This is a genomic window from Maribellus sp. YY47 (assembly GCF_023111095.1).
In the GTDB taxonomy this organism is placed as follows: Bacteria; Bacteroidota; Bacteroidia; order Bacteroidales; family Prolixibacteraceae; genus Draconibacterium.
Genome location: NZ_JALGYW010000015.1, coordinates 1 through 115,343 on the forward strand (window position 1 = coordinate 1; position 115,343 = coordinate 115,343).

General features: G+C 42.4%; 104 protein-coding genes (1 of these 104 running past the window's edge). 38 read left to right on the forward strand and 66 right to left on the reverse strand.

The features are described 5' to 3' along the window. Positions 1-171 precede the first annotated feature (171 nt). From MR764_RS13200 to MR764_RS13210, 3 genes are all read right to left on the reverse strand, one after another. A complete protein-coding gene (locus MR764_RS13200) occupies positions 172-1,260 on the reverse strand; it encodes an aminoglycoside phosphotransferase family protein (RefSeq protein WP_247979897.1) in 1,089 nt (362 codons plus the stop codon). 40 nt (positions 1,261-1,300) lie between these two features. Continuing rightward, positions 1,301-2,200 (reverse strand): sugar phosphate nucleotidyltransferase, encoded by a 900-nt coding sequence (locus tag MR764_RS13205; RefSeq protein WP_247979898.1) that lies wholly within the window; start codon positions 2,198-2,200, stop codon positions 1,301-1,303. A gap of 239 nt (positions 2,201-2,439) precedes the next feature. After that, complete coding sequence (locus MR764_RS13210) at positions 2,440-2,955, reverse strand: gamma carbonic anhydrase family protein (RefSeq protein ID WP_247979899.1); 516 nt, start codon at positions 2,953-2,955, stop codon at positions 2,440-2,442. Between the two features lie 411 nt (positions 2,956-3,366). Here MR764_RS13210 and MR764_RS13215 point away from each other — a divergent pair, with 411 nt between their 5' ends. From MR764_RS13215 to MR764_RS13225, 3 genes are all read left to right on the forward strand, one after another. Beyond that, entirely contained in the window at positions 3,367-5,205 is a 1,839-nt protein-coding gene (locus MR764_RS13215; protein WP_247979900.1) for a 2-oxoacid:acceptor oxidoreductase subunit alpha, read from the forward strand. Positions 5,206-5,207: 2 nt separating this feature from the next. Continuing rightward, positions 5,208-6,260, forward strand: coding sequence for a 2-oxoacid:ferredoxin oxidoreductase subunit beta (locus MR764_RS13220; RefSeq protein ID WP_247979901.1), 1,053 nt, complete (start codon positions 5,208-5,210; stop codon positions 6,258-6,260). A gap of 98 nt (positions 6,261-6,358) precedes the next feature. Continuing rightward, positions 6,359-6,886: a dihydrofolate reductase family protein gene (locus tag MR764_RS13225; RefSeq protein ID WP_247979902.1), complete on the forward strand. Its 528-nt coding sequence runs from the start codon at positions 6,359-6,361 to the stop codon at positions 6,884-6,886. On the opposite strand, the gene MR764_RS13230 is transcribed toward MR764_RS13225, so the two are convergent. The 4 genes from MR764_RS13230 to MR764_RS13245 all read right to left on the reverse strand — a co-directional run bounded on the left by MR764_RS13230 (position 6,876) and on the right by MR764_RS13245 (position 10,068). Continuing rightward, positions 6,876-7,442 carry a phosphatase PAP2 family protein gene (locus MR764_RS13230; protein ID WP_247979903.1) on the reverse strand — a complete coding sequence of 189 codons (567 nt, stop codon included), beginning with the start codon at positions 7,440-7,442 and terminating at the stop codon, positions 6,876-6,878. The genes MR764_RS13225 and MR764_RS13230 overlap by 11 nt on opposite strands. A gap of 274 nt (positions 7,443-7,716) precedes the next feature. Then, on the reverse strand, positions 7,717-8,997 hold the full coding sequence (locus tag MR764_RS13235) for a deoxyribodipyrimidine photo-lyase (RefSeq protein ID WP_247979904.1): 1,281 nt from the start codon (positions 8,995-8,997) through the stop codon (positions 7,717-7,719). A 4-nt stretch (positions 8,998-9,001) separates the two neighbouring features. Further along, positions 9,002-9,484, reverse strand: coding sequence for a TspO/MBR family protein (locus MR764_RS13240; RefSeq protein ID WP_247979905.1), 483 nt, complete (start codon positions 9,482-9,484; stop codon positions 9,002-9,004). 113 nt (positions 9,485-9,597) lie between these two features. Next, entirely contained in the window at positions 9,598-10,068 is a 471-nt protein-coding gene (locus MR764_RS13245) for a hypothetical protein (RefSeq protein ID WP_247979906.1), read from the reverse strand. A gap of 298 nt (positions 10,069-10,366) precedes the next feature. Between MR764_RS13245 and MR764_RS13250 the strand changes: the two genes are divergently transcribed. The 4 genes from MR764_RS13250 (at position 10,367) to MR764_RS13265 (ending at position 14,043) form a co-directional block, all read left to right on the forward strand. Then, the gene (locus tag MR764_RS13250; protein ID WP_247979907.1) at positions 10,367-10,858 is read left to right on the forward strand and encodes a hypothetical protein; all 492 of its coding nucleotides are present in this window, start codon (positions 10,367-10,369) and stop codon (positions 10,856-10,858) included. A 288-nt stretch (positions 10,859-11,146) separates the two neighbouring features. Further along, positions 11,147-12,238: a histidine kinase gene (locus MR764_RS13255; protein WP_247979908.1), complete on the forward strand. Its 1,092-nt coding sequence runs from the start codon at positions 11,147-11,149 to the stop codon at positions 12,236-12,238. Beyond that, a complete protein-coding gene (locus MR764_RS13260) occupies positions 12,210-13,247 on the forward strand; it encodes a histidine kinase (RefSeq protein ID WP_247979909.1) in 1,038 nt (345 codons plus the stop codon). Before MR764_RS13255 ends, MR764_RS13260 begins: the two co-directional genes overlap by 29 nt. Before the next feature lie 76 nt (positions 13,248-13,323). Further along, entirely contained in the window at positions 13,324-14,043 is a 720-nt protein-coding gene (locus tag MR764_RS13265) for a response regulator transcription factor (RefSeq protein ID WP_247979910.1), read from the forward strand. Here the strand turns inward: MR764_RS13265 and MR764_RS13270 are convergent. After that, a complete protein-coding gene (locus MR764_RS13270; protein WP_247979911.1) occupies positions 14,034-14,612 on the reverse strand; it encodes a hypothetical protein in 579 nt (192 codons plus the stop codon). The genes MR764_RS13265 and MR764_RS13270 overlap by 10 nt on opposite strands. Positions 14,613-14,659: 47 nt before the next feature. Between MR764_RS13270 and MR764_RS13275 the strand changes: the two genes are divergently transcribed. Further along, a complete protein-coding gene (locus MR764_RS13275; protein ID WP_247979912.1) occupies positions 14,660-15,460 on the forward strand; it encodes an aminotransferase class IV in 801 nt (266 codons plus the stop codon). A gap of 126 nt (positions 15,461-15,586) precedes the next feature. Here the strand turns inward: MR764_RS13275 and MR764_RS13280 are convergent, their stop codons facing one another. Further along, positions 15,587-16,747 (reverse strand): iron-containing alcohol dehydrogenase, encoded by a 1,161-nt coding sequence (locus MR764_RS13280; RefSeq protein WP_247979913.1) that lies wholly within the window; start codon positions 16,745-16,747, stop codon positions 15,587-15,589. A 48-nt stretch (positions 16,748-16,795) separates the two neighbouring features. Here MR764_RS13280 and MR764_RS13285 point away from each other — a divergent pair, with 48 nt between their 5' ends. Then, positions 16,796-17,404 (forward strand): hypothetical protein, encoded by a 609-nt coding sequence (locus MR764_RS13285; protein ID WP_247979914.1) that lies wholly within the window; start codon positions 16,796-16,798, stop codon positions 17,402-17,404. Positions 17,405-17,523: 119 nt separating this feature from the next. Then, the gene (locus tag MR764_RS13290; RefSeq protein WP_247979915.1) at positions 17,524-18,219 is read left to right on the forward strand and encodes a head GIN domain-containing protein; all 696 of its coding nucleotides are present in this window, start codon (positions 17,524-17,526) and stop codon (positions 18,217-18,219) included. A 149-nt stretch (positions 18,220-18,368) separates the two neighbouring features. Here MR764_RS13290 and MR764_RS13295 read toward each other — a convergent pair whose 3' ends face one another. The 17 genes from MR764_RS13295 to MR764_RS13375 all read right to left on the reverse strand — a co-directional run bounded on the left by MR764_RS13295 (position 18,369) and on the right by MR764_RS13375 (position 33,689). Then, positions 18,369-18,830 (reverse strand): GreA/GreB family elongation factor, encoded by a 462-nt coding sequence (locus MR764_RS13295; RefSeq protein WP_247979916.1) that lies wholly within the window; start codon positions 18,828-18,830, stop codon positions 18,369-18,371. Between the two features lie 125 nt (positions 18,831-18,955). Then, positions 18,956-20,422 (reverse strand): ADP-ribosylglycohydrolase family protein, encoded by a 1,467-nt coding sequence (locus MR764_RS13300; protein ID WP_247979917.1) that lies wholly within the window; start codon positions 20,420-20,422, stop codon positions 18,956-18,958. Then, entirely contained in the window at positions 20,419-20,664 is a 246-nt protein-coding gene (locus MR764_RS13305) for a hypothetical protein (RefSeq protein WP_247979918.1), read from the reverse strand. Before MR764_RS13305 ends, MR764_RS13300 begins: the two co-directional genes overlap by 4 nt. A 291-nt stretch (positions 20,665-20,955) precedes the next feature. Continuing rightward, a complete protein-coding gene (locus MR764_RS13310) occupies positions 20,956-21,408 on the reverse strand; it encodes a hypothetical protein (protein ID WP_247979919.1) in 453 nt (150 codons plus the stop codon). A 101-nt stretch (positions 21,409-21,509) separates the two neighbouring features. Further along, positions 21,510-22,352, reverse strand: a complete 843-nt coding sequence (locus MR764_RS13315) for an SDR family oxidoreductase (protein WP_247979920.1) — start codon at positions 22,350-22,352, stop codon at positions 21,510-21,512. A gap of 104 nt (positions 22,353-22,456) precedes the next feature. Further along, complete coding sequence (gene ygiD, locus MR764_RS13320) at positions 22,457-23,341, reverse strand: 4,5-DOPA dioxygenase extradiol (protein WP_247979921.1); 885 nt, start codon at positions 23,339-23,341, stop codon at positions 22,457-22,459. 143 nt (positions 23,342-23,484) lie between these two features. Then, positions 23,485-24,048, reverse strand: a complete 564-nt coding sequence (locus MR764_RS13325) for a YceI family protein (protein WP_247979922.1) — start codon at positions 24,046-24,048, stop codon at positions 23,485-23,487. Positions 24,049-24,059: 11 nt separating this feature from the next. Continuing rightward, the gene (locus MR764_RS13330; RefSeq protein WP_247979923.1) at positions 24,060-24,437 is read right to left on the reverse strand and encodes a hypothetical protein; all 378 of its coding nucleotides are present in this window, start codon (positions 24,435-24,437) and stop codon (positions 24,060-24,062) included. Between the two features lie 317 nt (positions 24,438-24,754). Further along, a complete protein-coding gene (locus MR764_RS13335) occupies positions 24,755-25,918 on the reverse strand; it encodes a M20 aminoacylase family protein (RefSeq protein ID WP_247979924.1) in 1,164 nt (387 codons plus the stop codon). Between the two features lie 235 nt (positions 25,919-26,153). Then, entirely contained in the window at positions 26,154-26,384 is a 231-nt protein-coding gene (locus MR764_RS13340) for a (4Fe-4S)-binding protein (RefSeq protein WP_247979925.1), read from the reverse strand. Between the two features lie 280 nt (positions 26,385-26,664). Further along, positions 26,665-27,198 carry a YceI family protein gene (locus tag MR764_RS13345; protein ID WP_247979926.1) on the reverse strand — a complete coding sequence of 178 codons (534 nt, stop codon included), beginning with the start codon at positions 27,196-27,198 and terminating at the stop codon, positions 26,665-26,667. Positions 27,199-27,651: 453 nt separating this feature from the next. Then, the gene (locus MR764_RS13350; protein ID WP_247979927.1) at positions 27,652-28,227 is read right to left on the reverse strand and encodes a Crp/Fnr family transcriptional regulator; all 576 of its coding nucleotides are present in this window, start codon (positions 28,225-28,227) and stop codon (positions 27,652-27,654) included. 541 nt (positions 28,228-28,768) lie between these two features. Further along, positions 28,769-29,761: a metallophosphoesterase gene (locus MR764_RS13355; RefSeq protein ID WP_247979928.1), complete on the reverse strand. Its 993-nt coding sequence runs from the start codon at positions 29,759-29,761 to the stop codon at positions 28,769-28,771. A 96-nt stretch (positions 29,762-29,857) separates the two neighbouring features. Beyond that, positions 29,858-31,279 (reverse strand): NAD(P)(+) transhydrogenase (Re/Si-specific) subunit beta, encoded by a 1,422-nt coding sequence (locus tag MR764_RS13360; protein ID WP_247979929.1) that lies wholly within the window; start codon positions 31,277-31,279, stop codon positions 29,858-29,860. A gap of 2 nt (positions 31,280-31,281) precedes the next feature. Then, a complete protein-coding gene (locus tag MR764_RS13365; RefSeq protein ID WP_247979930.1) occupies positions 31,282-31,587 on the reverse strand; it encodes an NAD(P) transhydrogenase subunit alpha in 306 nt (101 codons plus the stop codon). An 11-nt stretch (positions 31,588-31,598) separates the two neighbouring features. Then, the gene (locus tag MR764_RS13370; protein WP_247979931.1) at positions 31,599-32,729 is read right to left on the reverse strand and encodes a Re/Si-specific NAD(P)(+) transhydrogenase subunit alpha; all 1,131 of its coding nucleotides are present in this window, start codon (positions 32,727-32,729) and stop codon (positions 31,599-31,601) included. Positions 32,730-32,993: 264 nt separating this feature from the next. Beyond that, a complete protein-coding gene (locus tag MR764_RS13375; protein ID WP_247979932.1) occupies positions 32,994-33,689 on the reverse strand; it encodes a winged helix DNA-binding protein in 696 nt (231 codons plus the stop codon). Between the two features lie 84 nt (positions 33,690-33,773). On the opposite strand from MR764_RS13375, the gene MR764_RS13380 reads away from it, so the two are divergent. From MR764_RS13380 to MR764_RS13400, 5 genes are all read left to right on the forward strand, one after another. Further along, a complete protein-coding gene (locus tag MR764_RS13380) occupies positions 33,774-33,917 on the forward strand; it encodes a hypothetical protein (RefSeq protein WP_247979933.1) in 144 nt (47 codons plus the stop codon). Positions 33,918-33,966: 49 nt separating this feature from the next. Then, a complete protein-coding gene (locus MR764_RS13385; protein ID WP_247979934.1) occupies positions 33,967-34,380 on the forward strand; it encodes a GreA/GreB family elongation factor in 414 nt (137 codons plus the stop codon). A 68-nt stretch (positions 34,381-34,448) separates the two neighbouring features. Further along, on the forward strand, positions 34,449-34,871 hold the full coding sequence (locus MR764_RS13390; RefSeq protein ID WP_247979935.1) for a GreA/GreB family elongation factor: 423 nt from the start codon (positions 34,449-34,451) through the stop codon (positions 34,869-34,871). A gap of 606 nt (positions 34,872-35,477) precedes the next feature. Next, positions 35,478-35,966, forward strand: a complete 489-nt coding sequence (locus tag MR764_RS13395) for a hypothetical protein (RefSeq protein ID WP_247979936.1) — start codon at positions 35,478-35,480, stop codon at positions 35,964-35,966. Between the two features lie 104 nt (positions 35,967-36,070). Then, positions 36,071-38,221, forward strand: a complete 2,151-nt coding sequence (locus MR764_RS13400) for a S46 family peptidase (protein WP_247979937.1) — start codon at positions 36,071-36,073, stop codon at positions 38,219-38,221. A gap of 113 nt (positions 38,222-38,334) precedes the next feature. On the opposite strand, the gene MR764_RS13405 is transcribed toward MR764_RS13400, so the two are convergent. Further along, positions 38,335-38,574 (reverse strand): hypothetical protein, encoded by a 240-nt coding sequence (locus tag MR764_RS13405; protein ID WP_247979938.1) that lies wholly within the window; start codon positions 38,572-38,574, stop codon positions 38,335-38,337. A gap of 346 nt (positions 38,575-38,920) precedes the next feature. On the opposite strand from MR764_RS13405, the gene MR764_RS13410 reads away from it, so the two are divergent. Beyond that, a complete protein-coding gene (locus MR764_RS13410; RefSeq protein WP_247979939.1) occupies positions 38,921-41,335 on the forward strand; it encodes a TonB-dependent receptor in 2,415 nt (804 codons plus the stop codon). A 4-nt stretch (positions 41,336-41,339) separates the two neighbouring features. Further along, a complete protein-coding gene (locus tag MR764_RS13415; protein ID WP_247979940.1) occupies positions 41,340-42,422 on the forward strand; it encodes a DUF4249 domain-containing protein in 1,083 nt (360 codons plus the stop codon). Positions 42,423-42,440: 18 nt separating this feature from the next. Here MR764_RS13415 and MR764_RS13420 read toward each other — a convergent pair whose 3' ends face one another. Together MR764_RS13420 and MR764_RS13425 are read right to left on the reverse strand one after the other, a co-directional pair. Then, the gene (locus tag MR764_RS13420) at positions 42,441-43,418 is read right to left on the reverse strand and encodes a hypothetical protein (protein WP_247979941.1); all 978 of its coding nucleotides are present in this window, start codon (positions 43,416-43,418) and stop codon (positions 42,441-42,443) included. A 449-nt stretch (positions 43,419-43,867) separates the two neighbouring features. Continuing rightward, the gene (locus tag MR764_RS13425; protein ID WP_247979942.1) at positions 43,868-44,677 is read right to left on the reverse strand and encodes a hypothetical protein; all 810 of its coding nucleotides are present in this window, start codon (positions 44,675-44,677) and stop codon (positions 43,868-43,870) included. A 380-nt stretch (positions 44,678-45,057) separates the two neighbouring features. Between MR764_RS13425 and MR764_RS13430 the strand changes: the two genes are divergently transcribed. Then, positions 45,058-47,115, forward strand: a complete 2,058-nt coding sequence (locus tag MR764_RS13430) for an acetate--CoA ligase (RefSeq protein WP_247979943.1) — start codon at positions 45,058-45,060, stop codon at positions 47,113-47,115. 31 nt (positions 47,116-47,146) lie between these two features. On the opposite strand, the gene MR764_RS13435 is transcribed toward MR764_RS13430, so the two are convergent. The 4 genes from MR764_RS13435 to MR764_RS13450 all read right to left on the reverse strand — a co-directional run bounded on the left by MR764_RS13435 (position 47,147) and on the right by MR764_RS13450 (position 52,569). Further along, positions 47,147-47,911 carry an exodeoxyribonuclease III gene (locus MR764_RS13435; RefSeq protein ID WP_247979944.1) on the reverse strand — a complete coding sequence of 255 codons (765 nt, stop codon included), beginning with the start codon at positions 47,909-47,911 and terminating at the stop codon, positions 47,147-47,149. 348 nt (positions 47,912-48,259) lie between these two features. Further along, positions 48,260-50,236, reverse strand: coding sequence for an alkaline phosphatase family protein (locus MR764_RS13440; RefSeq protein ID WP_247979945.1), 1,977 nt, complete (start codon positions 50,234-50,236; stop codon positions 48,260-48,262). A 12-nt stretch (positions 50,237-50,248) separates the two neighbouring features. Continuing rightward, the gene (locus MR764_RS13445; protein ID WP_247979946.1) at positions 50,249-51,118 is read right to left on the reverse strand and encodes a YegS/Rv2252/BmrU family lipid kinase; all 870 of its coding nucleotides are present in this window, start codon (positions 51,116-51,118) and stop codon (positions 50,249-50,251) included. Positions 51,119-51,315: 197 nt separating this feature from the next. Then, entirely contained in the window at positions 51,316-52,569 is a 1,254-nt protein-coding gene (locus MR764_RS13450) for an outer membrane protein transport protein (protein WP_247979947.1), read from the reverse strand. Between the two features lie 362 nt (positions 52,570-52,931). Here MR764_RS13450 and MR764_RS13455 point away from each other — a divergent pair, with 362 nt between their 5' ends. From MR764_RS13455 to MR764_RS13485, 7 genes are all read left to right on the forward strand, one after another. Then, entirely contained in the window at positions 52,932-56,417 is a 3,486-nt protein-coding gene (locus MR764_RS13455) for a hypothetical protein (protein ID WP_247979948.1), read from the forward strand. Positions 56,418-56,654: 237 nt separating this feature from the next. Then, the gene (locus MR764_RS13460; RefSeq protein WP_247979949.1) at positions 56,655-57,272 is read left to right on the forward strand and encodes a DUF4386 domain-containing protein; all 618 of its coding nucleotides are present in this window, start codon (positions 56,655-56,657) and stop codon (positions 57,270-57,272) included. 444 nt (positions 57,273-57,716) lie between these two features. Beyond that, positions 57,717-57,923, forward strand: coding sequence for a hypothetical protein (locus MR764_RS13465; RefSeq protein ID WP_247979950.1), 207 nt, complete (start codon positions 57,717-57,719; stop codon positions 57,921-57,923). Positions 57,924-58,377: 454 nt separating this feature from the next. Then, on the forward strand, positions 58,378-59,391 hold the full coding sequence (locus MR764_RS13470) for a hypothetical protein (protein ID WP_247979951.1): 1,014 nt from the start codon (positions 58,378-58,380) through the stop codon (positions 59,389-59,391). 198 nt (positions 59,392-59,589) lie between these two features. After that, a complete protein-coding gene (locus MR764_RS13475; RefSeq protein WP_247979952.1) occupies positions 59,590-60,231 on the forward strand; it encodes a hypothetical protein in 642 nt (213 codons plus the stop codon). A 258-nt stretch (positions 60,232-60,489) separates the two neighbouring features. Continuing rightward, positions 60,490-61,482 (forward strand): CehA/McbA family metallohydrolase, encoded by a 993-nt coding sequence (locus MR764_RS13480; protein ID WP_247979953.1) that lies wholly within the window; start codon positions 60,490-60,492, stop codon positions 61,480-61,482. Positions 61,483-61,820: 338 nt separating this feature from the next. Continuing rightward, the gene (locus tag MR764_RS13485; RefSeq protein WP_247979954.1) at positions 61,821-62,747 is read left to right on the forward strand and encodes an SGNH/GDSL hydrolase family protein; all 927 of its coding nucleotides are present in this window, start codon (positions 61,821-61,823) and stop codon (positions 62,745-62,747) included. A gap of 30 nt (positions 62,748-62,777) precedes the next feature. Here the strand turns inward: MR764_RS13485 and ggt are convergent, their stop codons facing one another. Then, a complete protein-coding gene (gene ggt / locus MR764_RS13490) occupies positions 62,778-64,469 on the reverse strand; it encodes a gamma-glutamyltransferase (RefSeq protein ID WP_247979955.1) in 1,692 nt (563 codons plus the stop codon). Positions 64,470-64,582: 113 nt separating this feature from the next. Here ggt and MR764_RS13495 point away from each other — a divergent pair, with 113 nt between their 5' ends. Continuing rightward, complete coding sequence (locus tag MR764_RS13495; protein ID WP_247979956.1) at positions 64,583-67,438, forward strand: PD-(D/E)XK nuclease family protein; 2,856 nt, start codon at positions 64,583-64,585, stop codon at positions 67,436-67,438. A gap of 147 nt (positions 67,439-67,585) precedes the next feature. Here the strand turns inward: MR764_RS13495 and MR764_RS13500 are convergent, their stop codons facing one another. After that, positions 67,586-68,215, reverse strand: coding sequence for a M14 family zinc carboxypeptidase (locus tag MR764_RS13500; RefSeq protein ID WP_247979957.1), 630 nt, complete (start codon positions 68,213-68,215; stop codon positions 67,586-67,588). A 9-nt stretch (positions 68,216-68,224) separates the two neighbouring features. Then, positions 68,225-68,914: a tRNA (guanosine(37)-N1)-methyltransferase TrmD gene (trmD, locus tag MR764_RS13505; protein ID WP_247979958.1), complete on the reverse strand. Its 690-nt coding sequence runs from the start codon at positions 68,912-68,914 to the stop codon at positions 68,225-68,227. Between the two features lie 254 nt (positions 68,915-69,168). Here trmD and MR764_RS13510 point away from each other — a divergent pair, with 254 nt between their 5' ends. Then, positions 69,169-69,612, forward strand: a complete 444-nt coding sequence (locus tag MR764_RS13510; protein WP_247979959.1) for an Hsp20/alpha crystallin family protein — start codon at positions 69,169-69,171, stop codon at positions 69,610-69,612. A gap of 112 nt (positions 69,613-69,724) precedes the next feature. Here the strand turns inward: MR764_RS13510 and MR764_RS13515 are convergent, their stop codons facing one another. From MR764_RS13515 to MR764_RS13530, 5 genes are all read right to left on the reverse strand, one after another. After that, a complete protein-coding gene (locus MR764_RS13515) occupies positions 69,725-69,865 on the reverse strand; it encodes a hypothetical protein (RefSeq protein ID WP_247979960.1) in 141 nt (46 codons plus the stop codon). Further along, a complete protein-coding gene (locus tag MR764_RS20280; RefSeq protein WP_282189226.1) occupies positions 69,862-69,987 on the reverse strand; it encodes a hypothetical protein in 126 nt (41 codons plus the stop codon). Before MR764_RS20280 ends, MR764_RS13515 begins: the two co-directional genes overlap by 4 nt. A gap of 55 nt (positions 69,988-70,042) precedes the next feature. After that, the gene (locus MR764_RS13520) at positions 70,043-70,939 is read right to left on the reverse strand and encodes an IS982 family transposase (protein ID WP_247979961.1); all 897 of its coding nucleotides are present in this window, start codon (positions 70,937-70,939) and stop codon (positions 70,043-70,045) included. Between the two features lie 103 nt (positions 70,940-71,042). Continuing rightward, complete coding sequence (locus MR764_RS13525; RefSeq protein WP_247979962.1) at positions 71,043-71,576, reverse strand: hypothetical protein; 534 nt, start codon at positions 71,574-71,576, stop codon at positions 71,043-71,045. Positions 71,577-71,653: 77 nt separating this feature from the next. Next, on the reverse strand, positions 71,654-72,541 hold the full coding sequence (locus tag MR764_RS13530) for an endonuclease/exonuclease/phosphatase family protein (protein ID WP_247979963.1): 888 nt from the start codon (positions 72,539-72,541) through the stop codon (positions 71,654-71,656). Positions 72,542-73,008: 467 nt separating this feature from the next. Between MR764_RS13530 and araD the strand changes: the two genes are divergently transcribed. Further along, positions 73,009-73,692, forward strand: coding sequence for an L-ribulose-5-phosphate 4-epimerase (gene araD / locus MR764_RS13535; RefSeq protein WP_247979964.1), 684 nt, complete (start codon positions 73,009-73,011; stop codon positions 73,690-73,692). Positions 73,693-73,746: 54 nt separating this feature from the next. Next, the gene (locus MR764_RS13540; protein ID WP_247979965.1) at positions 73,747-75,417 is read left to right on the forward strand and encodes a ribulokinase; all 1,671 of its coding nucleotides are present in this window, start codon (positions 73,747-73,749) and stop codon (positions 75,415-75,417) included. Positions 75,418-75,746: 329 nt separating this feature from the next. Here the strand turns inward: MR764_RS13540 and MR764_RS13545 are convergent, their stop codons facing one another. Beyond that, entirely contained in the window at positions 75,747-76,214 is a 468-nt protein-coding gene (locus tag MR764_RS13545) for a hypothetical protein (protein WP_247979966.1), read from the reverse strand. 144 nt (positions 76,215-76,358) lie between these two features. Beyond that, positions 76,359-77,645 carry a hypothetical protein gene (locus tag MR764_RS13550; protein WP_247979967.1) on the reverse strand — a complete coding sequence of 429 codons (1,287 nt, stop codon included), beginning with the start codon at positions 77,643-77,645 and terminating at the stop codon, positions 76,359-76,361. A gap of 91 nt (positions 77,646-77,736) precedes the next feature. Between MR764_RS13550 and MR764_RS13555 the strand changes: the two genes are divergently transcribed. From MR764_RS13555 to rimO, 3 genes are all read left to right on the forward strand, one after another. Then, positions 77,737-78,612, forward strand: coding sequence for a creatininase family protein (locus MR764_RS13555; protein WP_247979968.1), 876 nt, complete (start codon positions 77,737-77,739; stop codon positions 78,610-78,612). A 133-nt stretch (positions 78,613-78,745) separates the two neighbouring features. Further along, entirely contained in the window at positions 78,746-79,114 is a 369-nt protein-coding gene (locus MR764_RS13560) for a DMT family protein (RefSeq protein WP_247979969.1), read from the forward strand. Positions 79,115-79,251: 137 nt separating this feature from the next. Continuing rightward, positions 79,252-80,547, forward strand: a complete 1,296-nt coding sequence (gene rimO, locus MR764_RS13565; RefSeq protein WP_247979970.1) for a 30S ribosomal protein S12 methylthiotransferase RimO — start codon at positions 79,252-79,254, stop codon at positions 80,545-80,547. Positions 80,548-80,709: 162 nt separating this feature from the next. On the opposite strand, the gene MR764_RS13570 is transcribed toward rimO, so the two are convergent. The 10 genes from MR764_RS13570 to MR764_RS13615 form a co-directional block, all read right to left on the reverse strand. Beyond that, complete coding sequence (locus MR764_RS13570; protein ID WP_247979971.1) at positions 80,710-81,312, reverse strand: short chain dehydrogenase; 603 nt, start codon at positions 81,310-81,312, stop codon at positions 80,710-80,712. Positions 81,313-81,434: 122 nt separating this feature from the next. Next, entirely contained in the window at positions 81,435-81,824 is a 390-nt protein-coding gene (locus MR764_RS13575) for a nuclear transport factor 2 family protein (RefSeq protein WP_247979972.1), read from the reverse strand. Between the two features lie 28 nt (positions 81,825-81,852). After that, positions 81,853-82,644 carry a hypothetical protein gene (locus tag MR764_RS13580; protein WP_247979973.1) on the reverse strand — a complete coding sequence of 264 codons (792 nt, stop codon included), beginning with the start codon at positions 82,642-82,644 and terminating at the stop codon, positions 81,853-81,855. Between the two features lie 451 nt (positions 82,645-83,095). Continuing rightward, positions 83,096-84,262: a DUF819 family protein gene (locus MR764_RS13585; RefSeq protein WP_247979974.1), complete on the reverse strand. Its 1,167-nt coding sequence runs from the start codon at positions 84,260-84,262 to the stop codon at positions 83,096-83,098. A gap of 460 nt (positions 84,263-84,722) precedes the next feature. Then, positions 84,723-85,877 (reverse strand): sodium ion-translocating decarboxylase subunit beta, encoded by a 1,155-nt coding sequence (locus tag MR764_RS13590; protein WP_247979975.1) that lies wholly within the window; start codon positions 85,875-85,877, stop codon positions 84,723-84,725. Between the two features lies 1 nt (position 85,878). Then, the gene (locus MR764_RS13595) at positions 85,879-86,322 is read right to left on the reverse strand and encodes a biotin/lipoyl-containing protein (protein ID WP_247979976.1); all 444 of its coding nucleotides are present in this window, start codon (positions 86,320-86,322) and stop codon (positions 85,879-85,881) included. A 12-nt stretch (positions 86,323-86,334) separates the two neighbouring features. Further along, entirely contained in the window at positions 86,335-87,240 is a 906-nt protein-coding gene (locus tag MR764_RS13600; protein ID WP_247979977.1) for an OadG family transporter subunit, read from the reverse strand. A gap of 9 nt (positions 87,241-87,249) precedes the next feature. Continuing rightward, positions 87,250-88,809: an acyl-CoA carboxylase subunit beta gene (locus MR764_RS13605; protein WP_247979978.1), complete on the reverse strand. Its 1,560-nt coding sequence runs from the start codon at positions 88,807-88,809 to the stop codon at positions 87,250-87,252. 22 nt (positions 88,810-88,831) lie between these two features. Beyond that, positions 88,832-89,236, reverse strand: a complete 405-nt coding sequence (gene mce, locus MR764_RS13610) for a methylmalonyl-CoA epimerase (protein ID WP_247979979.1) — start codon at positions 89,234-89,236, stop codon at positions 88,832-88,834. A 216-nt stretch (positions 89,237-89,452) separates the two neighbouring features. Further along, entirely contained in the window at positions 89,453-90,763 is a 1,311-nt protein-coding gene (locus MR764_RS13615; RefSeq protein ID WP_247979980.1) for an acetyl-CoA hydrolase/transferase C-terminal domain-containing protein, read from the reverse strand. Between the two features lie 307 nt (positions 90,764-91,070). Here MR764_RS13615 and MR764_RS13620 point away from each other — a divergent pair, with 307 nt between their 5' ends. From MR764_RS13620 to MR764_RS13640, 5 genes are all read left to right on the forward strand, one after another. Then, a complete protein-coding gene (locus tag MR764_RS13620) occupies positions 91,071-91,583 on the forward strand; it encodes a ferritin (RefSeq protein WP_247979981.1) in 513 nt (170 codons plus the stop codon). A 116-nt stretch (positions 91,584-91,699) separates the two neighbouring features. Further along, positions 91,700-93,901, forward strand: coding sequence for a RelA/SpoT family protein (locus tag MR764_RS13625; protein ID WP_247979982.1), 2,202 nt, complete (start codon positions 91,700-91,702; stop codon positions 93,899-93,901). Between the two features lie 18 nt (positions 93,902-93,919). After that, a complete protein-coding gene (locus tag MR764_RS13630; RefSeq protein WP_247979983.1) occupies positions 93,920-95,044 on the forward strand; it encodes a glycerate kinase in 1,125 nt (374 codons plus the stop codon). A 17-nt stretch (positions 95,045-95,061) separates the two neighbouring features. After that, entirely contained in the window at positions 95,062-95,340 is a 279-nt protein-coding gene (locus tag MR764_RS13635; RefSeq protein WP_247979984.1) for a tetratricopeptide repeat protein, read from the forward strand. Positions 95,341-95,545: 205 nt separating this feature from the next. Continuing rightward, positions 95,546-96,394 (forward strand): tetratricopeptide repeat protein, encoded by an 849-nt coding sequence (locus tag MR764_RS13640; protein WP_247979985.1) that lies wholly within the window; start codon positions 95,546-95,548, stop codon positions 96,392-96,394. A 319-nt stretch (positions 96,395-96,713) separates the two neighbouring features. Here MR764_RS13640 and MR764_RS13645 read toward each other — a convergent pair whose 3' ends face one another. The 4 genes from MR764_RS13645 to MR764_RS13660 all read right to left on the reverse strand — a co-directional run bounded on the left by MR764_RS13645 (position 96,714) and on the right by MR764_RS13660 (position 102,798). Further along, positions 96,714-98,057, reverse strand: a complete 1,344-nt coding sequence (locus tag MR764_RS13645; RefSeq protein WP_247979986.1) for a capsule assembly Wzi family protein — start codon at positions 98,055-98,057, stop codon at positions 96,714-96,716. Positions 98,058-98,162: 105 nt separating this feature from the next. After that, positions 98,163-99,554: an exopolysaccharide biosynthesis polyprenyl glycosylphosphotransferase gene (locus tag MR764_RS13650; RefSeq protein WP_247979987.1), complete on the reverse strand. Its 1,392-nt coding sequence runs from the start codon at positions 99,552-99,554 to the stop codon at positions 98,163-98,165. A gap of 411 nt (positions 99,555-99,965) precedes the next feature. Next, complete coding sequence (locus MR764_RS13655; protein ID WP_247979988.1) at positions 99,966-100,916, reverse strand: UDP-glucuronic acid decarboxylase family protein; 951 nt, start codon at positions 100,914-100,916, stop codon at positions 99,966-99,968. 1,168 nt (positions 100,917-102,084) lie between these two features. Further along, positions 102,085-102,798 carry a sugar transferase gene (locus tag MR764_RS13660; RefSeq protein ID WP_247979989.1) on the reverse strand — a complete coding sequence of 238 codons (714 nt, stop codon included), beginning with the start codon at positions 102,796-102,798 and terminating at the stop codon, positions 102,085-102,087. A gap of 365 nt (positions 102,799-103,163) precedes the next feature. Between MR764_RS13660 and MR764_RS13665 the strand changes: the two genes are divergently transcribed. Beyond that, a complete protein-coding gene (locus MR764_RS13665; protein ID WP_247979990.1) occupies positions 103,164-103,850 on the forward strand; it encodes a hypothetical protein in 687 nt (228 codons plus the stop codon). Between the two features lie 1,404 nt (positions 103,851-105,254). On the opposite strand, the gene MR764_RS13670 is transcribed toward MR764_RS13665, so the two are convergent. The 9 genes from MR764_RS13670 to MR764_RS13710 form a co-directional block, all read right to left on the reverse strand. Beyond that, positions 105,255-106,475 carry a glycosyltransferase family 4 protein gene (locus MR764_RS13670; RefSeq protein WP_247979991.1) on the reverse strand — a complete coding sequence of 407 codons (1,221 nt, stop codon included), beginning with the start codon at positions 106,473-106,475 and terminating at the stop codon, positions 105,255-105,257. A 61-nt stretch (positions 106,476-106,536) separates the two neighbouring features. Further along, the gene (locus MR764_RS13675) at positions 106,537-107,928 is read right to left on the reverse strand and encodes an alginate lyase family protein (protein ID WP_247979992.1); all 1,392 of its coding nucleotides are present in this window, start codon (positions 107,926-107,928) and stop codon (positions 106,537-106,539) included. 692 nt (positions 107,929-108,620) lie between these two features. Beyond that, positions 108,621-110,774, reverse strand: coding sequence for a bi-domain-containing oxidoreductase (locus MR764_RS13680; protein WP_247979993.1), 2,154 nt, complete (start codon positions 110,772-110,774; stop codon positions 108,621-108,623). Then, positions 110,771-111,757, reverse strand: a complete 987-nt coding sequence (locus MR764_RS13685; protein WP_247979994.1) for a hypothetical protein — start codon at positions 111,755-111,757, stop codon at positions 110,771-110,773. The genes MR764_RS13680 and MR764_RS13685 overlap by 4 nt, the downstream gene beginning before the upstream one ends. Next, complete coding sequence (locus MR764_RS13690) at positions 111,741-112,286, reverse strand: acyltransferase (protein ID WP_247979995.1); 546 nt, start codon at positions 112,284-112,286, stop codon at positions 111,741-111,743. The genes MR764_RS13685 and MR764_RS13690 overlap by 17 nt, the downstream gene beginning before the upstream one ends. A gap of 275 nt (positions 112,287-112,561) precedes the next feature. Further along, positions 112,562-113,785 (reverse strand): O-antigen polymerase, encoded by a 1,224-nt coding sequence (locus tag MR764_RS13695; protein WP_247979996.1) that lies wholly within the window; start codon positions 113,783-113,785, stop codon positions 112,562-112,564. A gap of 28 nt (positions 113,786-113,813) precedes the next feature. Further along, on the reverse strand, positions 113,814-114,740 hold the full coding sequence (locus MR764_RS13700) for a glycosyltransferase (RefSeq protein ID WP_247979997.1): 927 nt from the start codon (positions 114,738-114,740) through the stop codon (positions 113,814-113,816). Beyond that, positions 114,733-115,284 (reverse strand): acyltransferase, encoded by a 552-nt coding sequence (locus tag MR764_RS13705; RefSeq protein WP_247979998.1) that lies wholly within the window; start codon positions 115,282-115,284, stop codon positions 114,733-114,735. The genes MR764_RS13700 and MR764_RS13705 overlap by 8 nt, the downstream gene beginning before the upstream one ends. Continuing rightward, a protein-coding gene (locus MR764_RS13710) for a DegT/DnrJ/EryC1/StrS family aminotransferase (protein WP_247979999.1) crosses the window boundary here: on the reverse strand, positions 115,274-115,343 show its 3' portion. The gene runs 1,052 nt beyond the window's last position; the window shows 70 of its 1,122 coding nt (coding positions 1,053-1,122); its start codon lies off the right edge, out of view; the stop codon is at positions 115,274-115,276. Before MR764_RS13710 ends, MR764_RS13705 begins: the two co-directional genes overlap by 11 nt.

Below are 115,343 nucleotides of genomic sequence, written 5' to 3' on the forward strand. Positions count from 1 at the left end.
CTCAGTGACAACTTGCAATTTAAAGGACATCGAATAGTCCTTCTGTGTACGCTTAACGTACTGTGAATGATTGATTTCTTTCATAACGCTACTTTTTGTGTAACGCTATTTCAGGACGAGACATTATTAAAAAATAAAAAAGCCATCCGTAAACGAATGGCTTTCTATTTTTTATACTGCAAATTCAGTGACAGCCTGTTTCATTTGCTCGTACTGTTCTTCCATGCTTTGCAGGAGTTTGTACTGGGCGCGTGTCCGGATCAGGTTATGCTCGGGCGATTTTACTTTGTAGTAATTGTCGCCGTCGATATAATCCATCAGGAAACGAAGAACCTGCTCGTAGGTGATGTATTTGGCCGAGAAAGCAAGGTATTCCCGTTCTTTTTCAGTAAGGAACGAAGCTGCTTCTTCGAGGTAACCTTTGGCAAAAGCCTTGTAAATTTCAAGGTCCATCGACACATTGTCAAGGTTTACATCGTCTTCCAAACCGGTGTTGGTATAGAAACGCATCGCATCGCCAAAATCATTCAAAACGGTGCTGCTTAAAACGGTATCGAGGTCGATAACACAAAGCACATCTCCTTTTTTGTTAAAAAGAATATTGTTGATTTTTGTATCGTTGTGGCTGATTCGAGTCGGAATGGTTCCGTCTTCCACCATTTTCCAGAAATTCAACATTTCTTCCTTGCGGTCTTCAATCCAGGAGATTTCTTCTGCTACCTGGGCTTTTCTTCCCACCGGGTCTTTGCTTAATACTTCGTCCCACTGTTTAAAGCGGTAGCGAATGTCATGAAATCCCGGAAGAATATTTACCAGCGGTTCTTTCAGATCGGCCACCAGCGACTGGAATTTACCAATCCCTTTTCCACCTGCGTAGGCAAGTTCGGGTGTTTCTGCAGCCTCGTAAGCAATGGTATCATCAATAAACATGCAAACCGCCCAATACTCTTCTTCGCTGTCGAGATAATACAATTTCCCGTCTGTAGCCGGAATAATGGTCATGGCTTCCCGCATGGGATCGCCGCCAGCTTGTTCCACTTTCTTTTTAATGTGTAAACAAACTTTCTGAATGTTGTCCATCATCGCCGGAATAGGCGAGAAGATGTTTTTATTCTTACGCTGAAGAATGTAGTTAGGTGCATCGCCAACGGTTTCAATGATGAAAGTGTCGTTGATAAAACCTTCTCCAAGTGGTTTTACTTCGCGAATTTCTCCTTCCAGTTCGAAATTCCGCGCAATTGCGGTTAGGTCATAATTCATTAATGATATCTTTTATTGATTTATCGTTGTAACTTTTTTATTACCAAAGTTTTTCGGGGTAGTCTCCGGCTTCAATTAAGCGGTTGATTTTGGCCACCACCAGCGGTTTGTCTTCTTTATAGGTAACACCAAACCATGGTGAATCGGCTTCCAATACTTTAACGCTGCATTCTCCGTCGCTGATCATATCAAACACTACCGACGGAATAAACATTTCCGATTTTGGTTTTGAAATTTCAGTTTTCAGGAAATTCACAAATCGTCCTTCCAGCGTATTGAAAACAGAGGGTTTAAATCCCCAGATGTTCATCGAAGCGCTTTCTTTTCCGGTAAGCGGTTTTTCCGAACCATCTTCTTCTACCGAGTAGGCAGCATCTCCTTTTTTGAAGATTTTTGTTGTTTCTACAATTTTCTGAAGATTGTTATCGGCATCCACTTCGCAAATACCACGTGAAACTGATCCGTGATCAGACAAGGTGTTATTTAACTGGTAGCCCACCATCGAATATTCCGAATCGTTTGTTGACGAAGTCAGGAAGTCGGCCATTACTTTATAGGCATTCTTTCCGTAAAAATCGTCGGCATTCAGTGCGCAAAACGGTTCTTTAACTACATCTCTTGCTACTAAAATGGCATGTGCGGTTCCCCAGGGTTTTTCCCTGCCTTCGGGTAAGGTGAAACCTTCGGGCAGCATGTCCAATTCCTGGTACACATAATCGACTTCGATTTTGCCTTTCAGTTTTTCATTAAACTTTTCTTTAAAGGCATCGGCAAAACTTTCCCTGATGATAAACACTACTTTGCCAAAGCCGGCACGAATAGCATCATAAATCGTGTAATCGATAATTGCTTCACCATTGGGTCCTACAGGCTCAACCTGTTTAAGACCTCCAAAACGACTGCCCATTCCGGCAGCAAGAATTAAAAGCGTTGGTTTCATTTTTATTTTTATATAAGTAATTCATTATCTTTTTTCGCCATCTGTTTTAGCTTCTGTACGAGTTAAAATCGAAAGGGATTTCGCAGATATGAATAACACACCACGAAAAAATAAAAAGTTCTTCAAACTAAAAAATATTTCGCACAATGATTTTAAAAAAATTAAAAAGAATTGTCTTTGTTGCGCTAATATTTACAAATGAGGACTCTGTTTGATTTTTTTGTATTCTCAATTTGCTGTTATTCTTTGTACCAGCTTGCGTACATACTATATGCGTTTGCAATCCTGTTTACCTCGCCGTGCAAGAGTTCCGGACTGATGTCTTTTACCTTTTTTGCCGGAATACCAGCATAAACGCTGCCCGATTCCACAATGGTACCCTTGGTGACCACCGAGCCCGCAGCTACAATCGAGTTGCTTTCGATCACTGCGTTGTCGAGAACAACAGCATTCATCCCAATCATAATGTCGTCGTGCAAGGTGCATCCGTGTATAATCGCTCCATGCGCAATGGTGACATTATTGCCGATATTGGTCGGCGATTTTTGATAGGTAGCGTGTATCGTTGCGTTATCCTGGATATTGGTGTTGTTCCCAATTTTTATGGAGTGAACGTCGCCCCGTAAAACTGCATTGTACCATATGCTACAATTATCGCCTATTTCTACGTCTCCAATTATGGTGGCTGTTTCTGCTAAAAAACAGTCCTTCCCAAACTTTGGATTTTTTCCGTTTAGTCCTTTAATTAATGCCATTATCTGTATTGAATTTAAATAGAATGCAAAAATACGAAAACCCTAAAACTATCGCATATGTCATCATTAACTTGTTAAATAATGATTACATTTGTTTGTATTTAAATAGTCGACCATCAGCAAAATCGGTTCTGAAATTATGATTTATTAGTTTTGGAGTCGTTTTTTTTATGATATGACTGAAAGTAGGAGTAGAAAGTGTATAATTGAAAATGGTGTGGTTTGCTGGTGGTGTCATTTGATACAAGAGGTGTTAAAAAAGAGATTTGAAGACATCCGAAACATTAGTAAATTGAGCTGGATATAGAACTAAAAATAAAGAATATGCAAAGGCTGTCATTCAAAATAGCCGCTATTTTAATCAGCTTCGTGATATTCTGATACCTTAAATCAAAAGCAATTTTATTAACGATGAAAGAGACGAAAGTAATTGAACTGGAGGAAGTTGCGATACGGTTCTCGGGGGATTCCGGAGACGGGATGCAGCTAACGGGAACCTTGTTCTCAGATGCTACAGCGCTTCTTGGAAATGATATTTCAACCTTTCCCGACTATCCGTCGGAAATTCGTGCACCGCAGGGAACTGTTGGCGGTGTTTCCGGATTTCAGGTACAGTTTGGGCACAAACAAATAAATACACCGGGCGATTATGCTCATGTGCTGGTGGCCATGAATCCGGCTGCTATTAAAGCAAATGCCCGTTTTATGATGCCGGGTGCAACCATTATTTATGATTCGGATTCCTTTACCGAAAAGAATCTGACCAAGGCGAATTTTAAAACCGACGATCCTTTCACCGAACTTGGTTTGGAAGATTATTTTAAAATCGCCGTTCCGATTACTACGTTAACCCAGGAGGGATTGAAGGAATTCGGGTTGGATAACAAGAGTGTACTCCGAAGCAAGAACATGTTTGCTTTAGGTTTGGTTTGCTGGATGTTTAATCGTCCGCTTGAGTTTGTCGACGAATTTATTCGTTCCAAGTTCAAGAAAAAACCCGTAGTGGTAGAGTCGAACATCAAGGTATTGCACGACGGGTACAACTACGGCATGAACATGCAACACATGACACCTACTTACCTGGTGCATCCTGCAGAAATTGAAAACGGAACTTACCGTAATATAAATGGTAACCATGCAACAGCATGGGGCTTGCTGGCTGCCGCTGAACGTTCAGGACTGGAATTGTTTCTGGGGTCTTATCCGATCACTCCGGCCACTGATATTCTTTCTGCTTTATCAGAGAGAAAAGACCTGGGCGTAAAAACATTTCAGGCTGAAGATGAAATTGCAGGAATTGCTTCGGCGATCGGTGCTGCATTTGCCGGCGATTTAGCGGTTACTACAACATCCGGTCCCGGATTGGCGCTAAAATCGGAAGCTATCGGTTTGGCAGTTATGGCTGAACTGCCACTCGTGATTGTGAATGTTCAGCGTGGTGGCCCGTCGACCGGATTACCCACAAAAACTGAACAGTCGGATCTTTTGCAGGCATTATACGGACGTAACGGCGAAAGCCCGGTAGTGGTCCTCGCGGCAAGTACGCCTTCTGATTGTTTCTACTATGCTTATATGGCGTCTAAAATAGCTTTGGAACGCATGGTTCCGGTTATTCTTTTAACCGATGGATTTTTGGGGAACGGAAGTGAGCCCTGGAGGATCCCGTCGATGGCAGAATTGCCTGCAATTACTCCCCGTGTGGCAAAAGATGCTGAAACATTCAAACCTTACAGCAGAGATAAAGATACCCTGGCACGCGATTGGGCTTTCCCCGGAATGAAGGGATTTGAACACCGCATTGGAGGCTTGGAGAAAAATATTACGGGAACAGTTAGTCACGATCCTGAAAATCACCAGGTAAATACCGAGATTCGTGAGGAAAAAGTTCAGCGCGTGGTGGATTTGGTTCCCGATCTTGAAGTTTGCGGTGATGAAGAAGGCGAAATTTTGGTTGTAGGCTGGGGCGGTACATATGGTCACCTGATCAGCACTGTGCGTCAGTTGCGTTTGGAGGGTAAGGATGTGAGCCTGGCTCATTTCAACTACATCAAACCGCTTCCTAAAAATACAAAAGACGTTTTCAGCCGTTTCAAAAAGATTATCGTTTGCGAACTAAACCTGGGGCAGTTTGCCGGTTATTTGCGCGATAAAATGCCCGGATTCAACTATTTCCAGGCAAACAAGGTGAAGGGCTTGCCATTTACAGTGAGTGAGCTGAAAGAGAGTATCAACAAATTGCTGGAGGATTAATCATGACTGATTTGAAATATACGATAAAAGATTTTAAAAGCGATAATGAGATACGCTGGTGTGCCGGATGTGGCGACTTTGCCATCATAAATGCAGTGCAACGTACAATGGCAGGCATGGGCATTCCTCGTGAAAAGTTTGCCGTAATCTCGGGAATTGGTTGTTCTTCACGTTTTCCGTATTACATGAGTACCTATGGTTTTCACACGATTCACGGACGTGCCACTGCAGTTGCTTCGGGTGTTAAAGCTGCCAATCCTGAACTGAATGTTTGGGTAATTACCGGCGATGGTGACTCAATGGCTATTGGCGGAAACCACTTTATTCATATGATTCGCCGAAATTTCGATCTTAACGTGGTTGTTTTCAATAACCGAATTTACGGGTTGACCAAAGGACAATATTCGCCTACTTCTGACCGTGGTTTCGTGAGTAAAACTTCACCTTTCGGAACTGTTGAAGATCCGTTTATCCCGGGACAGCTGGTATTGGGTGCACGTGGTACTTTCTTTGCCCGTTCCATTGATGGAAACCTGAAACTCAGTCAGTCGGTTTTGGAGGGTGCAGCACAACACAAGGGAACTTCGGTTGTGGAAGTACTGCAAAACTGTGTGATTTTTAACAATGGAATTCACGCTGCCATTACCGATCCGAATTATCGTGCCGATCGTCAGTTGGTTCTGGAGCATGGCAAACCAATGCTGTTTGGTGAGGAAAACGATAAAGGATTGATTTTCGACAAAGGCAAATTGAAGGTGGTAAAAATAGGTGAGAACGGCGTGACAGAATCAGATATCCTGGTTCATGATGCATACGAAGAAGATCCTACTTTGCACCTGGCTTTGATTAATATGAAGTTGCCGGATTTCCCTGTAGCTTTTGGAATCATTCGTAGCGTTACTGCTCCTGTTTACGATGCCGAGATGGAAGCCCAGATCAAACAGGTTCAGCAAACACGCAGAATCAAAAACGTGGATGAATTGCTTCGTTCAGGAAATACCTGGGAAGTAACCGGAAATGGAAACGGGAAAGGTTCTTCTCCCAAATGTCCGTAAAAAAGTTTTAAATGATTATAGAAGGCTCTGTCGGTTGGCAGGGCCTTTTTTCTTATCTTTTGGGAAGAAAATTAGATAACAATTAGACAGTTTTTGCTATGAATTATGTTTTTATTGCCCAAAGTATTGATGGATTTATTGCCGACAAAAACGGAGGTATTGAATGGCTGAACAGTATTCCTAACCCTGATCAGATTGATATGGGATATAAAGCTTTTATGGAAAGGATAGATGCCATTGTGATGGGACGTGCAACTTTTGAAACTGTTCTCGGATTTGACATGCCCTGGCCCTACGAAAAGTTCGTTTTTGTATTGAGTAGTTCGCTAAAAACGATTCCGGAGGAATTACGTGGAAAAGTTGAATTACTGGCTGGTACTCCGGATGAAATTTGCAATGTTCTGCAAGAAAAAGGTTACGAAAATCTGTACATCGACGGAGGAAAAACGATTCAGCGTTTTCTGGCCGATGATTTAATTGATGAAATGATTATTACCACCATACCTGTTGTTTTAGGTGGAGGTATTCCTTTGTTTGGAGAGCTTCCGGATCAGCTGGAGTTTACTCGGCTGAAAACGGAGGTTTACCTCGATGAAGTGGTTCAGACCAGGTATGTCAGAAAGTAAAAGCCATTCCGATCCCCATTTGTTCGCCGTTGTAATAGGGAACTATCGTTCCCGCACTATTGTCGTTGCTTTTAAAAAGTGTTTTTCGAATAAACGGATGAACCCAATAGGCAATCTTTGTGCTGAAAATTCCTATTCCGGCACCGGTGGCGATATCGGTCAGCCAATGACGGTTATTGTACATCCGGAAGAAGCCGGTGCCCGCAGCAATTGTATAACCGGCAATGCCGTACCAAAGCGATACGTCTTTGTATTCCTGGTACAAAAATTCGGCTCCCATAAAAGCAGTGGCCGTGTGGCCCGAGGGAAATGAATTGCGCGAAGACTCATCGGGGCGAAGGTTGTTGGTGCTGCTTTTTAAGATGTTCACACTGGTTCCCATCAACAGGTAGGCTGTCGCAAGAATAGTAGTACGGTCTCTAAAATTGTTTTTCCCTTTTACGCCGGCGAAGTTTAAGGCATAAACCGAAACAAAGGGAGCATATTGAGAAAAATCATCCACAGTTAGTCTTTCATCGATGTGTTCGGTTAGTTCTTCGCGTACTTCAGAATTCATATTTTTAATAAAGTGGCTTTCCATTCCGACAATTCCAAATGTTATGAGAGCAGAAGGGAGAACTACAGCAGCAGGTTTGAATTTTAAATCGCGGGTTGTATTTAGCGAGTCAGGCCGGCTGGTATTTGTCCGCGCTACAAGATGTGTGGAAATGAAAAGTAAAAAGAGTAGTGTGCTTTTCACCATTTTGAAGTGTTAATTTGTAATCAACATTAAAACTCAATACTACTCATTTTGCTTTTTAAAATGAAATATTGGATTGATTACCTGATGTTTATTGAATGATGCCACGTTGGTAGGTTTCCAAAGCCCGCTTGCGTGCAAAGGAGTGTTCGACCATTGGCAGTGGATAGTTGAACGTTTCCAGTTCCGGAATCCAGTGTTTTATGTAACTTAATTTCGGATCGAATTTCTTTTGCTGTTCCGAAGGATTAAAAACGCGGAAGTAGGGTGCGGCATCGCAGCCGGTACCTGCTGCCCACTGCCAGTTGCCGTTGTTCGACGACAATTCGTAGTCGAGTAATTTTTTGGCGAAGTACGTTTCTCCCCAGCGCCAGTCGATCAGCAAATGCTTGCACAAAAAACTTGCGGTAACCATTCGAACACGGTTGTGCATGTAGCCTGTTTGGTTTAATTCGCGCATGCCGGCATCCACCATCGGATAACCGGTGTCACCCGCGCACCAGCGTTCAAATTCTTTTTCGTTATTGCGCCATTGGATGCCATCGTATTTCGAACGAAAATTCTGGTGGACAACTTTCGGGTAATGAAAAAGGATCTGCATAAAAAACTCCCGCCAGATAAGCTCGTTCAAAAATACCGGAAATTCGTCGGCGACTTTGCGGACGATTTCACGAATGCTAACAGTACCAAAACGAAGATGGACACTTAAGTTTGATGTGCCTTCCAGTGCCGGTAAATTACGGGTTTGCTCATAATTTTCGAGTACCGAAAAATTCACGTCTTTTACCGTAATGGAGCTTTCAGAAAATCCTAAAGCATTTAGTGAAGGAAAACCGAAGTTGGTCTTTTCGAAGTTCGCCCATTCTGTTTTTGGCAACAACGGCAAACCTTCTGTAGTAAAGTGCTGCAGCCATTTGTTTTTATATGGCGTAAAAACGGTATAACATTCTCCATCAGGTTTCATTACTTCGCTTTCTTCGAAAATAACCTGGTCTTTAAACGGGAACACGGAGATGTTCTGCGATGACAATAAATTAGTTACTTGTTCATCGCGCCGAATGGCATAGGGTTCGTAATCCTTGTTAAAGTAAACTTCCTTTACCTGAAATTGCTGAATCACTTCTTCCCAGACTTCTGATGGATTCCCTTGTTTGATAAGCAGACCCGATCCGATTTCTTTGAGTTGGGCATTTATTTTTTGCAACTGCGCGTAAATAAAAGTTAGCCTTGCGTCATCTTTGGGGAGCTCTTCCAGAATGTTGCTATCGAAAATAAAAAGCGGGATTACTTTTAATTTCCCTGCCAGCGCTTTTATGAGGGCTGTATTGTCCTCTAACCGAAGATCTCTTCTAAACCAGAAAACAGCGTTCATTTTTCTAATTATTAGCCAGGATATAAGCGTTTAAAGAGCTTGCCAGTAACAACCAAACAAAATACGGAACCACAAATACCGATTTCCAGTTTAATCCACCCATGTATTTAAACAAGAAAAATCCGATCAGTAGAGTGAGCGCCACAATAATGATCAATGCAGATAAAACGAAGTGAAAGTAAAAAAATACGGGCGACCAGCTTATGTTTAAGACCAGTTGCAGCACAAACAAAGCAATCAGCATCGATTTATTGGCTTCGTGCTTCCATAAAAAGGCCATAAAAACCGAAAAGCAAATCATAATGCTTGTCCAGGCCGCTCCAAACACCCAGCCCGGAGGAGTCCACGGGGCTTTGTTCAGATTTTGATACCAATCCGATCCCGGACCGTTATACATAAGGTAACTGCCCAAACCCAGGGCTGAAAAGTTTATAATCAGAAAAATACCTGCGATTACCAAAAGGTTGATTGATGCTATTTTTTGCATGACTTGTTAGTTTATTTGAATTATTACAAGAAAGGTTACAATTTTATTTTTGTTATAAATAACAGGGAATCGATTATTTTGTTTATTTTATTTCAAATAAAGATAAACAAAAATTACAAGGCTTCCAACGCTTCCCGATAATCGAATTGAAGATCTTCGTGTAAACCTGAAATTGCTTTTTGAATGCGTTTCACCTGGTTGATGTAGAGATTGAAGACTACGCGGTTGGCTTTGTAGTTGATTTTCGAATCTTTCATTTTTTGGCAGAAGTACAGCAACAGTTCAATTTCGGTTTCCTTTTGGGCTGAATACCGGATGTACTTATTGGTTGTTTTTAAAACTTTACGAAGCGTTTTTTTGGCCAGGTAGTAGCTGCTGCGGTTCATGCTGCGAAATTCGAGATCTACTTCCAGTTTTACCTGCCTGATGTATTCGGCTTCATTATCGGCTTCAAACAAGAGGTAACTCAGCAGCTCCTTGTTTTCTTTCTTAAACCTCGACAGTCGGAGAATAATTTCCTGTAAAGCCTCGGGAGGAAGGTTTTTTAATTCTTTTCGGATATGACTGACGGATGCTGTTTCCATAATCAAAACAAAGAAAATCAATAAAAACCGTTCCTCAAAGGTGGAGGCAGTTATCCTTTCAATTATTTCGTGTCCTTCTTCAAAATCAGTGAATTTTATTCTGAATCAGGCATTTCGATCTGCAAACCAACTGCCAACGACACCGTTTGTCCGCTTTTTTGCAATAATCACGGTGAATGAAGTTTGCAGGATATAATATGCCGTTTGTAGTCTTTCTATAGTCGGTTGCTGAATTAAGTGGCGCGGCATCAGAGTGTTGCATAAATTTGGATCAATGAAACATTTAAACAGAAACATCATGAAAGCAAAACTGGTTCTTTTCGCAATTTGTGTCGCCCTCCTTGGAATGAATGTAAATGCAAAAATTAAGGATGGAAAGGCAATGACCGGAAATTCATTAAGTGAGTTTGGGCAATATACCATAACACACTCTGAATCTCCAATCGTATACAACAATCAAGTTCTTGAAACCTATGATCTGAACTACGAGAATACCGCTAATCCTGTTAGAATTGGCGTATTGAAGGAAAAGAAATGTAAAACCTTTATTGTTCGTAACGACGAGTTTGAAATTCAATATACTTGTACGAACGGTGTTTTCGGAGTTAAGAAAATTGAAAAACGTTTCCAGGAAATTCCAAAAGAAGAAATGGAAATGAAACTAAACAGGGTAGGCTACTATGCTCAGCGGGTTATTTGTCAGAATCTTAAATCGACCGACGATTACCTGGGACTGATTGCATGCTACTTCCCTGATCTGGTAAATGACGAATATTCTGCCAGTTTTTAAAGAGACTTAAACAGCGCAATTTTTTTCATAGAAGTATGAAATGACAGGAACCCCGCCAGAGGGCGGGGTTTTTTATGGGAACAAAATGTGTAACAGATAGAACAGAGTGAGAGAACTCTTTCGTGGGGAGAACCCTGTGCCTTAAAGCACAGGGTTTTTAATTATCGCGCATTTACCTGTTAACAGAATGAGCTTTATCAAGTGTGGGTTATCAATAAACTTTTATCTTTATTCAGTGAATATAGGGTGACGAAGGATTTTCAAAACAAACAAAAACCGGAGCAACCAATGAACAAGTTGTTGTACGATACTCGATTTTGGTATAGAGGAAGCCGGCATTTGCTGTTCTTTCTTTCCATGGTGCTGTTGTTTTCGTTTGTACTTCGCATGCAGCATTCGCATGAATCTTATTTCAATTTGTTAAAAGTTACCCTGATAAATGCACTGTTCTTTTTTTCTTACGCCTACATTACCATTTTTCTTTTGATTCCGGAATACCTGCTGAAGCGTAAGGTGTTGTATTTCATGCTGTTTTTTGCATTGGTTGGCATTGCACTGTCGGCGCTTAAACTGGTGGTATCGGAGACCATTTTTTATGCATCTATCTCTCCCGGAGCTGTTCCTGAATCGGGGATGATGAACCTGAGGTTTATTGTGATGAATGCCAAAGACATGACTTTCATTGTGGCGGTTCTGAGTATTGCCAAGTATGTGAAAGATTACCTTTTTGCCGAACGCCTGCGCAAAGAACTGGAGGAAGAGGGAAAGCAGGCGCAGCAAAAACTAATGCAGTCGCAGTTCGATCCGCATTTCCTGTTTAATACCATCAATAATTTATACGCGCTCTCGCTTTTGAATCCTGAGAAAACAAAGGAAGTGATTCACCGCATCAAATTAGTGTTGAAATATATAATCGATGAAAGCCAGAAAGATTCTGTTGCACTGAACGATGAAATTACTTTGATCGAAAACTATATTCAGCTCGAAAAACTTCGGTACGGAAAAAGGTTGAAAGTGGCCTTGAAAACGGATGGCAATATAGACGACCTTCGTATTCCTCCAATGGTACTGTTCTTGTTGGTCGAAAATTGCTTTAAACATGGTAGCAGTCTCGATGCTGGAGTTCCGTGGATTGAGATTACCGTAAGAGCGGAAGGGAACAACGTTTTGCTGATGACCGAAAACAGTAAACCCAAAGCCATTAGCGACTTTGAAATGAACAGCAGGGCCGGGCACGGATTAAAAAGCCTGGAAAAACGACTTACCTTGTTGTACCGAAAAGAAGGGTACAATTTGGATATTCACAGTGAAGATCGATTGTTTCGTGTAAAATTGGAATTGAAAAAGAACCTTGAAATCAATCTTAGCACATATCGATAAGAAAGAGGTGTTGCTTCATGCACTTTTTTGGCTGATCTGGATTGCTGCCTTTGTAGTCATCCAGAGTTTGGGCCAACGGGCACACGAATACTTTGTGTGGTTGATGTATTATCTGATCACGCTTCCCGTATTTATGGGACATACCTATCTGATTGCTTACTGGCTGGTTCCCCGGTTTTTCTTCAAACCAAAATATGTCTCGTTTGTCATTCTTGTATTTACTCTCCTGGTTCTTTTTTCAGTGATCGAACTGTTGGTCAGTAATAACCTTGTGTTTAAAGTTTTCGATCCGTCAAAAGTATTTTCACCGGGGTATTTGAATCTCAAAAATATTTTGATCAGCGGTTTGGGGAATCATTACATCATTTTTGTTTTCCTCGCGATAAAGGTTGGACGCTCGTGGTACCTTTCAGAAATTAGGAAAGAAGAGCTGTTGATATCAAAAACCGAAACAGAACTGGAGATCTATCAATATCAGTTGCAACCCAAATTGGTTTATTCGCTGATCGATGAGGTGGAAAAGGTGATTACCGAAGACTCCCAAAAAGCGCCAGACCTGATTATAAAATTGTCGGGATTTTTAAACCGCTTTCTGTTTGAAGGAAAGGAGGGGATGATTCCCCTGCAGCTGGAAGTGAAAATGATGGAGGAGTTTATGGAGATTCACCGGTTTGCATTAAGCGAGCGGCTAAAAATAAATTTTGTAGTCAACGGAAACCTGAAACCCTTTGTGGTGCCTCCTCTTTTGTTGCTTCCGTTTCTCAACGATTCGTTAAAAATTGTTTATGAATGTAACAATTTCTTCGAAACAACAGTCCTTATAAAAGCGGAACGTAAATACCTGTTGTTTTCTTTCACCATTTGGAGCGAAGACAGTTTTTGTGTGACAGGTAATGACAACATGGAGATTACAAAGCGCCGATTGAATTATCGCTTCCGGGGCAAACATCGCCTGATTGAGAACATTGACGACAATTTCAGGGAGATAAGTCTCGAGATTTATTTTTGATATCTGTAACAATTTGCAAGAATAACTACTTATTAAGTAACAGAAAACAGAAAAACAAAAGCTATTCATTACAACCATGAAAACGAAATGCCTCATTGTCGATGATGAGCCTCTCGCGCGGGACTTAGTGCGAAGCCACATCGAGAAACTCGAAAATTTTGAGATTGTAGCTGAATGCGGCGATGCCATGAAAGCGCTTCGCGAACTCCACAATCACAATGTCGATCTAATGTTTATGGATATTCAAATGCCGCAGATTACCGGCATTGAGTTCCTGAGAACCCTCAAAAATCCTCCGAAGGTAATTATTACTACCGCCTATCGCGAGTATGCAGTCGATGGCTTTGAACTTGATGTAGTCGATTTCCTGTTAAAGCCCATCACTTTTGAACGCTTTCTGAAATCGATCAACAAATATTACCAGGTTAACCTCGACGATAATCAAAATGTAAAGCCAGTGTCGGTAAATACAACTACCGAAGAGGCTTATATTTATGTGAAGGAAAACAAGAAGGTAGTAAAAGTACATCTGAACGAAATTTTGTATGTGGAAGGCTTGAGCGAATATGTTCAGATTTACACCGATAGCCGCAAAATTATTACCAAGTGCAGCATGAATCACATGTCGGAAAAACTTCCGGATACCAGTTTTATGCGTATCCATAAATCCTACATTGTTTCACTGGGGCGTATTGAGGCTTTTACCTCGAGCAGTGTTGAAGTTCCGGGGAAGGAACTTCCGATTGGGAGAAGCTACAAAAATTCGGTAATTGAAGCCTTGCAGGTTCAGGGGTAAACCTTGTTCGTATTGGCATTTTCAAATATATTCCAGAGTCTCAGAATGCCGGAGTCTGCCGGATGAAGCGCTTTGATGGGGGAGAGATCAAGAATCTCTGCCCTTCGTTGATTTACGGCTGACAGATTTATGCCAGGCGATACGCTTAAGGGCGTTTGTGTGGCCACCAGTGCGAGAACGGTTTTGAGTGTGGTCGCTTGCACCCGGATGCTATGTTTCGAGAATTTTGCCGGATGAAGGTGAATGTATCGGTTTTCTTGTTCGCCCATTTTAATCAGCCAGTCCGAGCCATCCGACAAGCGGATTTTCTTCCATTCCGAACCTCCCATCCATTGTGAAAACGACTCAAAGCTTATACGATTTTGGCTTGTAAAGAATTCCTTGCATTCGCTGCAAATTTCCGTTATATCCAGCTTCCCGAGGTAAAAATCGGTGAGGTTGTTTCCGATCGGGAGTAATTTCTCTTTGATCGTTTCCGGCGTATTCCAGTTTCTTATTTCCCCGAGCAGAAAGCGAAAATGATGCTTGTAAGGATTAAAAGTTATCGGTTCCGGAATTTCGCTTTGCATTTCGATTGCTTTAAAAACAATTCAATAAATTTACACAAAACACGAAAATGGCTCTTTTACCAATTCATAAATATTTTATTCTGAATGGAGAGCTGATACCAAATGATCAGTTCAAACCGGATGAAAATGCAGGAGGTATTTACGAAGTGATTCGGATGATCAGTGGAAAACCACTTTTCCTGGAAGAACATTTGGCCCGGTTTAATCGCTCGGCCGGGATTGCCGGTCGTAAGATCAGGTATTCAGAAGCGGAAATCAGCGATTTTTTACAGCAGTTGATTCAGAAAAATGAGATGACCGACGGAAATGTTTTGGTTTCGTGTAAAGTGAATCTGAAAGCTTTTTTTATTGCGCATTCCTATCCAGGCGAGTTGCAATATCGGTTGGGAGTTGAATGCGGACTTTTGCATGCAGAGCGGGAAAATCCGAATGCCAAGGTTTTTCAGACCTCGGTGAGGGAACAGGCTAATCAACTGATTGCAGAAAAAGGCTATTACGAAGTTTTGCTGGTCGATCACAACGAAAACATTACCGAAGGTAGCCGAAGCAATACCTTTTTTGTGCAGGGAAATCAGTTGCTTACTTCGCCTTCAGATAAGGTTTTATTGGGTGTTACAAGACAGAAAGTGATAGAATGTGCCATGGATTTGGGCATCGAAATCAGGGAACGTGAAATTCCGCTTGCTCAATTAAATGAATGCGATGCGGTTTTTATTACGGGCACTTCGCCCAACATTCTTCCGATATCTAAAATCGAAAACTGGGATTTTAATGTGCAAAATCCCTTGTTGCGAAGTCTGATGAAACATTTCGACTTTCTGATCGAAAACTATCTTCAGCATCATTAAAAACAGCTGAGATTATCCAAAAAGCAATTCCGAAAATTCCCGCAAAGGCCGCAGTTTTGCTTTTTTAAAATACTGGCGGGCTTTGCCTGAAAACTACTTTTTAAATAATCTCAGCCTATGGTTTTATTACAACCGATCTTTTAAAATGGCTTCCACCATCTGGAAGTCAATGTCGCGTTGCTCGCCCAGCTTTAAGCCGCTTTCCTTGAAACGCAGGCTGATTTTACCGATGGTTTCCTCCGGAACATCGTATTCTGGCAGGGTAGTGGGTAAGCCCAACGATTCAAAGAAGCCAACTGTTTTGGCAATTGCTGCATTTATTTTTTCATCGTCGGTACCTTCCGTAATTCCCCAAATTCGTTCGCCGTACTGAAGGATCTTCTCTTTTTTGTTCTCTCTTTTCAGGCTCATCATTCCCGGCAAAACAATGGCCAGTGTTCGTGCATGATCGATGCCGTGGAAAGCGGTTAGTTCGTGGCCGATCAGGTGGGTACCCCAATCTTGCGGAACACCGGCAGCAATTAAGCCATTCAGAGCCAGTGTGGCACACCACATAAAGTTGGCAGCAGCCTCGTAATCGGTTCGGTTGGCCAGCACTTTCGGACCTTCCTCAATCAGCGTGGTAAGAATGGATTCGGCCAGTCGATCCTGCAACGGAGCATTTACATTAAAGGTAAGGTATTGTTCCATTACATGGACAAAGGCATCCACTACGCCATTGGCTACCTGACGATCGGGTAGGGTAAATACACATTCCGGATCAAGAATCGAGAATTGCGGCATCACCAACGGAGAAGCAAATGCTTTTTTCTCCAGAGTGGCTGCCCGTGTTATTACGCCGGTTCCGTTCATTTCCGAACCTGTGGCCGGAAGTGTAAGTACGGCTCCCAGTGGTATGGCAGCGTTTACCGGCGAAGTGGCGGGTTTATCCAGAATGTCCCACGGATCGTTGCCTTCGAACATAATAGCGGCCGCAATAAATTTTGTGCCGTCGAGTACCGAGCCGCCTCCTACCGAAAGCAAAAAGTCAACCTTCTCTCTTTTGGCCAGCTCCACCGCTTTCATACAGGTTTCGTAATGAGGATTGGGTTCAATTCCGCCAAATTCCAGCAACTCGACATCCTTTAAGGCATTTTTTACCTGGTCGTAAACTCCGGTTTGTTTGATACTTCCGCCACCGTATGTCATTAAAACCTTTTTATTTTTAGGGATTTCATTCGCAACATTGGGAATGGTTCCTTTTCCGAAAATAATTTTTACAGGATTTTTGTATTCAAAATTGTACATGACTTTTATTTTTGAAGTTTAGTTTCTTCTCGATTAAACGTAAAGATAGTGTTTCAAAGTTTTAAATTTTTACACGGAAAATCAAAAAAACCGGAAACGGATTTTCGGCAATTGATACCCGGCTACAGCGACGATGAAATCATCCGGATTCTGAAGAGGAGGACCTATTACATTCCTGAGGCTTCCAGGTTGGCTATTGATGAAGCCATTAAACGGGGTATTATACATTCGGAGCAGGATTTGTTTTCGGATGAATACAAAGTGGAGGAATTGTCGTTTAGCTGGTTCCCGCACATTCGTGATCTTTTTACACGGGCGAAGATCCGAAAAAGCATTGCCCGAAGTTTGGTGATCGCCGGTGTGATCCCGCTGGTTTTCGGAATGATGCAGATGAACCGTGGGCTGCGCGAAGAGGGGAGCCTGGTTCTTGCGTTTGGTCTTGTTTGGATGTTTTTTTCAGCTCAGCTTAACCGAAATTACCACAAAGTATTTGTGTTGATTCTTCTGGTCTGCGATATCGCGGGCACTGCTTTTCTGTTTTTCCGTCTTCTCCGGCCACCGGCAAAACCTTTTCTTGATTTCTTTATTACCGGTGCTGTCTTTGTCCTGATTACCTACGGCCTGATTTACCTGATGTTGATGCGACTTCACGAATAGTAAAACCTGGTGTTAACCCTTTCCAGCCTCTGTTTGTCCCCGATTTTCAATCATTCGTCGAAATAAAAATGCATATATGTAGGTATTGCTTTAGTTTTGATGCTGTAACAATTTAAGCCATGAAGATTTTATCATCCGTTTTATTTCTTTTCCTCGTTTTAACCGTGTCTGTTTCGGCACAGGAAGACAGCGACTGGAGTTCGAAAGATTACCCGGTAAAAGATTTTTCAAGGATATATCTGAAAGGTGGTTTCAAGGTCTACCTGATTCAGGATTCGAAAGCCGGTTTAACCATAAAAACGCGCGACGAGGAGGTGTTGGATAAGATAGATGTTGACAAGCGGGGCGATGAGCTTCGGATTGAAGTAACCCGCGATTATCTTCCTTACGAACGAATACGTTTATACATCACTTTTAACGATTTGCATGAACTTAAAATGGATGGCGGGTTGAATGTTTACTCTGAAGGTTACCTCGATCTTAACGATTTTTTGTTGCATATGCAGGGAGGCGCTAAAGTTGATCTGCGGATGAAGGCCGACGAAGTGGAAGTGATTGGTGAAGGAGGCGTAATGATCGACCTGAACGGTGTGGCCCAAAGTCTTTCGGTTGAACTGTCGGGGGCCGGACATGTGGATGCCGGGGAGTTGCAGACAAAACATGTTGATTTCGAAATCGAGGGCGTTGGGACGGGTAACGTTTACGCCACAGAAACGCTTAATGCCAAAATTGAAGGCGTGGGGAAAATACGTTACAAAGGCGAACCGAGGGTAATTCAAAGCATCGAAGGGCTTGGTTCGGTATCAAAAGACTAGAGGAAATTTACAATACAACAACCGGTATTCATAGGCCGGTTATTCTTAGGTTTGGTTTAGGTTTTATTAAAGGCTGCTATTGAGCAGCCTTTCTATTTTTACAGGAATGCAAACCCGCTTAGCCGTTGGTTTGATTGAAATATATTCATTTAGTGTATTGTCCGAATTTCAATACTCTTTCCCTGGAACATCACTTTATCGCCGGCTTTTTTCCCGGCCAGTGCTTTTCCTACAGGCGAAACAGGGGAAAGGCAGAAGACAGTTTCATCGCCGGTTTCAATTTTTCCGAAAGCGATAGATATGAAATAAGTACCCAGGTTGGTTTTTACCAAACTCCCAAATTCAACGGTGCTGAAATTCCGGTTAAGATCGATTCTGGAAAGACTGGCTTTCTGGTTTTCGATTAGCGACAGCTGCGCCTGGGTTTTCTCCATTTCCATTTGCACCATTGCCCGGCCGGTTTCGTACTTATCGCCAACACTGCTCTTGGTTTCGTTATCGCGCGATTCTTTTGCCCCGCTGATCGCCTTGGTCAGAAGCATAATTTTTTCCTGAATAACTTCATTTAGTTTTTCGATAATCAGCGGCTTTATGTTTTTAGATTGAACCATCAGGTGCTTTTTTGTCGTTATTTTTCAAATTCAATTTTATACGTTTCACTCCTTAAGGCAACTCAGGTTATTTATTTTTTATCGTATAGATCTTCTTGCTTTAGTTTTGAGATTTGGAGCGTACTTCAGCAGTATTTATAAAATCGGGCTTCGTTGGGTAAAGTGGCTATTTTTCTGTTTTTAGATGTATCCCAATAGTCTGTTGGCGAAAAATACTCACCAAAAGCATAAGGTAATTCTTCTTCTTCCAATTGATTTAGCATTTGCTTATACCATTCTTTGTATTTCTTATCGGTTCCTTTGCAGGTTTCAAGAAAAGTTGTGTGTTCCCTTTCAAAGCAATTGGTTAGCTCCGTTATTGAATAATTTATTTCAGTGTTGATTTCTTCCTCTAAAAATGACGAAATCCAGTTAGAAATAATTGCTTTGTCTTTTTCGGTAACGAATGAACATCTCCACGACATTCCTGATGGAGATACGCATGGCACCACTCGTAATTTTTCATAACCTCTTTTGTGTAATTCCCGTGCGACAAAGAGTGCTTTCTGCATATTTATCCTATAGTAATTTTTCTCTGTCTCAACTCTTGGGGCATTGTTTGTGCCTGTTTCGTTTAAATACCTTCCGAGTTTATGGCAAAGGTTTTCTATTTCCCGATATTTTGCAAGGCTATTTATCCAGCGCCCGGGAATATCACTGAATCCATATAACAAACCTGCAAGTCCTCCTGTTACTGCAGCAGTTGTATCGGTGTCATCTCCCAGGTTGACGGCTTTTAATACCGCATCTTTGTAACTGTCGGTTGTCATTAAACACCAAATACTAGCTTCAAGTGTGTGTACAACATAACCGTCACTATAGATTCTTTCTTCGTTTACCCCGAAAATTTCATTTTCAAGAAGCCGATGATAAATTTGAATTTCATCTCTGCTGATTGATAGAGTATTAAGAAAATCCGGTAACTCAGTTTGTAAAATCTTATAAATTTCAAATTTGTCTTTGCCTTGTAAAATATGGCGCGCAAATTCGAGATAATAAAAACAGGCTGTTATTGATCGAATGTGTCCGTGTGTAATGGAGGAGACTTGCCGGGTTAATTCAAAGCGCTCTGTTGTCGGTTTGTCAGAGCAATAAAACAACAGAGGTAAAATTCTCATCAGAGAACCATTGCCATTTGAATTTGCTTCGAAATTACCTGCATTTTCTGCGCGTTTTCCTTTGGCAAGCCTATCGATGGCTTGTCGGGTACCAATCCCAATATCGAATACAGTGCCTCCGGGAGTCCAATGGTTCTGATAGAGCCATTCCACAAAATTCTTTCCGATTACTTCTGTGTCAAATTGTTGAGTTAAAGCTTCTGCCAGACAGAAAGTTAGTGAACTGTCATCAGACCAGGTGCCTGCCGGTAGGTTGTAGGTGCCGTAACCAATCATGTCAGTTACTGGATTTTCGCTAATGGTTTTTCTACTTTTAAACTCAACAGGAACGCCTAAGGCATCGCCAACCGCAACGCCAAAAAGCGCCGATTTTATCTTGTAAGTTAAATCATTACTATCGCCTGAATTATCTCTTTTATTTGTCTGTCGATTCATTGTTCTTTTGAAGATAGTGTCGATATTTTATTGGTCAGAGTGCCCGTATTGAGTAAATAAAGGATTACCATGCCGCTTAAACAGGCAATTAAGCCATCGCCAATATTATTTAAATACAAACCAACCAGAAGCGGCATGCCTGCACAAACGGCTGTTAATGCAGCAATCTGCCATTTTCGGCTTGAAGCCTGTATCGAAAACAAATGGGTAAATTCGGTATAAATCCTATTCTTCAATTTCATGCTCATTATTTCCTACTTGCAGATATGGCACACAATTGTAACCTTTCACATCAGTAAAGTTAAACTGTTGCCTTCAAAGTTGCATCTTTTTTCAGGAAAGGCACAATATTATTGGCGATTACCTGGTGTATTTGTAAAATATGCCCCGGAAATTAACGGTTTGACGTTCAGCAAAAATCTGCTGCTTTTGGGGGAGAATGAAAAGTAGGGCTTGTCTTTTCACATTGAAAATATGCACCTAATCGTAAAGTAAGCAGGGGCCAGAATCAGGACGTGATGCGTAGTTCAGTGTCAGGAAATAAAGGTTAATTCCGTAAACCCGAGGTGATGCATCACTTCACGAAGTATCAGAATAATGGCAACATCATCGCGGGTAATTTCGGCATTTAGCAAGGAAGCGGGGGCGCCCATGATTACGCGTGCGTAGCTGCTAAAAAGGTCTTCTGTTGTTTGGCGGGAATAATGAAGATCGCTTAACCCGTTTTTGCTGAAAATCCCGACGACCTTATTATCAGAAGTAAAAAGCGTGTCGTTGGCTTCAAACAACTCGTTATGACGCATGATTTCGTCTTCAATAAAGTTAATCGCGTGATCAATTTCTGCTTCGTTGGGTATGAGATGTTTAAAGAAAGTCTCGGCTACTGTCCGGTAACCCAGATTCAGCGTGATTCTCCTTTCAGCCTGGGTGGCATTTATTAACTGAAAGCTTAACACCTCGTTTTCAAATTTTATCTGATATTTCATTGTAATCAATACGAATATTAATCTTTCAGAAAAAAACTGTTTGCAGTACTTAACCAAAGCTAAGCCTGCAAACAGCGTATCAAAATTGCAAATATTGTGGCTTACAAGGCAGCTTTTACGGTGTCGGCCAATGGTGTGGTGGGCCTTCCAATCAGCTTCGAAAGCTGTTTTGAATCGTCAAACAAATCGTTTTTAGAGGCCGATACATCCCAGCTGGCAATTGCATCGGCGTAAAATTCAGGAAGCCCGACGCTTTTTAGTATTTCGGCGTACTCGCTTTCCGCGAGGTTGTTGTACGGTATGTTTTTGCCGCTTTGTTTTGTGATTTCTGCGGCCAGGTCGTTTAAGGTATAACTTTCGTCGCCCGCCAACTCCAATAGCTCTCCTTTGTAGGTTTCGTTGGTTAATACAACGGCAGCTGCTTCGGCAAAGTCGGCACGTGAAGCTGAAGAGATTTTACCATCGCCGGCACTGCCCACAAATGCACCTGCACCCAGAGCTCCCGGTATCGATCCGGTGTAATTTTCGGTGTACCATCCGTTACGCAGAATGGTATGGTCTACGCCCGAATTTTTCAATGCTGCTTCGGTTGCCCGGTGTTCGCCGGCCAAACTTAGCGACGAAGTGTCGGCGTGTAACAGACTGGTATAAACAATCCAGCTGACACCGGCTTTTTTCGCAGCCTCAATTACATTGCTGTGTTGGCGTTCGCGTTTCCCGATCTCGTTGGCTGAAATCAGCAGCAAACGATCAATTCCTTTCAATGCACCAACCAGTTGTTCGGGTTGGTCGTAATCAAAGGCGCGTGCTTCAATGCCCAGTTCCGCTGCTTTTTCGGGCGAGCGCACAAGGGCTACAATATTTTCTGAGTTCGTTTTTGCTTTTAGTTGTTCAACAACAAGTTGTCCCAATTGTCCTGTTGCTCCTGTTATTCCTATTTTCATTTTTCTAATTTTAATTGTTTATACTTGAAATAATTGTTTTCGTTTCTTGCCGATTCCAGAAGATTAAATCCTGCTAAAATCTGTGCCATTTGCGTGAAATCATCTTATCCGATTTTCACCGATGTCATGGTTAACGAGCCGCCAATGGGTTCGTCGTTAAAGATGTTTATTTCGTCTTTTTTGTCGTGTAACCCCAGTGCATAAAGTAGCGGCAAATAATGTTCGGGTGTTGGGATTGCCAGTGTAAAGGCCGAACCCAATTTTGAATAATTGATCAACTGCTGGTGATCTCCGTTCAGGATCAATTCTTTCATTTTGTTGTTTGCCTCGTTGGCCCAGTCGAAGCCAAAATTCTCATTCATTTTTCCCCAGTGTATCATGCGTAAATTGTGCACAATATTTCCGCTGCCCACCACTAAAATACCTTTTTCGCGTAATTGGCTCAGCTCCTGTGCCAGGGCATAATGTTCCTGCGGCGATTTCCGGTAGTCGAGGCTCAACTGAATCACCGGAATGTCGGCATCGGGGTACATGTGTCGGATCACCGACCAGGCACCATGATCCAAACCCCATTTATCGTCTAAATGTACTTCTGTGGAATGAACCAGATCCTGTGTTGCTCTGGCCAGTTCAGGGCTACCCGGTGCCGGGTATTCAATTTCGTAAAGCGCCTTGGGGAAACCACCAAAATCGTGAATGGTTGGCGGGTGGGCCATGGCCGTTACCCGCGTTCCCTGTGTTTCCCAGTGCGCCGACACGACCACGATTGCCTTGGGTTTTTCAATTTCGGAAGAAATTTTTCGGAAGCCCTGTACAAATTCGTTTTCTTCAATGGCATTCATCGGACTCCCGTGCCCCAGAAAAAGCACCGGCATTTTAGGCGTGTTTTCCAGCGAATCTGCTATTTTATGTAATGCATTTAATTTCATTCCTGCAAAAGTTAGCGGCACGGTGGCCATTACTGTTTGAATAAATTGTTTTCTTTCCATCTCAGCTTTTGAATTTGATATCCGGTCTCCTGGTTCCTCCTCGGTTGGGCCCGGGGATTAAACGTTCTGTTTATTATAGAAGCAGGAGTTTCTCAGCCTTACGACATTAAAACCCCTGAAGCTTCTAAAATGTTTGTATGAAATTATAGTACAAGAGAAATGTCTAAGGTGAAGATGTCGTTGATCGCTTTGTCTCCCAGGTTATCGAAGAAGGAGTTGGATCCGTAACGTACATCGTATTTCGAACGGTCTACTTCTACCAGCGCTTTATATATGTTGCCACTTTTCACCACGTCGAAAGTAATTTCTTCGGTACTTTTCTTAATGGTCAGTTTCCCGGTAACTTTAGCTTTCCCGTCTTCAAATTTGCTGGCTTTTGTTACTACAAATTTTGCTGTCGGGTATTTTTCAACACCAAAGAAATCGTCTGATTTTAAGTGGCCCACCAGTTTTTCGTTGTATCCCGGATCTTCAAGATCGGCATTGGTAATGGAATTCATGTCGATTACCACTTCGCCACCAACAATCTGATCGTTGTTAAATTCGAAATAACCGCCTTTCAACTGGATGGCTCCATTGTGCGAACCTCCGATTTTCTTACCGGTCCAGTTCACTGCCGATGTTTCTTTGTTTACTTCTTTTTTCTGTGCAAATGATGCTACACTTACTGCTAATACAAGCACTACTGCTAATCCTAACTTTTTCATTTTTTTCATTTTTAATTGTTGTTATAAATTATTTCATTAACTATTTGTCCATCGCAATTCCACTGTTGCGCTGCAAAGTGGCTGTATTTACAATTGCCCCATTCTTCATGGGTGTAATCGAACTCCCACTCAACCACCGATATTTTATCGGTAATAATTACATTTTTAAGGCGGGCAGTTCTAACTTCAGTAATGCCTGTAACCAATTTTTCTTCCTGTAACCGACAGGCATTTTTGCCTACAATTGCTGCCTTGTTATTTTCCTGCCGGATAATATCGTCGGCATAAAATTTTTCGAATGCTTCCAAAATATATCCATGAAGAATCATGTCGTTCAGTTTCGCTACCCGCTCCTGAAGTGATAATTTTTTTGGATCTATTTTTTGCATCGTGTTTTGTTTTAATTGTACGATACAAAGGTAGAGGACGAGTAAGTCTTCTACACTTGACCTAGGTTAAGAAATGAACTTGATCTAGGTTAAGTCAATTCTGTATTTAAGGAAGATATCCTTTGAATGACTGGATTTTTTTAGAATCCGGTTCAGCTTTTAGATTGGTATATTGAATGAATTTGGGGTAGTAGTGCTGACTAATTGCTGGCGGCTGATCTTATTTTCTTTGTTGCGAAGTTTGAGGACAGAAATTCAATCATTACCTCGTTTGGAAAAAAGAATGTTTCATCCTGCTAAAAAGCGATGAAAACAGTTTATATCAAATATTCTTCCACCAAACTTACCCAGTATGCTGCTCCTAAAGGCAAAAGATCCTGGTTAAAAACATAACCCGGATGGTGGACCATAAAACCTTCACCAGTTCCCAGCATAACATAGTTTCCCGGACATTTTTCAAGCATGAAGGCAAAATCCTCGCTGCTCATTAAGGGGGCAGCGTGGTCGGTTACCCGGTCTTCGCCAAATGTTTTTTTGGCAACTTGAGCTGCCCATTTTGTGTTTTCGGGAGTATTGACCAATACGGTTCCGGGAATTCCTTCACGAATTTCGTATTTACAGTTAAACGCCTCGGCTTGTGCCCGGGTAATTTTTCTTATTCGGTCAAGTACCATTTTACGAACTTCATTGTCCATATTGCGAATGCTGAGTTTGAGCAAGGCCTTTTGAGGAACCGCATTCCCTGCATCGCCCGATTGGAAAGCACCGATATTTACCACCGTGTTTTTCCAGGGAGAAATATTTCTGCTGACAATGGTTTGCAGGGCCATTACCAACGACGAACCACAAACAATTGGGTCGATGCCTAATTCCGGCATGGAACCGTGGCTGCCTTTTCCCGTAAATTCGATTTCCCAATTATCAACTGCCGACATAGTTGCACCTTCGCGGTAATAAAACTTCCCAAATTCCAAGCCGGGGATGTTATGCAGGGCATAAACTGCATCAACCGGAAATCGTTCAAACAAGCCATCAGCGATCATGGCCGGGGCGCCTTGCATGGTTTCTTCACCGGGTTGGAAAAAAAGGCGTACAGTACCGTTAAAATTTTGTGTTTCCGCCAGGTATTTTGCAGCGCCCAATAACATCGTACTGTGTCCGTCGTGTCCGCAAAGGTGTGATTTCCCTTCAATTTTACTTTTGTAGGGTAAATCGTTTTCTTCCCGGATGGGTAGTGCATCAAAATCCGCACGAATTCCTATGCTTTTTTGGCCATCGCCTACTTTTAGCGAAGCTACTATCCCGTATTTACCAACACCTTCAACTATTTCGTATGCGCCAAATGTTTTTAAAACGCCTGCTATAAATTGCGATGTGTTTTTCTCCTGCATCGAAACCTCTGGCGTTTGGTGCATATGTCCCATCCATGATTTCATTTCCCCGTGCAAGGCTTTTGTTGCTGACAGTAATTGCTTTTTCATAATGGATTATTTTAAGAGAAAGGTACTTACCTCGGGTAAAGTTATAATCAGGAAGGTCGATATTCCAAAATTTTAGCTGGGTTTTTAGTCTTATTGTGCTCGTTTTCAGGTTAAATAAGGTTAACTGTTTTTCCACCCGACACGATGGGTGTTGGTTTTCTTGTTCCGTTGCAATAACCTCCTTCGGGATTTTACTGCGTTGGAGTTGTGTTTACTTTTTTCCTCTGGAAGCTTGTTATTTTTTGTCGTTGTAATAATATGACAATGCTCCGGACGGGCACTTTTCAACGGTAGAGATTATCGCTGAAGTTGGGGCTTTGTCCATTTTTATCCAGGGGCGTTCTCCGGGATTGAAAACGGCTAATAAATTTCGAAAACAGTTGCCCGAGTGAATACATTTGCCCGATTTCCACACAACGGTGATCTCGTCGTTGGAATATTCTTTTGTGACTTTTTTTATATCCATTACTTTTTGATTTATAGTGTTTTAAAAGTTATATCAGATGGATAATTGAATACGTAATGGGGCAAAAGGAATAAATTTTATTCCATTTGCCCGATGTATTTTGCAGACATGTCTAAATCTTTGTTGTCTTCATATTATTTGATTCCTTTTACTACGTTTTCGCCTTCTTCGTTACTCTCGCTAACGGTTATTTAAGCTGCTTTCCTAGCAAAAAGATGGATCATTACGTTACCCTCCGCACACTGCACCGGTAACCATGGCTACTTTATTTGCAGCCTTCTCAAGACTGCTTTGCGAATTGTATTTCTGCGGCGATTTTTACTTCTTCGCCTACCAGTACACCGCCTGTTTCCAGTGCTGCGTTCCAGTTTAAGCCCCAGTCTTTGCGGTTAAATTTTCCGCTTACCGAAAAACCGGCTTTTTCATTTCCCCATGGATCTTTGCTGGTACCACCGTATTCAACGTTTAACGTAACCTCTTTACTTATACCTTTAATGGTGAGCAGTCCTTTCAGTTCGTATTCATCATCGTCAGTTTTTGTGAACGACGTGCTTTTGAACGTCAGTTCTTTGTAGTTTTCTGCATCAAAGAAATCGGCTGATTTAAGATGTCCGTCTCGTTGTTGGTCGTTGGTGCTGATTGACGATACATCCACTGCAACGCTGAGCGCTGAGTTAAAAATATCATCTCCGTCAACCTCTACCGAGAAACTTTTGAATTCACCTTTCACATTCGAAATCATCAGGTGTTTTACCTTAAATGTTAGTTCACTGTGTGCTGGATCTAATGTCCAGGTTGTTGCTTTTGTTGTCATTTTCTTAAATTTTATATGTTGAACTTATTTCCAATTTTTGTGTATCGCTTATCTTTCTGACCTGTTTTGTCAGGATAAGGAAAAACGGATACCAAATTCTTATAAGCAAAAATAGAACGTACGATTTTCCTAAAAAATAAACAAGTTTAACAAATAAATAGTTTGCCGGTCGAAATGCCGAATTGACTCTTTAAAAGAATGTTATCGGTTTTGAGAATTGTAAATAAGCCATGCGTTCCGTTTTTTTCTGGTGTAAGATTATTGAGCTAATCCGATTTGTTTCATGAAATCCTGACAATGTTTTCATAATGTTCATTTTTTAATTTGATGATTCAAAGGTAGGGGACAGGCAGGTCTTGCACACTTTTCCTGTGTTAAGAAATGAACTTGATGTAGGTTAAGAAAGGGCGGGAAGACAGGACTATGGAGTAGGAAATCGGGAGAAGTAAGGGTTTAGGCTTTTTTTCGGATGCGGCTGAGACTCTCGGGCGTGATCCCGAGGTAGGAGGCAATGTACACCAACGGAACCCGTTGGAATACGTCAGGATGTTCTTTAAGCAAGCTGTTGTAACGGTCAACGGCCGATTCCCACATAGTGGAATTCAGGCGTTCGAGGGCATTGATGTAGGCCTTTTGAAAAAGGATGCGAAAGTAGCGTTCGACTGCAGGAACTTCGCGGTACAGTTGCTCCAGCCGGTCGAATGAGATGCGCAACAGTTCAGAGTCTTCCAGCGTTTCGATGTAATATTTCGACGGACGTTGTGAAAAAAAACTTTCCAGGTCGCTGATCCAGCTGTTGTTTAAACGGATTTGATAAATGTGCTCAATGCCTTTTGCATCAACATAATACGAGCGCAGACAACCCACCTTAACAAAATAAATGTATTTGCACACTTCATTTGGTTCCAGCAGGTCCTTTTTCTTTTTGGCCGAAACCGGTTCGAAAGCTGAAAGAATGAGTTCTTCATCTCCTTCGGAAATGTGTGTCCATTTTTTTAGGTAGTAGATGAGTTTATGCTCTTCGTTCATCGGTTTCATTTAAGCGTTTATGCTTTCAGCAAACTTAAGCTTATTTTCAAATTTAATCAACTCCCGGATTTGTGCCTCATGTAACCCGCATTTTAAAACGTGTTGAGCAGTCTTCTGTATTAAATGAGTTAAATTAAGAGGGACTGATTTTTTGTAACTGTTTGGGCGATTTGGTGATGCCAGTCGGCCTCGGTCGGTGAGCCGAAAAATCAGTAAGGACGGCGTTAAGAATCGTCCTTGTTTGAGCGAGGCACGAGTGAGTTTGGACGATATAGCCGTTCGAACGCAAATTTTTTGTGCGAAGCGGGCGCAGCCTTGAACTTTTTTGCTTCCTTTTTGGGTTCAAGCCAAAAAAGGGAGTGGGGTTTGGGGCAAAGCCCCTTGTTGTTTTATAAAAACATCGTACGGATTATAGGCTCCCAAAACTCTTAGAGTAGTACAAATCAAGTTAAACGAGCATATAAGTTTAAAGCGATTTCCCGGATTCCTGATGTATGGAAAATGACATGCAGCGGTTGACCTTCATAAAAAAAACAAAAGTTTAAAGCGGCTTTATATCTATCGACGTATAATTTCCTGCTGCGTTGTATGCCGATACAAGCTGTGGTATATTGTTTTTGACATCGACCGCAAGTTGATGGGTGTGACCGGCAAAAATCCCCAGCAGGTTTTCAGCATTAAAAACTTCGTCATAAAAAGCAAAAGTGGTTTTTGTATGGCCTTCCTTTCGCCAGATCTCTCTGCGTTCCACTTCGTAGTTTTTGTCCGATTTTTCTCCCCAGTCAGGATGGCCGCAACCATATCCCATTGAACGTCCGGGAATGTAAAGCGGAATATGCATAAACAATAGGAACGGTTTTTTGCTCTTGATTTGTTCTTGCAGAAAACGTAGTTGTTGGGGGAGAATTTCATAGGCTGAATCGTCGATGAAAACCAGTTGGATTCCGTTTAATTCGTAGCTGGCAAACAATGGATCGTTATTCTGATAAAGCGGACGCAATCTTTTTTCTGTCCAGGTTTCTCGCAACTCGTTCGAACTGCCTTTCATTCCCTCGTAATGCCAGTCGTGGTTACCGGCAATGTAACCATAAGGAATTCCTGTTTCCTGCAATTTTCCCAGCACCCATTCAATGGCGGCTTCAGAGGGAAAACTAAAAATATCGCCCGTCAATGCCAGGAAATCAGCCTTTTGTTCTTTGGCTCTTTGCAAGGTTCGTTCAAAACTTTGCAGGGTTGTTACCTGCTCACCGGTTTCGAAATGGATGTTGCTTTTGTAGGCATTTCCCATTCGTTTGCTAAACTCCTGGAAGGGGATTCCACGTTCGTCGTTTAACGAAAGGTGCGTGTCTGTAATATGAAAAATCCGTGAACTCTTTACCACCGAATTGCTGTGAATGACCGCTTTATTCTGAGTCAGGGAGAATATATGTTGACTCTTGTTCTTGCTTTTTGAGTTATTGGCGCTTTGGGCGGGCACTGCAGAAAAACCAAGCCCCGCAAGTGTACTTGCTTTTAAAAAATTACGTCGTTTCATTTCGTTACAGGTTTTAAGTTGGTCGTTTAGTTAGAAAAGAAAAGGTCTCAATTAACTTGAAACCTTTTCCGGTATATAAATTTCATGCTAAGCAAATTACATGCTCTTGATCTCGCTTACGAGTTTGGTCATGGTACCTTTAGCATCGCCAAAAAGCATGCGGGTTTTGTCGTTAAAGAACAGGAAGTTCTCGATACCGGCATAACCTTTACCCATACCACGTTTCATGATAATGATGTTTTTGGCCAAGTGCGCATCGATAATCGGCATACCGTAAATCGGGCTGCCCGGGTCGTCATAAGCCGCAGGGTTCACCACGTCGTTGGCGCCCACCACAATGGCCACGTCAACGTTGGGCATATCCGGATTAATGTCGTCCATTTCCACCAGTTGTTCGTATGGAACATCGGCTTCGGCCAGCAATACGTTCATATGACCGGGCATACGGCCAGCTACCGGGTGAATGGCGTATTTTACTTCAACGCCCTTACTCCCAAGCAGCGAATCCAGCTCGTGTGCAATGTGCTGTGCCTGGGCTACGGCCAAACCGTATCCCGGAATGATTACCACTTTTTGCGAGTAGCTTAGCAAAACAGCGGCATCGCTTAAGGTAATTTCCTTGATACTGCCCTGTACATCGGCATGGCTGGCTCCACCACCGCCAAACGATCCGATAATTACATTGATCAGTGAACGGTTCATCGCTTTACACATTTGAAGCGTTAAAATGGTTCCGGCAGCGCCTACCAAAATACCGCCCAAAATCATGGCTTCGTTCTGGTAAATAAAACCGGCCATGGCAGCTGCAATACCTGTCAGTGAGTTCAGCAGCGAAATAACTACCGGCATATCGGCTCCGCCAATTGGCATTACAAAACTTACACCGTAAACCAAACTCAAAACCAGCAATCCGTAAACCAGGTAAGTCCGGCTTTGTACGTCGAAACCTCCGAACAATACCAGCAGGATGACGATAACAATCACCGCCATAAATATCAGGTTGACATAGGTCATTACTTTGGAGAAAATGTCTCCGACTTTGCCGTCGAGTTTTCCGTAGGCGATCATACTACCACTGAATGCGATACTACCTACAACCAGTCCGAGCAAACCAACCAGCACTGCCTGGCCCGGGTTTTTGATGTATTCAATCAGGGCAACGGCAGCAGAGGCGGCACCTCCGGTTGCGTTAAAGAATGACACCATTTGAGGCATGGCTGTCATTTTCACCTTGCGGGCCATTATCGCTCCCACCACTGTACCGGCAGAAATAATCAGCAAAATAGCGATCACATTCACCAACCCGATTCCTTCGCCTTCTCCATTTCTGTTGAGGATAAGTGTGGTGATCATCGGCAGGATCATGCCCGAAGCTGCCCAGAAGTTTCCTTTGCGCGCTGTTTCCGGGTGGCTCTGAAGCTTCAGCCCGATTACAAACATGATGGCAGAAAGAAGATAACTGTATTCCAGAACAACTTGTCCCGGCATTAATGTATTGAGTAAAATCATAGCGTTCATCGTTATTTTTTCTTCTTTTTAAACATTTCGAGCATCCGGTCAGTCACAACAAAACCTCCGGCCACATTCAATGTAGCCATAAAAAGGGCCAGCGAGCCCAGTATCCACTCGAAGGTGGTTGTGGCGTGTCCTACCAGGATGATTCCCCCGATAATAATAACCCCGCTAATGGCATTGGCTCCCGACATCAGGGGCGTGTGCAATACCGACGGTACATTTGAAATAACCTCGAATCCCAGAAATACCGATAACACGATAATGAATATCGCATCTTTATTCGCGGTTAAAAAAGTTAATACGTTTTCCATATCTGGTTCTTTTATTTTGTTTCGATAAGAGATTTAACGCGTTCGTTGTAAAATTCCTTTGCATGGGTAATGCAGGTTCCTTTTACAATGTCGTCTTCAAAATTCAGGTTGAGCGCACCTTCTTCTCCAATGATCAGTTTCATGAAGTTCAGCACGTTCTTCCCAAGCATACGGCTCGCATCAATCGGTTTTTTTGCAGGATAGTTCGACTGCCCGATAATGGTAACTCCGTTGTGAACCACAGTCTCGTTGTCTTTGGTAAGTTCGCAGTTTCCTCCGGTTGAAGCCGCCAGGTCGATGATTACCGAACCCGCTTTCATGTTATCCACAGCTTCTTTCGGAATCAGCAGCGGAGCTTTTCTTCCCGGGATCTGCGCGGTACAAATCACCACATTTGCTTTGGCAGCGTGGTCGTTAATTGCCTGCTGTTGTTTCTTTTTGAATTCCTCGGTTTGTTCAACCGCATATCCTCCGGCAGCTTTGTCTTCGGTGGCGCCTTCCAATTCCACAAACTTACCGCCCAAACTCATTACTTCTTCTTTCACCGCTGAGCGCACGTCGAACACCTGAACCTGTGCTCCCAGTTTCCGCGAGGTGGCAATGGCCTGTAACCCTGCAACGCCTGCTCCCAGTATCAGCATGTTGGCCGGACGAATGGTTCCTGCGGCTGTCATAAACATGGGGAAGAAAGTGGGAAGGTGGGTTGCGGCTTCCAGCACTGCCTGGTATCCCGATACCGTTGCCATCGACGACAAAATGTCCATCGCCTGTGCACGTGTAGTACGCGGAATCATGTCGAGGCTAAAGGTGGTAATTCCCTTGTCGAGGAAAGTTTTTACCAACTCAGTTTCCCACAACGGATTAAAAGCACTGATCCACACCTGCGAATCCTTGATCTTGTCGACATCGCCTTCAGCCGGTGGCTGAATTTGCAGCAAAACATCAGCTTTGCCAAAAACATCTGCTCTCGAAACTGCTTTTGCACCTACTGCTTCGTAGTCGGCATCGGTAGCAAAGGCTTGTTCACCTGCACCTTTTTCTACCAAAACTTCCACTTTCAGATCGGTAAAGCTCTTAACGGTTTCAGGCAGCAACGCTACACGCGTTTCGGTTCCGTACTCTTTTAATAAGCCAAGAATCATAAAATGAGATTTAGATTTTGTTTAAGCCGTAAAACTAACAAATTAAGTTTAGCGTGTGCGTTAACGGAAAAATGAATTTATAAGGATTGGTGTGCTTTTTATCAACAAACTTACACTTTCTTAATATTTCTGAATCGTTTTACTCTTTTTCATGAAAGCGAAATCAGGTTCATACAAGCTTAGAATGTTAACTGAAAACTGGACTTTAAAAGTGCCATTGGACGACTTTTATTAAATGATGGAAATCTGTTTGGAATTTCGGGTTTATTGCGACAGATATTTTAAAGAATCCATCAGGTTGTTGATTTCAGCAAAAGGCTTGCTGTTATGTTTCTGATAAATGTTGTTGTGGAACCGATCGATTTCTTCCAATAGGGGAGGCATTTTTTTCCACCTATTGTTAATCGCGAGAAAAAACATTTCATTTTCTTCCAGAATTCTTTTGGAAGTTTGGTCAATTACCTCTTTCCCGCGTGTGGTAATGGTAAGTAGTTTTACTCTTTTATCCGTTGTGCTTTGCACCTCTTTAATAAGTTCTTTTTTGATCAGCCGGTGAATCGTGTCCATCCCGGTAGTGTATTCGAGCAAATGAATATTGATCAGGTCCGTCTTTTTTACTAATTCCGATTTTTCGACGGTTTGCAGCAGCAGGAACTCGACTCTTGTATTAATGTCGTATTCCTGAAGCGCTTTTCGAACATAAAATTCGTGATAGCGGGCAATGCGTGCAACATATTCAAGAAAACGTGTTTCGGGACGTCGATTTTCAAAAATCTGATGGTCTTCAACCGTGGTTATATTTTTTTTAGTGAGCGAAAATGGTTCGCTGGTTTCAGAATCAATGCTGTGTTTCTCGATAATCCAGTGAGCAAAGTCCAGAATGTCAGTAGCTTGGCTTTTCTGTTCAAACTCTTCTGCAAGATCTATGATTTGGCGGAGTAAAGAATAATTTATGGGCATTTAATTTTTTTATGTGGAAAGTAATAAAATTAATGTATATATTTACATCGCATCCGATATAAAAATGTCGGATGCGATTTATAAATGAGAAAAAGAGTAAATATTCAAAGTCAGGTTTCAGGCGATCGTTCACTGTCGGTGCACGGTTACAGAATCTTCCTTTCTGCTGCTGCCGGAAACCTGAAAAACAAGGATATTTACATTTCCGGCAGCCGTACTTCACGCTAGCCAATTTTCCCGTATTATTTTTTTAGTTACATGTTAAATTTTTCAGAAGATGGAAGATATTATAAAAGTTACAAAAATGGATTATGTGAGATTAAACGGAATCATCAGTTCAATAAAACAGTTTAATAAAGAAGGTTCAGCAGAAATCAGCTTTCTTGAAACCGAGCTAACCCGGGCAAAGAAGATTGATCCGAAGCGGATAGGGGCCGATTTTGTTACCATGAACTCGGTTGTTGAGGTGATCGATTTGGATACCGAAAAGTCGATGACCATTCGCCTGGTATATCCCAAAGATGCCAATTTTAAGCAGGGAAACATCTCGATTCTTTCGCCATTGGGGAGTGCGTTGATCGGTTATCAATCGGGAAGTATTATTTCTTTTAAGGTGCCCGGCGGAATCAAAAAGATGAAAATAAGTAAGTTGATTTATCAGCCTGAAGCCAATGGTGATTTTTCAGCATAAACAATTGATAAATAATTATATGAGTTGGATAAGCGGTATGCCCTGAGCGTATTAAAAACAAACAAACCATGAAATCAATAAAACAAGAAAACGAGATCATCTCAGTTTTGGATTTTGAGAGGATCATGCAGTGCCTGGAAACGGCCGGAAAAGAGGCCGGTGAAATTGACAACCTGAAGAAATTAAAGGAAAAGATTCAGAAGGCACAAAAGGTACAGGCGCCACAAATGCCTCCCGATGTAATTACGATAGGATCGGTTGTTGAGATAAAAACCGATGACGACAATTTTACTTTTAAACTGGAACTGGTTTATCCGGAGTTTGAAAACGTAAGAGAAAACAAAATCTCTGTTTTTTCGAACCTGGGAACGGCCATTTTTCTTCGCAAATGCAGCGATGTTATTACTTATTCCGCCTGGGGAAGAGAACATCGTATCAAAGTATTAAGCATTCATTACCAGCCCGAAGCGGTAGGCGATTTTAATACATAAACCGGTTTCTGGTTCAATCAGAAACTTCGGTTAAGAAATTTAACTCATTCCGTTTTTTATCCCAATGCAGATCTCTGCATTTTGCACTAAGGTTAGCCGGTGGTCTCACCGGCTAACTCTTTCTGCTATTGGGCACCAGTAATCCGGACAGTTTGCTGTAATGGTGGCTGTCGGTTGTATAACAGTGTGTTACGAAATACCATATACGGTAAAATTAAATTGTTTGTAGTAATCTAAATTTTAATGCTATGGCAAAGAAAAAAGAAGGCTTAAAAGAAGCCGTGAAAAGTATCAAAGAGAAAAGGCACGAGAAAAAAATGAAAAAGCAGGAAGAAAAAATAAAAGTTAGAAAGAATAAGAGATAAACCTTCAATGGTTACTGTTTTTTCAATTCGATGAATTTTTTAAGCGGGAGGAACAGCTCCCGCTTTTTAGATGCGACTCACTCCCGCAATGTGGTAATGGTATTTTACCGCAGTACGGCATGAAAAAAAAGGAATCCATAAAACTCATTTTGAACCCGATAACTTTTGTTTTTATTTTTGGCTAAACTTTTCATCGCCATTGGGGTTTAATAAATTCGTTTTTTTAATAAGATTGAAACATATGGTTAAAAGATTTTTTGCAGTATTGGTAGGACTTTTTTGTTTACAACAACTTGGGGCGCAGGAGCACAACGAACATGGGCAGGAGCATGAACATCACCACGTTCATGAATTCGGGATTTCTTTTGCACCCGTTTATTTTACAGGAGAGGACGAACTAAGTGTTGCCACGCATCTGCATTACGTGTATAATTTTCCGCACACAAAATTCGGGCTTGGCGTGGGCTACGAACGTATTTTCGACGATCATAAACACAACTTTTTAGGATTGGAACTGGAGTACCGGCCCGTGCATCCGTTAACAATTGGCCTTTCTCCGGGATTTGCTTTTGAAGGAGGCCATGGAGGCGAGAAAGAATTTGCCCTGCATTTTGAAACCATTTACGAGATGGAATTCGGAGCCTTTCATATTGGTCCGCTGCTGGAGTTGGCCTACCATCCCGAAGATTTTCACGTAAGTATTGGTGTTCATATCGGGCTGGGGCTTTGATCGTGTTTCCCCCAACTAATTTATATATTTGAGAAATTGTTGAAAATCATTCTTTAATAGGGTGATTTTTATTTTTTTCACGAATTCGTATTAAATGTATAATTATGTTGTGTAAAAACTTGGCCGCCGCAGTGCTGGTATTTCTTTTCTCTTTTCAGATTTCAGCCAAAGAAGGAATGTGGATTCCGCTTTTGCTCGAAAAGTATAACCTCGCAGAAATGCAGGCTATGGGCTTTAAACTTTCAGCCCGCGATATTTACGATGTAAACCATGCCAGCATGAAAGATGCCGTGGTGATTTTTGGAGGTGGTTGCACTGGTGAACTGATTTCAGACGAAGGTTTGCTGATTACCAATCACCACTGCGGATACAGTGCCATCCAGTCGCATAGCTCGGTGGAGCACGATTACCTGACCAACGGTTTTTGGGCGATGAACCGCAGCGAAGAACTGTCCAACGAAAAACTTACGGTTAGTTTCCTGGAGTACATGAAAGATGTAACCGATAAGGTGCTGGAAGGAACCGATGGTTTGGACGAAAACGCACTTCGGGAAAAGATTTGGGCGAATTCAAAAAGCGTTCAAAAAGAAGCGGAGCAGGAAGGTAAGTTTTCGGCTTCAGTGAAGCCGCTGTTTTACGGAAATCAGTACTTCCTGTACGTATATAAAGTGTACCGCGATGTGCGTTTGGTGGGAGCGCCTCCGTCGGCCATTGGCAAATTTGGCGGCGACACCGATAACTGGATGTGGCCCCGTCATACCGGCGACTTCTCGCTGTTCAGGATATATGCCGATAAAAACAATGAACCGGCAGATTATTCGGAAGATAATGTTCCGTACCAACCCAAAAAGTTTTTCCCGGTGTCGTTGAAAGGAATTCAGCCGGGCGATTTTACCATGGTTTTCGGAAATCCCGGTACTACCATGGAATACTGGCCACACCAGGCGGTTGATATTACGATGAATCAGCGCGATCCTGATCGCATTTTGCTGCGCGATAAAAAACTTGAAATAATTGGCGCCGATATGGAATCTGATCCGGCAATCAGAATTCAATATGCCGCGAAATATGCCGGAATCAGCAATGCCTGGAAAAAATGGCAGGGCGAAATAAAGGGTCTCGAACGGTTGGATGCAGTCAATAAAAAACTGGCGTATGAAAACAATTTTCGCAACTGGGCCGAACAAAACGGAAGCTGGGAAAGCACCTACCAACCGGTTTTTGACACCTTTGAGAAACAGTTTGAGGTTTATCAGAAATACATCAAAGCAAGCGATTATTATGCTGAAGTAGTGTTTCGGGGAGTGGAGATTTTTAGAGCCGCACAGTCGGTCAGTTCCATCATAAATTTTATTGAAAACAAGCAGGAAGAAATGGCTAACGCAAGGCGCACTGCGACAGTTGAAACCATGGCTGGTTTTTATAAGAACTTTAATCAGCCTACCGACGAGAAACTTTTTGCGACCCTGATTCCCATGTTGGTGGAAGGTTTGCCCGATGAATTTATACCTGCAGCAGTAAAAGAGATGGCGGCGAAGTACAAGGGACAGGAGCTGATTGAAAAGGTGTACCGGAAGTCTGTTTTGTCCGATCGCGGAAAACTCGAAAAGTTATTGCGCGATGGTTCCGGCAAACAACTGGTAAAACTTCGGCATGATCCGTTGGTGAGCCTGTACAGCCAAATTGATTATATCAATCAAACCATAGTTAATCCCAAAGTAAACGACGCGATGGCAGCAATCGATGCAGGCATGAAAACCTACATGGCCGGATTAATGGAAATGAATGCGGGTAAAGCTTTTTACCCGGATGCCAACTTAACCTTGCGTGTTGCGTACGGTAAAGTGGAAGGTTACGAGCCAGTGGATGGTGTAAAATACAAGTATTACACCACGCTGACCGGCATCATGGAAAAAGATAACCCGGAGATTTACGACTACGATGTGCCGGACCGTCTGAAAGAATTGTACGAAAACAAGGATTTTGGACGCTACGAAGTGGATGGTACGGTTCCGGTGTGTTTTACTGCTTCGAACCACACAACAGGCGGAAACTCGGGGAGCCCGGTGGTAAATGCCAGCGGCGAGTTAATCGGTGTGAATTTCGACCGCTGCTGGGAAGGCACCATGAGCGACATTATGTACGATCCTAGGGTTTGCCGTAACATTTCGCTCGATATCCGTTATGCACTTTTTATCATCGACAAGTTTGCCGGCGCTGGTTATTTACTCGATGAAATGGAAATTGTGAAATAAGCCGCGAGCCACTGGCTTTGAGCTATTAGCCAAAAAAGTGAAGGTATCTTTTAAACAGATGCCTTCACTTTTTTATTTGATTCCACTTGTGTTATTTCCGCACCGGCAGTGGGTCAATGAGAATTCCTTAGCGTTAACATCTTATTTCTCAGAAATGTCCGGAACCTTATAAAAAGACCTTTGCCATTTTTTTTCAGATAGTCGATTCCTTCAAAAAATCCTGCAACCAGGAGAAGAAAACCGGCCAGGGCCAAAGCAAATTCAACCTCGTCGCTTGCCATTCCGGCTTTTGCAAATGATGGATAGGATAGTCCGAAAAAGAGAACCAACCAAATTAACAGTATCTTTTTCATTTCACCGATTTTCTGATTACCAGTAAAGTTATTTAAAATTTTAGCCAATCGCATCAAATAGTTAAGCTTTTCGGAATGCCTAAATTGCTGTTTTATAGCATCGAAATAAGTTAAAATCCTCGCAGTACGGAGCACTCTGAACTTTAAACGCTGAACCCTGAACTCAATCTCTCAGCCTTGCAAGTATACCGGTAAGTTCAACCTAAGGGATAGATGCTTACGTAAATAAAGGTTCATTAAGTTTTCTTAATAATTGTTCACCACTCTTAATAATTGCTAACATAATAAGTCTCTACTTTTGACCCGTAAGTTGAACCTTGATCCATAAAACAACTAAAAAAAATCTATGAAACAGTTTTACCTCTGTAACGCATTTGTGTTTTTTTTCTTTTTCTCAAATGCTCAAAAAGTTACGATTAGCGGTTATGTTACAGACCTGTCAACTGGTGAAGGTCTGATTAATGCCAATGTTTACGACCTTCAAAAAGAAACGGGAAATGTCAGCAATGTTTATGGTTTTTACAGTTTAACGGTGCCAGCTGGGAAAGCGCAGATTCAGTATTCATTTGTGGGATACGAAAAGCAAGTGCTGGAACTGGATCTTAAAAAAGACACAGTAATAAACATAAAACTGAAATTGATGGGCGAGCTGGACGAAGTGACAGTGCGGGCCAACAAATCGAACGTGGAACGCAGCCAGATGAGCATGGTCGAATTACCCACCGAAAAACTGGATAAGCTGCCGCTGATGTTGGGCGAACCCGATGTGCTGAAAGTGATCCAGTTGTTGCCGGGGGTGCAGTCGGGGGCCGAAGGAACGAGCGGTATTTACGTGAGGGGAGGAGGACCCGATCAGAACCTTTTTTTGTTGGACGGTGTGCCGGTTTACAACGCAAGCCATTTGTTTGGTTTCTTTTCGGTGTTCAACCCCGGAGCCGTTAAAACGGTCACTTTGTACAAAGGTGGTTTCCCGGCGCGTTTCGGGGGGCGGCTTTCTTCGGTGGTCGACATCCGGATGAAAGAAGGAAACGACCAGGAGTTTAAAGGTGAATTTTCCATAGGACTAATTTCTTCACGCTTTTCGATTGAAGGACCGATAAAGAAAGACAAAACATCGTTTATTTTCTCCGGAAGAAGAACGTATGCCGATGTGTTAGCTCAACCTTTTATTGTTATGGCCAATAATAGAGATGATGATGTAAAGACAAATGCCGGATACTATTTCTATGATTTGAATGCAAAAATCAACCATAAGTTTTCAGACAAAAGCAGGTTGTTTCTTTCTACCTATGCGGGGCGCGACAAAGCATACGGAAAAGACAAAGAGCATTACAATCGTGATTATGGAGTACGTTACACTGATCGCAATAACATGGGGATCGAGTGGGGAAATATTACCTCGGCGCTTCGCTGGAACTATGTGTACAACCCAAAGTTGTTTAGCAATGTTACGCTTACCTACAGCGATTACAAGTTTGATGTAAGTGAAGAATACAAGCTAACCAATAACAAAGACAATACTTACGACGAAGATTATTTCCGCTACTATTCGGGCATAAACGATTTTACCGCCAAAGTCGATTTCGACTATTACCCTGGAGGGGGGCACTCCATTAAATTTGGGGCCTCCAATATCTGGCATAAATTTAAACCGGGGGTGAATCACGAACGCACAGTGGAAAATTATTCGGAAACTCCTTCTGAAAAAAATGATACGATTTATGGGAACAAGAATGTTTCGGCAGTAGAATTCAGCGCCTTTGTTGAAGATAATTACGACATTACTTCGAGGCTGCAAGCCAATTTAGGGGTACATTTTTCTTTGTTTAATGTTCAAAATACAACCTATACCTCGTTGGAGCCGCGTTTGTCGTTGCGATATCTTCTCTCTGATAACCTTTCGTTAAAAGCGTCCTATACAAAAATGAGCCAGTACATTCATTTACTGAGCTCTTCCACCATTAGTTTGCCTACCGATTTGTGGCTTCCGGTAACCAAAGATGTGAAGCCACAAAAATCGCATCAGATAGCTTTTGGGGCTGCTTTAAAAACAGGCAAAGGGTATGACCTGACAATTGAGGGATTCTATAAAACGATGGATAACCTGATTGAATACAAAGAAGGCGCTTCGTTCACCGGCGTTAGCAAAGACTGGGAATCGAAAATTGAAATGGGGAAGGGATGGTCGTATGGGGCCGAAGTGCTGCTTGAAAAGAAAACCGGCAAAACCACGGGCTGGCTTGGTTATACTCTTTCGTGGGCCGACCGCAAATTTGATAACCTCAATTTTGGAAAGAAATTCCCTGCAAAATACGATCGCCGACACGACGTTAGTTTGGTATTGACCCACGAATTTTCAAAGAAATTCGACATCGGAATGGTGTGGGTTTACGGTACCGGGAATGCGGCAACAATTGGCAAGCAACGTTACGAAGCAATACTGCCGGCACAGGGCAGATATGGTTACAGTGATTATGATATTGTTTATTACGGTGAACGAAATAGTTACCGGATGCCTTCCTATCATCGGATGGATTTGAGTATGAATTTTCATAAACAAAAGAAACACGGTATTCGAACCTGGTCGGTTTCTTTGTACAACGCCTACAGCCGCCAGAATCCATTCTATCTGTATTGGGGCAGCGAACGAGTAGGGGCGTACAATCAAGACGGTGAATTCTACGAAAGTTCTAAACCCGCACTCAAGCAGGTGAGCCTTTTCCCTATCATTCCTTCCATTAGTTACACGTATAAATTCTAAACCCATGCAAAAACATATTTTACTATTTACAGTACTTTGCGCAGCATTGCTTTCTGCCTGCGAAAAAACCATTGATTTTAAAGGTGATGGTACTGCTCCAATGATTGTTGTTAACGGGCTGGTAGTTCCCGGAAAGCCCGTAGAGGTAAGCGTAACAAAAAGCCAAAGCCTTTTAGCTGCTTCTTATTTATTTGAAGTTTTAACCGATGCCAAAGTTGATTTGTATGTTGACGGAGAATTTGCAGAAACACTGGACCTTGTGGAAGTTGAAAGCTCTGAAATTATCAGTCACTATTATCCTGATTATAGTGAATGGGCCTTTCGGGGGCAAACTATTGCAGAAAACGGAAAAAAGTACCGTTTGGAGGTTGCCCGTGAAGGATTGCAATCCGTTAGTTGCGAAACTACTGTACCGGATGAAGTAGAGTTGTTAGCGGTTGATACGGCGACAGAATTAATCCCCGTAGATTATGGAACCCAGGAATTATGGGCGATAAAAATCAAATTTAACGATAACGCAGAGGCTGAGAATTTTTACCGGGTACAGGTTGATCAGATTACCGGTGTGAACAAAAGCCATTATTCGGGAGAAAAGGAAAATTCGGATACCATAATATTGGGAGAACAACTTGCATTGTATCTCGATTTGTTTGATCCGGTTTTTGGCAGCACTGATGAAGCGAATGAAATAGTAACCGGAACGCCTGATAATAAATATGCACTTTTTGATGACACTCAAATTAACGGAAAAGAATATACCGTAAAAGTGAGGCTGCCTCAAACTTATTATCCCTATAGTTCATATCCTCTAGATGAAGATAACGGTAACTTTCTTGAACGGAAAATCGTTTTCTACGCTTTAAGTCCCGAATATTATGAATACCTAAAATCGGCTATCAATCATTTTTATTACGCTGATGATTATTTCTCTGAACCTGTGCCTGTTTACTCGAATGTCCGTGGAGGAATGGGGGTATTCGCAGCATTAGACTCGGCAAGCTATTCCTTTATATCGGGAACTTACCCAATGGAAGGAAAGGTCTATGTAAAAGACTACAGGTACGGCGGTTATGGTTACGGATACTAAGGATTCAAGATAAATTGACTACTTTCCAAAAACATAGATGAGTGACAACTGTTGCTGGTTGTCAAAAGTATCCCAATCCACCACGTGCATCGAAATATTGAACGTTCCGCGGATGTTCTGGTGGTTGATAAAATACCAGATCAGGTCGGTACGCCAGTAATTTTTCGCCCGGTAATAGCGGTCGCCCATCGCAAATTTGTGGCCGCCGCCGGCATTCAAAACCGATTTTACCCCCAGGTTTTTGTACCGCCCCTTTAGTTCGGTAAACAGGGTAGTTGTAACATCGTAGCCATCGGTAACGCCACGTTCGCGGTAAGTTGAGTTCAACACTCCTGCTTTCAAATAACCGCTTATTTTAGATTCTTCAGCAGTGCGAATACCCGCCTGAACGGCAAAGCCCATGTAGTCTTCGATGTGTAGTGGCGGGTCGTTGTACAAGGTGTGGGCATTGTGAAACATCAACAGGTAATTCTGTAAAAACAGGTTTTTATGAAAGATCTCGCCCGAAAAACCGGCCATAAATTGTTCGCGTTGGGTTTCTGTCTGGCGGCCTACCCAGTCCACAAATCCGTTTTGATGCCCCCAGTCCCATTTTACATTTCCAAACAAACCTTCAATGTTTGGACGGAAATAGAGCAGCGTATCGCTTAGCATGGCCAGCGGAAAATCAATTTTATCACGGCGCGGGAAGGCACCAAAGGCAAATTCTTTTTGCTCATCCTGGTATTGGTAATACAGTGTTAGTTTCGGCTTTTGCGCATCCATTTCGCTCCCGAATTCAAACAAGTGGCTCAACCCTCCGCGCAAACGGTGATTATCCATTGAAATCCCCAGCTCAAAAGCACCCCGCGTTCCGATAATCGTTTGTGGGTAAGCGTAGGGTTGTGTAAACTCACGGTTATCGCCAATTCCTTCAAACAGAACCTGGTATTCCAGTTTCTGGGCTTTGGCAAATATGGCAGAAAGGAGTAAAATAAGCGTCAGTATCTTTTTCATGTGATGTATATTTCGTTTCAAAAATAGCAAATAGTTCAGAGGGATGTGGCCGGATATCGTTTTTACCTATTTTTTTGATAACCTATATCACTGTTGTCCGGTTAAGTTTATGCACGATATATATCTTTCCATTCTTGCTATTCCTGAATGTTCCGCCCCGATGGGGCTTCTTTTTTCTCATTTGGAATTTTCTATAAATAGAATCGCAACGCTGTCGCTCAAAAAACAGCTGCGGAGCAGCAAAATATTTATAGACAAAGAGATGTGGAAAACCCCTAAGCTGCAGCGCAGCGAAATAAATGTAATTGTCGGATAGTTACCTTTTCACCGGTAGCAATGAACCCAAATATGGAGCGGATAGGTGTTACTTCGTAAAGACGCTAAACGGCTGAAATTGCAGTAATTTTTCAACTACAATTTATCCGTTTCTCAATTTGACCATTTGGTAATCAATCACACAAAATATAATTGTCCCTTCGGGGATTGATCACCATAACCGGAAGTTTTCCTGCCTGCTTAAGAATCTTTCGTTCGGGGAGCCCCACCAGGTAATCGAGCGGAGTAATGCTCGAACTTCCCAGCATTACAAACAGGTTGCAGTCGGATACCAGCGCCATTTCGAGCGCTTCAAAAACATTGCGGAGACTTGATCTTCCGCCTTTGTAGATTTTATGAACGATGCCAAATTCGCGGTAGAGTTTCGAACTTAGTTTTACATTTCGGGCCACGTTAATTTTCCCTTCTTTCGACGAGTCGTTGGCTGCAACGGCAACGATCTGGGCCTGGTTAAACCTTCCAAAGTAGGAGCACCACAGCGAATTGTCGGTGTTTTCTTTTCGCAGATCGAGCGTTTGCACAATTTTGTTGTACTCTTCAATTCCCGACTCGGGGTGAACAAACAGCCAGGGAATGGGACTTTCGGTTACCGCTCCCGAATATTTTTTGAATTTTGCAGAATTGGCCACAATAATAATTCCTTCGTGGTTTTCGGCCAGCACATCGGCCAGCCGGGAAGTATTCTCAGAAAGCAGAAGCGTAGACACCTGCATTCCCGGAAGTTCACTTTTTACCACCCGGGCATATTCGCCAAGCTTTTCGCGGGCTTCAGCCATGTTCTTTTGTTTCGATGGGGTGTTCAGCGTTAAACACAGCTCCTTTTTAAAAATATAGGCTAATTTCAGTCCGTGGCGGATCAGCGTTTGATCGGTGGTATTGAGTTCCAGTAAAACGACTATTTTCTGTTCCTTGTGTTCCGACATGCGGTTTTTGTTTTCAAATGTAAATATTTCGTTGGGCAGAACAGACAGATGTTGAAAAAAATCAGGTGCGATTCAAGTGCTTTTGCCTACTTTTGAATGAAGTTGTGAAAAGTTAATCAACATCGTATGAATTTGGTCATTTTATTCTATTACTGACTCTCCCTCTTCTCCCTCTCTATGCATAGAGAGGGACGATTGTGTCCGTCAGCAGACGGATCGCAATCAGGGTGAGTCAAAATATAAAAAAGAATAAATTGTATTTTGATAATATATATATGGTAAATATTGCGATATATGACTTTTAACTAAAATAAGTTCTGTTAGATCTGTAGAAAAGGATTCCTTTAAAGGAAGGGAACAGGCTAAATAAAAAATTGAAAATGATTCACGAAAAACTATTGCGTCCCCGGAGTATTGTGGTGGTTGGAGCCTCGAATAATGTCACCAAACCGGGAGGTAAAGTCATCAAAAACCTGCTTGATCACGATTACAAGGGCGACCTTTTTGCTGTTAATCCCAACGAAAACAGTATTCAGGGTATTCCTTCGTTTACAGATGTAGCCGACCTGCCCGATATCGATTTGGCGATTTTGGCGATCCCCGCCCGTTTTTGTTTGAAAGTGGTGGAGGAACTGGCTGATGAACACGATACAAAAGCCTTTATTATTATTTCTGCCGGTTTTGGCGAATTAAACGCCGAAGGAAAAACGTTGGAGAAAAAAATCGTGGAAGTTGCTGATCGGCATGGCGCCTGTTTGATTGGCCCCAACTGTATCGGAGTGATGACTCCTCATCATGCCAGTGTGTTTACCACTCCGGTACCACCCTTAACGCACGAAGGTTGTGATTTTATTTCAGGATCGGGTGCAACAGCGGTTTTCATTATCGAATCGGGAATTCCCAAAGGACTGCGTTTTGCCAATATTTTCTCGGTGGGTAACAGCGCTCAAACCGGAGTGGAAGATGTGCTGGCTTATCTGGATGAAAATTACGTGGAAGGGGTGAGTTCAAAAGTGAAATTACTGTATGTCGAAAATATTAACGATCCCGATAAATTACTGATTCACGCTTCGTCGCTGATCAACAAAGGCTGTAAAATAGCGGCGATAAAAGCCGGAAGTTCTGATGCCGGAAGCCGGGCAGCCTCGTCGCATACCGGCGCACTGACCAGTTCCGATGCGGCTGTGGATGCACTTTTCCGGAAAGCGGGTATTGTACGTTGTTACGGTAGGGAAGAACTGACCACGGTAGCCAGTGTATTTATGTGTAAGCCTCTCGCCGGGAAAAAACTGGCCATTGTTACGCATGCCGGCGGTCCGGGAGTGATGTTAACCGACGCGCTGGAAGATGGAGGTTTGAAAATTCCGGCAATAGAAGATTCTCCTGCCAAAGAAGCTTTGCTAACCAAACTTTTCCCGGGATCTTCGGTGGAAAATCCGATCGATTTTCTGGCCACCGGAACAGCGGAACAGTTGGGCGAGATTATAGATGCCTGCGAAAACGAATTCGATGTGGATGGAATGGCCGTAATTTTCGGAAGTCCGGGCTTGTTCCCCATTGGCGACGTATACGATTTGCTGTCAGAAAAAATGAAGGTTTGTCAAAAACCGATCTATCCGATTTTGCCTTCCATTGTGAATGTAAAAGAAGACGTGGCACATTTTATCGCGCGTGGAAATGTGAATTTCCCGGACGAAGTATTGCTGGGCCGTGCACTTACCAAAGTAATGCACAGTTCTCAGCCTGCTGCAATTTCGGATACGAATCCTTACGTCGATCCTTTAAAAGTCAGGGAAATTATAGAAAAGACCCGCAATGGTTACCAGCCGCCTGAAGTAATTCATGGTTTGTTTGACGTGGCCGGAATTCCGCGAGTGAAAGAACTGGTAGCTACCTCTGAAACCGAAGCAGTGCTGGCGGCCATGAATATCGGATTTCCGGTGGTGATGAAAGTGCTGGGGCCCGTGCACAAAACCGAAGTGGGCGGCGTTGTTTTAAACATCCGGAATGTGGCTGATGTAAGAAAGGAATTTTATCATTTAGCCGAAATCGACGGGGCAGAAGGCGTGTTGATTGCACAAATGGCTTCGGGCATGGAACTTTTCCTTGGCGCTACTTACGAAGATAAGTTCGGCCACGTGATCCTTTGCGGAATGGGCGGAATTTATGTGGAGGTGATGAAAGATGTTGCATCAGGACTGGCACCCTTAACGCTTGATGAAGCACATTCGATGATTCACCGTTTAAAATCATATAAATTGCTGAAGGGTTACAGAAAACAGCCGGGAATCGACATCGACCGGTACGCCGAAATTATCGTTCGTTTATCGTGGCTGTTGAGGTATGCCACCGAAATCAAGGAAATCGATATTAATCCTTTACTGGGAAATGCCAGCGAGATTCTGGCTGTGGATGCGCGTATCCGTATTGAAAGATAAAAAGAGCGACCTAAGCCGCTCAAGTAATAGTTTATTTCAATTCAATTCCCACCGGGCAATGATCGGACCCCATTACCTGGTCGAGGATGAAGGCATCTTTAACTTTAGGCAGGAAACTTTCGCTTACCAAAAAGTAATCGATTCTCCAGCCGATATTCTTGCCACGGGCTCCGGCGCGGTAACTCCACCACGAATATTTATCAACTGCATCGGGATAAAAATACCGGAAGGTATCGATCAATCCGCCTTGCGTAAAACGATCCATCCCGTCGATTTCTTCCCGCATGTAACCCGCCGCTTTATTGTAGTTCTGTTTTGGCCGGGCCAGGTCGACGGCTTTGTGTGCCACATTAAAATCGCCGCAAACAATCACCGGTTTGGTTTTCTCCAGGTTTTTCAGGTAATCAAAAAATGCCTTGTCCCAATCCTGACGGTAATCCAGCCGTTTTAGCTCGCTGCCCGAGTTGGGAACATAAACGGTAACCATGTAAAAATTTTCGTATTCCAGACAAAGAATCCTCCCTTCCTGGTCGTGATCCTCTATTCCCATATCACGTGTTACCGCAATCGGTTCGGTTTTACTTAAAATGGCAGTCCCTGAATATCCTTTCTTTACTGCCGAGTTCGAATAAATGTGATATCCGCTAATACCGGCAAGGGTTTCGGCCACCTGATCATCCTGCGCCTTGGTTTCCTGAAGACATAAAATGTCAGGATTCATACCTTGAAAGTCGTCGAAAAAATTTTTCTGAGCTACGGCCCTGATGCCATTTACATTCCACGAGATAATCTTCATATGTGCTATTTAAAAAAACAATGTAACTACAACAGAAAACATGAAATGATGTTGACTGTGATTGGTAAAAACAAATGTAAATAAATAAAATATTCTTGATTTCCGTGAATCACTAATGAGAATGAAAGTTGAATTAGATTGTTTACCCTTTCTCCTGTCTTTCCCTTTTAAAAGGGAAAGATGATCAGTCAACAAAGGAAACTGCGATCAATATACTTGATCCAGACGTGCATTGAACCACTTGACATTCGTCCCTGTCTAGGGCAGGCAGGCTTTCATACTTGTAGGCAAGGATGAGTAAAAATGAGAATCTTTTTTTAGACTTCCTGATAACAGGATTTATTCAGCTTATTCGCCCATCAAGCCTTCCTTGTATCGGTACGCAGCACTTTCGTAATAGGCAACGGTTAAATCAATCAGTTTGGTGTTCTGGCTTTTTAGTTTGCTCATTTCCCTTTTATCGGCCATCCACGAGTACTGATTCGCGTTCTTTTTGTCGGTAAGCTCGGTAAAAACCGAACCTTTTAGCAAACCTACAGTGCGGTAATTTCCAATCAGTGTTCTTTCTTCTTCGGCGGTCATTTTTGAAATGTCTTTTCCATAAAGCGACGTGGTATAGTCCCAGTTCAGATAACCAAAGAGCGTTGGCATCACATCTATTTGCGAGCAAAGTTTGTCCACTTTCTGAGGCTCCACATTGGGCAGGTTATAGATCATCGCCGGAATATGATGTTTATCCACGGTGATTTCCCACTTCCCGGCACTGCTGGCACAATGGTCGGCCACCAGTACAAAAACCGTATTTTCAAACCAGGGTTTGCTTTGGGCCTGTTTTATGAACTCACCTAAAGCATAGTCGGTATAAGTAACAGCAGCTTCTCGTGTGCCGTTGGGCAAATCAATTTTTCCTTCAGGAAAAGAGTAGGGGCGGTGGTTGGAAGTGGTCATCAGAAACGAAAACGTTCTTTTGTTTTTTGAATAGTTGTCGTCGGCTACTTCCAGTATTTTGTTGTACATGTCGCCATCGCAAACTCCCCAGGCGTTTTCAAAACTCACTTCATCGTCCGTAATATTGGTGCGGGTGGTTTCAATTTTGTCCGACAACAGGTTTCCACGGTTGCGGTCGTAAATATTAAATCCCTGTCCGCCAAAAAAGCTGTTCATATTGTCGAAATAACCATCGCCGCCGTAAAAAAAGTTCAGCTCATAATCCTTTTGTCTGAAAATACTGGCAATCGAACTCAGGTGCTGGTTGTTGAGCCTGCGCACAATGCTGTGACCCGGAGTGGGAGGTACGCTAAGTACCAGTGCTTCCATACCCCTGACAGTTCGTGTGCCGGTGGCGTACATATCGGTAAACAATACGCTATGTTGACTAAGTTGGTCAATATTGGGTGTCAGTTGTTTTTCATTTCCAAAAATGCCCAGGAAATCGGCACTCAAACTTTCAACACAAATGAGTATGATGTTTGGGGTTTCTTCCTGTCCGGTTGAAACTGTTTTTCGTTCGATGCTAAAGATGCTGTCCGGCGCATCAAAAATCTGATTCTCCTGTATCAGTTCTTTTTTTATGGTAGTGAACGATTCGTTAACCGGTAAGGTTTTATAGAAACGATCGTAATCCAGCTCATTGGAGCGGTAAGCGGCAAAAAGCGAGTAAACCCCGTTTTTCGACAATTCGTTGACATAGGTATTGTCGCTGAATTCGGCCTGTTTGTTGGTAATAAATGAAGTGAAGAAAAGAGGGATCACCAAAAACAGACTAAAGTAAGCCAATCTGGATTTCATGGAAGTCAGACTTGAATAGGCGGCTTTTATCGCACCCAGTTTATGGAATAAAAAGAACAGAGCCGCCGACAACAACAGCAAACCGCCGATCAATAACGGAAGCGGATAGGACTGATTGATGTTTTCCACCACTTCGTAGGTATAAATGAGGTAATCAACCGCAATAAAATTGTAACGTGTGCTGAATTCTTCCCAAAAAGGAAACTCGCCAAGAAACCCAAACAACGACAGAAAAATAGTGAGCGACAAAATGAAATAAGTCAGCGCTTTATCGAACACAGAACCTGTAAATTTTTGGGGTACAAACATGACATACAAGACGTACGGTAAAATAAAAAATGCGGCAGTATCCAAATCAAAAAACAACCCCAAAGCATAAATCTTCAGCAGCGTAATAAGCGAGAAGTCGATTTCGTGAACCGACAGAATGTAAAAGATGCTTCGGGTAATGAAAGAAATGCAAATATAAACAGCAAGAAAGGCGAAGGCAAGTGCGAATCTGTTGTTGAATACTGGTTTAATACTGAGTCGCGGCATATTAATATTTTATTATTGGGTTTGAATTAATTTAATGGTGTCCGAAATTCTGACATTTAAAACATTGTCTGTTTTATGTAACGGCTCTCCATCGGTATGGAAAAGCGCATAGTTTGTATCTATTTCTATTTTATCTGTTTTGAAATAACGGATGTACCGGGAGTTTTTGCCCTTGCGGGAAAGGAGCCGGAACATAATGACGGGGATCAGTACTTTATGAAATTTACGGATGACAACAACGTCGATCAAACCGTCTTGGGGATTGGCATGAGGGGCAATTACAGCATTGTTGCCAAACTGCCTGGTGTTGGCAAAGCAGATCATAAAATAGCTGCCTTTTTCGATAGTGTCATTAAGCGTTAAAGCCGCGTCAACTCCCTGGTAATTGATAAATCCCTTTATAGTTTCGCGAACATAGGTAAGCGGGCCTCTGTTCGAATTTTCGTCGAAACGTTTGGCAATAAAACTGTCGAACCCGATACCGGCGACATTGCACGAATAGGTGTCGTTGACATTCAGAACATCAATTTCCTTGGTGCGGCCTTGTTTGATTTGGTCGATTAAAAAAGCTACATCTTTTTTGTAGCCCAGTTCGCGGGCAAACCCGTTTCCAGAACCATTGGGCAAAACCGCAAAAATAAGCCCGGTTTTGATCCCGTATTTTAATACGCTGTTTATGGTGCCGTCGCCGCCACAAATAACAACCACTTTGTACTTGGGATCGATGGTTTCAAGAAAGGTTCGGGTTTCTTCCTTGCTTCCGGTAATAAAGTGGTCAATTGCTGCATTATATTGCCGTATGGCTTCAATAATAGCGAGATATCCTCCTTTCCCCGAAGATGGGTTAATCAGGAATATGATTTGTTCTTCTTTAAACGGCATCCCTACTGGTTCAAATTATTTGCACGAAGATGATAAAACTTTTGATGCAAAGGATCGATTTGTGACTTTAAGCTTTATTAAATGAAGACTTTAACCGGAGATATGGAAAATTGTTCAACTAAAAAACCCGGACGGATAAATGCCCGGGTTTTCGTAATTCCGATTTTTATCGGTATTGTATTTCTCAAGTATGTCTGTTAGAATGAAAAACCAAGTTCAAGTTCCAACTGATTCATTTCAACTTCAATGGTTTGTCCCTGCGCCATAGGATTATTTCCTTTCACGCTGCTGTTCATCGCGTAGTTTACGGCGAAATGAATTTTGTTTCCCTTGTTTCCCACTGCTTTTGAAAGACCCAGTGCAATTTGATTTTCGATTACTCCGGGAGCCAGGATGTTAAAAAGTACTTCCGACTCAGGAACCGGATTTTCTCCAAAGGAAGCTCCGCATCTGAATTCCCAGGTATCCAGTCCTGCATAGTTTAATCCCACTTTGTAAACCATAATGTTTTCCCAGCCAAACCCGGCACCGTTATCACTTCCCAGAGGTCCTTGCATCAGGTTCGGAAGCATAGGATTTCCAATCGATTTTACATCGTTGTAATGGATCGCTTTAGCATCGGCCATCAAGGTCAGATCAGGAACAAATTCCCATGAAAAACCAGCTGTCCAGCTCGACGGAATGTCGAAATCGCCTTGTTCGGCAAATAAACCGGCGTAGTCTTTAAATTCGCTCATAAGCACTTTCGACTGGTAAGTAAGACCGATGGCGAAGTTGTCAGTTAAATGTCCGAGGTAACCTACTTTAAAACCAACGCCAAAACCACTGTCTTTACCGTTTCCTGAAAGCGCCGTTGCATCCGAAGAAAATCCGGCGAAAGAGGCCAGACCTTTTGCTTCGAAATACTGGTACGATACTACTCCGGTTACACCGATGCTGTGTTTTTCGCCCAGTTTGTGTGAATAGGTAATATTTCCAAACATCTGCGCCAGGTTAACACCGGTAGATGCTGAGGATGGATCACCAAAAGTCATGGTTGGATAGTCGGTATTCATGCCTCCGTTGCCAAACAATGCGGCTGAAATGCTCGATTTCTCGTTTAACATCCAGTTGGCGCCAATCGAAGGAATCAAAAATAATTTGCTGTCGCTCTTTACTGTTCCCGGAGCCAGGGGAAACATTGCATCCTGCGCCGCTGTACCTCCAATTGTGTATTGTCTGTTTGGGTTAAAGAAATCAACCCCAATTTGATATTGCTGACCCAGAAAAACAGTAGCAGCCGGGTTTCCGTTAATCAACGATCCCTGGTAAAATGCAATTCCTGCTCCGGCAAGTCCTTTATTTATGGTACCATAACCAGTTGTAAAATAGCCGTCGGTTGCATAGGATTGAGATGAAACAAACAGCGAAACCAGAAGCAGGCAGATTAGCCTATACATAGTTCTTTTCATAGTTAATTAATTTGTGATTTTCAGCTTGCTAAAGTAGAAAAAGTACTCAAATTGACATTCGTTCAGTTGATTAAAAATATTGATATATGTCAATAGATAGATAATAGGACTCAAGAAGATTCCGTTAAATCTTATCTGTGCGGCACTTCCTTTTATCTATAATCGTTCTGAATTGTGTAATTTTATTTCTGGATTGATAAAAGCTTACTGGAAAATGGATTTTGGAGCAACCAAAATGATGTGCTCTCGTTAAGCTGAGAAAAAGCAGACAGATTGCAGCCTGGTGGTTTCGGAACAGGAGCCGTTCAACACAAGATAGTAAACCATAAAGAGATATAGTAAACAGAAGAAAATATAGTAAAATGGAAAATTCTCAGGTTTTAAATAAATCACGGAAACAATTGTTGCGCGACAGGCGCGACATGATCCAGTTCATTAATCTTCAGCTGGCTTCGTTGGGCCAGCCCGTATTTAACGACGATTCAGATGCGGATAAAAAATACGCCAACGCAAAGTTTTTGGGATTAACCGAAGGGCTCATTAACAGCTTCCGTCAGAAATCGCGCTTGCTGAGCGGTCATCTTTCTCCGGTTGATACCCGTATTCAGAATTTTATCGATGATTATCTGAAAGAAGTTGATTTCAACAAAAGCTTTCGTTTACCCAGCGATACCCTGGTGCTAAACCAGAAAGGAATGGCGCGCGAATTAAGTCTGCCGCCCGATGGTACCGAATTCAAAAGCGAACTTTTGAGTTCGTACCGCCTAAAGCAAGGGATTTTGAATAACCCGGCCCGCGATAAACGAACAACTAAAGGTACTTTTCATATTGTAAGGGGAGGGCTGCCAGTTCCGCTCGATAAGAAAGAAGTTCCGAAAATTACCTTTGCACATTTGTTGCATGCGGCGTTGAATCCTTCGGAAGAACTAAAGTATTTGCCGTTTACAGCAAGCCAGGAAAAACATGCTGCAGTAATGGTGTCGCTATTGCTGCGCCCGGTGGTTTGCCCCGAGGTAAAAGGAGTGATCAGCGAGAAAAGCATGGAAATCCGCTTTTTTGCACCGGGTAGCCTGGTAAGTAACCTCGATTTTGTGGAAACGATTTTTGGTAACGCCGGCGACCACAACCTGGCCATGAACGATGCAGCACTGGATGTGGATCACTGGACTGGAACTACAGGATGTATTATTCTGGCTCCGCAGTTGGTACACCTGAAAAAGAAAGATGTGGGACTGCCGCATTACGACGACGCTTCTGCACGTCAACGTAAGGAGGGAATGTGCTGGAAAGATGAAAACGAACTGTACAACGATGGTGGCGCGTTTAAGCTCACTTGCCGCGACGACCGTGGCGTGGTGGTAACATTGATCGCCGATAACTATTACGGATATTCGAAAAAGGAAATAAAAACGCAGATCAGCTATTCGGCTAACCTTTTTGGTTTGGCAGAAGAAGAACACTCGGGTGGTGCCATTGCTTTCCCGCGCGGAAACATGAGCGACAGTGTGTTTGGTGCGAATTTCACCAAAAAATTCGAGCAGCCTTATTCGTTTGAGGAAACCAAAAAATTACTGGGCGACAGAATTGAACTGCAAAAAGGCAATTACGCCATTGATAAAAAATACCCGGAGATTGTTTACATCCCTGAAAACGCCGACATTGAGATTGAAAAAAGTGCCGTAAGCTGGACGTATAAAAACCAGAATTACAGCCTGAAACTTTCGCCTGAAAAGGTTTATGTGCACCCAACAGGCCACAAGTTCCAGCTGGTAAAGCATCAGACACAATCGATGTGGCGCATTATCGACACGGCGCCCGAAGGTATGTTCTGTCATAAACCAAGTACGGTTTCGGGTGGCGGAAAATCCGAAATTTCGAAGTCGATGCAAAATGCCATCAAATTCGGATCGTTCTACATCGAAAACCTGGAGGAAGCCGAAGATAAAGTAGATGAAATCATCAACCACAATTATTCGAACCGCTGGAAAAACATTCGTCCCGATGCAGCGCCTTCCAGGTCATTCCTGAGCAAGGAGCGCACCCTTGGATCGGCAGTAAAATTGTTGACGCCGTCGGATCAGTACAGCGACGAATACAACAAGTTTCTGAGTGAAATTCCGGAACACGTGCGTACCCTGGCGCTGTTTGTAAAACGGCATTACCGCGGAAACGAAGAAAAAGATATTAAATGGCGCGAGCTGTTTAACGTTGAAATTGTGAATGGCCGTCCGGGAAATGTGTTGCGTTACAAACACAATCCGATAACTGCCAGCTATGTTCGCATTGGATTTAACCCCGAAGGAAGATGGTTCCTGCACAAACTGCGGTCCGACTTTGTTCCCTGTATGAAGATTCAGACCGAAGACGATATTTCGGCTACCATTACCGTTCCGGCTAATCGTCTGAGTAATCTTAATAAAGAGTATGCGAACCCCAGTGTGAAACTGGTGGCCAACTGTGAAAGTTACCTGTTTCAGCGCCCCGATGAGGCGGTAATTCGCGGTTACGACAAAGAAGCTGAACGCGAAATTGTCGACAACAATACTTTCCTGACCAATTACGAGCCACTGACACGTGAGAACGCGCAGGAACTGATCGACAATGCCATTAGTTTCGAAAAATACACCGAACCGGTGAAGGCGTTTATCACTTCAGTTGCTAACGGCGATGCCGATACTTATTTTGTAACACCTTCGCATACCCGCATTGTTGATGGGGTTCCTACCAACAATCCGCGTTACCTGCAGCGCAATATTTTCAAGGAAGAAACCCTTGATTCGTACCTGGCGGAAGTGGGAGCGCGTTTGTTCAGGAAGATCAAACCAGAGGATCCGGTTTACTGGCCGGTTAACGCGGTTTTGCCCGGAAGAAGGAATAATCCGGCAGAAAAAGAAGCAGGCATTCGCCCGCTGGCAGTGTACAATCCGATCCACTACCAGGAACTTCCTGAGTTGTTCATGGATTTCATTGCCAGTATTACCGGAAAATCGCCGTCGACAACTGGTGCCGGACTGGAAGGCGCACTTACCAAAGGGCCGTTCAACATGCTGGTTCCAACCACCGACCTGAACAATGCGTTGCTGTCGTACATTCTGACAGAATACGCTGGCTTTAGCTCGGCTGCGGGTTACATCGGTTCTGAAAACCGTTTCGACCACGACATCAGTATCCTGGTTCCTGAAATTTGGGCACGTTTGGTTCCTGAAGACCGCGATCCGAAAAAACTGATCGAAAATGGCTGTCTGGAAAAACTCGAAGATTTCGAATACAAGGGAAAGAAAGTACTGGCCAGCCGTTTGGGCTACCGTATTACCAAGAATTTTGCCTTCCGCTGTATGAACCGTTTGTTTGATGAGCCGTTGGCAGTATTTAACGAACGCATGCTGAAACCCGAATTGCAGGGAATGGAAGAGTATGTGGATGGTATCAACAACATTACCGAGGCGATGCAGCGTGCTGCCCTTCCTTATTTTGAAGACGGAAGTGTGGAAGCGGCTATTCCGCCGTTAAAAGTGCTGTTGCATGTTATGGCTTACGGTCATTACGAAGGAAAAGACATCAGCGATCCGTCGTTGCGCAAGTTGTTTGACCGCGACGAAGTGTTGAAAGCCGATTGGTACAAGGAACGACTGGCGCTAAAGCAACAGAAAGATGTTGCTTTCCATCAGTCGCAGATTGCCTACCTGAAAGAATTTATGGCCGACAGCCAGAACGAGATGCTGGTAAAAGAGCTGAATATCCCAGCTCGTTTGCAAAAGGCGGAGCAACTGCTGGAACATGCCGAATCGAAACAATACCTGGCCGAATTGGTGGGGACTATTGGCGCCGATCCGCTGTTTAGGAAATAGTAAGATTTTTTACAATACTGAAAGGTTCCATTTGTCGCACGACAGATGGAACTTTTTGTTTTAAAGGCCCGCTCTTTTTTACAAATGACTCCGGTTTAACGGACTGTTAAGGTTTCTCCCTTTCATGATTTTTCACCACGCTGAAGGTGTTGGATTGCAATACCCAATAAACAAAACCGGTCAATTTCGGTTATGTATCCGTAAAAGTAAAAAACAAAAGATAAAAACCTTTTTGCGATGAATCTCCGGAAAATCTCTGTCATAACGGGTGTCAGCTATCTGATTATCTTTTTCTCCGCCATTTTTGCCAACTTCTTTATGCTGGAATCGCTCCGGCAAGCACCTTTGGAAACCATTTGGCAACACAATATGATGGTGCGATTGGGTATAATGGCCTTTTTAATTGCCGCAGTGTTTGATGTGGTGGTGGCCTGGGGGCTTTTCGAAATGTATCGCCGGAACCAACTCTCCCGCCTGAGCACCTGGTTCAGGTTAATGCACGCCATTATAATGGGGGTGGCAGTTTTCTCGCTGGTGCTTACCTTGAAAGCCAACTCGGCAGAGCTAATAACCGAACGGGTAGATACTTTTAACACCATCTGGCTGATCGGACTGTTCTTTTTTGGCGCTCATCTGATCCTGCTGTCTCCAATTATCAAAGCGCCGAAATGGATTGCTTTTTTCCTGGTAGTTGCCGGAATTATGTACTTGGTAGATACAACAGCCCATTTTGTTATAGCCCGTTACGATGCGGTTGCCGGAATTTTCCTGGCCCTGTTGGCCGTCCCCAGTATTTTGGGCGAAATGGCTTTTGCGCTGTGGTTGTTGCTAAAAGGCGGGAAAGAAAACGCCTGATCTGGCTCTTTCGAACCCTTTTAAGGCACCCCGCTCGGTATTTTGCCTGCTGCAGTCAGCTCATCAAAAAGTATGAAACGCACATTAAAAAACGAATGGAACACAGGTAACGCTGATTTAACTGATTTTCGCCGATTTCATCTGTGATTGTTTGCAAAATCGGTGTTATCAATATTCAGTTTCTATAAACTAACTTTCAATCTGTAAGCCAGAAATATTTTTTTAGATTTGTAGATACCCTCTTCTGAAGTACCCCCAAAGGCATGAAAACTACTCCATAATATTTACTGAGGTATCATTCTTCCAACTTATGTTTACTTTTATTCCGGTAATCTCGGAACTAAATGTGCATAGCCTTGAATACGCGATTTCTCGTAAAAACAGAAAAACAATACTTTTCAAACCTGATAGGTGATATGAATACAGTTGACGATAAGGGAATAAATGCAATCGTATATTTCCACGCACGTTACCGGTAAGTTTGAAGAAAAAATTGGTGGTTATTTAAAACGTTCGTTCTTTGGTTTTTTGCTCGCTTGTAAAACTGCTGTCACAAAACTTGCAAAAAATTGGTTAGTGCAAGTTGCCAATTTTCGCAGTTTAACAATTTGTAAAACCGTTTTGCAGCCTGACCGTCCAGCGCATTTTTAGGAACAGCAGGCAGTTATTTGACAGTTTGGGTTTTGGCCGTTAGTTATCTGGGCTGGAATAAAAAAATTGGCGGACAGTTTTGTACTCGCAAGTTTTCCGCCAGCGGCATAAGTCAGGAATGGTAAAACTCACGTTTCGGCGGGGCAAACCGCCGCTGGTTACCTGCAACCCACAAGCAACTTTGACTTTGGGGGTTGAAGAAAAATTTAAAAAGCGAAGTGGTTATTTGAAACTTTTGCTCAGAAAATGATATTTTTATACAGTTAACAACTTGACCATGAATAAAAAACCTACCGGTAACAAATTGTACATGGCAGGCGGGGGTTTTAGCGGTCTGACAAGTCAGACCTTGCGCCCACTTTCCTGCGGGTCTGACACGATTTCTTCCAGAAATCCCGCCCGACCACATACAAGTGACCGTTACAAGCAATTTTAAAATGACTCTAATTCACATGTGGCAACACTGAGACAAAATAGAATAAATGACCCAAAAACTATTGACGTTGAGTATATTGAGAAAGAACTCAGTGGAGATAAACATGTGATTGTACAGTTTTCTGGACAGACTTTCGATGATAAAATACTTTCGCAATTAGACAAGTTATGTGAGAAGCATGACACAAGTTTAGGAGTAAGATTTTATGGTAATTACTCTGGAATTTTTGATTTCAAGACCATTTTGAAAATTCCACATGTAAAATGTTTGTACGCTGATTGTTTGACTAAAGCAGTGAATATCGACACACTTAAAGAACTAAAATACATTGAGAATCTTTCACTGGGAGTCTTTGAACTTACCGAAACAGAGATATTAAATTCCGACAACCTAAAAAAACTGACTGAATTAATTCTGACTGAAACAAAAACAAAAGCTTTAAACCTTGAATATTTAAAAGAATACAAAAAGCTTAAGACTCTTATTGTTGGTGGGCACACAAAGAATATTTCGGCAGTCGGCGATTTAAGTAATTTGGAATTTCTTTCTTTAAATTCTATTAAAAAAGTTCCAGTCGATTTTGTAAACAAATTAAGAAAACTCAAGACTCTCAAGTTTATTCTTGGTGGCAGAGAGAATATATTAGAAATTCAGGAAAACCAGATTGAGACACTTGAAATAACATGGGTCAGAGGATTTAACGATTTAAGCAACATTGGGAATTTTAAGAATCTAAAGAATTTGCATATTGAGAACAATATTCAACTCGGACAACTTCAATTCGATACTGAATTTAATTCCCTGGTTGATTTGAAAATTATTAACTGCAAAACATTTGACAAATTAACTGGATTAGAAAAATTACCAGAACTGAATGAAATGGTGATTTATCAAACTAATCTTGACTTTGAAACAATTATTAACCAAAAGTTATCTAAGAAACTTGACATGTTTGGGTTTTACACAACAAAAACAAAGATTGACAAAGAGATTAAAAAACGGATAATTGACATGGGGTATAAAACAAGATAAAATGAAAAACTTGCTATAACATAGTACATATTGCAGGGCGGGGTTCGGTGGTACGCCAACTGCGGATTCTCGCATCGCAGTTCCATGTCCTTCGGACAGGAACGCTCTTCGGAATCCGCCCATAAATGTACCAACCGCTATAGGCTATTTATCGAGAAAAATACTGTTATAAAGTTTGCCTACTTAATTTTTGCGCGAATGAATGAGTATTGTTTTAAAGTATCCAATTATAAAAGGTTTGCGTGGATTTTAATGTCGACGTGCTGCTTCACTCTTCTAATCGCAGGCTATGTTGGAGCAGCAACTCAAAACGCTATTTTATCATTTAGCATATTGGGTGGCGTTGCTGTTTTGTTTGGATTTTCATCAAAATATATACTTGGTATAAAAACAATAAAGGTTGCATTATCAGATGATTACATTCGTATTGATGAGATGGGTATTTTAATTCAATACTCTGACATTAAATGGTTTCGCATTGATACTGGCGGTGTAAATGTTGAAGCTTTGGTTTTTAAATCTGCCACGTACGGAACAAAGAAGATTTTCTATCATAAAAAGAACAATGATAAATCACAATGGGATGAATTTAAAGCCCAATTTGAGAAGCAATTAATGAACAACAACCCCAAACTTCCTAATTATTACAATTCTAAAGTTTGGGATTATGTTATTATTGCCATGGTGACTTTATTTGTTATAATTCCTTTTATTCTTTTTAGCCTTAACATTGATAAATCTGCACTGAGTAAACTTCTACCTTCTGTATTGATATTTTATGGCACTGGAGCGACTTTAATATCGGGAATATTAATAAACAGGAAAAAGAAGGATAAGTAATCTTAAGAATAAGTAGGTGGATATGTTTTTAGAGTAAGACAAATTATTATGAAGATTTATTCATAATAAAATGATTAATTCCCTACAAATTGCAGGGCAAAGTTTAGGGAACGCCAACTGTGTCCCAAGGCTTCGGGATTGTTTCGCAGTTCAAAAAACAGAACCAATAATGAGATCTTCTTTTTAGTTCTCATCGATTAAATAATTTATGCTAATTTCAGGGCACTTAATCAATTATTAATCATAAACCAACAATTCATGAAACGAAGAAGTTTTTTTGGGCTGGCAGGAGCTGGTGTTTTTACAGCCCTGGTTCCAAAAGCCTTTGCAGGAGAATCCAAAATAAATGTTTCGAATAAAAATGACCTGGTTAATCCTTTTTCAGTAAAAGGGAAATGGTACAAAACCGCGTTGCATGCGCATACCACCAACAGCGATGGCGATGTGGATGTGCCAACACGTATAAAACAATACCGCGATAAGGGCTTTGATATTGTGGCCATAACCGACCACCGGCGAACCAACGATCTGTCTGCTTTTTCAGCGCCCGGTTTTCTGGCCCTGAGCAGTATCGAATTTCATCCTAAAACTTATTCCGGCGCGCCAACGCATCATTTTCTGGGGCTCGGATTGCCCCATCCTTACGAATACAACAAAGACCTGCCGGCACAGGAAATGATCGACGATATAAAAAGCAAGGGGGCAAAAGTTTTTTACGCGCATCCGTACTGGACCGGGCATACCTATGAGGAGATGATGGAGGTGAGCGGGTACCTTGGAGTTGAGGTGTATAATCAGGGATGCGAGGATACCAACAGCGCATACGGGCACGTTTACTGGGATCAGTTGCTAAACAAGGGGCACGTTTTATCGGCCCTGGCTACCGACGATGTGCACCATAGCTCAAACGTGGGAAAAGCCTGGACCATGATAAAAGCGGAAAAACTCGATGAAAGCAGTGTACTCGACGCATTGGAGAACGGTTGTTTTTATGCTTCCACCGGTCCGGAGATAAAAGATTTCCAGCTGAGCGATGATATGAAAATAAAAATAGAGTGCTCGCCCGTGAAAAAGATTGCGTTCAGGATTAACGGTGCCGGCAACGGTAGTGTTTTTAACGCCGAGGAAGGAAAGGATTTACAACGTGCCGAGTGGGATATGAGCAAGAAAAAGCCCAAATGGGTGAGGTGCGAGGTGACCGATGAAAACGGAAAAACGGCATGGACAAATCCTATTTTCATCAAGTCGTAAAATAGCAGAACCGAATTAAGAGCAAAGACAGAAGCGGGTGTTTCAAAAGTAAGATTCATGCAAAGAACGAAATAACTTTTGGTACACCCTCCCGTTTTTTCTGAAAGCCTATCGAAATTCAACAGCAAAAATTAGTTCAAAGTTTTCAGACTTATCCTGATTGCGCCTGCCATACTATCTTCCCTCTTTATGTGTAGAGAGGGAGCGAGGGAGAGTAAAAATCTTTATTTGATTTCTGTTGGTGATTCCTGAGGATCATGATTGTTTTATAAAGGATTGGAGATGATCGATAAGCTATTTAATTTACAAAATACAAATCAAGCAGTATTCAACCAGGTATGCGCACACACATTATAATTGCCTTATTGGCTGTACTTCAGTTTCAGGCCTATTCGCAACCGTACAAAATCCCGGACGATGTTACACGTATTGTTTTTCTGGGGAACAGTATAACCTACCAGGGAAAATACATCGAGTACATGGAAGCTTATTTCAGGGTTCATCATCCCGAAAAACAGTATGAATTTATAAATGTGGGCTTGCCCAGCGAAACCGTTTCCGGCCTGTCGGAAGAAAATCACGCCGGCGGTGCATTTCCCCGCCCTGATTTACATGAAAGACTCCACCGCGTGCTTGAAAAAACAAAGCCCGATTTGGTATTTGCCAATTATGGTATGAATGATGGGATTTACCTGGAATTCGATGATACCCGTTTTAATAAATTCAGGGAAGGTATTCTTTGGTTGCACGGGGAATTGGAAAAAACAGGCGCTGAAATTATCCACGTTACACCTCCTGTATTCGACGAGCGAAAAGGGGAGGCTTATGCAAATGTGCTGGATATTTATTCGGATTGGCTGATCAGTAAACGCTACACCGCCGACTGGAACGTGATTGATATTCACTGGCCCATGCGAAAGGAACTGGAGAAGCAGCGAGCGGCAGATTCCACTTTTGTTTTTGCACAGGATGGTGTTCATCCGAATGATTACGGGCATTTTGTAATGGCCAGTGAAATGCTGTGGTATTTGGGAGAAAACCAAACCGAACAAAGCTACGATATGGAACGTTTTCTTTCTGAAAATCCTGACCGAGATAAGATACTGAGTTTGGTAAATCAGCTTCAGGTGATAATGAAGGATGCCTGGCTGACATTTACGGGACATAGACGACCGTGGATGAAAGAGGGGCTCCCTATGGAAGAAGCCATTCAAAAATCGGAGGAAATCAAAAATCAATTAAGCGTTTTATTGAGTAAAGAGTAGTTCAGAATTCTTGGTTTCTCCATTTGTGAATTAATATCCCGCAGCCTGGCCGTCTTTACGCGATTCGGAGGCGCCGTAGTACACTTTGTTTTTGCTGTCCCAAAGAATGGCCTGGTAACCGCCGTAAGGGCCAAAGTCGAAACCAATTTTATGGCCCATCTGCATCAGAGTGCGAATGGTTTCGTAAGCAAGGCCGCTTTCGAGTGTTACCTGTCCGCCGTCGGTCATCTGTTCTCCACCTGTCGGATCACTCGAACCTGTGTGTTGAATGCGTGGCGCATCTCCGGCTTCCTGTATGTTCATTCCAAAATCGATAATGTTGCAAATGATCTGCACATGTCCCTGTGGTTGCATGTCGCCGCCCATTACTCCAAAACTAAGGAAAGGTTCACCATCTTTTGTGACAAACGCCGGGATGATGGTATGGAAAGGCCGTTTGTGTGGTTCGTAAACATTCATGTGGCCTTCTTCAAGCGAAAACAGTTCGCCACGGTCCTGCAGGATAAAACCAAGTTTACCGGGTGTCATACCCGAGCCCATTCCGCGGAAATTACTCTGGATGAGCGAAACCATGTTGCCTTCTTTGTCGGCAGTGGTCAGGTAAATGGTATTTCCGTGTTCCATACCCCAAGCGGGATAACTGCGGGCAGCCCGTTTCGGATTGATCATTGCTGCTTGTTTCTTTCCATAGTCTTCCGAAATCAGCTCTTCGATGGGTAAATCATTGAAGTCAGGATCGGAGTAATATTTGGCGCGGTCTTCAAAGGCCAGTTTTTTTGCTTCTACAAAATAATGGATGTATTCAGGCGATCCAAACCCCATCGAAGCCACATCGAAGTTTTTCAGGATGTTGAGCATTTCCAGCGCTGCGGTTCCCTGTCCGTTGGGCGGAAGTTCCCAAACATCGTAGCCACGGTAATTCACCGAAATCGGCTCCACCCATTCTGAATGATGGTCTTCAAAATCTTTCATACTCAGAAAACCGCCCTGTTCACGTATGTAGCTTACAATTTTCTGGGCAATTTCACCTTTGTAGAATTCATCGCGGCCTTTTTCGGCAATCAGTTTCAGTGTATTGGCGAGGTAGGGATTTTTAAAGATTTCTCCTTTCTCTGGCGCTTTTCCTCCCGGCATAAATATTTCTTCGAAACCTGGATATTTTTTCAGGCTCTGCGCGTTTCTTCCCCAGTAATAGGCAATCAGCTCACTTAGCGGAAATCCGTTTTCAGCATAAGAAATGGCCGGATTCAATACTTCTTGCATTGAAAGTTTGCCAAACTTGTTGTGGAGTTCGAACCAGCCGTCCACACATCCGGGTACCGAAACCGGAAGCGGTCCCAGCGCCGGTATTTTGGTGTAGCCGTTTTCCTTGAAATAGTCGAGTGTCAGATCGTAGGGCGAGCGTCCACTGGCATTTAAGCCGTACAGTTTTTTTGTTTTGGCATCCCACACAATTGCAAACAGATCGCCACCCATTCCGTTTCCCGTAGGTTCTACAAGTCCGAGAACTGCGTTGGCAGCAATGGCTGCATCAATGGCATTTCCGCCGGCTTTTAGTATGTCGAGCGCCGCCTGTGTAGCCAGTGGCTGACTGGTACAGGCCATTCCGTGCTGGGCGATTACTTCGCTGCGGGTCGCAAAGGTTTTGCCGGTGATCCGGTCTTGAGAATAGGAAAACTGAGAAAGAAGAGTCGCTGCAAGAATGAGTAAATATTTTTTCATGAGTCAGGATTTTTAATTTGCCAGATTCAATAAAAGTAGAAAAAATCTGGCAGCCATTTCTTGTTAATTCGAACGAAACTTTGAACTTTGAGCATTGAACGCTGAACTATCGTATGGAACGTTTTCTCTCGCAATGTGCGCAATACATATACAAAAAGCATTCTGAAGAATTAAAGGAGGTTTGCGTGGTTTTTCCGAACCGCCGGTCAGGTGTGTTTTTTACTGCTTATCTTCAGAAGTGCATCGAAACGCCGGTAATTGCGCCCAAGGTGATTACGGTAAACGAGTGGATGAGTACTTACTCGGAGTGGCACACCGGCGACAAGCTGCAATTGATTTCGCTGTTGTACGATGTATTTTGCAAACACACCAAAACCACCGAAACTTTTGATGAGTTTTATTTTTGGGGCGAAATTCTCTTGTCGGATTTTAATGACATCGACCGCTACCTGGTAAATGCCAAAGATCTGTTTACGAATATTTCGGACCTGAAGGAGATCGAATCGATATTCGATTACCTCACGCCCGAGCAGAAAAAGGCGTTGGAGCATTTCTGGGGGAGTATGGCCGTGGCGGATAAGAAAGGTTTCAGGGAGAAATATATTACCATTTGGGATAAGTTGTATCCGGTGTATGCCGGTTTTAAAACGGAGTTGCAGAAACATCAACTGGCATTTCCCGGAATGATCGACCGTCGGGTTGTGGAGCTTTTAAAAGAGGGAACACTTGAATTCCCGTTCCAAAAATATTACATCGTTGGCCTGAATGCCTTGAATAAGTGTGAGATCGAGTTCTTTTCGCATCTTCAAAAGCAAGGGAAAGCAGCCTTTTTATGGGATTACGACGATGCTTATCTGAAAGATGAGAACAACGAGGCCGGATTTTTTATGCGTGAAAACCTGCGACGATTCCCGGCTCCCGAAGATTTTGAATTAAATCCGGAGTTGTTTAACCATCGTAAAAATATGAAACTGGTAGCTGTTTCGTCGGTGTACGGACAGTCGCAGCAAATTCCGAATTTTCTAAAGGAAACCACTAACGATTATCGCCCGGTATTTGACAATACTGCAGTTGTGTTGGCCGACGAATCGCTGTTGTTTTCGGCCCTCGGAGCCATTCCTGATGAAATTGGGAAGGTGAACATTACCATGGGATATCCGGTACGCAACTCGGTGGTGTATGGTTTTCTGATGTTGCTGGTGGCCCTGTTAAAGAACAAACGAAAAGGTGAGAAGGGATTTTCGGCTTATCACCGATATGTCACCGATATTCTGAACCACCAGTTGTTGTGCGAAACCGAGCCTGCCAAAGCAAAGGCTTTTGTGGCTGATTTGAAACTCCGAAACCGGATTACGCTGGAATTGGCGGAAATTGATTTTTCGCCATTGCACAAAGAAATATTCGCACTACCGAAGAAGACTGATGAATACAGTCCCTATTTTTTGAGGGTGTTGGGAATGTTTTATCAGCAATTTAGAAAGGCTGAAAACGCAGATTCAATGCTGCTGGAATTGATTTATTCCATCTATCAGGCCATTGAAAAGCTGGGGGCAGTGGTAAAAAGTACGCTCGAAAATCAACAGCGCGAAATCAGCGAAGCGGTTTATTTCAGGCTGTTCTCGCAGTATCTGGGACAGGTTTCGGTTTCGTTTGAAGGAGAGCCGCTGAGTGGACTTCAGGTGATGGGGATCCTGGAAACCCGTTGCCTTGACTTTGAAAACCTGATCATACTTGGGTTGAACGAAAACAAATGGCCGCGAAAATTTACGGCTCCTTCGTTTATTCCCTTTAATATTCGTCTTGGGTTTGGTTTGCCCGGCATCGACGAACAGGATGCGATGTATGCCTATTATTTTTACCGCCTGGTGCAACGCGCAAAGAATGTAACAGCAACCTACAGCGTAGTAAAAGAAGGAATTAATACAGGTGAACTCAGTCGTTACGGTTATCAGCTGCAATACGACACGGTGCATAAACCCGAAATGCTAAACCTCGATTTTGCTTTTGCCAACGATCCGGTGGAAGGCATTCAGATGGAAAGTTCGCCTGAAATTGCACAGCGCTTGCTCGATAAGAATACAGAGGATCGCCCACTTTCGCCAAGCGCCATAAATACGTACCTGAACTGCCGCTTAAAATTCTACTTCCGGTATGTGGCAGGTTTGCCCGAACCTGATGAGGTAAAGGAAGAAATTGACGGGGTGGTTTTCGGAAACATTTTTCATGATACCATGGAGGCTTTGTATGCGCCGTTTGTGGGGAAGGTGATCGATAAACCGGACCTGGACCGGATTCTGGCCGACAAGGTAAATCTCAACAATGAAATTACGCGACAAATCGCCATTCACTACCTGAAATTAAGAGAGCCCTTGAAGGGACCGGTAAAGCTGGAAGGTACCACCTTGCTGATTTTTGAAAACATAAAAACCTATTTGCGGCAGTTAATAAAACGCGACAAGGAGATTGCTCCGTTTACAATTATCAGTTTGGAAACCAAATACAAGCGAACTCTTCAGGTGCAGGGGCGGCCGGTCTGGGTGGGTGGAACCATCGATAGGGTAGATCAGCTGGAGGGTAAGTACCGGGTGATCGACTACAAAACCGGAAAAGTGGAAAGCCTGGTTTTAAACGATGTGAACGAGCTTTTTGAACGCGATGCAAAAGATCCGAAAAAGGTGATTCTACAGGCCTTGATATACGTTTGGGGATTGGAAGGAAATGGGGCTGATAAGGAAGTGTACCCCGCCATTTACGGTTTGCATAAAATCTTCGAAGAAAACTTTTCTCCCGATATCACCTTGAAAAAGGAAAAAGCCGTGGTTGCTTTTGATGAACTGAGAGAAGAGTTCGAAGACCAGCTGCAGAATCTGGTTGCAGAGATTTATTCGGAACAGAACGTATTTTACCAAACAGAGCACGCTGAAAAATGCAAATATTGCCCGTATAACGGCATCTGCCGCAGGCATTAACACATAGCATATAGCATTAAAAGCATAAATGATTGAAATTGGATTGAAAACAGATGGATGAGGATTGATACAATCCCTTCGATTATTTCAATCTGAATCAAGGTAAAATACCTTGCATCAAAAAAGGTAAAAGTGATTAAAAAGTTTCTAGGTCAGGTTGGCCAGGTATTCCAATACCGGAAGTGTTCTTACATAAGCTTCTTCGTTACTTTCTTCTTCATCAAGCTCAAGCGTGATGGTTGGAATGTTTCTTTCCACGCCGCAATAGGTTCCAAAAGAGCCGGGAGTAGGGTAACCAATGTCGCTTAAAACCGGATAACCACAAAGTTCCGAAATCTTTTCTGCTATTTCCTGTGCCGGACCATCGTAATTCACCACTTTAAAAGGTGCATGAATGGTAAGTATCACATCAGGTTTGATGCGTTCAAGGGTTTGAACCATGTAACGGGTTTCCTCTTCGCTAGCCGCACTTTCTCCGGAAAAATACTCGTTTCGCTCGGTTTTCTCCCAGTTTTTTGTGGGGTAGTTCCGGTTCAGGTCCACTTTGTTGGCATTCTCGCGGGTATTGAGTCTTTTCCCCGAATGATTCAAACACGGAATAAAATAGAGTGCATTCTTAATATCACTAAAATCACCTTCCTTTAAATAGCGGTTGATGATGTATTCTCCCTGTTGCTCGTCGCCATGAAAAACGCCGATGATCAGTATTTTCTTTGAGTGAAGGTTTCCCGTTGAACGCTCAATGCATTCTATTTCCGTAAATGTGTTTGCGTCCATTTTCTTAGCTTATTCTTCCAAATACTTTTTGTACAGATCGGGTCTCAGTTTTTTGGTGCGTTCCACTGCCTGTTCGTGTTTCCAGTCGTCCACCAGCTTGTCGTTTCCGCTGAGCAGAATTTCAGGAACTTTCATTCCCTTGTATTCGGCCGGGCGCGTGTAAATGGGCGGACTCAGCAAATAATCCTGGAAAGAATCGGTGAGGGCAGAGGTTTCATCCGAAAGTACTCCCGGAATTAGGCGAACAACGCTGTCGACGATAATGGCTGCTGCCAGTTCGCCGCCGGTTAGAACGTAATCGCCTACCGAAATTTCTTTGGTCACATAGGTATCACGAATCCGCTGATCGATGCCTTTATAATGCCCGCAAAGGATGATAATGTTTTCGTACAACGAAAGCGAATTGGCTTCGCGCTGGTCCAGCAATTTCCCGTCGGGAGTGGTAAAAATGATCTCGTCGTAGTCGCGCTCAGCCTTCAATGTTTCAATTGCCTTTTCGATGGGTTGAATGGCCATCACCATTCCGGCGCCTTTTCCAAACGAATAATCATCCACCCGGCGGTGTTTATCTTCTGAATAATCCCGCAGGTTGTGCAGGTGTATTTCTGCCAGTCCTTTTTCCTGCGCCCTTTTGATGATGGAATGACTAAAAGGACTTTCCAGAATTTCGGGCAAGACGGTTATAATGTCGATACGCATTTTTTCAAATTTTGCCCAAAGGTAAAAATAAATTCAGCGTATCGATTCGCTTAATCAATACATCCATAAAACTGTGTAAAATGCCAATAAGGCATTGCGTTTTCAAGAAAAGAGACAATATGTCATTTCTTTTTGAGCGATTTTGCCGGAATTGACCCAAAAATTGGCTTTGGAATGAGAGTTGATTTAAGTAGGACAGATTCGGTTAACGAACGGAAAACAAAAAATTAATTTAAAGAATAGGAGATTAAGTCATGAATTTAGTAAGATTTCAAAACCCACGTTACAGTGCAAACAGAGTATTGGTTGACGAATTGTTCAACAATTTCTTCAAAAACGATTATCACGAAACCTATGTGAAAAATTGTGCTTCACCTGCTACCAACGTTTTTGAAACGGAAAAGGAATTTAAAATTGAAATTCAGTTACCGGGCTTCTCAAAAGAAGATTTGCAGTTGAACTATCAGAACAATCTGTTGTCGATTAAAGTGGAAAAGGACGAAAAAGAAACAAAGGAAGACTATAAATACGCACACCGCGAATTCGGAGTTTACAATTTCGAAAAACAGTACCGCGTGCCCAAATCGGTTGAAGCTGAAAAAATTGCAGCACGTTTCGAAAATGGAATCTTGGTGATTGAACTTCCCAAGAGGGAAGAAGCCCAGCCAAAAGCTCCGATCGAAATTAAGATTTCATAATTGGTTGATATCGGATAGGTTGATTTAAGAAGACCTTAGGTCTGTAAGGCAAAAGTAAGGGAGTTGCCAGTTGATTTGGTAACTCCCTTACTTTTTGTCGATTATGTTCGGGTTACTCTGTAATAATAATGTCAGCAATTATCGGCAGGTGGTCGTAATCATTCAGGCCGGTGTAAGGAGCCGAAATATTCATGATTTTGATGTTTTTACTTGTAATAATATTATCAATGTGCGTGTTAATTCCATCTGTCATGGCTGCTTTTTTACCGAACCACCGGTGGTGGTGAACCATCCTAAATAACCGCCGTTGGCAATATTAAAGCCTGCCTCCTGAAAACGCAACTGTTCTTCATCTAAGGCATTTATATCTCCCATGCAGATGAAATATTCATATTTCTTAAGTTCATTTATTATTAACCTGAGTTCGATTTTAAAAAAGAGCAATTTGATCGGTTTTTATCACCTCGTACTTTATTGCAGGCTTTTTAGGGAAAAAGCTATAGGCAATTAATCCTGAAATCAGATTTGTGATGAAGTTTTTGAAAGATCTGTGGCGGGAATGCTCAATTGAGCAGATGTTTTTCAATTCATCGTTAATGGTTTCAATTACCGATCGTTTACGGAGCAAGATCTTGTCTATCATTTCCATCAGTACGTTTTTCATATTGTTTCGGATATGGGTAATCAGGTGTAGACCATCTACAAATAGAACCTCTGTAAGTTTCTGTGAAACATAGCCTTTGTCTGCATAAAGCTTTCCTTTTAGTTTCTCGATAAACTTTTTGTCCTTCAATGGTTCCCTATCATCGGTATTCCCTGGTGTGATAACAAAGTTCAATATTTCTCCTTTGTCGTTAATCACAAAATGCAACTTGAAGCCAAAGAAATAACCCATGGTCGATTTCCCCCTTTGGGCAATACCATCGAATACTTTATGTCGGGGGATTCGCTTGTTCTTACAAACCCTTATTGGCGTTGAATCGATAAAAGAAATGCCTGTGCACGAACCCAAACAGCAGGTCTTCAAAAACAAAGTCATCGGTAGGGCAACAGATTGCATCAACTCGACAAACCGATTGTAAGAAACCGTTTGTGGAAAATAGGAGTTAAGATGTTCTTTTACAAAGTATTGATAGAAGTGTTTTAGGTTTTTAAATACACCAAAATGAAAAAGAACCATAATGGTTATTACCTCGCTTTGACTCATTTTGGGTGTTCTTTTGGGTCTATTTCCCAAACTATGTTTTGAAATTACTAATTCAAATTCCTTGCAGAATTCGTCTGCCAAGTAGAAAATTTCGGTAATTTTATCGTCACTTAATTGCATGGATTTTACTTCTAATTATTTGTTTGTCAGACTTTTAAATTAGTAAATTCCATGCTTTTATTCAAATAAATCAACGACAATTTTTAATTCAATTCATTTATATTCAGTAGGTTAATAATCGAACCCAGGTTACTAAATCAAGTGCCGGTGCATGCCAGTCTTTTTGCCACGGAATGTGAGTAGAAATAACCGTGACTGTTTTATCCCCAATTTTTAAATCGCCCATCAGCGCATAATAGTCACCAACCCAATATTTCTGTCGAATATTAGTCAGACGGTAATTGGTCGCGATCCCGTTGTAAATCCAGGTGTGCTCATCGCCGAAATAAGCGTTGTTGTAAAAGGGTTTCAATAATTCCGTTTCCGAATGAAAAGTGCTATCCTTATCGAAATATCTGTTCCATTCCTGCACACCCAGGATATCAATGCTTTGTGTTCCTATCCAATCGCGCCAGCTTAGCATGTTCAGCTGAATATATTTTTCTTTTACCGATTTTCCCATGGAATCACTGATTTTAAGCCCGCCTGCGTCTCCCTGGTTAAAATGCCCGACATTATATGTGGCAACCTTTAATTTTAAAAGAACTCCATTTGCTGATTGCCCTTTCCCGTTTAATGCGAAGGATACGATAATCAAAATAAAACCTATTTTCCACTTCTTAATTTAGCTGAATTTGTACGAATTGTAATTTGATGCCTATTTTGTAAAAAGAATTACTTAACTGAAAATTTTGCCAATTGAGGCAGATGATCGCTTAAAGCATAAGATTCGGGATCAGCAGGATTTGTTCGAAATCCACCCTCGAATAAAGGACGGGATTCCAGCACCTGATTTGCCAGTTTTCCCTTTGCCAGAATATAATCAAATCGTTTGGTAGGTTTATCTGCTCTGATTGTTAAACCATCGCCCGTTCCTGCTGCGATAAAAGAATCGGTAAATCCAGCATTCATCCATTGAGAATATTCGGGGGTATTGGGAGTATGGTTCAGGTCTCCCATGACTATCACTGACTCATAGTTTTTACTATCATTTTCTACAGATTTGAGAATTTCGGAAATTTCTCTTTTGCGAATTTCTGCTGAGACCGGATTGTCGTGAGGATAAAGATGAACAGAATTAACCAGTATCGATTTTTGATCTGAGATTTTTATCGCTGCCTTTCCCCAATGCCGGGTAAATAAGTCATCGGGTCGCGAACCGTTAACAATCGGTATATTTTCAGAAGTATCAATTTCGAAAGGAGTAATAATGGCACCGGGCCAGTTACCCGCAGAAGGGAAGAAGACATAATTCATTTGGAGGAGGTCCGCAATATGTTTAACGACTGACTCATCCGGAGATTCAGAGAAATTGATAACATCCGGTGCATACTTTTCCAGCTCTTGTGCGATCAAATCAGGAATGAGTACACCTTCTTTTACATTTTTAGCAGGCCAGCCCGTGCATTTTAATACGTTGTAAGCAATAAATTTAAGCTCATTTCCATCTTTCGATGATCTTTCACAGGCTAGAAGCCCTAATGTACTTATTCCGGCCACCCCTAAAGCTGATTGGCGAATAAAGCTACGTCTTGTTGTTGTTTTTAGGTTGTTATTGTACATCTTATTTGACAGTTATTAGATTTTAGTTGAAATGTTACGGTATTGTTTTGTCGGTTATGTGATTGATATAGAGAGGAATATTGTGTCACCATTATCGAGAGATTAACCGCAGAAACAATACGTCCGGTTATTTCATAAAACTATTAATTCTAGTGAAATTTAACAACATGTATTTTCAGTTCGCATGAACTTATAATCAGTCCTGTATTAAGTAAAGCGATTTTGAGAGCCAATAAATAAGGAAATATCAGCAATGAAAATATAGCTGTATATTTATTTTTTGAATTTAAGCGTTATATTCACGCTTAAATTATCTGTAACCAGTTTTATGAATGAAACCAAACGATATTGAATGCCAGATGCCTGATAATTGGTGACAAAGGGGTATCAAGTTTTATCTTTTATCGTGAATTGTTTTGTTAACTTGGTTGCGAATCTGCTGAAAGAAAAAATAAAAAGAAACAGCAATGCTTGAAAAGTTAAAAGAAGAAGTATTCCAGGCCAATCTCGACCTGGTAAAACACGGTCTGGTGATTTTTACCTGGGGAAATGTAAGCGGAATAGACCGTGAAAAAGGACTGGTTGTAATAAAACCAAGCGGGGTATCTTATGAAAAAATGAAGCCCAAGGATATGGTCGTTCTTAACTTGTATGGTCAGGTGGTGGAGGGAAACCTCAAGCCATCGAGCGATACTCCAACGCACCTGGTTTTGTATCGTCAGTTTGAAAACATTGGAGGGGTAGTGCATACGCATTCAGAATGGGCCACCAGTTGGGCACAGGCCGGAAGAGGCATTCCTGCAATCGGAACAACGCATGCCGATTATTTCTACGGCGAAATTCCCTGTACGCGAAAAATGACGAAAGAAGAAATTGAAAACGAATACGAACTGGAAACCGGAAAAGTGATTGTTGAACGCTTCAAAGGTCTCGATCCTGATGCAGTTCCGGGAGTGTTGGTAAATAATCACGGGCCTTTCTCCTGGGGGACTGATGCCCATAATGCAGTACACAATGCGGTGGTGATGGAAGAGGTTGCCAAAATGACTTTTCGTAGTTTTATTCTTAACCCCGAAACTACCATGGATCAGGTATTGCTCGATAAACACTTTCTTCGCAAACACGGAAAGAATGCCTATTACGGACAATAACTGAGACTTCATTTAAAACATAAAAAATCAATAATAAAATCAAATTAAAACTCAATGGCAAAATATACTATTGGATTGGATTACGGTTCCGACTCGGTGCGATCGCTCATCGTGAACGTTGAAACGGGGGAAGAAGTGGCAAGTGTTGTTTTTAATTATCCGCGCTGGCAAAAGCAGGAATATTGTAACGCGCACGATAACCGCTTCCGTCAGCACCCGAAAGATTACCTGGAAGGATTGGAATATACAATTGTAGAAGCCCTGAAACAGGCACCCGGGGGAGTTGCCGAAAATGTGGTAGGTATCTCGGTAGATACGACAGGTTCAACACCGGTTGCAGTGGATGAAAAAGGTACTCCTCTTTCTTTAACTCTGGGTTTTGAAGAGAATCCAAATGCCATGTTTGTGCTTTGGAAAGACCACACAGCTGTAAAAGAAGCCGATGAAATCAATAAACTGGCCAAAGAGTGGGAAGTAGACTTTACCAAATACGAAGGTGGAATCTATTCGTCGGAATGGTTTTGGGCCAAATTGTTGCACGTAATCCGCGAAGATGCCGCTGTTTATCGCGCAGCTTATTCGTGGGTGGAGCATTGCGACTGGATTCCTGCCTTGTTAACCGGTAATACCCATCCCAAAACATTGAAACGCAGTCGTTGTGCTGCAGGGCACAAAGCCATGTGGCACGAGGCTTTTGGCGGACTTCCGTCGGAAGAGTTTTTGGTGGCGCTCGACCCGATGCTGGCCGGTTTACGAGATCGCCTGTACAAAGAAACATATACGTGCGATGTATCAGCCGGTACGCTTACCAAAGAATGGGCAGAAAAGCTTGGACTGTCAACCGATGTGGTAGTCGGTGTTGGCGCTTTTGATGCTCATTTGGGCGCTGTTGGTGCTGAGATTGAACCTTACTACGTTTCGAAGGTGATGGGAACTTCCACCTGTGATATGTTGATTACGCCCATGGATGAAATAGGCAGTAAGGTAGTGGCCGGAATTTGCGGTCAGGTGGATGGATCGATTGTTCCCGGGATGCTGGGATTGGAAGCCGGACAGTCGGCGTTTGGCGATATTTATGCCTGGTTTAAGCGCGTACTGGAGTGGCCGCTGAAGAATATTCTGGCTGAAACTTCGCTGGTGGATGAAGCCACCAAACAAAAGCTGCTGGAAGAGACTTCGGATAAAATCATTGCCAAACTAAGCGATGAAGCGGCAAAAGTTCCAATTGGTGAAAGTGGGGTAGTTGCGTTGGATTGGATGAACGGCCGTCGCACACCGGATGCCAACCAAGCGTTGAAAGGAGCGATTGCCGGGTTGAACCTGGGGTCGGATGCACCTCGCATTTTCCGGGCGCTGGTGGAAGCGACAGCTTTTGGTTCGAAGGCCATCAACGATCGCTTTATTTCGGAAGGAGTTCGCATTGATGGTGTGATTGCCTTGGGTGGCGTGGCTAAAAAATCGCCGTTGGTAATGCAGATTGTCGCCGATGTACTAAACATGCCAATTAAAGTGGCTCGTTCGGAACAGGCTTGTGCATTGGGATCGGCTATGGCTGCCGCAGTTGTTGCAGGTGTTTACTCCAGTACGGCCGAAGCCCAGCAAAAAATGGGAGGTGGAATTGAAACAGAATACCACCCTATTCCGGAAAATGTTGAGAAATACAAGGTGTTGTACGAAAAGTACAGGAAATTCGGAAAATTTATAGAGTTCGATTTTACAGCATAAAAGAAGGGCTTGTCCAAAAAGTAAATGTCACGCAAAGCGCGCTAAGATTCACTCAAAAGCACGAAAGAGAGAAGATGATCATGAGCAATCTGCGACCTTTGCTCTTCTTTAGTCTCTTTGCGTGAACCTGATTTCACTGACTTTTTGGACAGCCCCTTCTGAGAATCACTTGCAAAATATGGTTTAAATTGTTCTCACTCACCCTGATTGTGCCTTCGACACAATCGTCCCTCTCTTAGAAAAGAGAGGGAGCGAGGGAGAGTCGGGCGAAAAATATTTTTCTTTCGTCGCTGTAGGTGATTCCCGGGAATCATGACAGTTTTATTTATTCAAAATTCAGCAATTAACGACAGCCATTTGGTGGCTGAAAAATTCCACACTTCTTTATACGTTGCCGTATTAAATTGCGGCCAGTAGGGGGTATTCTCATTGAAATTTGGTTGCATGCCAGCCGGAATGGCTCCCACTGTTTCACCCGGCAAAGCGGAATAAAGCAGAAGCTTTGCCGGTAGATAAGTGAACCGCAGCATGTCGGTGGTGGAAAAGATGATTCTGTTGGGAGCGGGTTGCCAGTCGCTTAACACTTCCGGGTTTTCAATTGTTTCAAGCGCAACGGCATCAATGTCAAATTTCAATGAATCGCCCATGGTGCGTTCTTTCCCAAATACCTCGATCGCAAACGAAAGCTTGGTTACTTTATCTCCGGGAAGTTCAGTTATTTCAACAAAACATCCGTTCCACAGGCCATTAATCAGGTTCATTTCATGGTAGCCTTCACGGCCGTATTTATCGGGCACTTTTACAATGCCGTCATTTTCAACTTAAAGGTTCAGGTAAATACTTCGTGCACCTTCGCATTCGGGGTAGACATACACCTTAATCCGGTTGTATTTTTCCAATTGACGCTTCCTATATCAAAACTGGCCAGCGAAGTCCCAAAGTCAAGCCCCCAGCCTGCTATATTGCTCCTGAAGTTTATTCCCATACGCTTTTAACGAATAGTTGTTTTGGATGATTGTTTTGTTTTTGTCCGTCACTGAGTCCGTAACTTTTTTAAACAAGGTATTGAGGATGGGATTTTGCTCAAACACTTGCTGTTTGGACAATCTTCCTGATTTCAGGTCAGAAATAATTTCCATCTGCATTTTCATGTTCAGGTCTTTGAAATCTACTTTGATATCCGGAATATTCAGCTTGTAATACAATGCCGGGAATTCAAAACCATCTTCTTTAAAATCCCGGGTAATGTAGTCGATATCGCGGCCAACAACCGGGGTGTCGAGCAGCCAGGGCTCAAGGTACCCCATTCCGAAACTTTCCCGGTAACTGGTGGTAATGCAAAAATCACTTCCGGCCAGCAGGGTTTCAAAATCCGTTTTCATTCCGGCTTCAAAAATCACATCGATTTCATGATCGGCACAAAACCTTATCCACTGTTTGTACATTTCAATTTCTACCGGGTTTTGCGGAGCTTGTGTTACTGCAAAGCTGGCAATGTGGTCGAATAAAATGGAAAGCAAAATAAGCTCGCCAATATTTTTTCGCTGAATGACTTTTACCGGATACGTTACCAGCAGCTTGTTTTTATCCAGTTTCAGTGTTTGGCAGACGGTACTTTTGGCTTCTGCTTTATCCAGATTCTCAGGCGATGTTTTTACATTCACCGGGTTGGGTAGCCAAACGATTCTTTCCCGATCCACTCCATACGAAACCAAACGTTCGAGATCGGCCGAATTGACAACTCCAAACTGGTAATTTGGCAGCCTGGGGTACAGCACTTCATTTACATCCTGCAGAAAAATATTGGTCAGGATTTCCTTCAGAAAAGTAAGGTTGGAAGGACGATCTTCCGCAAAATCGTGGGCGTGGTTAAAAACTTTTACACCTTCTTTGGCGAGCAGGTAAACGGCATAGGTTACAATCGGGTTTTTGCCCAGGTTCAGATTATGAAAATGCAAAACAGTATCTGGGTGGATATGTTCTTTTATCTTTTGATGAACCAAGTGAAGCATTTGCCTGGCTTCGTGATCCGAATATTTTTTCTTTTCGAGATCATTCAATTCCTTGATGATGATGAGCTCTGCACCTTTTGAAGTAAACCTTTCAGGATCAGGGCATGCGCCTGTTATTATTTTTACCGGAGTCTTCTGAAGCGCCTCTGTTTGAGATTCAATGATCCTTGTAATTCTGCCCGGATTAAGTTGGCTGTGTGCAATGACTACCTGCATGCTATTTGTTTGAAGTTAAAATTATGAATTCGTAGCTAAAGTTAAAGAAACAATTTATTTTTAATCCGGATTTAACTAAAACCTACTTTCAATGAAAAAGCTAATCCTAATTGCGTTTGTATTTTCATCATTTTTTGTTTCGGCGCAAGAACTTCCTTTCAGACTGGAAGAATTAACCGCACCGGATTTCATAAAAGCAGTGGAAAAAAGCTCCAAAACGTGTATCATTCCGATAGGTGTGATGGAAAAGCACGGACCGCATTTGCCATTGGGAACCGATCTTTTTTTGTCGCGCGAATACGCTCTTCGGGCGGCTGAAAAAGAATATGCCGTAGTTTTTCCCTGGTATTATTTCAGCCAGATAAACGAAGCGCGCCATCAGCCGGGAACGATTTCGTATTCTCCCGAATTGATTTGGCTTATGCTTCAGGAAACGCTGGACGAGTTAAATCGCAATGGTTTTGAGAAGATCATCATCGTAAACGGACATGGCGGGAACAATGCTTTTCTGAACTTTTTCGGAATGGCTCAACTATCTGAACCACGCAATTATTCACTTTACTGGTTTCGCCCCGAGCCGAATCGTGAAGTTGAAAAGAAGGCAGCAGATTTAACGCAGCATGATCCTTTTGATGCGCATGCCGGAAACGGCGAAACATCAGAAATGACGGCGGCACAACCTCAGCTCGCTCATGTCGGCAGGGCAGGGCAGCAGTCGGGAGCGAATCTCGAGCGGATGAAAAACCTCCAATATGTTTACACCGGAATTTGGTGGTATGCCAGTTATCCCAACCATTACGGCGGCGATGGTTCAAAAGCCAATGCGCAAGCCGGCGAATTGCTGATTGATGAAACCGTAAAACAGCTGGTGGAAATGATTCAACTTGTAAAGGCCGATACTGTGGTTCCCGCTTTGCAACAGGAATTTTTCAGGAAAGCTGAGAATCCGCTGGATACAAAACAGTAATCTAAAACAATAAATATAAATATTGAAAAAAGATGAATATTTTGATTCTGTTATCAGATGCAGAAATTCAGATAGCAGATGGACAACGGAAAGGACTTTTCGATAGTTTTGCGCAGTTTTTTTCAGATAAATTATGAAAGCACTTTTGACTGTCGGATTACTGATCCTTTCCAATACATTTATGACCTTTGCCTGGTACGGGCATTTGAAATTTGCAGAAATGAAATGGTTCAGCAAATTGGGTATTGTATCAATCGTTATGATCAGCTGGGGCATTGCGCTTTTTGAATACTTCTTTCAGGTGCCGGCCAACCGCATTGGTTTTAAAGATCACGGCGGTCCGTTTTCACTCATCGAGCTAAAAGTATTGCAGGAGGTGATAACACTGGTGGTGTTTTCCATTTTTACGTTGCTGCTTTTCCGTACCGAAACATTTCGCTGGAACCATTTAATTGGTTTTGTATTTTTGATACTGGCCGTTTATTTCATTTTTAAGAAATAAACCGGGTAAGCATTGTAGTCTGGATGGCTTGAGATTCTTTTATTGTATTTCAATATTTCCGGTACTTTTCATTTACTACGCATTACTATTTTAATTCAGACAAAAAAATCGTTTACTTTGCAGCAAATTTTTGGAAAATGAGCAAGAAAAGGGTAAATGTGGTGACGATGGGGTGTTCGAAAAACCTGGTGGATTCTGAGGTTTTGCTGAGCCAGCTGGAGAAGGGAAAGTTTGAAGTGGTGCACGACTCCAACGAAACCGGATTTGACGCGGTTTTTATTAATACCTGTGGTTTTATTCAGGATGCGAAGGAAGAATCGATTAATATGATTCTGGATTACGCCGAAGCGAAGAAAAGGGGAGAGATCAACAAATTGTATGTAATGGGTTGTCTGTCTGAACGCTATCAGCACGATTTGGAGACAGAACTTCCTGAAGTGGACCGTTACTTTGGCAAATTCGATATGAAAGCCATGGTGGAAGAACTGAAAGTGGCCTATCATCCCGAATACATTTACGAACGTAAGCTTACCACTCCCTCGCATTTTGCGTACCTGAAGATTTCGGAAGGTTGCAACCGCTCGTGCTCGTTTTGTGCCATTCCTAAAATGACCGGACGCCATAAATCGCGAACCATCGAGAGTTTGGTGCAGGAAGCCAAATACCTCGCCAAACGTGGTGTGAAAGAGGTGCTTCTGATTGCGCAGGATCTTTCTTACTACGGAATTGATATTTATGGTAAAAACCGCTTGGCCGAATTGATCGAAGAAGTTTCGAAAGTGGACGGCATTGAGTGGATTCGCTTGCATTATTTGTACCCAACCAAATTCCCGATGGATATTTTGCCGGTGATGCGCGAAAATCCGAAAGTGTGCAAATATCTTGATATGCCTTTGCAACACATTGCCAACCCGGTTCTGAAAAATATGCTTCGGCATGTTTCGCGGGAAGAAACTGAAGCTTTGCTGGCTAAAATCAGGGAAGAAGTACCGGAAGTGGTGATTCGTACCACGATGCTGGTGGGGTTTCCGGGAGAAACGGAAGATGATTTCGAGGAACTAAAGGAATTTATTGAAGAGCAGAAATTTGGACGTTTAGGCGTTTTTGCCTATTCAAAAGAAGACGGTACTTACGCTGCCGAAAAATTTAAAGACTCACTGGATGCCGAAACCAAACAAGAACGGGCAGATGAGATCATGGAAATTCAACAATACATTTCGGCTGAACTGAACCGTGAACGCATCGGAAAGGAATTCAATGTGATTGTGGATCGAGAGGAAGGAGAGTACTTTATCGGCAGAACCGAATACGATTCACCCGAGGTGGACGGTGAAGTGCTGATTACATCTGACCGAAAACTCAAAAAAGGAGAATTTGTAGTGGTTCGAATTACGGGGGCCGAAGATTACGACTTGTATGCCGAGGTAATTTAGATCGTTGAATTAAGGATATAAAGATTTCTGTCGTATCGTTTGAGCACGCAGAGTCTGCAAAAAAATGTCGCAAAGACCGCAAAAGCATCCTAAATGATGTTCGCGATCTTTGCGATTTTTATTTCTCATAGCGAGAAGTGATTGTTAAAATTCCGTATTCCGTTAGAATATGCGAATTACTTCGCCTGTAAACATTCCTTCAACACTTCGCACATATCCGGCGGCAACTTTGTCCATCGGAACTGGAATGTGACCGGGAAAAGCATCGCCCAGCCTTTCGGCTGAATTTTCTACCAATCCCGGAGCAACCACATTTAGGCGCAAGCCGTTTTGCAGTTCAGGTGCCACCGCTTTTACAAAGCTGTGCAAAGCGCCGTTGACCATTGCCGCGTTCGAACTCATATACACCGGGTCGTCGGCCAGAATACCCGATGTGAGCGTAAACGACGCTCCCTGGTTTACAAAATCTTTGCCGATGCGCACCAGGTTCACCTGTCCCATCAACTTGCTCTTAATGCCTACATAAATGTCATCTTCCGACATTGTACTGAAAGGAGCCCACTTGGTGGCGCCTGAACAGCAAACTACCGCGTCAAGTCCCGATACCGATTCGTACATCCGGCGAACCGATTCTGAGTCGTTAATGTCGACCTGAATGTCACCACTTGTTCTTCCGGCGGTGATAACCTCGTGTTTTTTTCTGAATCGGTTGGCAACACATTTACCGATGGTTCCACTGTTTCCTCCAATTACTAAAATTTTCATAGTACTGTCATTTTCAATCGTGCCTTCAAAGAGACAAAATATTGTTCAACTTACGATTTCTATTCTTTTATTTTGCGCTTTCTGATTAAGGATTTAAAATTGAAAATGTTCAGCTAGCGATATTAATCCTTCATTATTTCTGCGGTATCAACTGCCTGGAAGAAAGAGGCCGGTTTCCCGTTTTTGAATGTCCAGGTGTGGGTTGCATTGGCTTCAAACGGTTTTCCCGATGCTTTCCAAATACCCGAATAATGACTGATCATCACGATTTTTTCTCCTCCGTTCACAAAGTCGTCAATCTCAATATTGAAATTATCGTAGTATTTCGGAAGATTAGAGAAAACTTCCTTGGCAATGGTTTGCGGGCCAATATAAGTACCGTCTCCTTCAACAAACGGAAATCCTTTACATTCTTTCCAGACGATGTCTTTGTCCCACATGGCGAGAACTTCTTCTATTTTCCCCTCAGCAAAAAGCTGGTATCCTTTTTTTAGTGTTTCTAAGTTGCTCATGATGTTGTGCTTTAAAGAAATTACAAAATCAGCGTACTTTCATAATCAGGCGGGCTGCTTCCACCATTCTCCAATCGCGAGTCTCCAGTCCTTGTTTGACGGCAAGTCCGGTCATGGTATCCATTGTTCCACCGCCACCGCCTTCCATGTCACCGGCCATTTGTTTGTAGCTGCTGTACATACTGTAGGTCATGTGCGAACCGAGCGCCTGACTGCCGGCAGGAAGAAGAACTTTTATCAAACCCCAGGCTTCCTTTTGACCATTGTCCACTAATTGCTGGTGCCAGGGCTTAAAAATGTCATTTTCCACCTTTTCATAGCTGTTGTCAAGTTGCTTCATGATGTCAAATTTTAGAAGCGTACCAATGGGCATGTCAAAATCGCCTTCCGTGTTGTTGATTTCCTTGCAGTAAACCTGGTGCGCAATATCGCGCGAAACCACTGTTTTTTCCATCCATTGCCCCAGTTCTTCTTCGCTCATGTTGGGATGAGCTTTACGGAGATATTCGTCGAATTTTCCATCTGGAAAGCCTTGTAACATGGCTTCGAGGCTTGAAAACAAAGTAACTGTAAAATACTGGGATCCTTGTTCCGATCCGCCGGGCGACATCGCCCACAGGTCCCAGCCGATGATGTTTCCATCGGCAACGCGTTGTTTGTGGATTTCAGTCCAGAAGTTCTCGACTTCCATATAATCTGAATTCATTTCATCATTCACTTTCATGAATTCAAAAAGCAGATAGAGCGGTTGGTTTTGTTGCTGAGCAAACAATCCCAGAGACATCAAAAAAACAAAGCTTAATGTGGTAATCTTTTTCATTGTTTAAATATTTTAAGTGAGAAAATTCCTCTTAATGAACGCCGGAACACTTAAACAGTAAAGACTTTTACAGGAGTTTGATCGAATAAAGCGGTTGAATGGGAATCTTAACACAGCTATACTTTCTACCATAAGTGTCTGATTCTAAAGAAAAGTTAGTGATAACTTAAATAGAACACCTAATGCTCTTTTAATAATGTTTATCGCTTTGAAGTTGATTTACATAAAAGTAAGTTGGGGTGGCGATGTTTGCAAGTGGTAATGTTTACCAGGCTGACGTTATGATTTTTCTGAACACCTGAATTATCAATGCTCCAAAAGAAAATCGGTTAAGAGATACAGCGAATTTCCTTAATGGCTTGGAGACCTTTGATTAACATAGAGTTTTTTCGACTCAAACCAGGTTTCGTTCGACAAGGTTTTGACAATGATTGGACTAGGACACTAAAAATTAACTCAGGTACAATGCGATGGATACGCCAATAAAGGTTCCGATGATGTAGCCCAGTATCCCGGTTAATATCCCGGGAGTGATAAGCTTTCGTTGCCCCAGCGAAGCTGCCATTGGTGCAGCCACCGACGGCCCCATAATGTTTGCTGCCGAAGAGACAATAACTTCGTACACATCGAGTTTGAACAGTTTGGCCAGGGCAAGCAGGAAAACGAAGTGAAAAAGCATAATGGTGAGGTAGAACAAAAGCACCGGAAATCCTACCCGGAGTATGTCCTGCAGGTTGGTCGCTGCTCCTATTACCGCCAGAAAAATGTACATCATCCACAACCCGATTGAGAAAGCTGTATTTTCGAGTTTCTTTAGCGATTTTGGAAAGATATTGGCGACCACAATCGAAAACAGGGTAATCATCAGGATGCTGAGATTAAGTTCAGTTTGAAACAGTTTTTGCAGAAAAGGGGAGACCAGGGTACCCGCACCCGCTACGAACACGGCAATAAATATAGAAATTGCAAAACGTTCGAGTGTGATGGCACTTTTTTTCTCCTCTTCGGATGCGATTTCTTGCTCGTCGTTGTCGGTTGTTTTCTTGAAAAAGATGGAAAGCAGGCTGATGGAAGGCACCAGAAACAGCAGCAGTACGTATATATTGGCCGCAAAATTATCGATGGCCAGCGTTGCTGTAAAAAGAGGATTGGTGCTAAAATTCAGAATTTCGGCAGTAGTTACAAAATTAATGCTTCCGCCGATCAGTGTTGCGGCAATAACCCCGGCGGTTTTACCGCTTCCTTCGCCCAAATCAATGAGGTGATAGGCCAGAAAACAACCAAGTACGATGCCGGTAGCGCCAATAATGTAAGCCAACAAAAGTTTGCCGCTTTCGCGAATGATTTTTACCAGGTTCGATCCGAATAACATCAAAGGGATGGCAATAGGGATGAAGAAATCGAAAACCATGGAATAAACTTCCACTTTGATGTTGGGATTGGAGGCTGTGGGAACAACACCCGTCATGGACAGAACCGACATGGAAATCATGGTAACCAATATTCCTGAAATCTTTCCAAACCATTTTTTGTGCTCCGAATATATCCCGAAAGCCGCTGCTCCGGCAATGATCAGTAAGAGTGTAAGATGATTATCTGGTGCTATCAATGCATTCATTTTTACCTGTGATTTTGATCGGCTTTGCGCAAGACCGATCCATTGTTAAAAGAAAAACAGATATAAAACTAATCAAAGATTGCGGGATAGAAAGTATTGAGTCTGAAGGAAACGAAAAAAATACAAAAAATATAATTCCTCCTTTGAGATGTTTTTGGGAAAGTCGAAGTGATTGAAGACAAAAAATAATCATGATTCTCAGGAATCACCAACAGAAATGAGAGTTAGTAATTATGAAGGTCATTTACCCTCACTCCTGTCTCTCCCTTCCAGGAAGGGAAAGATGAAGGTTTGCAAAGTAATGATTTGACATTTCTTTTTAGCGACGACCAATCGTCCTTCCCTGCATGCAGGGAAGGATAAGAGGTTGGGTAGAAATAAAATAAAACCTATAGCCTTGACAAAAAAAGGCCGCTGAAAACTCAGCGACCTTTAAGAAATATCATTTACCCCATCGGGTTTACATCAAGAAACTCAACAGAATACCGGCTGCTACTGCAGAACCAATTACACCGGCTACGTTCGGGCCCATGGCATGCATCAGCAAGTGGTTGGTTTTATCGTACTGTAAGCCCACAACCTGTGAAACACGGGCGCTGTCGGGTACTGCCGAAACACCTGAGTTCCCAATCAACGGGTTGATTTTGTTGCCTTCTTTGAGGAAAAGGTTCAGGAACTTAACAAACAATACCCCGCCAAAAGTAGCGATCACGAAAGAACCGGCTCCCAGGGCAAAGATACCTACCGATTTCCAGGTCAGGAAGGTAGTTGCCTGTGTTGAAGCTCCTACGGTCAACCCAATCAAAATGGTCACAATGTCGATCAGCGGGCCTTTGGCTGTGTCGGCCAAACGTTTGGTTACGCCACTTTCTTTCAGCAGGTTTCCGAAGAACAACATCCCCAACAGCGGAATACCACTGGGTACGATAAAAGTCGTCAGAAGCATCCCTGTAATGGCAAAGATTATCTTTTCCTTTTTTGAAACCGCACGCGGAGGTTTCATCCGGATCAGACGTTCTTTTTTAGTTGTCAGCAGTTTCATGATGGGTGGCTGAATAACAGGCACAAGCGCCATGTACGAATATGCTGATATTGCAATAGCTCCCATTAAGTCGGGTGCCAGTTTCGATGACAGGAAGATTGCAGTAGGACCGTCGGCACCACCAATGATGGCAATGGCGCCGGCTTCAGTCGGACTGTAACCCAACTGCAGTGAAAGTGCATATGCTCCAAAGATACCCAGCTGGGCGGCAGCTCCGATCAATACCAGTTTCGGGTTTGAGATCAGCGCCGAGAAGTCGGTCATTGCACCAATTCCCAGGAAGATAAGTGGAGGATAAAGTCCTTGAATAACACCAAAATAAAGGTAGTTCAATACACTGCCTGCTTCATAAACCCCGATCTTAAATCCGGGAACAAAAGCGATGTTGCCCACCAGGATACCAAATCCGATCGGCACCAGCAGCATAGGTTCAAATTCTTTTGCAATCGCCAGGTAAATAAATATCAACCCGATCGCAATCATAACGAGGTGTCCAACCGTCAGGTTTGCAAATGCCGTGAAATGCAAGAACGTTTGGATGTTATCTCCAATAAAACTTAGAAATTGCGTCATTTTACTCTCCGATTACGATTAGAATATCACCTTCCATTACAGCATCACCTTTTTGCTTGTTAATGGAAATTACTTTTCCTGCTTTATCGGCCTCAATGTTGTTTTCCATTTTCATGGCTTCGAGCATCAACAGTTTCTGGCCAAGTGTTACAGTGTCTCCTTCGCGAACAAATACATCCAATATCACGCCCGGAAGCGGTGATTTAATGTTACCTGCGCCTTTGGGTGATGACGGACTGCTGGTTTTGGCTACCGATGCTTGATAGTCGGTGGAAGGCACTGCTGTTGGGCGAACCAGTTTTGGCGTTTTTTGCTGTTTGATCTCTTTGTCAACTTCTACTTTATAAACTGTTCCGTTGACTTCAATTTCGGCAATATTATCTTCAACGTTAATTACGCTGCTTTCGTAACTATTGCCATTTATTGTGAATTTATATTTTTTCATTTTGATTGCTTCTTATTGAGGATATTTACGTAACGTATAAATTTTTGAACTCCATGGAGAGTATGCACGCGAAATGCGTTTAATGGTCAGTACCATGTTTTCATCGTCATGTATTTCGGATTCATACAAGTGTAATGCCATCGCGATGGCAGCACTTACTTCACCTGAAATCTGATCTGACTTGGTTTCTTTGACCACAACCTCTCCGGTGGTTTTCGCTTTTTTGGCTTTGCGTGTGAAAATCGCCCCAATGTTTTTAAAGATAATGTACAGGAGCGCGAGTGAACAGAAAACGACACTTAACGCAATCACTGCCATTCCAATTCCGGTCGGATCGTATTTCACAAATTGTTCTCCCGATGAAACTTTCTTGGAATGGTCGTTATCCGAAGCAGGCGTGGTTTTTTCCAAATAGGTCCAAACCATGTTTTTCTCACCCTGTTCGTTGGCCTTTTCGATTAAACCATAGGAGGTATTTGAATACTGCGTTTTAGGAACAGTAATTTCATCTACCAGCATACGACCGCTCGCATCGTAGAGCGCAAGCGTTTCCACGTTGTTCAAATCAAAATTCAAATGCAAAATGCCCCTGGAGGGTTTACCGTCGGCCCAAAACAAGAGATAACATCTTGCCGGAATTTTTGTCGACGGATCACCGGTTGGAATCCAGTATTTTGTGGGATTACTTTTGTCATTCGTCAGGTAACAACCACCAATATCAACGGTATTGTAACCCGAGTTGAAAATTTCAATCCACGAACTGTGCATTCCAAACGCATCCACGTTCAACGAATCATTGTGAACCAGTATCTCATTAAATTTCAGGTCAGAAACATTTTGTGCTGAAGCCGTTCCCGTTACCAGGAAAAGCAACACAATGATTCCTCCTGTAAAAGCACATATTGTTCTTTTCATCATGGCTCTCAATTATAACGGAAGATTGGTGTGTTTTTTTGCCGGCATGTAATCCTTTTTGGTGGCAAGCGTCTGAAGTGCTCTGATGATTCTGAAACGGGTATTCCTCGGTTCAATTACATCATCAATATATCCCATTGACGCTGCCTGGTATGGATTGGCAAATTTTTCCTTGTATTCCTCTTCGTGTTCAGCAACAAATTTTGCTCTTTCTTCCGGATCTTCAATGTCTTTCAATTGTCTTCCGTGAAGCACTTCTACCGCACCCGAAGCGCCCATTACCGCAATTTCTGCAGTTGGCCAGGCGTAGTTTAAGTCGCCACGAAGTTGTTTACACGACATCACGTCGTGAGCTCCACCGTATGATTTACGCAGCGTGATGGTTACTTTTGGTACAGTAGCCTCGCCATAAGCAAACAGAAGTTTTGCTCCGTGACTAATAATACCGCCGTACTCCTGAGCTGTTCCGGGAAGGAATCCGGGCACATCAACCAGTGTTACAATCGGAATATTAAATGCGTCGCAGAAACGAACAAAGCGAGCCGCTTTTCTCGATGCGTTAATGTCGAGCACGCCTGCCAGGTATTTGGGCTGGTTGGCTACAATACCTACTGAAACACCGTTAAAACGTGCAAAACCTACGATAATGTTTTGCGCATAGTTGCGGTGGATTTCCAGAAATTCGCCGTAGTCAACAATGGTGTGGATCACGTCTTTAACGTCGTACGGTTTATTTGGATTGTCCGGAATGATTTCGTTCAATACATCGTCCAGTCTGTCGATCGGATCGTCGCAGGCAGCCAAAGGTGCATCTTCCAGGTTGTTTTGCGGAAGATAGCTCATCAGCTTGCGGATCAGCAGTAATCCTTCTTTTTCGTCGTCAACCACAAAGTGAGAAACACCTGATTTTGACGCGTGAACTGAGGCGCCACCCAACTGTTCGTCGGTAACGTTTTCTCCGGTTACTGTTTTTACCACTTTCGGACCGGTAACAAACATGTACGACGAGTTTTTAGTCATCATGATGAAGTCGGTCAGGGCAGGAGAGTATACGGCACCTCCCGCGCAAGGTCCAAATACAGCCGAGATTTGCGGAACAACACCCGAAGCCATAATGTTGCGTTCAAAGATTTCGGCATAGCCGGCCAGTGCAGCAACACCTTCCTGAATACGTGCACCGCCTGAATCGTTGATACCAATCACAGGTGCGCCGTTTTTCATGGCCATGTCCATTACTTTGCAAATTTTCTGGGCAAAAGTTTCAGAAAGAGATCCACCGAAAACAGTAAAATCCTGTGCGAAAACATATACCACACGTCCGTCAATGGTTCCGTGTCCGGTAACAACTCCGTCGCTCAGGAATTTGTTTTTTTCCATACCAAAGTTGGTACAGCGGTGTTTAACAAACATGTCAAACTCTTCAAAACTTCCTTCGTCCAGTAACATGTCAATACGCTCGCGTGCGGTGTATTTCCCTTTTCCGTGCTGGGCTTCAATACGTTTAATACCACCACCGAGCTTCGCTTCAGCTCTTAAATCAATAAGCTTTTTAATTTTATCCTGGGTACTCATAAAATCGGTTATTTAATGTAGTCTATTCTTTTCCGCAAATTTCTGTTAATACTCCCATGGTTGATTTTGGATGAAGGAAACCGATGTTTAAACCTTCTGCGCCTTTTCTGGCTTTTTGGTCGATTAGTTTAACGCCTTTTTCTTCCAGTTCGGCAAGCGAATTGTTTACATTGTCAACTGCAAAAGCCAAATGGTGAACGCCCGGTCCCTTCTTTTCAAGGAATTTGCCGATCGGTCCTTCCGGATCAGTTGATTCAAGTAATTCAATTTTGGTTTGGCCTACCATGAAGAAGGCTGTTTTTACTTTTTGGTCAGCTACTTCTTCAACGGCGTAGCATTTCAGACCAAGCATGTTTTCGTAGTAAGGGATGGCCTCGTCGAGACTGTTGACTGCGATCCCGATGTGTTCTATATGAGAAATATTCATATTATTTAGAATGATTATAAAAGATTAATAGTCAAAAAAATAAATTGCTCAAAGGTAGAGGTAATAGTTCTCTTGGCTCAAAATAAAGTCGAAAACAGCTCTAAAACATACGCCGATTTCAGAATAAGTTAATATTTGATTTCCTCCTTATTTTGAACACATGATTTATATCATAAAAAAAGCAGACCACTGTCTGCTTTCCTTCTATCGATGAATTTAGTTTTCGTCCCAAATATAATGAAAGTGGGGGCCAAACCGTTCAAAAGCATTCCTGTCCAGGTTTTCCTGGTGATCGGGATGTGCAATTGAAATCAGTAATTTTGCCCTGTCTTGCAAGGTTCTTCCATATAAGTTTACTGCACCGAATTCGGTTACTACCCAGTGAACGTTGGCACGTGTACTCACAACACCGGCACCCGGAGTCAGGATAGGAGCAATTTTGCTGATGCCTTTATTGGTGATGGAAGGCATGGCAAGAATTGGTTTACCACCTTTACTCAACGAAGCGCCACGAAGGAAGTCGATCTGACCACCCACACCTGAATAATGTGTAGTTCCGATAGAATCGGCACATACCTGGCCGGTAATATCGATTTGAAGCGCCGAGTTAATGGCCGTTACTTTTGGGTTTTGAGCAATTACACTCACTTTGTTGGTATATTCAACATCCATCATGGCAACACCCGGGTTGTCGTGGATGAAATCATACATTGTTTTGGTCCCCATCAGGAAGGTGGCTACCATTTTTCCCTTGTCGATGGCTTTGTTTTTACCGTTTACCACGCCTTTTTCAACCAAAGGAAGAATACCGTCAGCAAACATTTCAGAGTGAACTCCCAGGTCTTTGTGGTTGCCCAACATGCTTAATACGGCGTTCGGGATAGCGCCAATACCCATTTGCAGGGTTGCACCATCTTCCACCAATTCTGCTACATAACGGCCAATTTTGCGGTCAGTGTCCGAAATAGGGCCGGGAGCAGCAACAACCAGTTCGCTGTTGTCTTCAACAAACAGGTCGATGTCGTTGATGTGGATCATGGCGTCGCCAAATGCACGCGGTACATTGGGATTCACGATTGCAATGGTAGTGTCAGCGTTTTCAACGGCAGCTAAAGTTGCATCTACCGAAGTACCCAACGAAACATATCCGAATTTATCCGGGACAGAAACCTGGATCATGGCTACATTTACTTTCAGATAACCTTGTCTGATCAAACGTTGAGTTTCCTGAAGGAAAACCGGGATGTAATCGGCATAACCCGATTGTGTTTGTTTGCGAACATTGTGTCCAACAAAAAACGATTCCAATTGGAAAATTCCTTCCAACTCCTTGTCGGCATACGGAGCCGGTCCTTCGGTGTGAATGTGTTGAATTCTTACGTTTCTGAATTCCTTGTTTTTGCCCCTCTCAACGAGCGCTCTGATTAGCGGGTGGGGCGTCACCGCTACGCTGTGCAGGTGCACACGATCGTTTGATTTGACTACTTTTACTGCTTCCGCAGCTGAGATGAATTTTATGTTCTTCATGATTTTTTTGGATTTTATAAATCAGCTAAAGTTCAGGTCTCAAAGGTAAAAAAACTATTATTTATAAGAGTTTTCGAATATTATTAATCCGTGTTCGAATGTCTTTGTAAACTTAGTGTTAATGAAGACTTTTTGGTGTTTTATCCGGGTTTGAAACTGTAAATAACACATGCTACTATATGGTATAGACAATGAAATGAACATTTTGATAAGCATCGTTAAGATTGCCTCAAATACTCCAAATTCTTTTTAAAATCTGTCGGCATTTTGTTACTTTTAACCCTGAACAATAAAAACATCTAAAGTCATGCTAAAGGAAAAAATGTTAAACGCTCTGAATGAGCAGATAAACGCTGAACAATATTCTGCACTTATGTATTTGTCGATGTCAGCCTGGTTTCAGAACAAAGGGTTGCCCGGATTTGCCAACTGGATGTATGTGCAATACCAGGAAGAACTGACACACGCCAATAAATTCTTTAATTATGTGAATGAACGTAGCGGTAAGGTGGTATTGAAAGCCATCGACCAGATGCCAACAGAATGGGAAGGCATTATTGACGTTTATGAAGCAACATTGAAACACGAACAACACGTAACTGCCCTGATCGATAATTTGATGGATATTGCTTTAGAGCAAAAAGATCATGCCACTCAGAGCTTCCTGCAATGGTTTGTTGATGAGCAGGTGGAAGAGGAAGCCAACGTGAGCGAGATTCTGGATACACTAAAGCTTATTGACGGACAGGGTAACGGTATTTTCATGCTCGATCGTGAAATGCGTTCCCGTAAGTTTGTCGATACGACTGCAGCCAAGTAAAAAGGTTTTCAAAATAATAGGGAAGAGGCTGCAGTTATTGTGGCCTCTTTTTTTATATTACGCAAGGTGACATAACGAATTGAGTTTACCGGATACGGTAGGTTTTTCCAATTAAAATGCAAACGAATATGACGACTCAGGAGGAGATACGAACCAGGTACGAGCATTTAAAAGAGTTTTGCCAGCTTACCTGGGACGACGGAGCTATGATCAGGCTCGAAAATGCCTTTGAATTTGCCAGTCAGGTGTTGGGCGATCATCGGTTTTCGCACGGCGAGGTTATTCTCGGGCATTCGCTTGAGGTGGCTTCTGTAATTGCCATGGAAATTGGCCTGGAGCCCGACTCGGTGATTACCGGATTGTTGCACAACGTGCGTTATGCCGGGCTAAAGGAGAAAGCAACACACGAGGAAATTGCCGGCAAATTTGGCGAGCACATTTTTTCGATTCTCGATGGCATGGCTAAAATCAATGCCATGGGGACCGATACCATCGACCTGCACTCCGAGAACTATCGCAAACTGATGCTGGCGCTGGCCGGCGATGTTCGCGTTATCCTGATAAAAATTGCCGATCGTTTGCAGGTAATGCGTAACCTGGATTGGTACAGGGACGAACGGCAGGAAAAACTGGTGAGTGAAACCCTGCATTTGTATGCTCCGCTGGCGCACCGCCTTGGCTTGTACAACATCAACTCTGAAATGCTTGATTTAAGCCTGAAGTTTCAGAAACCTGATGACTACAACTACGTGGTAACACGGTTAAAGGAAACCGAAAAGGAGCGCGCCAATTTTGTGGCCGAGTTTGTAAAGCCCATCGAAAAGAAACTGGCAAAAAGAGGGCTTCAGTTTTCGATGAAAGCCCGCACCAAATCCATTTCTTCCATTCATAATAAAATGAAAAAGAAGAATGTTTCTTTTGATGAAGTCATGGATTTATTTGCCATTCGCATTATTCTGGATTCGGAACCGGAAGATGAAAAAACGGATTGCTGGATGGCGTATTCCATTGTTACCGAAGAGTACCAGACCAATCCGAACCGTTTGCGCGACTGGATCACCATTCCCAAATCGAATGGTTACGAATCGCTGCACACTACGGTAATGGGGCCCAACAACAAATGGGTGGAAATACAGATTCGTACCCGGCGAATGGATGAAATTGCAGAAAAAGGACTGGCGGCGCACTGGAAATACAAAGGAGGAAGGGTATCGAATATCGATTCGTGGCTGACGGGTATCCGCGATGTACTGGAAAATCCGGGACTCAACGTTGTCGATTTTATCGATCATTTCAGAACCGATGTATACAGCGACGAGATTTTTGTTTTCACACCCAAAGGTGATTTAAGGAAATTGCCCCAGGGGGCGACACTGCTCGATTTTGCCTACGAAATTCACTCCAAACTGGGTGATACCTGTGTCGGCGGCCTGGTCAACGGGAAAAAAGTTACGCTCAAATACAAGCTGAAAAACGGCGATCATATTTCGATTGACACCTCGAACAATCAAAAACCCAAGATGGACTGGCTCGATTTTTTGGTGACTTCAAAAGCCAAAAACAAAGTCAGGACCAGTTTGAACGAAGAGCGCAACATACAGGCAGCGCACGGTAGAGAAATCCTGCTGCGGAAATTCAAAAACTGGAAGCTCGAATTCAACGACGATGCCATCCGGAAAGCCTTAAAACATTTCAATTTTAAACTTGCCCAGGATTTTTATTTTGACGTGGCCTCCGATAAGATTGATCCGCTGGAAGTAAAGGCTTTGTTTGTCGATAAGGAGGAAGAAGAAGGCGCCCGTAAAACGGTGGAAGAGCTTATGCCGCAGTCGCAAACAAAATCGCTCGATTATGGTGGCGGAGACGATTTTCTGGTGATCGACAACAACCTCGACAATGTAAATTATAAACTGGCGCAGTGTTGTAATCCAGTTTTTGGAGACCGTATTTTTGGATTTGTAACCATTAAACACGGGATTAAAATACACCGTGATAAGTGCCCGAATGCACTTCAGATGAAGGAGCGTTACCCTTACCGGGTGATCAAGGCCAAATGGAAAGACCATTCGAACAAGGGATCGTTTCTGACTACCTTGCACGTATCGGGAACCGATGAAGTGGGAATTATAGGAGAGATATCGCATATTATTTCGAAAGATGTGGGAACGCATATGCGGTCGATCAACATCGAGTCGGAAAAAGGAAATTTCGAAGGTAAGCTCCAGTTGTTTGTGCACAGTGTTGAACATCTCGATTTTTTGATTCAACGTCTGCAAAAGATAAAGGGAGTGACCTCGGTTTTCAGGGGTGAAAAATAACAGAAGAAAATAGATCGCATGAAAATACTGATAGCGCCCAATTCCATGAAAGGAAGTTTAAATGCTTTTGACTTTGCAGATGTGCTGGCGAAAGCTTTTCAACAGGTTTCTCCCGATTTTGAAATACACCAGGTACCGGTTGCCGATGGTGGCGATTTTACCGGAGAAGTACTGGCACGGCGATTAAATGCTGAAGAAGTAGCGGTAACAGTTACCGGCCCGCTGGAGGCGCCGGTGAATGCAAAGTATGCCGTTACGGGCGAGACGGCCATTATTGAAATGGCCGATGCTTCCGGGATGAAGCTGGTCGAACGTTCGGCGCTGAATCCATTCATTGCGTCTTCGTACGGAACCGGAGAGTTGATGGCTGATGCTATTCAAAAAGGGTGCAAAAAGATTTACCTGGCCATTGGCGGCAGCGCTACTGTCGACGGAGGAGTGGGGATGCTGGAAGCTTTGGGCTTTCGTTTTCTCGATGAAAGTGGAAAGCAGCTAAAAGCCTGCGGAAAGATCCTCAATCAAATCGTAAGAGTAGAAAAACCAACCAAGCAGGCGAAGGTCACATTGAAAATTATTTGCGATGTCGACAATCCGCTGTTGGGAAAGAGCGGTGCAGCTGCTGTATTTGGGCCTCAAAAAGGCGCGACACAAGAGATGGTTACAGCGCTCGAAAAGGGATTGGAGAAATGGGCCGGTCTGCTGGAAGAAGATAGCGGTAAAAGTTTGCGAAATATAAAGGGAGCGGGGGCTGCCGGTGGTATGTCGGTGCCCTTGATTGCATTTTATGATGCAGAGATTGTTCCCGGTGCCGATTTTGTGCTTGATCAGCTTGGATTAAAAGAGGAGGTTCAGTGGGCGGATATCGTGATTACCGGTGAAGGAAAAATCGACGGACAAACGCTGAACAATAAAGCTCCTTATGCGGTGGCCCAAATGGCCCGGGCTTATGGAAAACCTGTTTTTGCCATCGGAGGAAAAACCGAGCCGGAAGCGTCGGGTGCATTCGACGGTATATATTCGCTGGTTAACGGAGCCATGTCGCTGGACGAAGCCATGGCCCGCGCTTCGGACCTGTTGTTTCAGTTTGGTCTGGAATTTGCAAAAACCATACGATGTCTGAGCGGAGCCGGACAAGAAAAATAGAATATTAGTCAAAATAAATGAAAGGAGAAGAACAAATAGAAACGGTTCGGATGTTATTAAAAACCGAGAAAGCCGCAGAAGCAAAAGAGGCTTTTGATAGGATGCCCGCTTTTAATACGACCGACTATTACCTGGTGAAAGGGAGTTTGGCGCAGAAGTTTCAGCAATGGGGAGAAGCCATCAATGCTTATAATTATGCGCTTGAAATTGATCCCGAAAATATAGAAGCAAAAAATAATCTGCAATTCATTCAAAATATTTTGAACTTCTGGAATTCGGATCAGTTTAATCCTTAGCGAACTAAAGCTTAGTCGTTTACAGTTGAAACAATTGTGGCTTTAACCATGAAGAAGTTGGAATGAGCAACCCAATGATTGGAAATATAACAAGATTCTTAGCTCCAGCTTCTTAGGTTTTTTGATCAGATTTGTTATTTTTGATGCTCATCCAAAAAAATGAATCAAAATTTTAAACATTATACGAATTAAACGAATAGAAAAAATGAAGAAAGTAGTATTGTTATTATTTGCGGTAAGCGTTGCTGTGGTTTCGTTTGCACAGGACGCAGCAGAGAAAATTAATCAGGCCAACGACGCTTTAACGGCCAAAGAGTATGCAAAAGCATTAGAATTGTACGAATCGGCTATGGCTAATCTGGGTGATGTTCAGGTGCCGGAAGCCATCAATTTTAATATCGGTCTGGCAGCCTATAACGCCGATAAATATGAAAAAGCTATTCAATATTTTGAAAAAGCGGTTGCAGCTAAAGCAAACGTAGACAAAGCTTACGAATACATGGCAGGCTCATATGCCAAACTGGATAAGACCAACGAAGCGCTGGATACTTATGCCAAGGCAATTGAAGCCAGTCCTGCAGACAAAGCAAGCTTATCGTACAATGCAGGGATTGTTGCCTATAAAGGAAAAGCGTATCAGAAAGCCGTTGATTTCTTTACAGCAGCAGTGGCCGGGAATTACAAAGGCGAAACTGCACAGTATTACAAGGCAGTAGCTTTGAATAAACTTAATAAAGATGCTGAGTACAAAGCAGCTTTGGAAGAAGGTGTAACGAAATTCCCAAAAGATGACAAATTGACTAAAGGTTTAGCCAATGTTTATGTTTCTGAAGGAAATGACTTGTATAAAAAAGGCGCTGAAATTTTAAGCGCCGCCAATACAAAAGTAAACGCCGGTAGTTTATCAACTGCTGACGAAGCTTATGCAGCTGAAGTTGGTAAAGCCAAAAAGGAATTTGCTTCTGCTCTGGAAGTATTGGAAAAAGCTTTAAAACTGGATGCCGGCAATGCAAACGCCACAAAATTGATTGAAGCCTGCAAAGCAGCGATGTAATCAGTCTTTAACGATAAAAAGAAAACGCCCCGGTTGTCCCGGGGCGTTTTTTTTATACGTTGCAGCGAATATTCATCGAGTAATCTCGAATTGGATTTTAGATCGTTGGTGATTTAAGAAGTTTCTGACGAAATGTTTTGATGCGAATGCTAAAATTAGTATTCATTTGCTTTTTGTTCTCCTTGAAAAACATCCTAAGAGAGTGTGTGTAATTACACTCTTAGGATAAAATATTCAGCATTTCTCAAATTGGTAAGCACAATCGTTGATCATTATTCTCCATTTGATTTTTTAAGCTTATGGCGCCGAAGTACAATGCTTAATTCAGGATATGCCATCTGACGGATAACTGCGCTCCCAGTCGCGTGGTTGAATTTCCCTGATCAAATAAACTTCCGTGATCGGCGGCGATAGAAGCTCCGAAGTCGAAGCTTTTGTTTTTGGGCATCCATTTTAACTCGAAAAGCGACATGGCCTGTTTTCGCGAGGGTTGGTAGCTATCGGTTCCGTCGCCTTTGTATTGTCCGAAATTGTTGCTGTAGGTTAGCAGTCCTTTCCAATGGATGGTTTCTGAAAGAAAGCCGGTGGCTCCCAGGTGAAAGCCTGAGAAGCGGGTGTTTTCAAATCCCATTGAGATGCCGTCGCTCAACCTTACCGGGGTAAACAGCGGACTAACCATCGCCATTTGCTGATAGGTGGCTCCTGAACGATAAACACTGTTGTTATAATAGTTATCACGCCCCCGGCCGTGAAGTGTTCCTTCGGGGGTAAGAGCAAGGTGTGTATCTCCGCTCTGGTTTTTGGTATGGAAATATTCAAGGAGCAAGGATTTGATCAACGGTTGTTGTTCTTTTCGTGTCAGGAAGATTCCCAACAGATTGTCTTTGTAGTTAACCCATTCCATGCCGGATTGATCTTCAAACGGATGACTGAGGTACAGTGCAAGCTGTATTTCGTCCCAACTCTTTTTTATTTCCAGTTGGTAAGTTCCGTAACTGCTCCCGATAATATTGTCCTGATCGGTGGCCAGGGAATTTTCATCTCCGGATTTTGCGAGGATGTAATCCAGATAGGCTTCCCAGCCCTGAAGCTTGCCATATACCGGGTGGGTGCCTCCCCACATGACGAAGTGCTCCAAGCCTCCGGTTACCTGCCATGAGCTTGCTCCTCCAATACGAAAATAAAAGGCTTTTCGATGCAGATGAGTATCTGTTACATAGCGGTCGTCGTTTAGCCATCCTTCTTCGTAGAATCCATAGATCGAAAGCCAGGGCGTTAGCCCGACAAAACGGTTAAAACCCGCTCTGATTTTGGGATGGGGACGTGCATTGAGCGATGCTGCGAGGTTACCATTGGTGGTCGAAAGACCATCGTATTTTTCCTGATCGGCAAAAGCGCCTGCCGTCAATAACAGGGTTTTCCAGTTCAATCCTCCATATAATTCGGTAAAGCGAATGTCGCTTTTATCGGCCAGTATCAGGTTTAAACGTCCTCCTCCTAAAAAGCTGAAATACGATTCTCCGATTTTGGTCCGGTAAGTTCCGTTTAACTCCAGGTTTTGGACTGCCTGACTTTCTTCGGAGTATCTTCCCAGCTGATTGGCCCACATCCAAAAGGGCAGGCTTCCCTTTGTTCCGGCAAGTGAATTGATCCTGAGGCCCATGTTTTGTCCCTCGGAGGGAAACACACAGATTAAAAGAATGATGAATAAAGAGAAAGATCTTCTCTTCGAAATTTTAGGAATCAAAGACTCAATCATTTTTACTATTTATACTGCATTATTCCAGGCTTTTTTGCTGAAAACGGTCAACCAGATGATTTTTAGATCCCAGGCAAAGCTCCAATTGCGAATGTATTCCATGTCGGCATTTACACGGTTTTGCATGGCGCTTAATTTTTTGGTTTCGCCACGGTATCCTTTTACCTGTGCCCAACCCGAAATTCCGGGCTTTACATAGTGGCGAACCAGGTAATAATCGATCAGTTCAGCATATTCTTCGGTGTGCTTCAGCATATGGGGGCGAGGACCGACCACCGACATATCTCCGATCAACACATTGAAAAACTGGGGAAGCTCATCGATGTTTGTTTTGCGCATAAAATGCCCGATCGGGGTAATACGGTCGTCGTCGGCAGAGGCCTGAAGCGTGTCGGCTTCCTTGCTGGGCTTCATGCTTCTGAATTTGTAACAATAGAAAGTGCGGTTATTAATTCCGGTACGTTGTTGTTTGAAAAAAACGGGTCCCCTCGAACTTAATTTAATGGCGATGGCTACGATCGGCAAAAGCCAGGAAAAGATAAACAGGATCACCATTAGGGAAAACGCAATGTCGAACAGGCGTTTTTGAATTCGGAACGATACGTTGTCCAGGGGTATTTCCTGTGGATTTAACACCAAAAGGTCGCCAATGGATTCCAGGTTGTTGCGACTGCTTTTGAAACACCACTGGTCTTTGGGAACAAAGCGAAGCCGAACACCTTTTTGGTTGCACAATTTCAGTATCTTTTTCCCCCTTAGCTCTCCATTTTCATCGCTGAACAATGAAATGGTATAAAAGATCATTTGCAGGTTATGACGGTCGATTATTTCTTCAAGTTTGTCCGGATGCCCCAACTCTTCTTCCTCCTCAGAGATTTCATTTGAACTGATAAAGCCTGAAAAGCGGTAGCCCAGCGATGGATTGCTGACAATGATCCGTTTTAAAAGATCTCCGGTCTCACCGTGTCCGATTACAGCGGTATTTAATGTACTGTTGCCGCTGCCCCGTCGTTGCCTGAGGTAATAATAAAACAGCCAGTAAAAAACAACCTTACCCAAATAAAAGAGTAGGGTATATTCAAAAAAGAAGGTGCGAAAGAACGGCCCGGGAACAAACATAAAGGCGATTACCGCTGACACCAGATAGAAAACGAGCTGGCGTTTGGTGATACGTATGAGCCGGTTAAAAATATTGTCGCGGAGGTACAGATTCTTTTTCGAGAAAATAAGGTAGGAAATGATCCAGGCCAGGTTTCCGTGCAGTACGTAGATACTCATTGTTCGATAGTCACGTGCCGAAATATCCAAACTGAGCCATGCCATAATGGCCAGAGCTGCATTTAGAAGAACCAGATCAATGGCCAGATAAAGAACTAAAAGTTCTGTTTCGCGGGATTTCATTATACGTTTGTTTAGAACCTGATCATTTAACGGGTTTCAAAAATACTGTTTTTACAGAAAGATTTGCTGTTTTTAAACACGATTGCCAAAGAGATGTGAAAAAAACACGGGTCGCGCCAGAGGTAAATGAGCCTTATTTTGAAAGCGCATTCCGTATTATTTTAGCTAAGGCTTTGTACCCGACTCTTTTGCAGGAGCCCTCCATTTTTTTACTTGTATTGAATATAAATAAGGGATAAAACCGGTGAACCTTTGAATTGAAAATTACATTCACTTTTGGGTTCAGGGCTTTTCTAAAGCATATCGGTATAATGCATCGTATTTCAGAATGATTTGATCCTTTTGATTAACGACACTCGGGAAACAAACGGGATTAAATAAAACAGGTAAGCAGGGATTTGTCATGTTTTTTTACCCTTCCGTTTCACTGAGTAAGTCGTCAAAATAAGCGATTGTCTTCTTCAGTCCTTCGCGAAGCTGTACTTTGGGTTCCCAGTTGTTTAACGTTTGTTGGGCCAGTGAAATATCGGGTTGGCGTTGCCGGGGATCATCGGCAGGCAAGGGGTGAAAGACCATTTTGGATGACGAACCGGTGAGGTCGAGGATGGTTTGGGCCAGTTCGGTCATGGTAAATTCGTTGGGATTGCCAATGTTTACGGGCCCTGTAAAATCATCAGGCGTTTGCATCATGCGCAGCATGCCTTCCACCAGGTCGTCGACATACTGAAACGAGCGGGTTTGAGAGCCGTCCCCGAAAATCGTAATGTCTTCACCCTTCAGCGCCTGGACAATAAAATTGGAAACCACTCTTCCGTCGTCGGGATTCATATTTGGGCCATAGGTATTAAAAATCCGTACGATCTTGATCTTGACCCCGTTTTGTACGTGGTAATTCATAAAAAGCGATTCGGCGCATCTTTTTCCTTCGTCGTAACACGAGCGCGGGCCGATCGGGTTTACATTGCCCCAGTAATCCTCGGGTTGGGGGTGGATGCTTGGGTCGCCGTAAACCTCGCTGGTACTGGCCTGCAGAATTTTGGCCTTTACGCGTTTGGCAAGCCCCAGCATATTGATGGCGCCCATTACCGAAGTTTTGATCGTTTTAATGGCGTTGTACTGGTAATGCACCGGACTGGCGGGGCAAGCCAGGTTATAGACTTCATCGACTTCGGCAAAGTAGGGATGGGTGACATCCTGACGCACGAGCTCAAAGAGCGGGTGCCCAAGCAAATGAAGGATATTGCGTTTTGATCCGGTGAAATAGTTATCGAGGCAAATTACATCATTGCCTTCGTTTAACAGTCGCTCACACAGATGTGATCCGATAAATCCCGCACCACCAGTTACCAATATTCTCTTCATGCTGTCGCCTGTTTTCTGTTGAATGTATTATGATTCAATGTTACTTATTATTTGCAGAAGAAGCAAGGGAAACGTGTGTTTACTGAGGGATCGAAGGAATGAATGACGGAGGGGGTGATATAGTAGAGGAGTTCAAAGTTCAGGGGGCAGAGTTGAGCTTGTTGACCGAAGTTCCAAGCTCTTTGCTTTATGCCTTTACAATTTGACGCTTATACAATTTTGCAATCAATGTAATTCAGTGTACCGTACTGCTGTAGTTGGCTCTTAGTCATAGCTCAGAGCTTTCTTGCTTTGTCCCCACATTTGCCTTGGTGTTTTGCTGTTCTCTTAGCTCGATACTCTTAGCTCGATACTCGCAGCTTGATCCTTGATATTCGATTCCAGCTATTTATTTGTTTACTGATCTTGTGGCTAGCTGTTTTGTTGCTGCTTTTGACCTATCGGTCGGATTTTACTCTTTTGCTTTACCAAAAGAGTAAACAGAAAACTCAAGACAAAATTCACTAGGTGTTTATTTTTATTAAGGTCTGTGCTTCGATGAAATACACCACAAAAAGCAAATAATCTTTATTCTGGCCCGTGTAACTTGCCTCCGGCTGCGTTTTCCCTTTGCGTTTTTTCAATGCGGCAACTTAGCCCGCCTGACGGTCCCGAGGCCTCGGGATTGTCGGGCATGCAGAGGTGTTTTTTGGGGTATTCATGAATCTCGCAGGCTATTTTCAATCAACAATCGAAAATCGTTAATCATCATTTGGTGTTCTCTTGCTTAAAGTTCGAAGCTTGCCGCTTGTAACTCTCAGCTTTTATTTCCTGCCGGACTGTCTCAAACTTTTGTCTTGACACAAAAGTTTCAAAAAGTCAAGGCTGCGTCTGCTTCGCGCGGAAAAGCTACGTTTGCCAGCTAAAATCTTTGAAACTCCCCCGGGAGTCTCCCCGGGGTCAAACAGCAAAGATTTTTATACGCTGTCTGCACTTGTTTTCCGGCTCACCAGCCGAGGCCGGTTTATTCGTATTCGTTCGATGTTCTTATCCTCTTGCTCTTTGCCCTTTTATCTTGACTTGTGGCTTGAAGCTAGAAGCTCACAGCTGGATCCTTGATCCTCGATTAAATGCTGCAAAACCTGGCACTGTCATTCCAATCCTCAACACTTCATCCCTTCTAATCTTCCTAGTGTCCGCCGGCTTTGAGGACGACCACGATGCCGCGCCAGATCACATACAGGTCGGTCATCAGGAGTTGGAAAGGGGAGTAATGCAGATAGCGGTAAACGTATTCGTATTCATATACCGGTTTTCCAAATTCCGGGGTGCCTTTGCGTACGTGTCCGTACCCCAGTAAACCACCGCGTATCAACTTACGGGTAACATTTCCCTGTGCCAAATCGCGCTCGTAATGATGTATTGCCAGCGGACGCGGCCCTACAAACGACATGTCGCCTTTGAGAATCAAATAGAACTGCGGGATTTCATCGAGGTAGAACTTCTTGACAAAAGCGCCGACATAAGTTCTGGCTTCGGGCATCCATTCGTTTTGGAAGGCATGCCAGTCGCCTTTTGCCTGAAGTTCTTTGTCAACATAGCTTTCCTTGATCAGCCTGATCTTCCATTTCTTAAACTTGCGGCCGTGACTCATGCCGTAGTAATAAAAGAACAGCGGCCCTTTGTTTTCCTTAATCAGCAGTCCTTCCACCCAGTTGGCCACCAGCAGCAGCAAAAGTATGGGCGAGGTGAGCAGGAGAAAAAACAAGGCTACAGCTTTATCAAACAGCAGTTTGGGAAGCGGGACTTTTATCGGTTCTTTAAGCGCAAAAATTTCGGCGTATTTTTCTTTGATTTCGGGGGTGGGAGGGGTATAGGGAAAGGCCTCCTTCGGTTCTTCCATGTTTGTCATTATTGATAAATTGATAAACTGTTAAATAGATGAGTGGTTAAACTGTTAATCTGTAAAACAGCTAAATTTTCCGGCTGCAAAAATGGGAAAATTTAAGTTTACAAAAGAACGACAGAACAAGAATTCGTGTCAGGGGAGCATTTTGTTAGCATATTTTTAATCGGGCGTTGTTGGTTATTTTAACTGTTATCGAGCAGGAATGTTGTATAATGAATTGATGTTTATTAACTTAAACCGAAATATTATAAATGTAACCCGCCGGCTCGTCATCTAACTCTCCATAAGTTTATGAATCCCGGAAAGGCCAGAAGAGGCCGGCGGAGCATTTGCAATATATCACTAAATTTCTTCTAAACATGAGTTATACTGAAGATTTCGAACAATGGAAGGATGCGATTGCTAACTTTCCGTTGGAAGATGTAAAACTTCCTAATACCCCGATTGACGAATATGTGGTAAGTGTAAATACGCTTGCTATTGACGCCAACGAAGATCGCGATGTTTTGGCCGGAGCGGGGATGGATGTTAACCTTATTGATGAACTGACTCCTCTGAGTGGAGCGCTGAGCTACCTCCAGGCCGAGTGGATGGGTATTTTCCGGGCACGCGAGAATGCAGTTGTCGAGTGGAAAGAACAGTCGCCTCCAGCCTTTTCTTTTCGGGATGAGTTATTACATGATTTTTCTTTTGCCTACCGCAATCGTGAGGATGTTCGGAAAAAAGTGGCACGAATTCGCGAGGGATCAAGCAATGCCGATATGGTGCAGGATCTGCTCGAAATAGCTGTATTGGGCGAAAAATACCCCGAACCGCTGGAGAGTATTAATTTTGATCGCGGAAAACTTTCCCAGGCACGTACCCTGTCGCACAGTTTGTCGGAATTGCTGGCTGCCGCCAACGGAGCGGCTGACGATGGCAACGCAACAAAAACCTTGCGCGACAAGGCCTATAGTTTATTGTTTCAGAAAGACAGTACCATCCGTGAATACGGCCGTTATGTTTTTTGGAAAGACGAAGACAGACTGTCGAGATACTATAGGTAGTATTTTGTAAAGCCTGATTTTAAAGGCCCCGCGGCAAGTTTACTCCTTCCCGTGGGGCTTTTTTTAATTCCCATCGGTTAATTATGCTTCCCCATTGGCGTTTTTTTTATTTCCCCCGGTGTCTCTATCCCTTCCCCCGGCTGCTTTTTTGTCTTATTTGGCAAAGTTTTTTATTCCATCGCCAATTTTTTTAATTCAATCGGATTGGGCGACCTTTCCCCCGGCAATTTTTCGTATCCCATTGATGTTTTTCACCGTCCCCCCGGTATTGTCTCTTGTTCCCTGATGATGGTATGTGTTCCCCGGACTTGATCCTTGATCCTCGATCCTTGATCCTTGATCCTCGATGCTCGATACTTGTAGCTTGTTCTCTGTGACTAATGACAAATGACCAGTGACTCGTAACTCGATGCTTGATCCTCGAGGCTTGTAGCTTGTTACTTGAAGCTTGTTCTCAGTTTGTCCCCATTCCAGGAGGACGAGGAATTCCGGTGTTTTGGCAGCGGAATGACGGAGGGAGTGATTTGCTGTTTTTAAACCTCAAAGGTTTCGAAAACACTTTGAGGTTGTTGGTAAGGTGGAAAAAACTTATTTGCCAAATCCAAGGGAAGTGGTTTTTATGCATAAAAAAACCAAACCTTATTAAGCTTATCGGTCTGGTTGATGTATTCTCCTGGAACCTTTTCCAAAGTTTGGAGCTTTGGAAAAGGTTAAGGTTACAAAACGAGCCAGAATAGCCATTGGGAATCATGAATGTTTTATTTAAACACTTCAGAGTTTTGGAAACACCTGAAGGTTGGTCGTGCTGCTGGTAAGCTTATTTATTTCTTTAACCCCGAAAGGGGTGTGATATGAATAACCCCGGGTGAAACCCGCGGACAATGAGCGAAGCGAATAAAGCGGCGCAATTAAAATATTCATTAAAATCTGCCTGTTGTTTGCGCCGTAATAATAAGGCTCTGTTTAATCACCACGCGAAAGGATTTGCGCGGTAGCGGGGGGAGAATGATTGATTAATTGATGTGCCGGCAGGTTACTCGTTACCGGATACTCGATGCTGGTTGCTTGATGCTTTCATATAAACCAGATACCGGAGGTATCATATGGTTATAGAAAAAGATGGGGAAGATGAAGGTTCGACCCCGGCCGGGGTCGCATGTCTTCTGCATTTATTTATTCTATAAACATGGAAACCCTCCGGGTTTTAAAGAAAATAAATTTATCTCGCTGACATGCTGAAGATAAACTATCTACTTTCTTTTGTTCCAAAAGAGACCTCCGTCAGTTGGCGGACAAATGCGCGCCAGCGAAGGTTATGTGCTCTTTTTAACCCTCAAAGGTTTCGAAAACGCTTTGAGGTTATTGGTATGCCTAAAAATCTTATTCTTCTATAATCCAAGTTTATCACAAATTATCGCCAGCTGGGGTGTCTTTTAGTATTTGGAGTAAATTGCCGGCCAGCTTTTTTCGGTCAAATGCCTGCGCTAGTTTTAGTCCGCCTTGCTGACATTTTTGATATTGTTCCGGTTGCTTTAATTTTTTCAGTTTCGTGAGGAAATCCTCAATATCCTCAGGTTCATAGAAAAGCCCTGCCTCATATTGCTCAACAATAGATCTGGCTTCACCGTCAACACCGATCAGTATAGGGATTTGCATGGCTGCATTTTCAAATATCTTGGATGGGATAACGGTTTTAAACAAATCACTTTTCCGCAGATTAATCAGAGCTATGTCTATGATAGAGAGATAGCGAACGACTTCATTTTTAGGAACAGAATCAAGTAACGTAATGTTTTTTAGTTGTTCCTGCTTGACCTTTTCTACCAGCTTTTGCTTTTCAGCACCATTACCCAAGAAAAGAAAATGGTAGGAGGTATTTTGCAATTGCCTGGCGCAATCAGCTAAAAAATCTAGTTTATGAGCCATCCCATGTGTTCCGATATAACCAAGAATGGTTTTTCCTTCCAGGTCCAGTTCTTTTAATAATTGCCTGTCTTTCTCAACGGGCTTAAAAAGTTCCATATTGGCCCCGTTTTTTACCACTTTAATTTTTTCAGGAGCAATACCTTTACGAATCAGGTTTTCTTTAAAAGCATCGGTAACCGTTACAATCTTATAGGCACTTTTGTAGCACCAGAGTTCTTCTTTTTCAAAATAGCGAATGAAAATATTGTCTTTCATGGCTCCAACTGTCTTGATGGACTCGGGCCACAGGTCGCGGACTTCCATAATCCAGGGCTTCCGTTTCCAAAAGGAGAGGGTACGGCCTGCCAGTGCGGTAAAGAACTGAGGGGAAGTAGCAATAATCAGGTCTGTTTTTTGAAATAGGCCGGCCCAAAAAGCAGAAAATGAAAAAGAGATATAATCGAGGGTCCTTTTTACAAAACCTTCGTTGGCGGTAATGTAAGACCACACCCGGATCACTTTTATTCCGTCAATGATTTCATGATGAATTCTTTTGTTTTTATAACCTTCGTACACTTTTCCCTGAGGAAAATTGGGAAAACAGGTGATTACGGTTACATTCACTCCTTGCTTTACCCATTCTTTGCAATGTTCGTAGGTTCTTGTTGCCGGAGCATTTACTTCCGGTGGAAAATTATCGGTTAAAAATAAAATGCGCATATTTTGGTTGATATCGGATGCTTGATTCTTGATGTTCGATTCTTGATGCTGGATGCTTGATCTAGCCCTTGGTTTTAATGATGGAGACTAGCTTGTGTTGAAAAACAATTTCGAGTTTGTGGTAATCAACTGAGCGATTATAGCCATCGGGGAGTTGCGCTTTGATCAGTGAAATTGTTTCAGCTCCTTCAAAGCTTATACAAGTATCATTGATCAAAATCTCATTGTTCCTTTTTATTGGTATTAAGCCTGGACTAAAGTGAAAGTAAGCCGTCCCTTTAGTCTGGCGGCCTGTTAAAATATCTTCAACCCTTATTTTTTGTTCATCAAACAGCCAGCTCCGCTGATGACTTGTCCCAATACTTCTGAACCCATCATGAGTGGCTGTAACTCTATTTTTTTCTTCTTTTATGATTTCAACATTGGCTCTTTGAGCAACCCGGAAAGAGGACCATACCTGGGATGAATTACGCTGGTAAACGGCTACTGTATTGTGTGCAGCTGTACCTCGTTCTGCGAGTCGGATGGCATTGGCTTCATAGGTTGAGATGCCCGTATCAATTAAAACCGGCTTATGATTTACATTCAGAACAAAGTTGAAGGTATCGGCATGGGCATGGCCAGGTTGATAGGAAGGACCAACAGCCCCGACATCAACGATACATTCATAATTTGCTGAAATGAATTTCCGATAGCCACTGGCGTCAAGTGCAGCGGGGACGGAGCTGAATAACAGCTTTAATCGCTCAGCATACGCATTTAATTGCCCTGTTGTTGGGGCGATGCCGGGGGCTGAGTCATTGAGAAGGGGGATTTGTCCGTTATTGAAAGTAATTGTGTTTAGCCATTGAAGCATACGGTCCGCCTTTTCTTTCATAAAATCCAGCAGACGATCTTGAGTTTCGAATAGCGGATTGTTTTGAAGCAGGTTGATACCATCCAGTAAGCGATCAAGGATAACTTGATGGTACATTGGACTTAACTCGAAGTGTGCACCATCGTCCAGGATTTGTTCTTTCAATTCAACCTCTATGATACCTTTTGCCTTCTTGAAAAAGGTATCATCCTTAAAATAGAAAGCTGCGAATAACAAGCTGAAACCATCTTCCAATAAATGGTTGGCCATCAGGTGGTATTCCAAATTATCAAGAAGGATCAGGTATTGGGCGTAGAGACATCCGTTTATACGGATGAGGTTGTTTCGTCCTCCGTCGTCGTCCTCGCAATGACGAGGTGTTGAAGGAGTTGTAGCAGCATTTTGCAGAGATTGCCGCGTCGTCGTTCCTCCTCCTCGCAATGACGCTCGACTTAGAAACTTTATCCAGTTGATTCCACGGAGGGCAATGGGGTAGGGCTCCAGCCCTGTTGGATTTTGAGGGAGATCGTTGATGAATTGTTCGATTAACTTTCTTCCTGTTTCCAATTCCATATTGGGTTGAAGCAGGTAGTCCATGTAATTGAGGTTGTATGCCCAAAGCTTCCCGACCCCCTCCCCCCGACATTCATTCTTCAGTCGGGGTACTCCCCCTATAGGGGGAGAAATGTCCCTGGTGATGTTTAAGAATGTATAAGAGTAGGGTTCACCCCCTAGCCCCCTAAAGGGGGAATTTGATCCTGTTTTAGTTAATGAAACGGGTTTGTCTATCCATGGTGTGAATTTTAATGGTTCGGCCTGTTTCTCTATTGAAAGCAGATAGGTAAATCCAGTTGCTTTACGCCACATCTTTCTGAATCGGTACCACAGTTGGTAACGGATTTGGATGGGACGAAGACGGATGATGGTATAGTATATCAGGAAAATCTTTTTCAAACTATTAAAATTGTTTGTTTTCAATGGTATAGTATGGAACTCGCACTTGTTTAAAATATACACTTAAGTGCAATTATATTAGATGCTCGTTTCATTTACGATTTGCGTGTCAATATGGGCGATAAAATTGCTTTGTTGTCTCCGATTCAAATGCAGTTACCGAATAAGATTGCTTCGTCGTCTCCGTTTCACTAGGACTTCTCGCAATGACAGCGGTTGTGTCGTTGAGGGGGATTGAGGCTGGCGGCAAGGCCGCCAGCCTCAATCCCCCAAATATTAAATCTGTTTTGTCATCGCGAGGAGGAACGACGAAGCGATCTGTTCCAATAAAGCGGCTACACTTCTATCCACCTTCCTTCTTTCAAGCTTTTGATGGCTGCAAAGCTGGCCTGTGTAGTGTTGACTATTTCGTCAAAAGGTATAATGGGAACACCACTTTTAACGGACTCTACCAATTGTTTAAACTGGTTTTTATGTCCCTTGTCCAATCTTGTTTTTTGTTTCGAAAAGCCTCTGACGCCATAAGCAGTCAGTGTTCTCCAGTTGTCAATGATCATTGTTTTTTCCTGCGCGAAAGCTTCAATACGTTCTTTGGAATAGGCTTTACTCCCGTTGGCAAAATAGTTGATTACGGCATTCGAACCGTTTTCATATTTGAGCAGAATACTGGCATTATCGGTATTTTCTTCGGGGTTGACACCCATGCTGTTCATACAGACGGCTGTTACCTTACTTCCGGCTAAATAGGTGCATAGATCAATGTAATGGCAAGCTTCACCAATGATCCGGCCTCCGCCAATCGCTAAATCGTGTACCCACACTTCAGGAGGAATAAAGCCTGCATTCATGGTAGCCACAATATTTTTTGCTCCTTCACCCAGGTGTTTTTTCATCGTCTGAGCCAGGGGTGCAAACCGGCGGTTGAAACCAACGACCACCATTGGTGCAGTGCCGTCATTGCGAGGAGACGTAGTCGACGCGGCAATCTCCTCCAATTCTTCTTCCGTCAAACATAAGGGTTTTTCAACAAAGACATTTTTGCCAGCTTGCAGGGCCTCCAGTGTCATCGAAGCGTGCAGGTTGTGGCGAGTTGTAATCATAACCGTGTCAATGTCTGAGTCGTTTAGGAGCTCCTTGTAGTCAGAGCTGGCAACAGCGATATTTCCCTTTTTAGCCAATGTTTTTGCTGATAAGCCTCCGGCACTGGCAATGGCTTTTAATTGAGCTCCGGCGGCATTCATTCCGGGAATAATGGTTGAAGAGGTGAAGTTGCCGGCTCCAATGATTCCAAAAATTCCGGCTCCTTTGACCCCTAAATCCCCTGAAGGGGACTTTTGTCCGAAAGATGACTCTTTTAAAATAACGGAGCTGTTTCTTTTTGCATTTTCAGGGTAAACCAGTATACTGGCGATGGACCCTTTTTTACGCATGTCGCCATAAATTTCGTCGTATTGCTCCAACGCAACTTGTTCGGTGATTAGGGGTTTTACATCCAGTTGGCCACTTTCCATGGCTTGAAGGATGGCTTCAAAATTTCGTTGTTCTGTCCAGCGGACATAGGGAAGTGGGTAGTCTTGTCCTTTTTGCTCGTAGTTTTCATCGTACCGACCGGGGCCATACGAACAGGAGACTTGAAAAGTTAATTCTTTCTTGTAAAAATCGTCGCGACGAATGTTTAATCCAATCACACCCACCAGGATGATCCGTCCGCGCTTGCGGCTCATATCGGCTGCCTGGTGGATTACTTCATCACTTTTAGCCGAAGCCGTGATAATTACCCCATCGGCACCCGTTTCATTGGTGGCCTCTTGTACAAATTTTACCGGATCAGTTCCCTGGGCCGGATTAAAGGCCGTGATCCCTTTCGAGCGAGCCATGTCCACCTTTTGCTGGTCGAAGTCGTAACCAATGACCCGGCAACCGTTAGCTTTTAACAATTCGGCAGTAACCAGGCCGATTAAACCTAAGCCAATGACAACAATGGTTTCTCCAAATGTTGGATTGCACAAACGAATGCCTTGTAGACCAATCGATCCAATGACCGTAAAGGCTGCTTCTTCATCGCTGACACCATCCGGAATTTTTGCACAAAGGTTTTCAGGTACACAGACATACTCGGCATGGTTGCCATTGGAGGCTATGCGGTCGCCCACTTTAAACCGGTGAACGCCCTTACCTACGGCTTCAACTACGCCGACATTGCAATAGCCCAAAGGTAAGGGTTGATTCAGTTTGTTAAAGACAGCTTCCAGTGTGGGCAAAATGCCTTCCGCTTTCATTTTATCCAGCACTTGCTTTACTTTATCCGGTTGCTGGCGGGCTTTATCAATAAATCCGGCTTTGCCAAATTCAACCAACATCCGTTCAGTTCCCAAGGAAACCAAACTACGTGTGGTTTTTATTAATAAAGTTCCGGCCTTTACCTGTGGTGCCGGGACTTCTTCTAATATGGTGTTACCTTTTTTGAGGTCTTGTATGATTTGTTTCATGATAAAATGATCTTATTGTAGAGTTGTATTATATTATTTGCACCGTTAATGATTGGCTCTTTTGAAATCAAATCTGGATGTTGACTAATCTGATGAACCTGCTTTTGTAAATCTTCTATATTGGTTAATTTAAATGTTATACATCCAGATGGACGCTTGATGACGTTTGACGCTAGAACCTTTTTGTTGAGATATAACGCTTCTTTAACTGATAATGGATCCCCATCTGTTGTAGTTGCTCTAATAAAGCAATCAGATAATTTTAGCACCTCAAAAAAAGAATGAGGTTCTGATATAAAAAGAATATTTTTAGAGAGTTCAACATTCTTCCGGTCGAAGAATTCTTTATAACTACCGGAAGGATCTGAAAATATGAAGGCATATTGTTGATTCTCTTTTCGAGCGAATAGCTTTTCTAAGAGGGAACCACAATAGATCTCATTTCCTTCTTTGTCATAAGAAAGCCGATATGCATTTGTGCAAAATATTGTAGTGGCCTTGTTCTTAAGTAGTTTTATTTGATTCAGTATGTGAGGGGGTAAAGTATCTTCTACTACAGGAGGTATAAATGCCGGAATAAGGAGTGTCTCACTATTTATTTTTTGAGCTAATTTGAGACTTTCCTCATTTAGTACTACCGGAATAGAAGATAATTTAATCGATAATTTATCGAACCAGTTTCCGATATCATTAAACCTGCCTATATTCCCGTGATAAGTAACAATTAGGTGAGACTTACTGATGTTACATAAAAATGCAAAAATAAATCGAATGTATGGAGAGCTGGCATGCAGGTGTATTAATTGTTTTTTAACTACTGTCAAAAGTAAAAGTGACAAAATACTCCTTTTGGAGAGTTGCTTGAATTGAAATTTGATGTGATTCTTTTCTAAAGTATCAATTAGGCGTTGAACGTGTATCGTAACTCCTCCAATTGGTGGAGGTTGTTTCCCTATGATGACAATATTAGTTATTTTTTGCATAGAGCAGATTTTCATGTAACTCAATTTCTTCTTTATTAAATCTATTTCCAATATGCTTGGCAGGAACACCGCCTGTAATTGAATATGGGGCAACATCTTTCGTAACTACGGCACCAGCTGCAATAATTGCTCCTTTGCCAATTTTAACTCCTTTCAATATAGTAACACCTGCCCCAATCCAAACATCATCTGCGATATGGATAGGCATATCATTTTCTGGTAATTTCTCTTTAACGTCATATATATACTCACCAATCTTCGAGGAATTATGGTCTCCTCCAATTATAGTAACATTTGGTCCAAACAAGACTTTACTACCAATATCTATTGTTGTAATTGAAGAGAAATATGCTCTTGGACCGATATACACATCATCGCCTAATGAGATTGATGCATAACTGAAAAATGAATTACTTGGAAAGAACTTAATGTTTCGACCATGCCTTTTGAATAGAGGTAAAAGATGAAACATAAATAACTGATCTCTAATTTTATTGAAATATAGAATTAAAGTACCTATTATTCTCATATGTAAAATATTTTGAAATTAATTATGTTAAAATTGAATTATTTTTTTTTGCAATAAATAGCTAGTGAATTTCTTTATTCCGCTAAAATAGAAGTTTTATAAGGTCTGGGCCAAAAACAATATGCATATTATTGTACTTATGAGGGCAAAAAAAATAAATAATATATGAACACCATTAACAAAAAAAAATCAATATTTAGTATATGTTGATGGTTCTTTCAATGACGTTTTTTGGAGTAAAAATTCAAAAAATAAATTCCCTCAATTCTGTTATTCTATTGTGATTTGTTAATAATTATCTGTTTTAAAAATAGAATTGATAGTAGTAAAACTAATATCATATAAACATTACTTGTAACATATGCTAATTTATAGTAGAAAATTCCGTGTAACGGTAATTGCGAAATGAAAGTAAAAAAAATAATTCTTCCAAGAGATACTTTTTTGTTGTTAATGCTAAATAGAAAAAACATTCCATTTATAATAAATGATAAAAGAAATAGTAGTTTTTTCTCGACATTAAGGTAGAAAGAACCGATGAAGGAGGAGAATACATTAATATCGACACCATATAGGCGAAGGTACAATTTGTTTTTTTCAAGTAATGATAATGATTCGTCTTTTCCTAAAATTGGAAATAACTTAGATAAATTAGTTTCGTTAGGAACAGTTGAATTATAAAGATCGTTAAAATTTCCAAATTGTTGGCCAAAATAAGAAACGATTGAAAGAATAGGAGAAAAGAAGTTATCATCTTTATAAAATCTAGAGATTGTAATTGGGATAAATATCAATGCAAATAAGATCAAAAAACGGTATAATAATTTTTTTACTTTTAATTTATGTTCTTCATTCATGAAATTTCTGAACATAAAATATGCAAATATATATGACATAGGCCATAGCACAAATCCATCGCGGCCAACACCTGATAGCACGTTTATGATATAAGCAGTTGACGAGAAAAGTAATAGGTTATTGATTGATTTACTATTTGACGTAAATGTTGTAGAATAAAAATAAAATATTAGAACAATCGGATAAAATTGACAGTATAACGTCAAGATATAATACACATAATTCACTTTATAGTAAACTTCTCCACCCACCATCGCAGTTCGCAAAAGAAGGAATGAATCTCCTGAAAACAACAATGAATAAACTACAGATCCGAAAAAAAAGTAAGTACAAATTCCTAAAACTATAAATATATAAGAAATGGCGTTAAATAATTTTAAGTTTATTGGGGTGATCTTTTCAATGTTGTTAGTGTTAAATTTTAGTATAGGAGTTAAAAAAAGAATTAGAATTATAAAAAAATAGAAGGACGCTTCAAATGAATATTTTATTGAACTTGTATTTAATAAAAATGAGCTCAACAAGGATAATATATATAATCCTAATATGTATGATCCGATGTTAAATTTTCGACCTGATTTTTTCCAGTAAATAGCAAAGATCAAGACAAGAATAAATATTATTAGTACAGTTTGTAACATCGGTAAAATTAATAGATGGTTGATTTCATTACTTGAATATAAGATGGTACAATTTTGAAATTCCTAAATGATGAAAAAGTAAAATAATTAAATTGGTTTTTATTGTTTTTATTTCGAGCTCATTAATTTTTTTTACATATTCTATTTCTCTATTTATATTGTTTTTCACACAATATAAATAGAGAAATGAATACCTGTTGGATAGGAAATTGCTATATTCTTTATAGTCGCAATATATTGATGCAAAGGCATTTGATATGTATAGCTTAGAAAGATTGTACTGGTATCTTTTTTCTTTATTCGATGACCTTGAAGCACTCCCTTCTAATACTCTATAGACCGCTGTTACCTCGGGTAAAAAATAGATTTTACTATTGAAATGCATCCATAGCCACATTGGGTAATCACCCATTTCCCAATTTTGAGAGATAGGCGATACATCTTTAAGGTACTTTTCGTATGCTTTTTTCCGAAAAAGGGTGGTGAGAGTTGCTATTGGATTATAAACTAACAAATCATTGTTTTTCAGTTTTTTACCTAATTTGTTTCTTTCATATTTCTCTTTTCGATTATTATAACTTAATGCTTTGGTGTATACTAGGGAATAGTCAGGATTTGTTTCTAAAAAATCGACTTGTTTTTGTAATTTATATGGATCTATCCAATAGTCATCACCTTCGCATATTGCTATATATTTACCTGCAGAATTGTTAATTGTACGAAAGAAATTAGGCAGCATACCAAGATTTTTATCTGAAGGCAAGAGTTTTATGAAAGAATGTTCTTTTGCATAATCATTACATATAATTCTTGTGTTATCAGTACTACAATCTTCACCAATGACCAATTCTATTGGGAAATTGCATTTTTGTTTTAAAACGCCTTCAATAGCTTCCCTGATATAGGGTTCATGGTTGTATGTTATCATGCATACACTTACTAATGGTTTATCCATTTTTCAATATTTCTAAAAGCTTTTTACTTCTCTTTTTTGACACTTTAGCTGGTATCCCTTTGTAGATCTTCCATGACTCCAGATCTTTATTTACTAATGACATTGCCCCTACAACAGCTCCTTCATTTATTGTAACGTTGGGTAATACAATACAGCCTGCTCCTAGTTGACAAAATTTTCCAATTCTAATTTGTCCATTAATTACATTGGTAAGTTGAGAATCAACCATTGGGCCAATTAAAAAATCGCCAGAGAAATCATCGGTTGCACTAAAGAGAGTACAACGTGGTGAAATGCCTGAATAATCATCAATTATTATACCTGAGCTACCATATAATGCGTTGTACGCTGAAATATGAATATTGCTGCCTATTTCTATTTTTCCAGATAAAATGCAAAAATCATCAATTCGAACATTGCTACCAATAGTGATATTTTCGGTAGAATAGAATCTTGCAAACCGACTTATCAAAACATTATCGCCAAAACTCTTTAGCCCTAGGCTCTCTAATTCTTCGGAGGCGTAAAATGAATTATTTTGCATTGTTAATTATGTCAGAAATATTTGCAATATGGCCGATTGATAATTGAGGATATAAGGGA

What these genes read in the sequence shown, in the direction of transcription:
- MR764_RS13570 (WP_247979971.1), bottom strand. Translation starts at nt 81,312, where the DNA reads ATGAAAATTTTAGTAATTGGAGGAAACAGTGGAACCATCGGTAAATGT.
- MR764_RS13625 (WP_247979982.1), top strand. Translation starts at nt 91,700, where the DNA reads ATGCAAACGAATATGACGACTCAGGAGGAGATACGAACCAGGTACGAG.
- MR764_RS13515 (WP_247979960.1), bottom strand. Translation starts at nt 69,865, where the DNA reads ATGACAGATGGAATTAACACGCACATTGATAATATTATTACAAGTAAA.
- MR764_RS13495 (WP_247979956.1), top strand. Translation starts at nt 64,583, where the DNA reads ATGGAACGTTTTCTCTCGCAATGTGCGCAATACATATACAAAAAGCAT.
- MR764_RS13595 (WP_247979976.1), bottom strand. Translation starts at nt 86,322, where the DNA reads ATGAAAAAATATAAATTCACAATAAATGGCAATAGTTACGAAAGCAGC.
- MR764_RS20280 (WP_282189226.1), bottom strand. Translation starts at nt 69,987, where the DNA reads ATGGGAGATATAAATGCCTTAGATGAAGAACAGTTGCGTTTTCAGGAG.
- MR764_RS13370 (WP_247979931.1), bottom strand. Translation starts at nt 32,729, where the DNA reads ATGATTCTTGGCTTATTAAAAGAGTACGGAACCGAAACGCGTGTAGCG.
- MR764_RS13230 (WP_247979903.1), bottom strand. Translation starts at nt 7,442, where the DNA reads ATGAATTCTGAAGTACGCGAAGAACTAACCGAACACATCGATGAAAGA.
- MR764_RS13645 (WP_247979986.1), bottom strand. Translation starts at nt 98,057, where the DNA reads ATGGGCCTCAGGATCAATTCACTTGCCGGAACAAAGGGAAGCCTGCCC.
- MR764_RS13340 (WP_247979925.1), bottom strand. Translation starts at nt 26,384, where the DNA reads ATGGATATAAAAAAAGTCACAAAAGAATATTCCAACGACGAGATCACC.
- MR764_RS13485 (WP_247979954.1), top strand. Translation starts at nt 61,821, where the DNA reads ATGCGCACACACATTATAATTGCCTTATTGGCTGTACTTCAGTTTCAG.
- MR764_RS13655 (WP_247979988.1), bottom strand. Translation starts at nt 100,916, where the DNA reads ATGAAGAGAATATTGGTAACTGGTGGTGCGGGATTTATCGGATCACAT.
- MR764_RS13410 (WP_247979939.1), top strand. Translation starts at nt 38,921, where the DNA reads ATGAAACAGTTTTACCTCTGTAACGCATTTGTGTTTTTTTTCTTTTTC.
- MR764_RS13330 (WP_247979923.1), bottom strand. Translation starts at nt 24,437, where the DNA reads ATGCAAAAAATAGATCCAAAAAAATTATCACTTCAGGAGCGGGTAGCG.
- MR764_RS13265 (WP_247979910.1), top strand. Translation starts at nt 13,324, where the DNA reads ATGAAAACGAAATGCCTCATTGTCGATGATGAGCCTCTCGCGCGGGAC.
- MR764_RS13475 (WP_247979952.1), top strand. Translation starts at nt 59,590, where the DNA reads ATGAATGAGTATTGTTTTAAAGTATCCAATTATAAAAGGTTTGCGTGG.
- MR764_RS13275 (WP_247979912.1), top strand. Translation starts at nt 14,660, where the DNA reads ATGGCTCTTTTACCAATTCATAAATATTTTATTCTGAATGGAGAGCTG.
- MR764_RS13395 (WP_247979936.1), top strand. Translation starts at nt 35,478, where the DNA reads ATGGTTAAAAGATTTTTTGCAGTATTGGTAGGACTTTTTTGTTTACAA.
- MR764_RS13235 (WP_247979904.1), bottom strand. Translation starts at nt 8,997, where the DNA reads ATGAACGCTGTTTTCTGGTTTAGAAGAGATCTTCGGTTAGAGGACAAT.
- MR764_RS13310 (WP_247979919.1), bottom strand. Translation starts at nt 21,408, where the DNA reads ATGAAATATCAGATAAAATTTGAAAACGAGGTGTTAAGCTTTCAGTTA.
- MR764_RS13680 (WP_247979993.1), bottom strand. Translation starts at nt 110,774, where the DNA reads ATGAAACAAATCATACAAGACCTCAAAAAAGGTAACACCATATTAGAA.
- MR764_RS13210 (WP_247979899.1), bottom strand. Translation starts at nt 2,955, where the DNA reads ATGGCATTAATTAAAGGACTAAACGGAAAAAATCCAAAGTTTGGGAAG.
- MR764_RS13510 (WP_247979959.1), top strand. Translation starts at nt 69,169, where the DNA reads ATGAATTTAGTAAGATTTCAAAACCCACGTTACAGTGCAAACAGAGTA.
- MR764_RS13215 (WP_247979900.1), top strand. Translation starts at nt 3,367, where the DNA reads ATGAAAGAGACGAAAGTAATTGAACTGGAGGAAGTTGCGATACGGTTC.
- MR764_RS13445 (WP_247979946.1), bottom strand. Translation starts at nt 51,118, where the DNA reads ATGCCGTTTAAAGAAGAACAAATCATATTCCTGATTAACCCATCTTCG.
- MR764_RS13200 (WP_247979897.1), bottom strand. Translation starts at nt 1,260, where the DNA reads ATGAATTATGACCTAACCGCAATTGCGCGGAATTTCGAACTGGAAGGA.
- MR764_RS13390 (WP_247979935.1), top strand. Translation starts at nt 34,449, where the DNA reads ATGAAATCAATAAAACAAGAAAACGAGATCATCTCAGTTTTGGATTTT.
- MR764_RS13455 (WP_247979948.1), top strand. Translation starts at nt 52,932, where the DNA reads ATGGAAAATTCTCAGGTTTTAAATAAATCACGGAAACAATTGTTGCGC.
- MR764_RS13300 (WP_247979917.1), bottom strand. Translation starts at nt 20,422, where the DNA reads ATGAATCGACAGACAAATAAAAGAGATAATTCAGGCGATAGTAATGAT.
- MR764_RS13615 (WP_247979980.1), bottom strand. Translation starts at nt 90,763, where the DNA reads ATGAAGAACATAAAATTCATCTCAGCTGCGGAAGCAGTAAAAGTAGTC.
- MR764_RS13555 (WP_247979968.1), top strand. Translation starts at nt 77,737, where the DNA reads ATGAAAAAGCTAATCCTAATTGCGTTTGTATTTTCATCATTTTTTGTT.
- MR764_RS13500 (WP_247979957.1), bottom strand. Translation starts at nt 68,215, where the DNA reads ATGGACGCAAACACATTTACGGAAATAGAATGCATTGAGCGTTCAACG.
- MR764_RS13240 (WP_247979905.1), bottom strand. Translation starts at nt 9,484, where the DNA reads ATGCAAAAAATAGCATCAATCAACCTTTTGGTAATCGCAGGTATTTTT.
- MR764_RS13405 (WP_247979938.1), bottom strand. Translation starts at nt 38,574, where the DNA reads ATGAAAAAGATACTGTTAATTTGGTTGGTTCTCTTTTTCGGACTATCC.
- MR764_RS13420 (WP_247979941.1), bottom strand. Translation starts at nt 43,418, where the DNA reads ATGAAAAAGATACTGACGCTTATTTTACTCCTTTCTGCCATATTTGCC.
- MR764_RS13585 (WP_247979974.1), bottom strand. Translation starts at nt 84,262, where the DNA reads ATGAATGCATTGATAGCACCAGATAATCATCTTACACTCTTACTGATC.
- MR764_RS13560 (WP_247979969.1), top strand. Translation starts at nt 78,746, where the DNA reads ATGAAAGCACTTTTGACTGTCGGATTACTGATCCTTTCCAATACATTT.
- MR764_RS13225 (WP_247979902.1), top strand. Translation starts at nt 6,359, where the DNA reads ATGAATTATGTTTTTATTGCCCAAAGTATTGATGGATTTATTGCCGAC.
- MR764_RS13690 (WP_247979995.1), bottom strand. Translation starts at nt 112,286, where the DNA reads ATGAGAATAATAGGTACTTTAATTCTATATTTCAATAAAATTAGAGAT.
- MR764_RS13440 (WP_247979945.1), bottom strand. Translation starts at nt 50,236, where the DNA reads ATGCCGCGACTCAGTATTAAACCAGTATTCAACAACAGATTCGCACTT.
- MR764_RS13280 (WP_247979913.1), bottom strand. Translation starts at nt 16,747, where the DNA reads ATGTACAATTTTGAATACAAAAATCCTGTAAAAATTATTTTCGGAAAA.
- MR764_RS13205 (WP_247979898.1), bottom strand. Translation starts at nt 2,200, where the DNA reads ATGAAACCAACGCTTTTAATTCTTGCTGCCGGAATGGGCAGTCGTTTT.
- ggt (WP_247979955.1), bottom strand. Translation starts at nt 64,469, where the DNA reads ATGAAAAAATATTTACTCATTCTTGCAGCGACTCTTCTTTCTCAGTTT.
- MR764_RS13550 (WP_247979967.1), bottom strand. Translation starts at nt 77,645, where the DNA reads ATGCAGGTAGTCATTGCACACAGCCAACTTAATCCGGGCAGAATTACA.
- MR764_RS13380 (WP_247979933.1), top strand. Translation starts at nt 33,774, where the DNA reads ATGAGAAAAAGAGTAAATATTCAAAGTCAGGTTTCAGGCGATCGTTCA.
- MR764_RS13605 (WP_247979978.1), bottom strand. Translation starts at nt 88,809, where the DNA reads ATGAGTACCCAGGATAAAATTAAAAAGCTTATTGATTTAAGAGCTGAA.
- MR764_RS13635 (WP_247979984.1), top strand. Translation starts at nt 95,062, where the DNA reads ATGAAAGGAGAAGAACAAATAGAAACGGTTCGGATGTTATTAAAAACC.
- MR764_RS13245 (WP_247979906.1), bottom strand. Translation starts at nt 10,068, where the DNA reads ATGGAAACAGCATCCGTCAGTCATATCCGAAAAGAATTAAAAAACCTT.
- MR764_RS13350 (WP_247979927.1), bottom strand. Translation starts at nt 28,227, where the DNA reads ATGAACGAAGAGCATAAACTCATCTACTACCTAAAAAAATGGACACAC.
- MR764_RS13295 (WP_247979916.1), bottom strand. Translation starts at nt 18,830, where the DNA reads ATGGTTCAATCTAAAAACATAAAGCCGCTGATTATCGAAAAACTAAAT.
- MR764_RS13575 (WP_247979972.1), bottom strand. Translation starts at nt 81,824, where the DNA reads ATGAGCAACTTAGAAACACTAAAAAAAGGATACCAGCTTTTTGCTGAG.
- MR764_RS13425 (WP_247979942.1), bottom strand. Translation starts at nt 44,677, where the DNA reads ATGTCGGAACACAAGGAACAGAAAATAGTCGTTTTACTGGAACTCAAT.
- MR764_RS13650 (WP_247979987.1), bottom strand. Translation starts at nt 99,554, where the DNA reads ATGAAATCCCGCGAAACAGAACTTTTAGTTCTTTATCTGGCCATTGAT.
- MR764_RS13385 (WP_247979934.1), top strand. Translation starts at nt 33,967, where the DNA reads ATGGAAGATATTATAAAAGTTACAAAAATGGATTATGTGAGATTAAAC.
- MR764_RS13460 (WP_247979949.1), top strand. Translation starts at nt 56,655, where the DNA reads ATGAATCTCCGGAAAATCTCTGTCATAACGGGTGTCAGCTATCTGATT.
- MR764_RS13335 (WP_247979924.1), bottom strand. Translation starts at nt 25,918, where the DNA reads ATGAAAAAGCAATTACTGTCAGCAACAAAAGCCTTGCACGGGGAAATG.
- MR764_RS13325 (WP_247979922.1), bottom strand. Translation starts at nt 24,048, where the DNA reads ATGAAAAAGTTAGGATTAGCAGTAGTGCTTGTATTAGCAGTAAGTGTA.
- MR764_RS13450 (WP_247979947.1), bottom strand. Translation starts at nt 52,569, where the DNA reads ATGAAAAGAACTATGTATAGGCTAATCTGCCTGCTTCTGGTTTCGCTG.
- trmD (WP_247979958.1), bottom strand. Translation starts at nt 68,914, where the DNA reads ATGCGTATCGACATTATAACCGTCTTGCCCGAAATTCTGGAAAGTCCT.
- MR764_RS13540 (WP_247979965.1), top strand. Translation starts at nt 73,747, where the DNA reads ATGGCAAAATATACTATTGGATTGGATTACGGTTCCGACTCGGTGCGA.
- MR764_RS13670 (WP_247979991.1), bottom strand. Translation starts at nt 106,475, where the DNA reads ATGCGCATTTTATTTTTAACCGATAATTTTCCACCGGAAGTAAATGCT.
- MR764_RS13345 (WP_247979926.1), bottom strand. Translation starts at nt 27,198, where the DNA reads ATGACAACAAAAGCAACAACCTGGACATTAGATCCAGCACACAGTGAA.
- MR764_RS13530 (WP_247979963.1), bottom strand. Translation starts at nt 72,541, where the DNA reads ATGTACAATAACAACCTAAAAACAACAACAAGACGTAGCTTTATTCGC.
- MR764_RS13360 (WP_247979929.1), bottom strand. Translation starts at nt 31,279, where the DNA reads ATGAACGCTATGATTTTACTCAATACATTAATGCCGGGACAAGTTGTT.
- MR764_RS13640 (WP_247979985.1), top strand. Translation starts at nt 95,546, where the DNA reads ATGAAGAAAGTAGTATTGTTATTATTTGCGGTAAGCGTTGCTGTGGTT.
- MR764_RS13375 (WP_247979932.1), bottom strand. Translation starts at nt 33,689, where the DNA reads ATGCCCATAAATTATTCTTTACTCCGCCAAATCATAGATCTTGCAGAA.
- MR764_RS13465 (WP_247979950.1), top strand. Translation starts at nt 57,717, where the DNA reads ATGCAATCGTATATTTCCACGCACGTTACCGGTAAGTTTGAAGAAAAA.
- MR764_RS13400 (WP_247979937.1), top strand. Translation starts at nt 36,071, where the DNA reads ATGTTGTGTAAAAACTTGGCCGCCGCAGTGCTGGTATTTCTTTTCTCT.
- MR764_RS13415 (WP_247979940.1), top strand. Translation starts at nt 41,340, where the DNA reads ATGCAAAAACATATTTTACTATTTACAGTACTTTGCGCAGCATTGCTT.
- MR764_RS13695 (WP_247979996.1), bottom strand. Translation starts at nt 113,785, where the DNA reads ATGTTACAAACTGTACTAATAATATTTATTCTTGTCTTGATCTTTGCT.
- MR764_RS13305 (WP_247979918.1), bottom strand. Translation starts at nt 20,664, where the DNA reads ATGAAATTGAAGAATAGGATTTATACCGAATTTACCCATTTGTTTTCG.
- MR764_RS13660 (WP_247979989.1), bottom strand. Translation starts at nt 102,798, where the DNA reads ATGGAAGAACCGAAGGAGGCCTTTCCCTATACCCCTCCCACCCCCGAA.
- MR764_RS13435 (WP_247979944.1), bottom strand. Translation starts at nt 47,911, where the DNA reads ATGAAGATTATCTCGTGGAATGTAAATGGCATCAGGGCCGTAGCTCAG.
- MR764_RS13365 (WP_247979930.1), bottom strand. Translation starts at nt 31,587, where the DNA reads ATGGAAAACGTATTAACTTTTTTAACCGCGAATAAAGATGCGATATTC.
- MR764_RS13255 (WP_247979908.1), top strand. Translation starts at nt 11,147, where the DNA reads ATGAACAAGTTGTTGTACGATACTCGATTTTGGTATAGAGGAAGCCGG.
- MR764_RS13520 (WP_247979961.1), bottom strand. Translation starts at nt 70,939, where the DNA reads ATGCAATTAAGTGACGATAAAATTACCGAAATTTTCTACTTGGCAGAC.
- araD (WP_247979964.1), top strand. Translation starts at nt 73,009, where the DNA reads ATGCTTGAAAAGTTAAAAGAAGAAGTATTCCAGGCCAATCTCGACCTG.
- MR764_RS13220 (WP_247979901.1), top strand. Translation starts at nt 5,208, where the DNA reads ATGACTGATTTGAAATATACGATAAAAGATTTTAAAAGCGATAATGAG.
- rimO (WP_247979970.1), top strand. Translation starts at nt 79,252, where the DNA reads ATGAGCAAGAAAAGGGTAAATGTGGTGACGATGGGGTGTTCGAAAAAC.
- MR764_RS13665 (WP_247979990.1), top strand. Translation starts at nt 103,164, where the DNA reads ATGAGTTATACTGAAGATTTCGAACAATGGAAGGATGCGATTGCTAAC.
- MR764_RS13430 (WP_247979943.1), top strand. Translation starts at nt 45,058, where the DNA reads ATGATTCACGAAAAACTATTGCGTCCCCGGAGTATTGTGGTGGTTGGA.
- MR764_RS13580 (WP_247979973.1), bottom strand. Translation starts at nt 82,644, where the DNA reads ATGAAAAAGATTACCACATTAAGCTTTGTTTTTTTGATGTCTCTGGGA.
- MR764_RS13355 (WP_247979928.1), bottom strand. Translation starts at nt 29,761, where the DNA reads ATGAAACGACGTAATTTTTTAAAAGCAAGTACACTTGCGGGGCTTGGT.
- mce (WP_247979979.1), bottom strand. Translation starts at nt 89,236, where the DNA reads ATGAATATTTCTCATATAGAACACATCGGGATCGCAGTCAACAGTCTC.
- MR764_RS13590 (WP_247979975.1), bottom strand. Translation starts at nt 85,877, where the DNA reads ATGACGCAATTTCTAAGTTTTATTGGAGATAACATCCAAACGTTCTTG.
- MR764_RS13630 (WP_247979983.1), top strand. Translation starts at nt 93,920, where the DNA reads ATGAAAATACTGATAGCGCCCAATTCCATGAAAGGAAGTTTAAATGCT.
- MR764_RS13270 (WP_247979911.1), bottom strand. Translation starts at nt 14,612, where the DNA reads ATGCAAAGCGAAATTCCGGAACCGATAACTTTTAATCCTTACAAGCAT.
- MR764_RS13600 (WP_247979977.1), bottom strand. Translation starts at nt 87,240, where the DNA reads ATGATGAAAAGAACAATATGTGCTTTTACAGGAGGAATCATTGTGTTG.
- MR764_RS13250 (WP_247979907.1), top strand. Translation starts at nt 10,367, where the DNA reads ATGAAAGCAAAACTGGTTCTTTTCGCAATTTGTGTCGCCCTCCTTGGA.
- MR764_RS13290 (WP_247979915.1), top strand. Translation starts at nt 17,524, where the DNA reads ATGAAGATTTTATCATCCGTTTTATTTCTTTTCCTCGTTTTAACCGTG.
- MR764_RS13705 (WP_247979998.1), bottom strand. Translation starts at nt 115,284, where the DNA reads ATGCAAAATAATTCATTTTACGCCTCCGAAGAATTAGAGAGCCTAGGG.
- MR764_RS13315 (WP_247979920.1), bottom strand. Translation starts at nt 22,352, where the DNA reads ATGAAAATAGGAATAACAGGAGCAACAGGACAATTGGGACAACTTGTT.
- MR764_RS13620 (WP_247979981.1), top strand. Translation starts at nt 91,071, where the DNA reads ATGCTAAAGGAAAAAATGTTAAACGCTCTGAATGAGCAGATAAACGCT.
- MR764_RS13700 (WP_247979997.1), bottom strand. Translation starts at nt 114,740, where the DNA reads ATGGATAAACCATTAGTAAGTGTATGCATGATAACATACAACCATGAA.
- MR764_RS13675 (WP_247979992.1), bottom strand. Translation starts at nt 107,928, where the DNA reads ATGGACTACCTGCTTCAACCCAATATGGAATTGGAAACAGGAAGAAAG.
- MR764_RS13480 (WP_247979953.1), top strand. Translation starts at nt 60,490, where the DNA reads ATGAAACGAAGAAGTTTTTTTGGGCTGGCAGGAGCTGGTGTTTTTACA.
- ygiD (WP_247979921.1), bottom strand. Translation starts at nt 23,341, where the DNA reads ATGGAAAGAAAACAATTTATTCAAACAGTAATGGCCACCGTGCCGCTA.
- MR764_RS13685 (WP_247979994.1), bottom strand. Translation starts at nt 111,757, where the DNA reads ATGCAAAAAATAACTAATATTGTCATCATAGGGAAACAACCTCCACCA.